A 112766-nucleotide genomic window follows, 5' to 3' on the forward strand; every position below is an offset into this window, starting at 1 on the left:
TATGAAGAAAAGGAAAAGCGGGGACTGGTCAAGCTTAACCTCGTAGGGCTGTGCTTCACTTTCGGCGCGATGCTCTCTGCCGCCACAATAATAGGACTGGTCGCTGTCATGCCTGTGGTGCTTTCCTATCTTTGGCTCGACCTATTCAAGGAGCACATGGCCCTGCTTCTGAGGTGGCCGTTGTTGCTTTTGATCGCAGCCGCAGCGACCACCGCCGTATACCGCTTCGGTCCGAGCCGCGAGCCCGCCAAGCTCCGATGGATGACGTGGGGTAGCGTTCTCGTGACCGTTTCATGGTTTGCAATGTCGCTCGGTTTTTCGTTCTACCTAAACCACTTCGCCAACTACGACGCGACCTATGGCACCCTCGGCGCGCTGATCGGCTTCCTGGTCTGGATATGGCTGTCGATTATCATCCTGATCGTGGGAGGCGAGCTGAACGCCGAGCTGGAACACCAGACGGCGAAGGACACCACCACGGGAGTGCCATTGCCGATGGGATCACGCGGAGCCTATGTGCGGACACCACCGCAGACCGGCTGCGCTGACAGGACGGACGCCACCTTCGCAGCCGGTCAGCACGGAAGTGTAAGTTCGCCCATCTTGCATGCCGAGCCTCCCACCCGCCGGGCCCGTGGTCGCGGTCGCTTGGTTTCGAGTCCTCGCCAGGGATGAAGGCGAGGATCAGAAGCGCCTCGCTAGGGGTCCACGCTGTTTAAATTGAGGGAACGAACTCCGAAGTCGCGGCTTTCCTTTGAGCCGAACAAAGGAGACGGATCATGGGAAGCATATCGGACAAGATCAAAGGCAAGACTAACGAAGTCGCTGGCAAGGCGCGTCAGGCGGTCGGCAAGGCCGCGGATAATCGAGAAGAGCAGGCAAAGGGCAGCGTTCAGGAAGCCAAGGGCAAGGCCCAGGTTGCCAAGGGCGAGGCCAAGGATGCCCTCAAGAAGGTCGTCGACAAGGCGTAGCAAAAAGCAATCCAGCACAGTCAAATTCGGCCCACCCACTGCACGCTATCCATAGCCGCGCGTCCTGGAGCAGGAAAGCCGCGCGTCCTGGAGCAGGAAGCTCTCCAGACCGTGCTTGCCCGAGCCGACCTGCCGCGGAGCAGATTGCGCTTCACCAGAACTGATCTGTAGGGGGGCATGCGGAAATTATTCCGCGCCTTATCCGTTAAATACCTGCTCGCGACCCTATGATGCAGGGCTTTCAGTAGAACCGTAAGAACGAACAAACGTTTCGTGAGGCGGCTGTTTTGCTGTACGCCGCCTCACTGCCTTAATGCATGCAGCTATCAAGCCAGTCGGACTGCTGTTACCCGCGCCTAGGCGTGAGCGTGAGGATGATGCACATCCCAGACTGCCCATAGCGATATCGCAGCGACGAGCACTCCCATGATGACGGCCGTCCACATCGCTGCTGCGCTGGCCGCAAAGCCGAGTGCCCATGGCGAGGCAATCAACCACAGGCCGACAACTAGGTTTGCCCATTCCTCCCATTCGGCGAAAGCTGAAAGCGCCGTGATCGCCAGGGCGCCGAGAATGATGCCGACGATCCATGCGTTCCAGGTCGGCGCGGCTTCAGCCGCAAAGCCGACAACCCATGGCGAGATGAACAAGCATACCGCCAGGACTAGGTTGACCCAATCCTGTATCTTTCTTCCTTCCATCAGTGTGTTTGGCATAACAACCTCCCAGCATGATGCCTAGCAAAGCATCATTCCCGCGTGCACTGCACGCCTATTAATATAAGTAATTTCTGATGTTCATCATTCAAGTGGCTGCGCCGATGAGGTCTTCGCGTCGAATGGCGATCTTCGTCTTCATGATTTGGCAGTGAAGACCGGAGTTGTTCGACCCACGGCATTGATTTTGCCGTTTTGTGTAACATGTTCACGTCATTGCCAATTCCTATCAGGGGAAATCGATGCCGAAATCCATGCTCGCCTTCGCCTGCCTCGCGGCACTGCTGCTTTCGTCTTGCGGAAATACGGCCTGGGGCCTCAAGCGTGACGGTCAGGAAACGAGCCGCGCGATGGACGACGCGTCGCATCGCGTGCTGTCCGCTGGGTCGAAAAAGAGGTAAATGTTGGGCTAAGCGAGAGGCAGAATCGGCTGCCCCTCGCGTTTGCGTTTCAGTCTTGATCCTACCGCAGCGGTGCTGCTGACGGAGTGATTGCCGGTTCCTTCGGCGAGAAGATGATGAAGGCGAAGAGCAGAGCGCCGGCGAAGATGATCAGTGACGAAACAGCGACGACCGGCTCCATGGCCGCATTGCCCCGCAGCATCATGTAGAGCGCCGGGACCAATACCGTCAGGCCCGCCGTGTAGATGTAATACTGGATCATAGCGATGCGGCGTTCCGCTTTCTTCGGGTTCAGTGCATGATACCCTCCGAATATCGCCATGCTGACCCAGCCCAAGAGATTACAGTGGGCATGGGCGCCGATGACGGTATGATCGTGGGAAATGGCCATGTTCAAACCGATGGCGATTCCGATAATGAAGAAGACGATTGCCGTCTTGAAGTAAAGTTCTGCAATGCGTGGCATATGTTCCCCCTATGTTCTGTACATGTAAAGAATACCACTTCCTTGCGGGTGGGAAAATGCGGAAGGTGAAAGTAAATCCACATCTATTGCAGGGAGAGACGCACTGCTCTCTTCGCGGCAGCGGCTCATTGCTTAGCCAAAGGCGACCCCTGATTTCGCTTTCTGTCCGTGAAGTATGGTTAATTTTTTAACTATCTCGGGGATATGACGGAACGGAAGCGTGCCGCCGGCCGTTAAGGCGGCGAACTGGAGGAGCCCATGATCTTTAAAATCGTTACCGCCAAATCCGAAGTCGAAACCGACGACACCGGCACCTATCCCGACGGTATCTTCGAGCCGAACCGCATCGATTTCAGCGCTCGCCGTAATGACCGCTATCCTTCGTCGCATGAGCGTGATTATGGCCCGAGCCGCAAGGTTGCGGTAATGCCGCTGGGCCTTGCCTGAGCGGTTCAGGCGGTCTTTTCCGTCAGCGCGCGGAATGGAAACTTGCGGCTGCATTCGCAGCGGATGATGTAGGTTTCCTGGAAATTCGAGGATTTTTGCTCGAAGAAGCCTTTGGGCAGCTGATCGATACGAAATGCGGGATGCTTGCGCGAAGGGTGGTCGTCCTCCGAGGCCTCGGCGAAACCGGTATTGCCGCATTGCGGGCAGGTCAGCTTTTTCGAAAAACGGTCTCGTGCGGCCATCGGCTTCCTTTACATTTTTTCACCGCGTCATACAGCTGAAAGGGTGCACATGAAAGCCACAATGCTTTCATACAGCGGCACCGGCCCATTCAAGGTGCAGGTGCTTCGACCTGGGGCGGGGGTCGTGTAGAGCCGGTCGTCGCCTGATCAGGACCGGGTGAAATGGCTATGCTGCCAATGATGATGACAACGGCGATCGCTCCGGCGATCCCGAAGGTCCAGATCAACCAGCTCCGGCGCTCTTCCGCCAGCAGGCGCGTTTCTTCCTCGGCGGGCGACGGCGGGACGGGCTCACCGCGTTCCTTGGGTTCATCAGTCATGAAAACTCCCTCTTTTATCTGGAACAAGCGCCTCTCCAGATTGTTCCGTTGCCGAAGGAGCTAAAGACTGTCCCGGCTTTCGAATAGCAGCGAGCGAGGGCGGGACTATGGCCACTGCGGGCCTATTCGGCAGGATGTCCCACGCCGTCGAAGCTGGCTTGAGCGAGCTCCGCCGTTGCAGAGACGGGGGCCTGATTGTCCACCGAGACGACGGCGGCCGGAAGCGGCGTGCCGCGCTTGCGTTCGCGGGCGAGCGTCAGCAGGCCCGAGCAGATGATCAAAACGATGCCGGCGGCCATCGGGAGATCGATGGTATCATCAAAGATGAGATAGCCGAAGACGATTGCCCAGATCATCTGGCTGTACTGAGGCGGGGCGACCAGGTTTGCGGGCGCGAAGCGGGCCGCCGTCATGAGAAGCACGTTGCCGATCGCCCCAAGAATGCCATAGCTCGCCATGAAGAGCCACTCGCGCGGCGTTGGAACGGCAATATCCGAGAGCATCAGAAGGCCGCTGACGATCAGCGTTCCGACAAGCCCGGCGCCATAGAGTGAAATGCGCTTTTCGGCAGGCCCCATTGCCCGGAGGATGACGATCGAAATGGCTGCGCTCAAGCCGCCGATTGCGGCCGCCAGATGGCCCGCCGACAATTCGCGAAAGCCCGGCCTCAACACGATCAGCACGCCGATGAAACCGACGACGACAGCCATCCAGCGCTGCCAGCGCACGTCCTCCTTAAGAAAGATGACCGAGAGAATCGTCACGAAGGAGGGCAGCAGGAAGAGGAGAGAAAAGGCCTCCGCCATCGGCAGCTTCGTGAAGGCGATGATCGAGGCGATCGCGCCGATCGCTCCGCAGACGAACCGGAGCGCCCACAGGATGCGGTTCGATGTCTGGACGATATCGAGCCAGGAATCATCCTGCGCTTTGATCACCGGCAAAACGACCAGGCCGAAGATCGAGCCGATGAAGGCCACCTGGTAAGACGGGATGGCACCGTGAAGGATCTTGATAGAGGCATCGCTGAAAGCGAAGACTGCATAGGCAGCGAATGCGACGACGACACCGCGGAGCGGTGAATGGGTGGGGGACATGTTCTCGAATCGAACTTGAGGAGGTTGTCTCCCGAATACGAAAAAAACCTTGCGGAGAGCAGGTGCGGTTGCGAATAGCTGCCATGCGAATGGGCACTGCTCTTTCCGTCTACGTCAATTCGCTGCGAAGCTCTGCTCCGTATTCACGGTAGATGCTCAGGCAATCCGTGTAACTTAGCGAACCGTGCTCACCGTAGATGATATGCACGTTCGACGCATCGGTTGCCGCTTGTTCGGAGACGAAGAGGATCGCCTCGCCAAGCGACTTGCCGGTGATGGGTAGGTCAGTTCCGTCTTCCTGTGTCATTCCCTTGACGATGGCTGCAATCTTGCGATGGCTGAAAACGGCGCGGCGGTCTTCCGGCGTCATCGAAATATCCTCGGTTGAATTCCGGCGCGGCGAAATCTGCCGCCCCGGTCATCATCAAACGTTTGTGAAGCCAATTTGTGCCGTTGATGCCTCAAGGATCGCGCAGGAACCGGAAATTGTAAGCGGCATGGATCGTTTTGACTTTTCCCGGCCGCATAAGGAGCGTATTCAGGGTGCCGAATTCCTGCCTGCCCGGTTCCCAGCGGCGTTTCGCACTTCTCCCCGCAATGCGCAATGGCATATCGATGACAACAGTACAGACGAGTGAAAAAACGGACGAAGCGCCGAGCGCAGGTCAGGCGAAGATCGTGGCGCTGGTCGTCGCCGTATCGTTCTTCATGCAAATCCTCGACGGCACGATCGTCGCGACATCGCTGCCGCAGATGGCGGCGAGCTTCGGCGTGCAGCCGGTCTCGATGAGCATCGGCATCACCGTCTACATGCTGACGATGTCGGCTTTCATCCCGCTTTCCGGCTGGCTTGGCGACCGCTTCGGTGCGCGGCGGATATTCCTGGCGTCGATTGGCGTCTTCACCGGGGCCTCGCTCTTCTGCGGCCTTTCCGGCAGTCTTACGGAATTCATCGTCGCGCGCGCGATCCAGGGCGCCGGAAGTGCGCTGATGACACCTGTCGGGCGCATCATCGTTCTAAAGAGTGCGCCGAAGTCTGAATTGGTGAATGCGATCGCGCTCATCACCTGGCCGGCGCTGACGGCACCCGTGATCGGACCGGTGCTCGGCGGCTTCATCACAACCTATGTAAGCTGGCACTGGAACTTCCTGATCAATATTCCAATCGGCCTTCTCGGCATGGCGCTCGTGCTGCGCTTCGTGCCGGAGCAGCGCGAAGAGAACCCGGGCCGTCTCGATGTGCTGGGCTTCATTCTGAGCGGTGCCGGAATGACATTCGTGCTTGCCGCGCTCGAGCTCTCCGTGAAGTGGGAAGGCAGCCTGCTTCTGGTCCTTGCCATGCTTGCCACCGGCATCGTGCTTTCCGTCATGGCTGCCCGGCATTTCCTGAAGGTGGAAAATCCGCTGCTCGACCTCTCGGCGTTCAAGGTCCAGACCTTTTCGATTTCGACGCTCTCTGCGGGCACGGCCTGCCGGGTAGCGATCAACGCCACGCCGTTCCTGCTGCCGCTGTTGTTCCAGCTTGGTTTCGGTTTGAACTCGATTGCCGCGGGCACATACCTGCTGGTTTATTTTCTCGGCAATCTCGGCATGAAAGCAGTGACGACGCCGCTGCTTGCGCAGTTCGGATTCCGCAATGTTCTTTGCGTGAATGGGCTGATTGCGGCTTTATGCATCATTGCGTGCGGCTTTTTCACGCCGGATACGCCGCTGGCGGTGATCTACGCAATACTGCTTGCGGCCGGTCTTTCACGCTCGATGGAATTCACCGCGCTGAACACGCTTGCCTTCGCCGATATCAGCCCGGCGCAGCGCAGCTCTGCCTCGACATTATCGAGCATGCTCCAGCAGGCCGCCATGCTGCTCGGCGTCGCTGTTGCGGCGGCCCTGCTTAATATCTCGACCGCGCTCCGCGCGGCGCCAGAGCCTGCGCTTGTCGATTTCCGCTGGGCCTTTTTGGCGGTCGGCCTTATGGGGATCGTCTCGTCCGTACGCTTTTTCAGTTTACCTGCAGATGCTGGCGCGGAAGTCTCCAAGCACAAGCGCTTTCAAGAAAAGTGAAGGCGACGGAACCATTTCGGTCCGGCTGCGTTAAGTTCCGGGTTTGCGCATCTTTCTGCGTTCGCAGTGTCTTTTTATCCCGCGGAGTCTCCAGCGGGCGGGTCATATTGCCGGCATGATTTCAAATGCGAACTTCCTTCGATTGAAGGTCTGTAGGGGGGCAGGGGCTTTGCCGCTGTTTACGCGCAATGGCCGATACAATACGACATTCGAATGCAGGCGACCCGGCCGCCGGGCAGTTGCGTTGCTGCTTGGCAAAGTCCGGAGGCCCAATGCGTGAATCCGCTGATGGTGCGGATCTCGAAATCCGCATCCTTTACATCGATGACGACGAGACGCTCGCGCTGCGGCTGAAGGAGAACCTCGCCCGCCATGGTTTCGCGGTGGAATGGGCGCGAGACGGCGCGGCTGGATTGAAGCGGATTGCTGAAGGCGGCATCGATGCTGTGGTGATCGACCATCTCCTGCAAACGGAAACCGGACTCGATGTCCTGCCACAATTGATGGCGCTGCCGGATCATCCGCCGGTGATCTATGCGACTGCTTCCGACGACACCGGCATTGCCGTTGCGGCATTGAAGGCGGGCGCCGACGACTATGTTCTCAAGGGTCGTTCCCCCGATTATTTCGACCTGCTTGCGGCGACGCTGGAGCAAGGGCTGGAACGTGCGCGCTTCCGGCGCGAGACGGCTGATGCACAAGAAGTGATCCGCCAGCAGAGGGACCGCGCCGAGATGCTGCTTGCCGAAGTCAATCATCGTATCGCAAACAGCCTCGGCCTTGTCGGAGCGCTGATCCGCATGCAGTCGTCGATGACGACGGACCAGGTGGCGATCGACGCGCTGCACGAAACGCAGATGCGCATCAACGCCATCGCGAGCGTCCACCGCCGCCTCTACAACAGCCGCCAGATCGGCACCGTTCAGCTTGACGAATATATCGAGAACCTTTTGAGCGAACTCGAGGCTTCCATTCGCGACGACAAGCGGCCGCACCGGATCGTTCTGACCGCCCAACCGATGGATGTGCCGACGGACAAGGTCGTCACGCTTGGCCTCATCGTCAGCGAACTCGTCACCAACGCTTTCAAATATGCCTATAACGAAGGTGTTGAAGGTGAGATCAGGGTCATCGTCGAGCAAGCGGGCGAGCAGTTGCGTCTCGTCGTGGAGGACGATGGCGCCGGCTTCGACAATTCCGGCCCCGCGAAGGGCACCGGCCTCGGCACGAAGATATTGACCGCGATGGCGGCAAGCCTCAAATCGGAGCTGACCTATGACCCGGCCCATCGCGGCACCCGGGCCATACTGGTCTTTTCCATCGACTGACTGGCGCAGGGAGGGGAGCGGTGGCCAAGATTTGCACGCCGGAGGAGGTGTATTCCTTCTGGTTCGAGGAATGCAGCCGCGAGCAGTGGTTCGATATGACGCTCTCACTCGATGAGGAAATTCGGCACCGTTTCCGGGATACGCACCTGGCACTGGCGGGCGGCGTGATCGGCTCCTGGCATGCGAGCCCGCAGAACCGGCTCGCCGCGGTCGTCGTGCTCGATCAGTTTCCGCGGAATATCTATCGGAACACGCCGCTTGCGTTTGCGACGGACGGATTAGCGCTTCGCGAGGCGAAACTGGCGCTCGAAGCCGGTGCCGATCAGATCGTCGAAGAAGAATGCAGGACATTCTTCTACCTGCCTTTCGAGCATGCCGAGGACATGGCCGAGCAGGAGCGATCGGTGATGCTGTTTCAGGCGCTTGGCGATGCGGAATATCTCGATTATGCCATTCGCCATCGCGACGTGATCGCTGCCTACGGCCGGTTTCCGCACCGCAACGCCATCATCGGACGAGTTTCGACGACGGCCGAACTGAACTATCTTGCCAGGCCCGGTGCCGGTTTCTGAGCGGCGAAAACAACTTCCGCCTTTCTGTCGCCTTTCTTTGCTATAAGAAGCAGGCCTCACTGATGAAGAGAATTCTTGCGGGGACATTTTGCGGCTGACAATCATTCTGCTCCGGACGTTTCTTTGCTTGATGCTTGCAGTATCGGCTGCCGGTCTGCCTGGCAGCTTTGCGGCTGCGCAGGAGCCGCCGCAACCGCAGGCGCAGACGGAGGCACCGGCTCCCCTTGCGGATACGGGGCTCGACCAAGCAGTCAGGGAGATCGAAAAGGCCAAGGCAAAGCTTGCGTCCCTGCAGGACGGCGTCAAGCAGAGCGCCGACAATGACGACGCCCTCGTCAGCCTGTCCACGCAGGTGGATGAACTGGGACGCCACATTCTCGCGACCTCCGTCAATCTCCGCCCGCGTTTCGATCAGATCAAGAGTCGTCTCACCGAGCTCGGCGATCCGCCGAAGGAGGGACAGCCGCCGGAAGCGCAGATCGTTACCGACGAGCGAAACGCGCTGACGGCAGAGCGCGCGCAGATCAATGCCGTGACCGGCGATGCCGAAAACCTCTCGCTTGCCATCAACAAGCTGATGAACGAAGTGGTAGAAACCCGCCGGCGGCTTTTTGCTGCAACTTTGCTGAGGCGCACCGAGGTTTCGGTGTCGGTGCTCGACGATGCGGCCAAGGCCTTTGTCGAGGAGGTTGGCGAGTTCCGGCAGGCGCTTTCGAGCTGGCTGAGTTTCGTGTGGAAGTTCAAGCGATTCGCGATGTTCGCCGCGATCTTCATGTCGCTCGCGACAGGCCTGGTCATTCTTTCAGGCGGCTACCGGATGTTCGGCCGCTACCTGACGCGGGACGACGGCGTCGAGAATCCTTCCTATATCAGCCGGCTCTCGATTGCCTTTTGGTCGACGCTGATCCGCACCTTCGCGCTTGCCGCAGTGCTGGTGACCTCATATATCTTCCTCAATGGTTTCAACGTACTGAGGCCGGATATTGCGCCTGTTGTCGCCGCTCTTTTCGCGGCGATCGGGCTGATCTATTTCGTCGGCCGCTTCAGTAATGCCGTCTTTGCTCCCCGGGAGCCGCAGTGGCGCCTCGTGCGCCTTTCCAACCGCGGCGCGCAATCGATCGGCGCCTGCTTGCTGGCGATGGCGATCGTCAATGCGCTCGACTACCTGTTCGGCAGCGTTAGCGAAGCGATGGGCTCACCGCTGGTTCTGACCGTCGTCAGAAGCCTGATTGCAGCGCTAATTATCGGTCTCATCCTGATCGCGGCCTCCTTCGGGCGTCCGATGCTGGCGCACGACGGCGATCCCGATGCGCCAGGGCGTCACTGGCCGCGCGGCATGGCGATCATACTTCGCGTGCTCGGCCTAGGTCTCATCGTGACCGCGCTGACCGGCTATGTCGGCCTTGCCCGCTTCGTCGCCACGCAGTTCATCATCACCGGCGCGATCATCGTGACCACCTATATCGGCCTGCTATCGGGCAAGGCGATTTCCAAGCAGGAGAGCTTCGGCGACACCTTCATCGGCCGCTTCCTGAAGAGTCGCTTCAATATGGGGCCGGTGGCGATCGATCAGGTCGGCCTTGGCGTGGGACTTGCGATCTATGCCGTTGCGCTCATGACCGGCATTCCGCTGATTCTGCTGCTCTGGGGCTTCCATATCCAGGATCTTCAGCTGATCGCCTACCGTCTGTTCACGGAGGTCCGCCTCGGCGGGATCAGCATTTCGCTGCTCGGCATCTTTACCGGTATTCTGCTTTTCGCCGGCGGTTATTTATTGACCCGCTGGATTCAGCGATGGCTCGACAGCAACGTCATGGCGCGAAGCCATGTCGATCTCGGCGTGCGCAATTCCGTCAAGACCGGCATCGGTTATCTCGGCGTCGCCGTTGCAGCGATCATCGGCGTTTCGGCGGCAGGAATCGACCTTTCGAACCTGGCACTTGTTGCTTCGGCGCTTTCGGTTGGTATCGGTTTCGGCCTGCAGAACATTGTCTCGAATTTCGTTTCGGGCCTGATCCTACTTGTGGAACGGCCCTTCAAGGTCGGCGACCATGTCGTCTCGGGCACGGCAGAAGGCATCGTCACTCGCATTTCCGTGCGTGCGACGGAGATCGAGACTTTCCGCAAGCAGTCGATCATCGTGCCGAACTCCGAGCTCATCAATGCTGCGGTCGGCAACTGGACACACCGCAACAAGGTCGGCCGATCGGAGATCCCCATTTCCGTCAGCTACCACACCGATCCGCAGAAGGTCATGGATATCCTTCTGGAGCTGGTCAACGAGGCGCCGTTCGTGCTGCGCAATCCGGAGCCGCATGTCGAGTTCCTGCGTTTCGGCGCCTATTCGCTGGACTTCGAGTTGCGCTTCATGCTGGCAGACATGGGCGAGGGCATGAACGTCAGGAACAACCTGCGTATCGCCATCCTCAAACGCTTCAAGGAGGAAGGGATCGAAATCCCGCTGCCGCAGAGCGATGTCATTTTTCACCGCGACCATGTGCCTCCGGCGCTGGAACCTTCCTCGACATCAGCAGACGACCAGCCTGTCGACGATACGGGTGTGATGGACAGCGGGGCGGTGCGCCAACTGCGCAGCAAAGCGGCCGATGGCAATCGCAAAGGCTAAGGATTTTATTCAGAGATCGTTCAGAGGCTTTCGCTTATAAAGCCTGGGCAATCGGGATTTCGCTGCTGGGGCAGCAGCGCCGAGACGCTCCAGGGGAGGGCGCATCGCTGCGCCGCGCTGAATGGCAAGGTTTGCCACGGTCATGTTTCTTTCGCTTCTCATCGCCGGGGGCGCTGAAGCGGCGACAATCACCAACACTGATCCGGCACCGGTCGTCGTTGTCGTCACAGAAGGCGGCAACCGCGTCGAGGTCGTCGTCGATGCCGGCGCATCAGAGACGCTCTGCGCCGCAGGCTGCTTCATGACGACGCCGGACGGCGACCGCATCGGCCTCGGCGGCGGCGAGACCATCGAGATAGTCAAAGGCTCGGCAATCATCAAGTAGACGTTTGCCGCACAGGCCTTCGCGCATAGTCTCTTAAGCATAAGTCGAGAAATAGCAGCCGGTCTTACGGACCGCCTTGGCTTCGCGCTACGTCGATTAACAAATACTCAAACGAATTGATGTATCGGTTCGGCCGGGGACAGAATTTCCATCAAAAGGTTTGCTATGTCATTTTTAGGCATTTCGGGAATGCAGTATTTCGGAGAGATGTTTGCTGGTGCGCGTATTATTCTCGCTGAAGATTCCAATGTCTTTACGTCGATGATCAGCAAACGGCTGAAAGAGCTTTTCGATATCGACGTCGAGATCTGCCGCAATTTCGAGGAATTGCAGCTTGCGTACGACAAGTCTTCCGAGCCGATCATGCTCGCGATCTCCAACATCAACCTTCCCGGTGCTGAGAAGGGCGAGGCGCTGGAATATCTAGTCGATCTCAGCATTCCGACCATCGTCTTTACCGGGACCTTCAATGAGGGCCTGCGCGACGAATTGATGGCGAAGGATATCGTCGACTACATCCTCAAGGACAACATCTTCGCGGTCGATCTGCTCGCAGAAGCGATCTGCCGCTTCCTGACCAACAAGCGCCATCACGTGCTGATCGTCGACGACAGCGCCACTGCGCGCGCGCTGCTCTCCAGCCGCCTGAGGCGCTATAACTTCCGCGTCAGCGTCGCCGAGAGCGGCGCCAAGGCGCTCGAGATCCTGAAGGCCAATCGCGACATTGGCCTCATGGTCACCGACTACAACATGCCCGATATCGACGGCTTCGAGCTTACGCGGCGCATCCGCGCCAAAATCGGCTCGCATCAGCTGCGCATCATCGGCGTCTCGTCTTCGTCCAACCGGCTGCTTTCGGCGCGCTTTCTCAAGGCGGGCGGCAACGATTTCATGCTGCGCCCGTTCATCGACGAGGAGTTCTATTGCCGCGTCAACCAGAACCTCGACACGCTGCTGCAGATCCAGACGATGAAGAAGGAGAGGGCCGTTGCCTGATTCGAGGATCGAACGCGGTAGCAGGAGGGGCCCCGGATGAATAAGGAGACCCCCGCCGTCGTGAAAATATCTCGAATTTTTGCAATTGCAGGTTACTTTATAGCCGCTCTGCCCCTTCAACCCATGCGGTCTCACGGCTATCGTCCCTGCCGCCGCAATGAAGGCCGATTCGGGTTTTCATTGCACTTGGGAGAGTAGGCGGCATGGCATTTCAGTCGGACTTCAGTCGGGACGGCTCGGGCCCACGCTTCGGAACCCAGAAGTTACTCCTGGTTGAAGATTCCCGGATGTTTTCCGCCGTGCTCTGCCATCGGTTTCAGGCTGAACTCGGCCTCAACGTCAAAGCCTGTTCTTCGCTGAGGGCGCTGCAGGAGGCTCTGGCGCAGGACGGTCAGGGCTTCACGATGGCCGTCGTCGATCTGAACCTGCCCGATTCGCCCTATGGCGAGGCGCTTGATTGCACGATCGAGCACAATGTACCGACGATCGTTTTTACCGCGACCTTCGATACCGCGACGCGCAACCGGATACTGGAACGCAACGTCATCGATTACGTCCTCAAGGACAATGAATTTGCGCTCGACAATCTGGTCGCGACCGTGCGCCGCGCGATGCTGAACCGCAAGATGCGCGTCCTCGTTGTCGATGACGTTCCGTCTGCGCGCCAGGTGCTCGTCGATCTCTTGAAGGCGCAGCAGTACATGGTCGTCGAGGCAACGTCGGGGCTCGAAGCTCTGGCTGCGCTTGAGGCCTATAGCGACATTGAACTCGTGGTGACCGACCATCACATGCCGGACATGACGGGCTATCAGCTGACGCGGCGCATCCGTCATCGCTTCGGTTCCGACAGGATGCGGGTCATCGGCATCTCCTCGTCCAACGACCGGATGCTGTCGGCAAGCTTCCTGAAGGCCGGCGCCAGCGACTTCGTTTACAGGCCTTTCGTGGCCGAGGAGCTTCAGTGCCGCATTGCCAATAATGTCGAGACGCTGACGCAGATGAAGCAATTGCGATCGGCCGCCGCATGCGATTATCTGACCGGCCTCTATAACCGCCGCTATTTCTACGATTACGGGCCGAGGGTCGTGAACGAGTGCCTGAGGCGGAAATCGCCGAGTTCAGTCGCTATCCTCGACATCGATCATTTCAAACGGCTGAACGACACCTATGGCCACGAGATCGGCGACGAGGTGCTGAAGGCGGTTGCAAGCCGGCTTGCTGCAATCTTCGAAGGCAGCGACAATCTGCTCTCGCGCCTCGGCGGCGAGGAGTTCGCGATCCTCTTCCCGATGGTGGATTCGGCTGCGGCAACGAAGCTCTGCGACGAAATCCGCTCGGATATTTCACGGCTGAAGGTGGCTGCCGACGACGAGGAGCTGTCGGTCACCATCTCGATCGGCGTTGCGGAAATCTCGGGCTACGAAACCTTCGAGAATTACCTCAACGCCGCTGACCAGTTTCTCTACATGGCCAAACACAAGGGCCGCAACCAGGTCTATTCCGACGCCAGGATGACGGAGGAAGCGGCGCAGTAGTGCGCCGCCATCTTTGTTATGCTGCGATCGCTTGGCGCGCCGTTGCCATCGTCAGCTTGCGCTCGGCGCGCTCCTGCTGTGGTGAGCGGTTGTAAAGTTCGCGATAACACTTCGAGAAATGCGATGCGGAGACGAAGCCGCAAGCGACGGCGACTTCGACGACCGGCATCGAAGACTGCACCAGCAGGTGGCGGGCGCGATCGAGCCGGATCTCCAGATAGTAGCGGGCGGGAGACCGGCCCATTTCCTGCCGGAAAAGCCGCTCGATCTGGCGGCGGGACAGGCCGGCGCCATCAGCGATCTCAAGCAGCGACAGGGGTTCGGCGAGATTGCCTTCCATAAGTTCGATGATCGACAGAACCTTGGGATTCTGGACGCCAAGGCGCGCGCGCAGCGGCAGGCGCTGACGGTCGTGCGGACTGCGGACGCGATCGGTCAGATGCTGCTCGCAGACACGGTTGACGAGCGCTTCGCCGAAATCCTGGCCGATGAGGTTCAGCATCATGTCGAGCGAAGCGGTGCCGCCGGCGCAGGTGTAGAGATTGCTGTCCACTTCGTAGAGGTCGGCATAGACCTCCGCCTGCGGAAAGGCTTCGGAGAAGCCCGGCAGGTTTTCCCAGTGGATCGCGCAGCGCTTGCCGTTCAAGAGCCCGGCCTGAGCAAGCACGTGCGCGCCCGTACAGAGACTGCCGACGGCCACGCCGCGATTGTAGGATTCGCGAAGCCAGGCATTGACGGACTTGTTGTTGAAATCCTCGACATCGATGCCCGAACAGACGAGCACCATGTTCGGGCGGTTTTCACCGCCGAGATGCCGGCGCTCTTCGGCAAGCGACGAATTGGCCTCGACGCCGATGCCGCAGGAGGAATAGACCTTGTTGCCGTCGACCGAGGTCAGCCGCCAGGTATAAGCCTGATAGCCGAGCATGCGGTTGGCGATGCGCAGCGTGTCGATCGCCGCCGAAAAAGGCAGCATGGTGAACTGGGGAACCATAAAGAAGACGAGAGAACGCTTCTTGGTCAGCATCTTGTTCATGAGAAAAATCCATGCTCGAGGGGCGATTGCCTATTCGTTGCGTGGAATGCGTCGTTCCGATGTCTCGAAAGCGACATTCGCATGGAAAAATGCGGCCGTGAAGAGCTATTTTGCGACATTGGCGGATTTGATCGTCGTCAAATGACGAAGACAGTCGGCAAAAGTTGCTGCATCGGCTTGTCTGAAAATATATGCCTCTGGAATTCAAGATTAAATCTGCGGAGCGCTGAAACGATGAAGGCGGCGCGGCCGGTGGGCTGGCGCCGCCTTCAAGCGGGGAGGTATGTCGCATTCATTACATAACCTTGCGTTCATCCGCGTCGTCCGCAGACGGCCAACCAATATCCTTGCGAATGTCGAAAGGCATGGATTCGATTTCCCGCGCGTTCTGCCACTGGTGCCAGGAATGTGCGAGCCTGCGGGCAAGGCTTGCTACATCAAAGTGCGCGTCGGAGGATGAGCTCTTGCCATCCCGGTAACCGATCGTAGTCATCATCGTTTCCTTTCTCACGGTTTGCGCTTGATGCTTAATATGCTCCTTGGCTATCCATCAAACAAACGAATAGATTTTATGGATACGATCAGATTTGTTGAACCTATCGGGGCGGTTCCCGTTTGCAGCCGCAGCCGCATACTGTCGGCACCAATTACTTGGAACTCTGAACCCAAAAGGGCCTCGACATACTGATCGCCAGAGATATCGCAGAGGTTCCGAAAGACGTGCGCTTCGCGGCCACCGCGGTATTGTTTGTCGAGCCACCGACAGCACAGCACATCAACGCCGTCCGGCGCCTTTCAGGTAAAGCGCCGTTCTCGGACAGCGTTGCAACCATGTTGATCAAGCGGCCTCAGAACGTCCTGCTAGCGGCGGTCCTGAAGCCAACTTTTACCGAAGATAAGATTCAAGAGATCGACGATTTCGACACGTTGGAAACTGACGGCCCCAATCTGTTCGACCTGCCCGGTTACGATGAGGTTAAGCCCTGGGCGAGGGATCTGATGGAGAATGTATCTCGCTGGCGTCAACGGACGCTGGAATGGAAGCTCGCCCGAGCCGGAGTATTGGTTTCGGGACTACCCGGTACGGGCAAGACTCTATTCGCTTCCGCGCTTGCGACCGCCCTGGGGATGAGGCTGGTTTCCACAACGGTCGGCGCCTGGCAATCGACCGGCACGTTGGATGATATGTTGGCAGCGATGCGAACGACCTTCCAGAACGTGAATGACGGAAAGGGCGCCGTACTTTTCATCAATGAAGTCGACGCAATTGGTACGAGGCTGGCCCGTCCTTCCGGACATCACGGCGATCATTATTGGCAGGTGGTTGTCACAGATTTCCTGACCCTCCTGTCGGGCCTCGGGGAGGGAGTCATAGTGGTGGCTGCCACGAACTACCCCGACTGGATCGATTCCGCGATCCTGCGTGCCGGAAGGATTGAGGACCATTTCACCCTTTCGTTGCCGAACAAACTGACGCGTGCGGAAATTCTGAGCCATCATACTGGTGGTGTCCTGCCGCTCGAATCCTTGGTTGATATTGCCGAGGATCTCGATGGGAAGGCAGGTGCGGATCTCGAACGCCTGGTTCGAGATGCTCTAAGGACAGCAAGGAGTGAAGATAGGGAACTTGAGCTGCGTGATTTGGAAGCGCAGCTTCCGGAAAAGCTGCGTTATACACCGGAGCAATGCCTGAGGCTCGCGGTCCATGAGTCCGGACATGCGTTTGCAGCACTAGCGCTCGGGCATGCGACCGCTGCGACAATCGAGATCAAGGACAGTTTCGATCCGAGCTTGGAGGATTCCTCGCTGGGACAACCACGTACGATCTGGTCCCGGACTACTTCCCAACCGCTACGACTTTGCGCAACCGGATAGCCGTGAGTCTTTCCGGGATGGCTGCAGAGGTTGCTGTGTTTGGCGACCCGTCCATCGGTTCTGGCGGCACGATTGGCAGCGATGTCGAGCGAGCAACGGCTGTCGCCCGGCGGATGGTTGGATCTTATGGTTTGGGCAAAACACCAGTCTTCATGGGCACCGTCAAGGAACTCGCCGACAAGCCTCTGCCCGAACGGCTGGAAGTCGAGGTCTCGCAGATTATCGATGAGGAGTACGAGCGCATGCTTTCAATGATGACGGAGGAACGCGAGCGAGTCCTTGCGCTGGCAGCCGATGTGGTGACCCACCGTATGGTGAAGATTGAGCGCGGTGGATTGGCGGAGGCGGCCTAAATCTATCGGCCCCCGCCCCCTGGGAGAGGTGATTTCGGACCGCGACGTCGATGGTGACACCGTGATGAATCCTCGATGAGTTCGCACGCAACAATGTCGGAGGCCGATATGTCGCACGATGAAAAGAATGATGAGGGCAAAGCGGGCAACGTCGGCCCGATCAGTAAACCGGAGCACTGCGACGAAAGGCTCGGTGGAGCACCGTCGAAAACAGGACTCGAGTCCGCTCAGGTCGGGCGCAAAATCGTGGGTCAAGGCAAACGCAGAGAAACCCTTAAGAGGCGCGCGAAAGACCGGGACTAGCTAAATCCTTTCCGCTGGCTCAAGTAAAGCGTCCGTTGCGGACCGGCTGGATCCGGATGAGTCCTTTCGCGGAGGATTCAAATCAAGCAGGGGTGGATATCCGATATATAGCGGATCCTACGAACATCAGGCCTGTGAGGCCTCTGAAGCTTGGCACGCCGCGATCACAACGGCCGGAAGGGGCTGTCGACACATTAACTGACACGCCGAGAAGGATTCGTGACGACAGCGACGCGGCGAAGGTGCTGCAACACTCGCTCTATCGACGGGTTTGCGCTCGCGAGGAGGTGGTGGCGTTGCCCAGCAATGAGTCATTGGGAACTGGTGCGAACTCGAGGCGTAATGCGGCGGCTGCTCAAAGGAAGGTTGCCTGCAGCGGCTCCCATTCCTTCGAGATAATGCTGGATCCGCACGGCTCTCGCGACGTGATCATGATTGCATCGTTCAGGGCCGGGCTGCGAGATGCTGAGCTTCCTCCCATGGCGCGTTCATCCAGACATCCGTCTCCTCCTTCGTCAGCAGCAGGACGGGCATCGCCTTCCCGTGAATGGGCTTCACAATGTCGTTCGGGTTCGTCGTCAGGAAACCGTATAGACCGTCTGTTGTCAGCCCGTCCTTCACCTTCCGTACGCTTGTCCACTGCAGCACGTGGATCCCGGCGAAGAACATAAGCTCTTTGCTTTCGTTTCGCCCGAACCAGGCATTCGGGACTTTCCCTCCCGGCTCCTGGCTGTCGGGATCGGGTTCAGCGAAAGTTGACACCGGAACGATGCATCTATGCTCGACGCCAAACCATTGCCTCCAATGCTTGAGATTGAGCTTCCGGACATTCGTCACGCCGCGATCAGGCTCCATCCGCAGGAGTTCGTCCATATCGAAAGACTTCCCCTTGGCCGCGAGTTTCGCGGCACGACCTTCGGCAGCTTCCTGCCTGGACGCGCGTCGGAGATGGCAGACCCCAGCGGGCATGGACGAGCTGCTTGCGGCCGTCGGCAGTGTTGCGGACGATCGGCCCCATCTGGTCAGGGTTCATTTGATAACTGGGCATCAACTTGATCATGCTCTCGGCATCGATCGCCCACTTCCGAATCCAGTCTTTGTCATCCATGCGGTACAAGTTGCACATCTCGCCCGAACCTCCTCCGGCACGTCAGTTGCGAGCGCCAGAATCCTTGCCGTCGGTGACGTTTGTCAACCCAGGTCGGGTTCACGCTGGAAGGCAGTCAATGGATCTGTCCGCTTGCCTCTGCCTCATTGAGATTGATCGCGTGATCGGCGAAGGCGTCGAGGTTCTCGAAGAACTGCATGCCTGTGAGGAATTTATAGACCTTCGCGATCACATCCTGAGGATCTTTAAACTGGTACCAAAGGGGCGGCGTAGCGAGGTCATGCATTTCGCCAGTCGATTTCACCATCATGAGGGAGCGGTACATTCCGCATCCGTCACCCGAGCGAACATCAATTGCGATATCGAACCTGCCCGACGGAGCGCGCGAGTGCTTGTTGTGAGCACTTGCCGTCAGAAGCTGGATGTCGGGTCTACCCTGGATCGCTTTTACCATCTCGTCGTGGGCCTCGACTATCTTAAACGGGCGAGCGGCCCCCAGTAAAGCTCGGTCATCGGAGCTACGGGCACACCAATGAGCACAGCTCCACCGCCGTTCGAATGCTTCTGCATCGTCGTTTTCCCACCTGCAATTTTTCAGATTGGCGACTTCTGTCACCTGGATGTTCTTAGTAATGTTCTGATATGCATCAATGTCAACAGTTTTGACCACCGAGTGATTCATTGTCGCCAACCTGCTGTTCTGTCTGGATATTTTGAAGTCGATGCGTAAGCGAATCCCGCTGTTTCCGCTGCTCTTGGCCGGGCTGGTTTTCTCATCCGTATCTGCCGGAGCAGAGCAATTTATCGGCCGCGCGTCGGTCATCGACGGCGACACGATTGAGATCGCCGGGCAGCGGATCCGGCTGAATGGGATCGATGCTCCGGAAAGCTGGCAGGCCTGTCGCGACGCGGCAGGGAGGCCGTACCGTTGCGGCAAGGATGCCGCGTTCGCACTCGACGAGTTCCTTTCGAAATCGCGCCCGATCCGCTGCGTGGGCCACGGCAAGGACAGATATCGGCGCGTTGTTGCCGATTGCTTCAGGGCAGATGGGCAGAGCGTGAATTCCTGGCTGGTCAGGCAGGGCTGGGCGATCGACTGGCTCCGATACTCGAAGGGCGTGTTCCGGGGCGATCAGGCAATAGCCCAGGGGGCACGTACCGGGGTTTGGCGTGGGTCGTTCGAAATTCCATGTGAGGCGAGGGCAGCGCGCTTAAAGCGGCGGGCGGCCTGCTGAGGCGCGGGATTCGCCGATGAATCCCCCAAACCTACAAGAGGCGCTTCGCGCCAGACGCGGTCACTAGGAAAGCCATTGCGTTCGTCATTAGGCTTTGGTCGCCTCTGCTCTGGTCGTTGGCTTCAGCAGGATGATGAGAAGCAAGCCGGCGACTATGAGTGCCGCGCCTTCGAGATGATAGCGTTGCAACTGTTCGCCGAGGATCAGATAGGCGAGCACGGCGATGAAGATGGTCTGAATGTAGAGGAGGACGCCAGCCCGAGCCGCCCCCAGTGCCTCGATGCTACGATTGAAGAGGTAGTACATGACCGCCCCGCCAGGGATCGCGACATAGGCGAGCGCCATAAGCCCGCTGCCGTTGAGCGTCGAGCGTTCGTCTGAGAATAGCTCGGACAGGTAGAAGGGCAGCGCCGTCAGCACCGCCGCACCGAGCAGCAGCACCAGAAGCGCAAGGCGATTCATATCGAATTTCGCGCGGCGGAGCAGGACGGTATAGAGACTGAAACAGAACGCGCCGGCGACGATCCACAGTTCACCCGGGTTGAAGTCGAGCCGCATCAGCGCGGCCGGACTGCCCTTGATGATGATGACCACGATCCCGAGAAAGGCAAGGATCGATCCGATCACCTGCCAGCGTCCCATCGGCTCAGCCAGAACGAAACGGGCAAGAATCATGGTGATGATCGGGATCAGGGCGATGATGATGCCGGCGGTAGTGGCATCGGCATGTTCGAGGCCGACAAAAATCAGTCCCTGGCAGATCGCAAGTCCCATACCGCCGATGGCGAGCAACTCGAGGCCGCGAGCCCGCACGAGCGCGACCATGGCGCCGAAATGCTGGTACACGATCGGCATCAGGATCGCCCAGGCGATCAGCACGCGCCAGAAGCAAAGCGCCCAAGGCGGCATTTCCGAAGAGACCCATTTCGCGGCGATATAGACGCCGGCCGACAGCAGCCAGCAGAAAACCCCCACGGAATAGGCGGCTGCAAGCGAACCGCCCGCCGCCTGTTCCGTCCCGACCGTGTCGCGATGGACCGCCAAGACATGTATCGCCATGGCCAAGTTATGCCACAGTTCCTGTGCGCTGCACAGATGAAGGCGGCGGCACTTCGCCTATTGCGCGAGGACGACCTCCAGCGTCGGCGGGCCGGCTACGATAAAACGCTGCATTTCGCCATGACTAGCCGCTGGCTGCTTGGGGCCGATCGCCGACGAGCCTCGGCCGCTTTTGCGCCAATAGCGGTCATCTCGATCCACCAGTGTTTGACGATGCGCGTCGAGCGGTTAGCTTCGCAAGGCATTGCGCATGTCTAAAGCGCCAGCCGCAACTGCGGCTTCGCTTCAGATCTCCGCCGTTCCAGCGAAGACACGCCAAGCAGGCGTATGCCTTTTCGCGGCGGGAAGATTGGCGCGAGAAGCATATCGACCACTTCTTCAAGTTCGGCGATCGCCGGCGGAGGTGCGGGAACCGTCTTGCTGCGGGTGATCTGGCTGAAGTCGGCATATTTGACCTTGAGGGTCACCGTCTTGGCGCCAATCTCATTGGCCTCGCAGTAGCTCCAGACTTTCTCAGTGAGCGGCTGAAGCCCTTCGCGCGCGCGTTCGTAGGAATGGATGTCCTGCGAAAACGTGTCTTCCGCTCCGATGGATTTCCGGACCCGGTCCGGCTTGACCTGGCGATTGTCGATCCCGCGAGCGATCCCATAGAAATATGGTCCTGACTTCCCGAAATGTTCGATGAGGGAGTCCAGCGTTCTTCCAGACGGGTCAGTTCGAACCAGGCGGCGGGAAAAGAAACGTGTTCCGGGAGGGTCGCAACGATGGCGACCACTGGCCCCCATACTTCCTCGCCGCGGTGGGCTTTCTGGCTCGCACTTGGATGGCAAAAAATGTTTAACCGTGCGCTTCGCAGGTCAATGCCGCCCGTGACCCGAAGCGCACGGCCAGAGGATGACACAAGGTTCAAAGCGATTTCAAGATCGGGCTGCCCGATCGCCTTTGGTCGGCCGAATGGCTCATTCGCCCGGCGAGGTCGAGCCTGCGTCCACTTCGGACGAAGCGGGGACAGGAGGGCACGCGTGAGCGGCAGCCGGATGACCTCCCTCTCAGGCTGCCATAACCAGAATTCCAGTGTAGGTAAGGTGATGCAGCAGTTGATCCGCTCCGTGTGCGGCCCAGTAGGCGCGGGTCGTCATGGCAGCCGGGTGGAGGTGCGAATGTACCGCCTTCACGTGGTCGATCAGGTAGTGGATCAGAAATTCTGCCACCGCCAGGAGCGTGACCGTCTTGGCATCCAACCCGAACAGCAAGAGCCCCGGAATGGTGCCGGCCGCGTGGATCGCTGCATGGGCATAGCCGCCCGGATGGTGGAGATCGCCCTTGCCACGAAGGACCCAGCCCGGCTGCAGTAGATAGTCAGCCGCGAAGTGCTTCGCCTGTAGCCAAGCCAGCAGGCTTATGAGTGAAAATGCACTCTCCATGCTGCCTCCTCCCTCAAGCCGGGGCCGATTTCCTCTCCAAGGTGAAAATTGGCACCGGTTGCGACTTTCCGCGCACCATCGCTTCGCCCAGCGAGCGCGTATCGACCCGACCGCAGGTTCGCTCCAACGTCTCGCCACTCAGCACGATCTCTACGCCATTGTCTTTCGCGACGCCGACGAGACGGCTCGCGAGATTCACGGCATCGCCGATCGCGGTATAGCTCAAGCGTTCGGCCGAGCCGATATTGCCGACGAGCGCCGTGCCGCTGTTAATGCCGATCCTGACCCTCACCGTGTCGTGGTGGGGTGCCAGCGGCGGCATGGCATGCATCGCATCACGGATGGCAGCGGCGGCACGGCAGGCGCGTAGTGCGTGATCGGGCTCGTCGTTCGGCGCGTTCCAGATAGCCATCACGGCGTCACCAATGAACTTGTCGACGGTGCCGCCCTCGGCGTGGATCGCGGCGATGGAAAGCGTGAGGAAGCGGGTGAGGTGCGGCTCGACACCGGCTCCGAGCTCCTCTGTCATCTCCGTGAAGCCGGGAAGGTCGGCGAAGAGGACGGTGATGTCGGTGAGCTTGCCGCCGGGCTTGGGCTCTATGCCGCCATCGACCAATGGCCGAACCACATCGAGCGGCATGAAGCGGGCGAAGGCCGATAGCCCTGACGACATCCGTTTCAGCGCCACCGAAAAGTCGTTGAGTTCAGCCAGCATCGTAGGCGTGTGGCTGACGGCACCGAGTTCAAAACATTCGACCGCATGCAATTGCTGGGCGAGCCGGGCAAGCGGCCGGGCGAAGAGCAGGCGGGCGAAAACAATGGCCGTGACGGCGGCGAGCAGCGCGATTCCCGCAATGATGAAGAGCACGCGCTTGGTGTTCTCGTCGATATCGCCTGCGAAGGTAGAGCGGGGGATTGCCGTCAGCAACCGCCAATCCTCGAAAGGCAACGCGTTAGACGAAATGAAGACCGGACCAATCGCGTCGCTCTGCTGAAGCGTGCGGAAGGCACCACGAGGATTGGCCTTGCGTGCCGACGCGACGGCGGCCGAAAGCGTATCGGTCTTCGGGAAATCGGCCAGATGGGCGGCCATGACCCCGTCTGATGGTCCAGATGTCGCGAGAACGACGTCGTCCCTGCCGAGCACATAGACCTTGCTTTCGGAGGGAATGTTGAGATCCTGTAGCGTCAGTGACAGTTGCCGCAGGCTGACGGCCACCATGACCACGCCCTCGAGTCGTCCGAAGGCTTCGACACGTTTTGAAAGGACGATCGAAGGCTCGAAGCCGCTGGGCAGAATATCGACGACCGTCCAAGCCGGATCCGTGCTGTCCTTGCCCTTGCGATACCAGGGCGAGCCCTCGGTCACATAGGCGCTCTCGGTCTTAACACGCTCTTCGAAAAAGATATCGCCGGGGATCGGCTTGTAGCGGTCACGGCGCAGCGCCCGAGGCGCGCCGGGCGCGGCCTTGCCGATTTCGATCATCTCGATCCGGCCATCGGATGCGGCATGCGAGCCGAAGAAGCGCCCATCGCGAAAACCGAAGCCGATCCATGCGATCGCCGGCTGTTCTCGCAGCAGCGAGAGAAACAGGAATTCGCGCTTGACCTCATCGTCGGGCTTGATGGCGCCCTGGAAGAAAACCGAGCGGACGATTTCCGCCGTGCTCGACACGAGGGCGAGTTGCGAGGCGAGCTCGTTGCGGACGGCTCCGGTGCTCTGCGCATCGAGGGCCGCCACGACATTGTCGACATTGGCACTCGCGGTGCGTTGCCAAATAAGATGGACCAGCCCCGCCGTCGAGATGACGGCGAGCAGCAGCAGTGCGGTGACCACACGGCCCATCTTCACGCGTGGAAGGAAATCAGCGCTCATGGCGGTCGGTGATGAGGCGGGCACTCCGCTCGTAGCAGAGATAGGCCAGGCCCCAATCCATGAAGACGACGAGGCGATTGCGGAAACCGACCAGGAACCACAGATGGGCAAGGTTCCAGACCAGCCAGGCCGAAAAGCCGGAGATCCTGATCCGTCCGAAATCGGCGACTGCCGCCTTGCGGCCTATCGTGGCAAGATTGCCGAAATGGCGATAGCGGAACGGTTCGACGGGATTGCCTGCCATGCGCGCCCGGATGGCACGCGCGGCATGCTCTCCCATCTGCTTGGCCGCCGGCGCGATGCCCGGAACCGGCGAGCCGTCCTCCCTATTTGCAGCGGCGGTGTCGCCGATAACGAAGACATTGTCATGGCCGGGAATGTTCAATCGCTCATCCACCACGGCGCGGCCGGCGCGATCGGCCTCGGCACCGAGCCATTTGGCCGCTTTCGATGCCATGACGCCTGCAGCCCAAAGCACGCAAGCCGAATGAATCCGCCGGCCATCTGCGAGCATGACGCCTTCGGCATCGCAATGGATGACAGTGGCTGTCTGCAGGACCTCGACGCCAAGCCCTTCGAGCTGTCGCTGGGCCTTTGCCGAAAGACAGGCCGGCATGGTCGGCAGGATGCGATTGCCGGCTTCGACCAACACCACTCGCGCCGAAGCTGCATCGATGTGACGGAAGTCGCGGACTATGACCTTGCGAGCGAGTTCGGCGATGGCACCGGCCATCTCGACGCCGGTGGGCCCGCCGCCGACCACCGCGAAGGTCAACAGCGCCTCACGACGCTTCTCATCCTGCGTGACCTCGGCGCGTTCGAAGGCGGAGAGGATGCGGGCGCGGATCTCGGTGGCGTCGCCGATCGTCTTGAGGCCCGGTGCGCTTTCGGCCCATTCCTCGTAGCCGAAATAGGCGTGGCGGGCACCGGTGGCGACAACAAGATAGTCATAGGGAATGGCGCACTCGGCGGTATGGACGAGTTGCATATCCTTGTCGATGCGCTCCACCCGCTGCATCAGCACCGTTACGTTCTTCTGGCGCGACAGGATTCGGCGGATCGGCATGGCGATCTGCGCCGGAGAAAGCCCAGCGGTCGCGACCTGATACAGCAGCGGCTGGAAGAGGTGATAGTTACGACGGTCGATGACGGTGACGTCCACCGGCGCACCTTTTAGCGCCATAACGGCGGCAAGCCCGCCGAAGCCAGCACCGAGAATGACCACGCGTGGGCGGCCATTGCCGGGCATGGGGCGGATCATGTTCGGCGCACCGCCCGTCATCGCGCCCTCCGCTTCGATGCGCATGGCTCAGCGCTCCCGCGAGAAGAAGCGGACGGCGAGATGGTCGATCGAGATCACGCCAGCACCACGCGCGAAAATGAGCAGTAGCGGAACCGCCCAAGTGAGATGTTCACCCCAATGGCCGGGATAAACGAAGATCTGGATCGTCGCGACGACACCGAGCAGCATCAGCGCCGCGAGACGGGAGAAGAGCCCAAAGAAGAGCAAAATCGCGCCCGAAAATTCGGCAGCCGTCGCGAGTACGGCAGCAATACCGGGATCGAGCACCGGCACTCGATACTCGAAGGCGAAGAGCTGAACCGTAACCGGCCAGGAGGCGAGCTTGCTCTGTGACGATTGCCAGAACACAATCGCAACGGCAAGTCGCGCCACGAATTGCACCGCCGAGAGCGGAACAGATGAGGCAAACTGGAGCGCCTGCGAATAGAGGCCGGCGAGACCGCTTCGCGCGGGCATGGATGTCGGGGTCAGCATGGTCATCGATCCAATCCTTCAGTTGAGGTTTGTCGGCAGGTGCCGTATGCGGGTGATTAGTCCCTCGGCGAACAGACCGCCGAGCGAGGCAACGAGGTCGAAGTCCGGCATGCGGTTTGCAGCCTTCATCACCGCTGGCTCCAATCGGCGCCCGTTCTTGAGCGCGCGCAGGAAGGTGTAGTAGGCGCCGTTCACACGCAGGAAACGGACGCTGTCGCGGTTCCGCCAGAGCGCAATGCGTTGAGGCTGACGTTTGATGTCGCGGAGCAGTTCCAGGTCGCCACTCGCCTGGTGCGCGGACCAAATGTCGAGCGCCGGCCAGCGGCAGAAGACCAACCGCAGTGACGGTTGAAGGACAAGGTCTGGCGTCGTGTCCTCTCCGCCGCGCTGGAGTTCTGCCATGGTCGCGGGTGTCAGGACGGCTGCGTCGAGCGCTTCGGCGATCAGCCATTCGAGCCGCGCGGTGTCGGCGATGAAAGGCAAGGACTTGAGGTCATCGAGCCGGCCGAGGAAATCGGCGAAGTCGCTTCCGTAGCGTACCAGCCGCGCCTCGGAGGGAGGACCGAAACGTATGAAGCTCGCCGCGACATGGCGGAAATAGCGTTCCCCGATCAGGCTGAGGGTCACCGGAAACACCGACACGAGCGTGGCCGTCAGCGACGCGAAGGTATTGTTGCGATAGATGTTGAAGCGGCGCATCGGGTCGAAGCTGTTGCCAATCTCGAGAGAAGAACCAAGATCCACCCCGGGACGGTCGAGTATCTTCGCGGCGACAGCATTTTGAAGCTCGAGGTCAGACAACATGGCGCGCCCTCCTCGTGACCGAGTTGGTGGCGAAGACCGAGGGCGTGATCGTAGTCAATGCCGCGATGGCCGGCATGGCACCGCGCGCAAGGTTGCTGGTCGAGGGCAGTGCGAGCCGCTCGAACCGCCGGTCTGGCTGCTGGGCAATTGGTGGCTTGCCGCGCTTCTGGAAGCTGATCGTTGCCGCCATCATGTCGGCCCACATGGCTTCGCCGAGCAGCACGTCGAGTGCGGGAACCTCGGTGTCCCACTCGATCAGCGTCGGGCGCGGGCCGATCTTGCGCAACACCTCGGCATAGAGCGACCAGACGGTCGGCGGGACGCGGGAGCCGTGATCGTCGATCAGCACGATATCGCCCTCGACTTCGTTGACCGCATGTCCGGCGAGATGAATTTCGCCGATGGCGTCTGCGGGGAGATCGTCGATGAAGGCCTTGGCGTCGAAATCGAGATTGCAGGCCGAGACGTAGACATTGTTGACATCGAGCAGCAAGCCGCAGCCGGTGCGCCTGACGAGCTCGGCTAAGAACTGCGCCTCCGTCATCGTGGAATTGGCAAAAGCGATATAGGCGGAGAGGTTCTCGATGAAAACACGGCGCTGCAGCGTGTTCTGCAGCTCATCGACATTGGCGGCGACGATATCGAGCGCATCCTCGTCGTAGCGCAGCGGCAACAGATCGTTGAGATAGGCGCCGTCGGCGACGCTCCAGGCCAGATGCTCGGAAACCAATCCTGGCTGGAAGCGGATGCACACTCGCCGCAACCGCTCCAGATGATCTCGATCAAGGCCCGAAGCGCTGCCCAGCGAAAGACCGACGCCGTGCACCGACAGCGGATAGGTCTCGCGCAACTTCTCGAGCGCGTCGACGGCGGCTGAGTTGCCCATGTAGTTTTCAGCATGGACTTCCAGCCACCCCGCCGAGGGCCGGCGGGAGAGCATTTCGGAAATGTGCCGGGAGCGCAGACCAATGCCCGCGGCATCCGGTACTGGAAGACTAGGAAATATCTTGGACATTGGTCACTCCTTCATACTGGCTGGATGAAGCTCAGAAGGCCTCAGGTCTTGGGTTCGATCGCGCCGCCAGAAATCTTGGCGCAGGTCCCGGCCGGCAGGTAGATCCAGGCATCGCCCTGGTTGTCCGCCGTCGAGGTGCCGGCGCAGGAATGGGTAGCTGTCTGGCAATCGTTGAGGCTGGCCTTGACGACGCCGTAGCACTTCTCAAATGAGAACTCGGGCTGTGCGGCAGGACCAGCGAAGGCACTGGAGCCAGCCATGGAGGTCATGGCGGCAAGGGCGGATCCGATGAGGATGCGAGTCGAGTTCATGGAAATGTCTCCTGGTTGAGGTTCGATCAAACCGCCTACCGGCTTGACTGCAGTTACTTTCCCGTAATCCCGGCGCGGTTTGAAATGCTGTTGCGGCATGGTTTCCATAGAATGGCGCTATGTGCGTGCCGCTGGCAGAGACGTAAAGAAAAAGCCCCCTCTGGAAGGAGGGGGCGAGACGACGTGCCGGGAGGAGTTTAGCGGGACGGACCGGCGACGCGGGGGAACTACTCGGAAATTCAGAGGTAGCGCTCGCGGATGTCGACCGTGGAGCGCTTGCCGATGTCTTTGTAATTGGCAAGCAGCCACATGTCGGCGCACTCACGGCCGCGGTCGCGGAGATCGACCAGTGCACCCCAGTCGGCATTGAGTTTGCTCGACACGGAGAGGTTCTTCATCGTCTCGTCGTCAGCGATGCCGTGCACGAAGATCCGCTTCAGATTGCCGGACCTTTCCGGTGAGGCGTCGATGAGGTCGGTGACGAAAGCGACCGCTCGCATTTCCCTCAGCAACGACGAATTGAAGCTGATTTCGTTGATGCGATTGAGGATTTCGGCAGCCGTGCGCGGCACCTCGGCTCGCTCGATCGGATTGATGTGGATGATCAAAACATCGGGCGTGTCGCAGCCGTAGATCAGGGGGAAGATCGCCGGATTGCCCATGTAACCGCCGTCCCAGTAGGACTCCCCGTCGATCTCGACCGCCTGGAACAGGAAGGGCAGGCAGGCCGATGCCATGACCGCTTCGATCGAGAGCTCGTCATTGCCGAATACCTTGACCTTTCCGGTCCGCACATTGGTGGCGCAGACATTCAGCTTGACCGGACAGCGCGCCATCCGGATCGCATCCATGTCGATCGACTGTTCCAGCACCTGCCGCAGCGGGTTGTAGTTGAACGGATTGAACTGGTAGGGCGACATCAGCCGCGTCACCATGTCGAACATCATGAAGGCGGGCGAAAATTCGAGCGCGCGCGATCCGGTGATCCTGTCGAAGATCGACGGTTGCAGCGGGCCGGATGCTGCCGCATGGCTGACACGCCGCCAGAAGCCGGCAAGCGCCGTCTGCGCACCGCTTCGCCCGCCCTCTGCAAGGCCGTAAGCCAGAACCGCGGCATTCATCGCGCCAGCGCTCGTTGCAACGATGCCTTCGAAGGACAGGTTGGGCTCATCGAGCAGGCGGTCGAGAACGCCCCAGGTGAAGGCCCCGTGCGCGCCGCCGCCCTGGAGCGCCAGGTTGATCATCCGCGGCCCGCGTTCGTAGGAGGCGACGGCGGCACAGTCGGCAGTCATTTTCGTGACGTCTGCGTGGTTGTTCATGGAAGTCTCTCTCCGATTTGCCCTGATTGGCATTGTCAATGTGCCGTCCAGCCGCCGTCGACCGGAATGGCCGTGCCTGTGATGGAACTCGCGAGATCGCAGCAGAGAAAGACGCTGAGCGAGCCCATCTCTTCGACCGTGGCGAAGCGTTTGGTTGGCTGATTCTTCAGAAACACGTCCCGGATCACGGCGTCTCTGGCGATGTTGTGCGATTTCGCCTGGGCATCGATCTGTTGCTCGACGAGTGGTGTCCAGACATAGCCGGGGCAGATCGCATTCGATGTCACGCCGAACTCGGCACCTTCCAGCGCAATCGACTTCGTGAAGCCCACCAAGCCGTGCTTGGCAGCCACATAGGCCGATTTGAATGGCGAGGCGACAAGGCCGTGAGCCGAGGCGACATTGATGATGCGGCCATAACCGCGCTCGCACATGCCATCGAAAGCGGCCTGGACAAGATGAAAGGCGGCCGACAAGTTGATCGCCATAATTGCATCCCACTTCTCAGGCGGAAATTCGCCAATGGGAGAAACGTGCTGGATGCCGGCATTGTTGACGATGATATCAACCTGGCCAAATCGGGCCTTTGCGCGCTCCACCATCATCTGAATAGCTTCGCGCTTCGACATGTCGGCGCTGTCGTAGGCGACATCGACATCGTTGGTCTCGGCCATCTCGGCGCGCAGGGTCTCGATCTCGGCCGGATTGCCAAAACCATTGAGCATGACCGAGGCGCCCGCCCTTGCCAGTGCATGGGCAATGCCGAGACCGATGCCGCTGGTCGAGCCCGTCACGATCGCCGTGCGGCCCTCCAGCATCTTGCGGCCAGCTAGGGATTCGGTTTCGGTAGCAAGCAGATTGAGCATCGCATTCTCCATTTTTAGACGCCACGACGTGTAGCTTTACGTTCAAAATGGCGCGGTTGCAGTCATAAGAGAAATGCCGCTCGCTAATGGAATTGATAATTCAGTGGCATTGGCGGAATATAGCGCGCGGGGCCAAAGTAGATGCATTGGCGTACTTTGGAATTATTGGCGGAGCGGATATGGATATCCATCACATCCGGTATTTTCTGGCCGTTTGCGAAACGCGCAATTTCACGCGCGCGGCGCAGAACTGCAATGTCACCCAACCCGCGCTGAGCCGAGCGATTCAGCAGCTCGAGGACGAAGTGGGCGGGCTGCTTTTCCGTCGCGAACGGAACCTTACCCACATCACCGATCTCGGCAATCTCTTGCGTCCGCGTTTCCAGCAAGTGCAGGACGAACTCTTGGGCGTCAAAGCCGAGGCATCGAAATTTCTCTGCCTCAACGACGCGCACCTCAAGGTCGGCATCATGTGCACAATCGGACCGCGGCGCTTTACCGGCCTGCTCACCGACTTCAACATGCGCCACAAGGGCATCCAGCTCCAGCTCGTCGAAGGCATTCCGGCCAAGTTGTCGGCATTGCTGGAGCAGGGCGAACTCGATATCGCGATCATGTCAAGCGCCGACAATTTTCCGGAACGCTTCGATGTGACGCCGCTGTTTCGGGAACGGTTCATGCTGGCCTTCCCGGCGGGGCACCGGCTCAGCCAATACGATGCCATTCCGATCGCCGCGATTGATGGCGAGATCTATCTTCGCCGTGTCAATTGTGAGTACTGGGACTACCTGACAGATCTCTGTGACGCCCAGGGTGTGAACACCATCGTCTCCTATTCGAGCGAACGTGAGGACTGGATTCAGAATCTTGTCGCTGGTGGCCTGGGTATCTGTTTCATTCCAGAATACAGCGCCGTCGTGCCTGGCTTGCAAGTCCGGCCCGTCGCCGAACCGGAGGTAACTCGCGAAGTCTGCCTTGTCACCGTAACTGGCCGCCGCTTCTCCCCCGCCGTCTCCACTTTCGTCGGCGCTGTCAAATCTTACGGCTGGGCCACGCTACCAAGCCGCTCACATTGAAAGCCTAAGGAAATTGCGCTCCGTATTCTGGCGATGCGGAAGCGTCCGCATGTCCTGCGTTTCACGATAGCTTCAGGCTATGGAATTGAGAATGAGGCGGCATTTCTCATTCACCATCACCTTCTCCATGCTCTCTGTCATGCCCGGCGCGAACCCTTCAGTCGGGCCCTACAAGGAGAACTCTGATGAAATTCGAACTCAATCCCAAGCGCCTGACGCTCGCCACCGTCCTCACACTCGCATCCTTCACCGCCATCCCGATCGGCTATGCCTATGCCGGCGAATGCGCGACTGACCAGATCGCCGAAAATGGCATGCAGCCCGGCGAAATGATGCCGAAGGACGTGACCGACGAGGTCATCTCGTCGATCGATCTCGCCTCCAAGGGCGATGCCTGGAAGAATAGTGCCCTGCGCATGCGCAAGCTCGTCGTGCAGCCCGGCGGCGTCGTGCCGTGGCATTCGCATGACGCCCGCCCAGCGAATATCCTGATCGTTTCGGGTTCGATCACCGAATACCGCAGCACCTGCAAAGTGCCGATCGAGCACAAGGCCGGCGACGTGACTGCCGAATTTGGCATGCTTTCGCATTGGTGGAAGAACAATGGCAGCGAGCCGGCCGTCCTCTACTCCGCCGACATCGTGACCTCGGAAGAGCAAAAGCACGAATCCATGTGAGCTGCTCGCCGGGTTCACTGACAGGCGTCTTCGGTCCCGCCAGATCGGAGATGCCGCACCACTTCATTCAACCATTGGAGCGATCGCCATGACCGGCATCGAGCATGTCCTCAATCCGCCGCGCATGAATTTCGGAGCAGCCGCCGATGGCCGGCGCTTTGCCGTCATCGCGCTGATCGCCTTTCTGACACTGGTCGATCTCTTCGCGGCCCAAGCGATCCTGCCCGCACTTGTCGAGAAATTCCAGGTCAGCCGCGCTGCCATGGGCTTTGCCGTCAATGCCAGTACTTTCGGCATGGCCGTCGCCGGGCTTGGCATTGCCTTCTTCGGCCGCAGCATCGATCGCCGCAACGGAATCTGGATCAGCCTCGCCCTGCTTTCCATCCCGACGACGGCTCTCGCCTTCACCGACGACCTGACGATTTTCGCAGTATTCCGCGTCGTCCAGGGCCTCTGCATGTCGGCCGCCTTCACGCTGACCATGGCTTATCTCTCAGAGCACTTCTCACCGGCCCATGCGACGGGCGCGTTGGCGGCCTACGTGACCGGCAATGTCGCAAGCAATCTTTTCGGTCGCATCCTGTCCGCTGCGGTGGCTGGCCTTGGTGGGCTTGAAATCAACTTTCTCACTTTCGCAGCACTCAACATCGGCGGCGCACTGCTGGTCTGGTTAACGCTGAAGAAGAAGTCGGCAACGATGCAAACAAGCGAGGACGGCTCGTTCAACATGCCCCGCTGGACCTATCATTTCACTGACAGCGAACTGCGCCGCACTTTCGCGATCGGCTTCCTCATCCTCTTCGTCTTCATCGGTACTTTCACCTATGGGAATTTCCAGCTCCTGGCTCTCGGCCTTTCGCCGATGACGCTTGGTCTCGTCTACCTCGTCTTCCTGCCTTCGATACTGACCACACCAATGGCAGGCAAGCTCGCGACCCGCATCGGCGCAAAATTCGCGATCATCTCGACACTCGGACTCGCGATTGTCGGCCTAGCGGCACTTCTGAGCGTCAGCCTGCCCTTGGTCTTGGCAGGACTCGCGCTCGTCGCGGTCGGCACGTTTCTCGCCCAGGCAATCGCCACCGGGCTGATCGGACGGCGCGCGGTCACCGACAAGGCAGGTGCCAGTGGCATCTACCTCGCATGCTATTACACCGGCGGTCTCGCGGGCAGCTTCGTGCTCGGTCAGATCTACGATCAAGTCGGCTGGCCGGCTTGTATCGGCGTGCTCATTGCGGCGCTGCTTGGCGCCGTCGTGATCGCTCTCCCCATCGGCTCAACGCCCGGTCCGTCTCGGCTATAATCCAAGGTCATCGAAACGCACATCGAACGGCATTATCCATCCCGGACATCACCAGCGACACTCCAGACGTATCGTCCAACCCAACAAAGGAATGAAGAAATGCCCAGGTTTATCGGTCCACTATTCGCTTTCACCGTACTGACGTCCGCCGCTCTCGGTGTAACCTCCGCCAGCGTCGCACAGGCCGGCAAGCGTGACGGCGTCGTCACGCTCGAGAGCCGCTACTCGGTCAGCGAGACCGTAAAGAGGATCAAGGCCGACGTCGTCGAGAAGGGCATCACGCTGTTCGACGACATCGATCAGGCAGAGCTCGGAAACGCCGCGGGCAACAAGGTCCGACCGTCCCGCCTGATCCTGTTCGGGAATCCCGCGTTGGGAACGACTTTCATCACAGCGAGCCCGACCTCCGGTCTGGATTGGCCGGTCCGTGTTCTCGTCTATCAAATGAAGGACGGTTCGGTGAACGTCGCCTATAACGATTTCGGCTGGATTGCCCGTCGCCACGGCATCGGCAACCGCAAGAAGGAACTCAAGATGGCGACCGAGGTGATTGAGTCGGTAACCTCATCGGTTCGCAAATGAGTGCTTCCAGCTTGGGTGAGCACTCGCCCAAGCTCCAGTTTAAAGTTGAAGAGAGTAGCGACCTAAGTTCCTTGCGATGGTCAGCTTCTCGCCGAGCGCTCAGGTGTACGCGCGGTGGATTTTTACTATGTTCAGAGGTAAAGTCGCGGCATTAAATGCGCGCATATCCACCCAACGATTGTACGCCGCAGGAGCGGTCACCGCTGTGGATCGAAAGCTTGCAGCCATCCTTTCCGCCGATGTTGCTGGCTTCAGCCGCCTTACGGCGTTGGACGAGGAAAGCACGGTTCGTGCACTTAACTTGTGTCACAGTCGGATCGCCGAATTAGTGCGCGAGCATGGCGGTCGTATATTCGGCAGCGCAGGTGACGGCCTTGTCGCGGAGTTCCCAAGTGCTGTGCAGGCCGTCCGGTGCTCGGTTGAAATGCAGCGCAGCCTTCCCAGCCACTCAAACGACCTTCCACAGGATCGCCGCCTGGAATTTCGCATCGGCATCAATCTGGGCGACGTGATCGTGTCTGGCGATGATCTGCTTGGCGACGGCGTGAACATCGCGGCGCGCCTGCAGGAGATGGCCGCTCCATCAGGCATATGCATTTCCGGGTCGGTGCGCGAGCATCTCGACGGCAAAGTGCTGTTCACGCTCACCAGCCTTGGAGAGCGCGTCCTGAAAAACATCCCCAAGCCAGTTTCTGTCTTTCGCGTGGATTGGCCGGAAGAGAACGGTGAAGGAAATGAGACAGGGTCGGTGCGATCGTTTTCGGCCCGCTTTGGCAAGGACCAGCCATCGATCGTGGTCATGCCCTTCGACAACCTCAGCGGCCATAGCGATGAGTATTTCGTGGACGGCGTCGTGGAGGAAATCACCGCGGCTCTCTCCCGAGTTCGAAATTTCTTCGTGATCGCGCGCCAGTCTGCGTTCACGTACAAGGGTCGCTTCGTCGACGTGCGTAGTGTCGGCAGGGAACTTGGCGTGACCTATGTGGTCGAAGGTACCGTCCGACGGGGAGGGGACCGGCTGCGTATTTCGGTGCAACTTGTTGAAGCTGAGATGCGGACCCAGCTTTGGTCCGAGCGCTATGAGGGCGCGACGCAGGACATCTTCGAATTCCAGGACAGGATCGCGGCGCAGGTCGCGGGCGCAGTCCATCCAGCCATTCGCAGCGCGGAAATCGAGCTCGCGATGCGCAAGCCGCCCAGCAGTCTGCGCGCCTACGACCTCGTCATGCGCGCTTACCCGTACCTCTGGGGTCACAACAAGGATGCTATCAAGCGGGCAATCCCGCTCCTTCAGGACGCCATCGGAATCGATCCTGCGTACGGCCGCGCCCATGCTTTCTTAGCCTGGTGCCACGCCCAGAACCTCGGCTACATCTGGACTGAAGAACCAGAGAAGGAACTCGAATGCGCATTAAGCGCCATCGAGGCTGCAGCAGCCTCGATTGACGATGATCCGACTGCCTTGACCGCTACCGGCGGGGCGTTGAGCCACTGCGGCGATCAGGAGGGTGCGTCGGCCTATCTCGAAAGAGCACTGGCGCTCGATCCAAACAATGCCTGGGCATGGGCGAGGTATGGATGGGTCGCAAGCTACAAAGGCCAGCCTGATCGCGCGAGGGAGCGTTTCGAGCGGGCGATGACGCTTAGTCCGGCGGATCCACTCGCCTTCAATATGAGAATGGGCTTGGCTCTCTCCTTGGCGTTGGCAGGCAACCTTTCCGAGGCAGTCACCATCGCCCGGGAGGTAGTCAACAAACACCCGGAGGTGACGTGGCCATACCGGATGATGACTGCCTGGTCGGCAATGAGTGGTGACGAGGACACAGCTCGATGGGCGGCGAAAAAGCTGCTGGCAGCCGAGCCGGGCTTTACGATCCAGCGCTATCTGACACGGCCTGTGTTTCGAGCCATACCGCAATGGGCAGATCAAATGGCCGAGGGCTTGCGGCAAGCAGGATTGCCTGAACACTGACTGCAGTTAAGGCATGTTTCGGACGCGGAGATCATAAGGTGGTGGCGGGAAACGTCGGCGAGATTTTCCTGACGAACTAGGTCTGCAGGCATGGGAAGCGGGTGCCGCATTGATCGAGAAGGGGATGTCGTCCATCTTGTCGCGCAGCGGCTATTCGATTTGTCCGGCGATTTCTCTGGGCTGGCCGACCGCAATATCGACTTCAAGCTGCCGTCTGGACGTGGGGATGAGTTTGCCCATGGATCGCCCGGAAGTCCGGATTCACGAGAAAGGTCAAAGCCAGTTCCGCAGTCGAAGGACATCTTCGTCAGGGATCTGCATATCGACACGCTGAAGGTGAAGAGCAGGAATTTTCACTGAAGTGCCAGCGTCTTGGCTATGCGCCTCGGCGGGCGGTTTCTGTTACTGGTAAGCGATACTGCCGAAGTCGCGGTACACATTTCTCTAATCTCGGAATGCCTGATACCGAGCCGACTCGGCGGCGCTTAGAGTGTAGTTGGAGTCACTGTCAGCGCTTTTAACAAGAGTGCCGTCGCGGCAAAGTTCGTCTACGATCGCTCCCAAAACTGGCGACAGGCATGCTGGTGCCGACAGAAATGCTGACAAGCGATGATCCGGGATCCTTTTTCACGAAGCGCCGCACCAACATCTGAGGTACAGTCAATCTCGGTTTGAGCTCATAGTATCCGCTGTCATGCCTCTCTTGATCCCGGCGGTGTCGTTCAACGATTTCTCCGGCAGCCCAATCGCCCAATGCATACAGCCTTTCGAGAAGCTGCTGTGCCCGTTCCACATCTTGAAGGGAAAGGCCGCTTTGACTGATGTAATATGCGGCCACTCCATCGGTCGTCACCTTCTCATCAGATGCTCCGTCGTGGATCAAAGCTGTTGGGGGATAGTTCGTGGACACCACGTTGCGGTAACCGGACAGTCTCACGATGTCTTCAAAACACCAAGATTCAATGATGGCACCGATCATTGCTCAAAGACTCTCTTCCAAGGTTGCCGCTTCTCGAGCACGGTTCGATCACACTATACGGCGATGTGGGTGCACCCAAGGTCTCTTTGTTGAGGGAGGTAGCTCCAGCGATCGAATGTCGATGTGAACCCGCCAATCCTTCTACCGAAGCAGGCCGTCGCTTCCGAATTCGTCCCATCCGAACAACCCGATCAAAGCGTCGTCAGCGTTCTGTTCAACCTGCTTGGCTTTCTTTTGTTTCTTCAGCGAACGTGTCAGCTTCGCCTGATATGCGGCGCGCCTTCGGTTTTCTGCTTTCGCTGCCGCGTCTTCCTCTCGCCATTCGTCTACAGCGCCGCGATCGAGGAGGTCTTCGACGACCCGCGGATCGAATACGTGGAAGGTGATCCGTCGCGCTCGTCCCTGCAGCCTGACGGTTCGTGTTCCGGCGCTCGGAAGGCGCCCGTCCTCCAGCCAGCGCTTCCGCTCAGAAGCCGTGATCGCCAGGATGTCCTCGATCTCACGCGGAATGACTGGAAGTTTCGCCATGTCGGCAAGCGCTATCGAAACGGTGGATGTGGTCGCGCGGAAAACTGTCTTGGCAGTTTCCGGCATGACAAGGATGAGGCCTCCCGACTGCATGTCCAGCGACTTCCGGACCGAGGTCGGAAGCCGGGAGCGAATTTCCTGAAGGATACCCTTGATCCGGACAGCGGATCCGAGAGTCACCGCAACCGGGAGCGGCCACTCCCTGATCAGTTCGGGATCGTCGCTTTCCTTATTTTTTATCTTCGCTTTAGGCATGATGAAGCAGATGGGATCTGAAGCGCCGAGCGTCAACGGAATCCCGGCTAATTTCCCACGTTCGGCGAGCGAGGAGGAGACCGAACCTCCTCGTCTTCACCGCCATCGCATCAGCCACTACGTGAGGCGAAGCCTTTGCTCATGCCCATCTCAGATCCTCCCTGTCGAAGCAGGTCGCTATAGAGTCGTCCGCAACAACGACGAGATGACGTTCGAAATTCTTGAAGGCCGGAACTGGTATTTGCGCCACCCCAAGAAGCTGGCAGGTGCAATCGGCTCTTCCGACCTCGGATACATTGAACTGGGATGACCAGAGGGCGTTTTCGGACGGGCTCGCGACAGCAGGCTGCGATAGCTGGGTCATGGGGGAATCCTGAGCCACATCGTCAAGGCGAGTATCAATGCCGGGTATTGAGCAGTGGCTGATCGTCATCGAAATTCCCGTTACTGACTGCGTCATACGCGCCTCGCGTGCCGAAAGCGGTCAACTCGATCATAATTGCCTTTGCACGCTCGACCGCGGTCTCCTCGTCGCTATGGGCGGCATCGGCGACATGGACGGTGACGACGTCGCCATCATCTCCGACGAAATCGATCCGCCACCCGTTGTCCTCGTGAGCGACCTTCGTGTTGGTCAGATGCATGAGATCACCCCACCTTCTTCCCTCTGAGATCGGCTTCGACGCTCTTCCGGAGAGCATCCATGATGTTGACGACATTGGACTTCGGCGCAGCTTCGGCAGCCTTGCCCTTGGCAGCCTTCTTCGGCTTCAGCGCCTTCCTTTTCTCCTCGATGAGCTTCAGCAGGCTGGTCTGGATCGGATCGCTGGCCATCTCCGGCGACCAGTGCGCCGACTTCTGCTTGATGAGCTTCTGGACAAGAGGAACGAGGTCGGGGTCGGCCTCTTCGTCGATATCCTCGAAGTACGAATCCTCTGGCCGCACCTCGTCGCCAAACCGCAGGCTCCAAAGGACGATTCCTTCGTCGCGCGGTTCCAGGATGACGGCGCGTTCGCGGCGGCCCATCACCAGCTTCGAGACGCCGAATACCTTGTCCGCCTTCATGGCATCGCGGATGACGGCGAACGCCTCGTTGCCAACCGGGTCGTCAGGCATGAGGTAATGGGGCTTCTCGAGATAGGTCCATTCGATGGAGTCGGCGGGCACGAACTTTTCGATGTCGATCGTCTTCACCGTGTCCAGTGCGACCCGGTCGAGATCGTCATCCGTCAGGATGACATAGTCGTTCTCGCCGCGCGCGTAGCCCTTGGCCTCGTTCTCGTCCTTGACTGGCTTGCCGGTCACGGAGTCGACGTACTGCGAAACCACTCGGTTCCCGGTCGCCTTGTTCAGCGTGTGGAAGCGAACCTTCTCGGATTCCGAAGTTGCCGGGGTCATCGCAACGGGGCACGTCACCAGCGATAGCTTCAGATACCCTTTCCAATAGTAGCGAGGGGCCATAGTCACGGTCTCCTGTTAGCTTGCCTTGCGACGCGGAGCAGCTCCGGACGAGGCGGCCTTCGAGGCCACTCCGCGCGCGGCGCGCTCCCGACCAGTGCCTTTGTTGGCGTTGGCGGCAGTGCGTTTCGGTTTGTTGTCTGCGGCCGCGCCAGCCTTGAGAATCCCGGCGCTCTCGCGAAGGGCGGCCAACAGATCGTTCGGCTTCGAAATCTCGACCTTCTTCGGCTTCGGGAGCGCCTTGCCTTCCAACTTCGCCTTCACGAGCTCGGCCAAGGCGGCTTCGTAGCGGTCGTCAAATGTGGCCGGGTCGAACTCGCCTCTCTTCGTCGAAATGATGTGCTTTGCGAGGTCGAGCATCTCGCCTTCGATCCTCAATTTCGGCATCTCCTCGAAAGCCTTTTTCGAGGACCGGACTTCGTAGTCGTAGTTGAGCGTGGTGGCGATCAAGCCCTTGCCGTGCGGGCGAATGAGCACCGTCCGGACTCGCCGGAAGAGGACGGCACGCGCGATTGCCGAGACCTTGGAATTCTTCATGGCCTCGCGGAGGGCGACGAAGGCGTCGGCGTTCATCTTGTCCGGTGTGAGGTAGTACGGCTTGTCGAAGAAAATGTCGTCGATCTCGCTGCAGGGGATGAACGCCTGCACTTCGAGCGTCTTGTTGCTTTCCGGGATGGTCGCGGCCACTTCCTCGGGATCGATAATGATGTATTGGCCGTTGTCGATCTCGAAGCCCTTCGTCTGTGCCTCGCGCTCCACGCGCTCTTCGGTCTCGCTGTCGATGAACACGCGGTTGACCCGGTTGCCTGTCTTCGCATTGATCGTATTGAACGTGATGCGCTCGGATGTGCTCGCGGCTGTGTAGAGCGCCACGCCGCAGCTTACCTCGCCAAACCGTAAGAAGCCCTTCCACTGCGCGCGATGTCCCGATGCCATGGACGCATCCTCCGAATCACTAAGTCGCGACTCAAAGACGTGCGAAGGTGATTCGTTCCGACTCAAAGCGAATCATTTTTCAATGACTTATGGAATATTCTTCCTAGTTCGATTCAATTTCCTTTCAGAGTTGTGGCGGCAGGTTTCCGGTCCTGTTCTGCGGGAAATTTCCCGGCCGCGACGGGTGGTCCGATCCACGTTCACGCTGCTCACGCATCTTTTTAGAATCCCACGCGTTCTTTCTCTTCCAACCAATGGAGGATTTCATGACCAAGCGTGAAATGATCGACACAGGAAACGACAAGCGCTACGTACGCCGCGACGAGAAGGGGCAGTTCAAGGAGAGCGTTGATGTTGGCCGCTCCCTGTCTGCCGACAAGCGCCACAAGGCGAAGCATGATGCGAAGCCCGGCGAGGGCGACAAGGGTGATCATCGCTCGAAGCATTGAGGTCGAACATGGCAGAGGACATCTCGGGCGAAATCCGCCTTCTGCTCGAACAGCTTGTCGACCGCTTCGTCGTGAAGGGCTGCAAGGCTCCCGATGTTTTCGAGAGCATGCAGCCGGGGCGAGCGTACATGTTTCCGCTCTTGACCCCGTCGCCGCCCGCACGGCATTGAACGGGATCGGCGGGATTGAGGTTCTGCCTCTCGACCTTGCGGATCAGGCATCGGTTAAAGCCTTTGCGAAAGGTTTCCTTGAGCACCAGGGCCGGCTCGACATTCTCGTTCTCAACGCAGGGATAATGGCGCAGCCGCTCTTCCGCGACAAACGTGGCAGGGAGGGCCATTTCTCGATCAATTACCTTGGACACTATGAGCTCACCGCGCGGCTGTGGCCAGCATTGCTCGCCGCCGGGACATCCAGAGTGGTCGTCCTGTCGTCCCGGGGCCATCAGATGTCCGATGTCGATCTCGAGGATATCGATTTCGCGCGCCGTCCCTACGACAAGTGGATGGCTTGCGGCCAATCCAAGACAGCGAATGCCCTCTTCGCGGTATCACTCGACAGGCGCGGTCGTGGGCATGGCGTTCGTGCCTTTTCTGTCCATCCCGGAATGATTGTCACCCCCGGTATTCGCCACCTATCCCGATCCGAGCTCGACGCTTTCGGCGCGCTCGAAGCGGATGGGACTCCCGTGATCGATCCGACGATGGATAAGAAAACCCCGGGGCAAGGGGCGGCGACGTCGGTCTGGTGCGCAACTTCCCCGGCGCTGAGTTCATCGGGCGGGGTCTACTGCGAGAACTGCGATATCGCGTCCGTTCGGACCAACAGCCCCTTCGGGGTGCGGCCGTATGCGATCGACCCGCAGAGGGCCGAAAGGTTGTGGCAAATGAGCGCGATGTTGACGGGATTAGACATTGTAATGACTTGAAGCACAGTGTTGTATCTCGCGGTGCCTTTCGGTGCTTGACGGCGGCACGGCATGTACTGATCCCCCTAAAAGAAGATGGACGGACCGCTACGCCGTTACCATACATTTCTCAAGCGAGGTTTGTATTGTGCTGTCATCCTCGAACCCGACTGGTTCGACCAGAATGCGCGGCATTACTCGGTGTCGAAGCTGGCACCGCTCCCTTATCAGGGCAGATCAGAATGGAAGGGAAGGCAATACTTAACGCAACCGCTGCGCCGAATTTAGCGACATCCTTCGGCGAATTCCGGCTGTACCCGGGGCGTCACCTCCTTGTCAAAGACCAGGAGCCGGTGGCAGTCGGCTCGCGGGCGCTCGAAATCCTCATCGCGCTGACCGAGCGGCCGGGCGAGCTCGTGACGAAGGACGAACTGATTTCGCGTGCCTGGCCGAACACGATAGTCGAAGAGTCGAACCTCAGAGCGCAGATCGCCGTGCTTCGGAAGGCACTGGGCGAAGACCAATCCGCCGCGCGATACATTGCCGCCGTCCCATCGCGTGGTTATCGGTTCATCGCTCCGCTTTCCCGTTCCGAGGTCAAAATCGACCCCGTCGAGGAGGCCGCGCCAAACAACCTTCCAAAGCAACTGACGCGGCCGATCGGACGGGAGGAGGCAATCGGGATTCTGGAAGGTCGCATTCAACGGTTCCGTCTTGTCACGGTTGTCGGTCCGGGCGGTATTGGAAAGACAACTGTCGGCATTCGCGTGGCAGAGGAACCATCGCCATCGTATCAACACGGTGTGTGCTTTATGGACTTGGCACCACTGTCGCATCCTTCGTCACTTCCGTCGGTGTTGACGTCACTGCTTCGGCTCCCGGAGATAACTGGCGATCCGATTTCCCTCGTGAGCGCGCACCTCCGTGACAAGCATATGCTTCTGGTCTTTGATAGTTGCGAGCTCGTACTCGACGCCGCTGCGCGACTAGCGGAGACCTTGCTTCGGGAGGCGCCGGGCATCAGTGTTCTGGCTACCAGCCGCGAGGCCTTGCGGGTGGAGGGCGAGAGCGTCTACAGGCTCCCGCCGCTAGATATGCCGCCGCTCGGCGCGGGCCTGACTGCGGCCGATGCTTTGGCATTTCCAGCCATTCGCCTTTTTGTGAATATCGAGCATCGCGCGATAACGCGGATCGGTTCGTGAGGCTTGCTCAAAACGGTCTCGATAGGTTCATCGGCGACCGCATGCTGAGCATGACGCTCTTCTGCATGGGAGACTTCCGAGGTGCCCGTCGCCATGCCGATCTCATGCTGGCGCACGATGTATCCACGGACATTCCACCCGGTGGTTCCGTAAGGTTCAGGTTCGGTCAGTCCGTTTCCGCCCGAATACAGCCCGCTCAGCTCTTGTGGATGCAGGGCTTCCCGGATCAGGCCGTACGCGCCGCCGCCGACGCCGTCGAAGCGGCGCGCACCTCTGGTCACGCGATCTCCCTATGCGAATCGTTGGCCAGATGGTCGTGCCCAGTCCTCGTTCATGTCGGAGACCTTGCGGCGGCTGATTCCGCGATCACAGAACTACTCGACCTGGCGAAACTAAATGGGCTCGGTCCATGGGAGGTGTTCGGCCGCTGCTGGAAAGCGGCTCTGCTGATCCAGCGGGGACTTCCCGAAAGAGGCGTTCCGCTTCTCCGCAACGGACTGGCGGAACTGCGTCGGGTCAAGCTCTTCAATCTCTACAACGTCAGACTTGTCTGCTCCCTGGCCGAAGGCCTCGCCTCGCTTGGCGAGCACGCCGAAGCGCGCGCGCTCGTGGATGCGGCCATTGCTTCGAGCGAAGAGAAGGACGAACTCTGGTACATCACGGAACTCTATCGTCTGAAGGGCGACATCGTTTTTCAGTGCGGAGACGGCGACATCGCCGAGCGGTGCTATCTCCAGTCCATCGAGCTGGCGCGACAGCAGGACGCGCTTTCCCTGGAGCTCAGAGGAGTCACGAGTCTGGCACGTTCGTCTAACGAGCGCGGCGACAGGATTGGGGCTCGAGAGCTTTTGGCCACGGTCTACGACCGTTTCAGCGAAGGTTTCGATACCGCTGACTTGAGGACGGCGTGGGCAATGCTGACCGAAAATCCCTGATCGAAACCTGCCATCCCCGTACAGCCCGTCACAAGAATTCACCACGATTCACTGGCTGGCGACCGCGCTGGTCTGCCATCTTCTGCCCGTCGCCGGATTGTCGGCAGCGCAGCGTAAAGGGCATACCGATGAAGACCACCACTCCTACCGAAATGGACGCACTCGTCCTCACCGAAACAAACTCGGACCTTGTCCGGACCCGAATTGTCTGCCCGGCTCCGGCGGCGGGGGAGGTTCTCGTCCGCGTCAAGGCAAGCAGCGTCAACCCGCTCGATCTCAAGATCAAGAGCGGACAGGCTCCGCACGCCCGCCACCCGTTACCCGCCATCCTTGGAATGGACTTAGCCGGGGTCGTCGAGGCAGTGGGTCCTGGCGTCACGGCATTCAAACCGCAGGACGAGGTTTTCGGCCTGACTGGCGGCGTTGGCGGCCTGCAGGGTTCATTGGCGACTTTCGTCTCGGTCGATGCCGATCTGCTGGCCCATAAGCCAACCAACCTCACCATGCGCGAGGCCGCGGCACTGCCCCTGGTGTTCATAACCGCCTGGGAAGGGCTGGTTGATCGCGCAGCGGTGCAGGCACGGCAAAAGGTACTCGTAATCGGTGCGGGCGGCGTCGGTCATGTAGCAATCCAGATCGCACGTGCCTTCGGCGCCGAGGTCTTCGCCGTAGACAAGGGCTCGAAGCAGAGGCAGATCGAAGAGCTGTGCGCGACCGCGATCGACCGCCACCAGACTACCGTCGAAGAGTACGTGAAGGACCACACGGGCGGACGCGGCTTCGACGTCGTCTATGATACCGTCGGCGGGGCAGGGATTGATGCCGCGTTCAACGCCGTGAGCAGGTTCGGCCACGTCGTCAGTTGCCTCGGATGGGGCACCCATTCGCTCGGGCCGCTCTCCTTCCGGGCGGCAAGCTACTCGGGCGTGTTCACGCTTCTGCCGATCCTGACCGGAGAAGGCCGCGCGCATCACGGCGCAATCCTCCGCGAGGCAAAGCGCCTTGCCGAGGCCCGGAAGATCGCTCCTCTCCTCGACCCGCGCCGCTATAGCTTCGAGACTGTAGACGAAGCCTATGCCGAAATCGAAAACCGCACTGCCAACGGAAAGATCGTCATCGACGTCGCCGCGTAGGAGGCGTCTCACCCCAGCCAAGGAAAAAAGCTATGCCATTCGTAAACGTAAAGCTCGTCGACGGTGTCTTCACGCCAGAGGAAAAGCACGCCATGGCCAAGGCGCTGACCGATGTCATGGTCAAGTTCGAAGGCTCGGAGGCCTTCCGCGAGGTCGTCTGGGTACTGATCGAGGAACTGCACGCGGATGGCTGGCACATCGGCGGCAGGCCGTTCGAGGGGCCGAAGTCCCTGATGACCACTCTTTCGAAATCCAAAGACATCGTCGAGACGATCGACGGTAATCCGACCACGCGCAAAGAGTGGGCCGCGGCCGCGCCAGTCGTTGGCTGACCGCCCTGCAATCTCAGCCGGGGCGAACACAGAAAGACGGACGGAAAACCTCCGCCCGCGTAGAGCCATCCGGCCGAAAAAGGGACAGGACCATGACTTCGAGAGAACATTTTGCGCATTACGAGTGCATTAAGGTCTTCTCCGAAGCCGATTTCACGGAAGACCTCAAGGTCATCGACGTCCCGGTCCTCGTAATGCACGGCAGCGACGACCAGGTGGTTCCCATCGGCGACTCCGCGAGCTGTCGGTGAAGTTGCTCAAGGACGGGAAGCTCAAGGTCTACGACGGCTACCCGCATGGGATGTTCACGACGCACGCCGACGTGATCAACGCTGACCTTTTGGCCTTCATTAAGGGCTGACCGCCGGGCGGGCCGCCCGCGAGGCCTGTCCTTCGACCTCCCCAACTTCAGTTCGAAGCCGTCGGCTCGCTCGAGACCGGCTGCGGAAAGGTATGTCATGAAATCCGAACACATGCTCTCCCGCCGTGAATTTTGCCTTTGCTGTATTGGGGCGGCGGGACTTGCCGCCACCGGAGGGTGGTTGAGTCCCCGCGACGCCTACGCCGAGGCACGGGGTCTGGTCAGCCTCATAAAGGACAGCGCCGCTAAGTCCGTCATCGCCACCCACAAGCTGAGAAACGGCATTACCATTCTCGAAGGTTCCGGCGGCAACGTCGCGGTGCTGAGCGGCAAGGACGGTCTCGTCATGGTGGACGCGGGCATAAGCGTGTCGCGCAAGCAAATGACCAAGGCGCTCGCGGAAATCTCGCCAGCCCCCGTCACCCACCTGATCAATACCCACTGGCATTTCGACCACGCAGACGGGAATGCTTGGATCGGGTCCGGAGGAGCCAATATCATAGCGCATGAAAACACCCGCAGGTACCTGTCGCAGGTACAGCGGGTCGAAGACTGGGACTACAATTTCCTCCCGGTCGCGAAAAGCGGAGAGCCGCAGCATGTCTTTTCCAAGGAGCACACGCTCGAGCTGAACGGCGAAGCCGCCGTCCTCAAATACTATGGTCCGGCCCATACCGACGGCGACATCTCAGTCATGTTTCGCGAGGCGGACGTCCTTCACGTCGGGGACACGTACTGGAATGGCATTTATCCGTTCATCGATCACTCGACGGGCGGCAGCATCGACGGAATGATCGCTGCATCGGAGGCGAACCTCGCCGCGTCCACCGACAAGACCATCATCATTCCGGGTCATGGAAATCCGGTGAGCAACCGCGCCGAGTTGCGTGACTTCCGCGACATGCTGGCCGGCATCAGGGAGAACGTGGCAAAACTGAAACGCCAGGGGCGTTCGCTCGACGAGGTGGTCGAGGGAAAGCCCACGGCGGCGTTCGATGCGAAGTGGGGTCAGTTCGTGATTGATCCAGCGTTCTTCACGAGGCTCGTCTACGCCGGCGTCTAGCTTCGACCGATTTCACCCAAACCTTCCCGGCGCACTCCTCCCCAGGTCCCCCTGGCGCGCCTCCGGGACGTCTCGAGTGGCGTCCTGGATTTGTTCACAGACCCAATCCACTCATTGGAGACGACCATGTCGAAAACGGAAAGCGCCCTGTTCATCAATATCCCGGTTGAACTGCAAGAGGTGAAGTCGGTGCACAGCATCGGAGGTCTGGAGTTCGAGGCCGACTTGCCCGCGGCTCTGTTCCATCTGCACTTGATCACGACGGACATCGCAAACTGGAAAGCGACGTCTGAAGTGGTCGTGGTGTTCCATACCAACGCGGGCCACGTCACGCTTGACGATGCGGCCTACAATTCGTCGCGCAACATCGCCACAGGCAACCCCTACAAGAAACTGGTCGCGGACCTTATCGATATCGGCGTGAATGTCGAGCTTTGCGGCGCGACTGCAAAGGTGAACGGCTGGGGCAACGCGGATCTTCTACCCCGCATCAAGATCAATCTCGACGCCATGGCGCGAACAATACAGCTCGTGCAGCGGGGCTTCGTCAAGATCGAGTGACCTTTGGGTTCCTCATCCGGCTAAGACACAAAGGCCCAAGGAGAGCGCAATGCTTCAACTCCCATTCGGATTCCATTCAACGGCTTCGGACGGTTAGGCCGCTTTCCGGGCGACGAGCAGAAACGCGTTTCGCAGTACCGACATCGTCGTCGAGCTCAGTGGAGCGAAGTCGTTTCGGAGCGTTTCGAGCATCAACGAGGGTGCGATCGAGGAGCTGGATCGGCTGGTTGAGGTGCTTGGGATCAGGAAGGATGCCGAGCACGTCGCGGTTTCGGTCGAAATCGTCGTCACTCCGTATTGGATGAGGAAAGCGCCAAGATTGGGTGGTCGCGGGCAGTCGCATAGATGGAAGAGGTTTTGAATCTCGCTGGCCACCCATCGATCCCGAAAATCCTGCAAGTCCCGTCCTGTCGCATTCCTCGGCAAAAGATTGCCGCCGACGAGGTGCCGAACAACTGCTGGTGACTTCCTTCGCCAAATGTCCGCGCCTGATATTGAGGCCGAAGTATCGAACCCAGTCCTTGCCGCGAAACCATTATTCGAGAGCAAAGCCTTGACCGCCATGATGCCCGCGTTGTTGACGAGCGTGTGTAACGGGCCGTCCCAGCCGTCGAGGAAACGCGTTACCGACCGGAGATCGGACAGATCGAGAGGTCGGACTTGGATGTTCGGGTTCGCGGTCCTGGCCCTGAGGTCGCGGGCGACGACCTCGGCCGCGTCCGGACGGCGGGCGGCAATGACAACGGACGCCCCGGCGGCGGCTAGCGCGGCCGTCGTCTCGGTCCCAATTCCGCTCGCGCCTCCGGTCACGATCATCGTCTTTCCATGCAGATCGATGCCTTTCAATACGGCTGTGGTCGCGGATGGAGGTCAATGAGTTGATGTCGAGCGTTACGTCGCCACCTCCAGGAAGTGCTGGCTAAAGCACGCGAAAAGTCCGCGGGATTCCAAAGAACCCGCGAGACCTGGCTGAGCCATTGTGCTGCCGGGTACGAACATTCCAGAGCAATGAATGCTCGTCGAGCCGGGTTACCCCCAGCCGATCCTTGAGCTTGAAACTTACGAGCACGTTGATTTCGCCTGTTCGTTAATCGACCCCGCGCTGGATTCGCAGCGGGATCTTTCAGACTCTTTTCATCCTGACTTAAGAGCGTTCGGAAGAGGTCATGTATTCGAATTTATCGTCGTACTGGCACGTTTGCTAGATAGGGTTGAAGGCTTGGCTTCCACGGGGGCTGTCAAGCCGGAAAACCTCGACATCGCAACGCGTGCCGTCCGAAATTGGGCGAAGGGATTGCTCGAAGTTGGGGAGATTGTTCGTGATTTGCAGACACCTGTCTTGCCCGGATATCACCACCCGATTCTCAGAGAAGTCACGAATATCCGCTACTTTGGTCGTATTCATCGACTTGTGAAGAACTAGTTGCGCGCTGGCCTTGCTCCGGCCAACGATCGTATCCCCAGAAGCGAGCCCGCTGATCAGGTTCGCGTGGTACGGAACCGAGCGTTTGCACGAAAGCCAGGAGGATATGTGCGCGACGCGCTGCCGACCGGATAGCGCTCGCCGTTGCGCTCGCCCGCGCTTCGCTCCCTGTGTTGGCCGAATCAAGAGAAGTCGGGCTTCCAATTCCTGAGTTGATCAGGCTCTACGATAAAGGACTCGCCTGCTGTCCGGATCCGAGTCTGGCCCATCTTTTCGCTTCGCCCGCCGAAGGGACGGGTAGCTTGAGGGAGCAGATGACCGAGCTCTCCAACGCGAAGCCAGGAGCGTGGAATCTTTACGATGTCGCAACAGCGCTGACCGATGGAACCGAGGTTTGGGCGGCTCTTTTCGACAACATCCTTACGCGGCAGATAGAATTTCACGTTGCACCCGGTACGAGTTCAATGGTTCGAAATATCAACGTTATGAAATTGGATCAAATTGCAGGATGCCGCCGCTCAACAGCCGACCAGGAAGAGATATTCGATGATGTTCTATTGGGTACTGGAGAGGTGGGCTTCTATCTAGGCACACGACAGTCGGAAATCTGTAGCTTTATCCGGAGCGGTTATTTGAATGCCGAGCATCTGACACTGAGGACGGTCAAGGAGTTTCGTTCGACATATATCTGCGGAGGCGAACTTCTGGCTTTCCTAAGGTTAACGGCCAAGCCCGGTGACTCCGTTTCGTCTTGGGGTACGCTGCGTCGTATGAAATCTAAAGTAAAGCTCCTCCATGATAGGCCCTCGTTGAGAAGTCGAGCTGCGGTGAAGCAGTTTTTTGCGGACCTAGGCTGATGGATTCGCGGCACAATGCGGCCGCAGAATCTTATTCTTTTTCGATACGAGTATTTCCAACAGGTTGGCGGAATCGCATTTAGTTGATCCGAACAATATATGTCGGCACCAATTAATTGGAACTCTGCACCCAAAGGATCGGGACTTTCCTCCGATACTAATTGCGACTTTAACAGAGCGTAAGGACCGTGGACCTCTTCATAGTCGATGCCCTCAAATGCTGCCTCCTGAATAGCCCAGTAGCGGTCGCGTACCCTTGTGGACGAGTTCGTCAAGAATGCCGCCTTGGTAGTCATCGATGAACGAAAGGAGGCAGGGAAATGAATCTCGCTGCAGTGATAGTTCCATCGCTTTAGGACGACCATGTCGTAATATTCCGGCGCTAGCCTCCGCATTCGGCGTGCTCCACCTTTGCTTCGTTTGGAGCCGCATTGCGTCCTCATAAACAGGCTTGATGATCTCGTTTGGTGAATGTTGCGCTTTTATCGGACCGGCTCTTGATATACCTCTTCGGCACGAAAACCATTTCGGGAGGATACGGATGGCGGGCGCCCATCTCTTCGAACTGGTGATCGCGATGTTCCTAGCAATTATCGCGCTTCACTACCTCGCTCACAGATTGGGACTTCCGCCCTCGGTCGCATTGCTCGCAGGAGGGGCGATCCTCGCGTTTGTTCCGGGTCTTCCGGCGATCACCGTCGATCCCGAACTCGTCCTCGTCATCTTCCTCCCGCCGTTGTTGCTCGATGGCGCATGGTCCATCGCGGCGGCGCGGTTGCGACGGCATCTGGTCGGTATAGCCTCGCTCGCCATCGGCGCGGTGTTCTTCACCACCGTGGTCGTGGCGATCGTCGCGCATTTTTTGGTGCCATCGCTTCCCTGGGCCGCCTGCGCGGCGCTCGGCGCGATCGTATCGCCGCCGGATGCCGTATCTGCGCGCGCGGTGCTGGAACGGGTGAGGTTGCCGCGGCGGCTCCAGATACTCCTGGAAGGAGAGAGCTTGCTGAATGACGCTAGCGGTCTTGTGCTCTTCCGGTTGGCGGTCGCCGCGCTTGCAACCGGCGCCTTCAGCGTCGCCGACGCTGCAAGCAGCTTTTTGCTGCTTGCTTTTGGCGGTGCGCTCGTCGGAGTCATCGTCGGAACGGCATGGGTCAAGTTCGTCCGGCATCTTGGCGACGAATACCTCATCATCGCCGCAACGACGCTTCTCGCCTGGATATCTTATCTGCTGGGAGAGTTTCTCCATGTCTCGGGCGTGATCGCCACGGTGACGACCGGTCTGGTCGCATCATGGCACCAGCACACCGTTCTTTCTGCGGCCACCCGCATGCGCGGAACATCATTCTGGACAGTCGTCGTCTTCCTGATGGAAGCGGCAGTATTCATCCTGATAGGCTTGTCGCTCCGGGCCGTCGTCGAACGCGGAGGTGGATTTGGCCAGCTTGTCGAAACCATGGCGTTTCCAGCCATCGCAATCCTCATCACGCTCTTGGTCGCTCGATTTGCATGGGTGTTCGGTTCCGAGCTTGTGATCAAACTCTGCAATACCCTTGGTCTCGCTCGAACGCAGCCATTGGGCATCGGCGGCACAGCGATTTTGGGGTGGGCGGGCGTTCGCGGGGTGGTGACGTTGGCGCTTGCGCTGAGCTTGCCTGAAGACTTCCCCGGCCGCGACTTCATTCTGGTTATGGCGTTTGCCGTCATCGTCGGAACAGTTCTTTTACAAGGCACGACGTTGGGACCAGTGATCACCTGGGCCGGCCTTGTCGAAGCAGAATCGGAGCGGGCGCGGATGACGATGAGCCAGGCGGAAGCCGCGATGGCTCAGGTACAGTTTGCAACAGTTCGGGACCTTGCCTACGACGGCGAGGGAAAACTCGTTCATCCTCAATTGTTGGACAGATACCAGCGCAGGGCGACGACGATCGTCGACTATGCCAAGCGTACTGAAGACTACATGCCAATGCTCCATGCTCACTTCGATGTCGTGCTGGAGGCTGTGGCCGCCGGGCGGAAGGAACTCATTCGGCTTCATCGCGCTGGCGAGATTGACGACGAGACGCTGCATGAGCTCGAAAGGGATCTTGATCTTGAAGAGCTGAGTGCGATTTCGGCGAAGGCATGAGCGATGCGGATAGCATGGCGTGAGGAGGGATTTCCTGCATCATCGGAAACTTCGCCTTCGACGCGCCCGACGCCTGCGCGTCGGCAGCCGAGATCGCCAGAGGCGATATAGCGCGACTGGCTGGAATAAGGACGTCCTGCCGTTTTCGGCGAAGGGTGCTCGCATGGCCTACCGAAGTATCTTGCGCTGTCCGCCGAAGCGGACGTCATCGGACAATCAAAGCGGCGAAGATTGGCGCTATCGCCACCCGAATCCCGACGTGCGCACCAAGCGCTCGGGACTCCGCTGTCCACGGGATGGCGACGTCCTGCGGACATGCGGTCGTCCGCCTTCATCGACGCAGACCGGGACTATTGTGCAGCGCGGGGCCGGCGAGACCTCAGCGAAGGTGACAAGAGGACAACTAAGGAACATTCGACCTCTCGAACGTTGGGCGGACTGGATCGTGCGGCGACCCGTGCATACGCCCTTTGCACGTGGCTGCGCGGTCCACCTCAATTCTTCGTGCTTCGTGGCCGTGCTGTTGCCGATCTATCTGCTCGCCCTCGGATTTATTCCGTTCAAAGTCGGCGTCATCGCGACCGCATCGCTCCTTGGCTCCGGTCTGCTGACGATGTGTGACGGCTTCCTCGGAGCGACACGATCACAGCCAACTTCTGTTGGCTGGGGCGCGCCTGATGATTGCAACGGGCGTGGCCTTCGCCGTTGTCCACGATTACGCGCTGCTCCTGGTCATCCCATTTGCCGGCACGATCAGTTCCGGGTGACGAGTTCCTTGTGGCCGCTTAAAATCAAACTATAGAGCTTGTGAACGTGCGTCGCGCTGCGAACTTGTTGGATTGCTTCGCCAACCGTCCGTTGGAAGAAAGCCTTCTCAAATTGCCCGCTGTCGATACCGAATGCGACAATAGTGCAGGTATGCGCTTGCCGTTCAGGATGTATTTGCTGATCGCCAAGATCATTCGCTGCGGGAGGTCATTGCCAGATACATACATCCCAACCTTCCAGAGGAGCCAGTCCGACAAGCCTCTCCGTGGGGAGCGGCAGCCATGTGTTCGTCTCGGCAGTCGCGACGGTGCCTTCATACTCGGTCCGCGCGACAAGCAGAGGCGATCAAAAAAGCGAAACGCGGAATCACGGTCCTGTTGTGAAGGCCTGGCGCATGGAAATGGCTGGGCTGATCATCCTGGATGGTGGTTGGATCAAGAGCTTGCCCGTATCATCCGCCCGTACAGTCGTCTCGCCTGCGTCGTTATTGGCGACGATAACACTCATCGGACGAAGCGCCTCCTTCCCGCGCTGTTTTTTGCAAGATTTAGTAGCGTGAACCAAGTCCTTGCCCTCAGAGGTTTTCGAATGACGTACAGGACAAGCGGATCCTGCATTCCTTTCGCAGCGCCTGTCTCATCTGCCTGTACACAGATCGAATGACGTCGTAAGCAAATCTATTGCACAATCGCATCGCCGCGAGGGAAAAGGACAGCAATGGAGTTCGATCTCAGCCGCGTTTTGGACGCACTCCCGGCCATGGTATGGATCGCACTGCCGGACGGGCAGCTCGAGCTTGCCAATCGACGCTGGTCCGAATACACCGGCCTCGGTCTGGACGAAGCCCACGGCTGGGAATGGCAGACCGCGGTCAGCCCGGACGACCTGCCCACGCTGCTCGAACGCTGGCGGTCGATTCTGGTATCCGGCCAGCCCGGCGAAATGGAGGCGCGCGTACGTCGCTTCGACGGGCAGTATCGCCGGGTTAGCGTGCAATGCAGTCCGATAGTCGATGATGCCGGCCGGATCCTCAAATGGTGGGGAGTGGTCACCGATGTCGAGGATTTTCGGCGAGCTGAGGAGACCTTGCGGCGGCGCGAACTTGATTTTCAGTTGATCGTCGACAGCATCCCGATTCCGGTCGCCGTGACGACACCATCAGGCGATGTCGAAGGCCTTAATCAACTGACCCTCGACTATTTCGGCAAGACATTCGAGGAGCTGAAAGGCTGGAAGGCCTCCGAGGTCGTCCATCCGGACGATCTCGAGCGGACGGTCGCCGCTCATCTTTTGGCGCACCAGCAGGGCAATTCGTACAACATCGAGATTCGCCACCGTCGCGCTGACGGCGTCTACCGCTGGTACAACGTCCTAGGCCTGCCTCTACGGGATCCGCAAGGCAACATCCTCCGCTGGCTCCACTTGCTGATCGACATAGATGATCGGAGGCGGGCAGAGGCGGCCCTCCAGGCCGCGAACGACAGGCTTGCGCGTGCATCGCAGGTCGCAAGCCTGGTCGAACTCTCCGCCTCGATCGCGCACGAGGTCAATCAGCCGATTGCCGCTGCACTCGCCAACGCGCAGGCTGCGCTTCGCTGGCTGGGAAGGGACCCGCCCGATCTTGCGGAGGTGAGAGAGGCACTCGACGACGTTGTGAAGGACGGCACGCGAGCCGGAGCTGTCATTGATCGGATACGCTCGCTGTTCAAGAACGCACCGCCGTCGCTTGAGAACCTGGACCTCACCGAGGCGCTCACCGAGATCGTTGCCCTTAGCCGCGGCAAAGCCCTGAAGAACGGTGTCTCCTTACAGATCCAACTCTCGGACGGCTTGCCGACCATCCGAGGAGACCGCGTACAGTTGCAGCAGGTGATGCTCAACTTGATCACCAACGCCATCGAGGCAATGAGCAGTGTCGACGATGGTAATCGCAATGTTCGGATCACCGCCGGAAGAGACGACGACAATGTCTTTGTCACCGTGCAGGACTCCGGTCCGGGCTTGACGCAAGCCACCTTGGACCGCGTCTTCGAACCGTTTTACACGACCAAGCCAACCGGTCTCGGGGTGGGGCTGTCGATCTGCCGTTCAATCATCGAGGCCCACAACGGTGCGCTCTGGGCGACAAACGCCGAGAAAGGCGGCGCCGTGTTTTCGTTTACCGTTCCCATTTCCACGTCGGCAAAATCCAGAAGGGGCGTGCAGGATCCCGTCATGCCCTCTGAAGCGCCCCAACCGCTCGCTGATATAACCTCCTGAACTGCTTCGGTCAGTTCCACAAACGATTCGATGAAGGAGCCCGCATCAAGTCCAAGATGGCTAATACCTTCGTGTTATCTCCCAGGCAGTTTCCGTCATGCTATGGTTTCAACGCTTTTAGAGAACATGGCCCTTTAGATGTCGCACAGTCCGGACGATAGAGCGATTGTCTACATCGTCGATGACGATGAAGCGCTGCGTCGCGCGCTAGACCGCCTGTTCCGCTCGGTTAGCCTTGAAACGCGCAGCTATGGAGCTGCCCGCGAGTTTATCGATGCCCAGCGACCGGATCTACCCGGATGCATCGTACTCGACGTAAGGCTGCCGGGCATCAACGGGCTTGAGTTTCAGGCGCAGCTTGGCGACTTGGGCATCAACTTACCCGTCGTCCTGATCACCGGTCACGGCGATATCCCCATGACGGTTCGGGCGATGAAGGCCGGAGCCGTAGACTTCCTGCCGAAGCCTTTCCGCGACCAGGACATGCTCGATGCAGTGAGTACGGCGATCAACCGTGATCGCAGCCGACGAGCCGCGGAGGACCTCACTGCCGGTCTCAAAGGTCGATTTGCCACATTATCGACGCGCGAGCGGGAAGTGATGATGCTGGCGACCTCCGGCAGGATGAACAAGCAGATCGCCGGGGATCTGGGTCTCAGCGAGGTAACGGTCAAAATCCATCGTGGCGCCGCGATGCGCAAGATGGGTGCTCGTACACTCGCCGATCTGGTGCGAATGGCCGATGCCTTGAACCTGGCACTTGAACACTGACGGCTAACACCTGAGTATGATTTCCAAAGGGTGGGACGTGTGCGAGGCTGACGTTCAGCGCTCCGCCCATCTCCGCGGCCAAGCTAACAAGAAGCGAGTGATGCGGCGTGGCAGGGGAACCACTCATCTCCATTATCGACGACGATCAGGCGATGCGGTCAGCGCTTGTCAGGCTGATCCGTTCGCTCGGATATGTTGCCCGTGGTTTCGCATCAGCCGAGGAATTCATCGAGGCGGGTGTCATGTCGGGCTGTTCCTGCGTCATCACAGATATCCAGATGCCGGGCATGAGCGGCATCCATCTGACAAGGCTGATCGCGGAGCGGCAATCCGAGGTGCCTGTAATCCTGATTACTGCTCGTACTGAGCCTGGACTCGAGGACGTCGCCCTTGCCAGCGGGGCCGTGGCCTTCTTCAGGAAGCCGATAGACACCACGGCCTTCGTTGAATGCCTGGAAATGGCGATAAGGGCATGAGCCCAGCCCGGCCCGCGTCTGGTCCCGCACTGGATGCGTCGCGCAAACGGTCAGGGATTTCAACCGCAAACGGCCGCTCACGGCTGACAACAGCGGTGTGAAGGGCGGTGGTTGCCCTCCTGGCGCTGGCGTCAGCCATCAAACTGACCGGCAATACCGCTCCGTGGCATCTAATACCAAGGCATGAGCCGCATAGCCGCTCGTCTTAACCAGACAGCCGCCCGTACGATGGCGGCGACGGCATTCGTCCAGCAGTATGCTCATCAGCGACCTGGCACGTGTGAGAGTGCCAATCGAAGCATCTCAAACGGAGAAGCACATGCTGCAAATCACCTCCAAACAAGCCCAGGCGATCATCTCGGCCGGCGAGGCTAAGGCCGCCGACCTCGGCGTCCCCGTCAACATAACGGTGCTGGATGCCGGCGCCCATCTGAAGGCGTTTAGCCGTATGGATGGCGCAGTGCTCGGCTCGATCGACATCGCGACACGCAAGGCGCGAACCGCCGCGCTTTTTCAGACCACAAGCGAGGCAGTCTGGGAATATTGCAAGCCGGGCGCGCCCGCTCACGCGCTCGAACTCACGAATGGCGGCCTCGCCCCCTTTGCGGGCGGGATTACGCTCTTTGATGCGCACGGCACGATGATTGGCGCTGTCGGCGTGTCCGGCGGGTCCGTCCCGCAGGATCTCGAAATCGCACAGGCGGCGGCCGCCGCCCTGGGCGCCTAACCCTCTCAAAGGCAACTACCAACCAGTCGAAAGGAAACTTCCATGTCCAAAACAATTCTGATCACCGGCGCAGGTTCCGGCTTCGGCAAGGGCGCTGCAATAGGCATGGCCAAGAACGGCCACGACATAATCGCCACCTGCCAGGTTTCGCCGATGGTCACCGCGCTGCGCAACGAGGTGGAGGCGCTCGGCCTGGCCGACCGAATTCGCGTCGCGCGGCTCGACCTCACCGATCCCTATGACATCCGCCAGGCCGAGGGCTGGGATTTCGACATTCTCTGGAACAACGCCGGTCAGGGTGAACCCGGCCCGGTCTGGGAAATTCCGGTCGACGTCGTGCGTCGCAATTTCGAGATCAACGTCTTCCTGCCACTCACGCTGACCCAGGGCGTCGTTCAGAAGTGGGTGCGCGAGGGCAAGAGTCAGGGCAAGAAGGTGGTCTTCACCTCCTCGATGGGCGGCCTGTTCACTCCGGCCAACTGGGGCACCTACGTTTCGACCAAGCACGCGCTGGAGTCGATCGCCGAGGCGCTGCAGCAGGAGCTCGCCGCATACGGGATCAAGATCCAGACGATCAATCCGGGCGCCTATTACACCGGCTACAACGAAACCATGGCCGACAATCCGTTCCGCTGGCTGGACGACAGCAAGAACATCACCAAGCGCGCCGACCTGCGCAAGGGGTTCGACGATTTCTTCGCGACGCCCGAAGGCAGGATGGATCCAAAGGAGATGATCGACCGCATGATCGAGATCGTTCCGGCCGACACGGGCAAGTTCCGCAACGTCTGCCCCAAGGTGATCGAGGACATGCTGAAGGATCACCAGCTCAAGGCCTGGGAAAACCAGATTTGAGCAGTCTCGCGGCGGCGGGCCCCCGCCGCCCACTCCGGTCCACCGATGGAAAGTCTGGGAAAGGATAAGTGAGATGAGCATGAGCAAGTCGCTGGCCACCGTTGTTGCCATGGCGATGATCCCAGTGGTGTCAGCCGGAGAAAGCCGGCCGCCGACCAAGCGGAAAACAAGAAAATCGTGCAGCGCGCCTTTGACGCTTGGGCCAATGGGACTGGCAGTCCCTACGACCTTCTGGCCGAGGATCCCTCCGGCCGCTGCGCAATGAGCGGCACGGTTGCGCAAACCGGCCACAGACTGCAGCCACAAGGCGACCGCAGTCACTTATGAGGAGATGTGACTATGAAGACTTGGCTTATCACCGGAGCCTCGCGAGGGTTCGGTGCGCGGATCGCACAGTTGGCGTTGGAGGGGGGCGACAACGTCGTGGCCACTGCCCGTAACGCGACCCTGATCACCGACAAACTCGGAGAGCGACCGAATTTGTTGGCCGTTCCACTCGACGTGACGAACGCGGACCAAGCCCGCCAGGCGGTGAAAGCCGGTGTCGAGCGTTTCGGTGGGATAAACGTCCTTCTGAACAATGCTGGGTTCGGGTTGCTTGGTGCCGTCGAAGAGGCATCGGCGGAGGAGGTAGAGCGACTTTATCGAACAAACGTCTTCGGTCTGCTGACCGTCACCCGCGCGGTCCTTCCGCAAATGCGTAAGCAGAAGTCGGGCAGAATCCTAAACATCTCTTCGATCGGCGGTTATAGAGCCGCGGCCGGCTTCGGAGTGTATTGCTCGACGAAGTTTGCAGTCGAGGGACTGTCGGAAGCTCTCCACGCAGAGCTCGCTCCGCTCGGTATACATGTATCGGTGATCGAGCCGGGCTACTTCCGGACGGACTTCTTGGATTCTTCCTCGCTGTCGATTAGCAGGGTTCGGATAAGCGACTACGACCAGACCGCAGGAGTAGTACGCGAGCGTGCCGCCAGCCTTAATCACAGTCAGCCTGGCGACCCGGAGAAATTCGCAAAACTCGTCGTCGAGTTCTCCGATGCGGTTGATCCGCCGGTTCGAATGCCTGTCGGAAGCGACACGATTGCCGCCATCGTGGCAAAGCACGACTCTGATGCCCGCATCATCTCAAAGTGGCGGCATGTCTCGATCTCGACCGATTTTGACGCGTCGAGTGCTGAAGGCGTATAAATACGGCCAGCACTGTCGGTCCAAGGCTACGCGTACTCGATCATCACTCCTCCCTCCGCACCGAAGGAGCAATTGTATGTCTTACGAACTCTCAATCAACGGTGAGAAATATACCCTCGACGTCGACGGTGATATTCCGCTCCTGTGGGTCCTGCGCGATACCTTAGGTCTTACCGGCACGAAATTCGGCTGCGGCATCGCCATGTGCGGGGCTTGCACCGTGCACGTTGACGGCGTCGCGATGAGATCGTGCGTGATGCCTGTAGCCGATGCAGCAACCAAGCCGATCACCACGATCGAGGCGATCGGCGAAACCGAAGCAGGGGCTCGAATTCAGAAGGCCTGGCTGGACATCGACGTCGTTCAATGCGGCTACTGTCAATCCGGGCAGATTATGTCCGCGACGGCCTTGCTGGCCGCGAACTCAGCGCCGACTGACGAAGATATCGATGCCGTCATGGCCGGAAATATCTGCCGATGCGGCACGTATCCGCGCATCCGGGCAGCGATCAAACAAGCTGCGGAAGGGAGGTAGGGCATGTCTCTTCACGACAAGATTAACCTCGCAATCTCGCGTCGCCAGTTCCTGATCAGTGCCTCGCTGACAGGCGCTGGCCTGGTTGTCGGGCTGCAGCCCTCCGTTCCGTCGGCCGCGCCGCAGCCGCTTGAACCGAATGCTTTCATTCGGATTCCCGCCGAAGGCAAAATCGTCTTCGTCATGCCGTCAGTCGAGATGGGACAGGGCATTTACACAGCCGTGGCCATGCTGTTGGCAGAAGAACTTGAAGTAACGCTTGATCAGGTGGTTCTCGAGCACGCACCTGCAGATCCCTCGCGCTATGCCAACCCGTTGCTGGGCGATCAGATCACTGGCGGGTCGGTGGCTATCCGCGCCGTGTACGAGCAGATGCGCAAGGCGGGCGCCGCCGCACGCATCGTCCTGGTGAATGCTGCCGCCCGCGGCTGGGGCGTCCAGCCCGAGACCTGCAAGGCGGAAGCCGGTCGAGTAATCCACATCGGCAGCGGTCGTCACGTGGCGTACGGAAGCCTCATCGGGGCTGCGGCATCCGAGGTCGTGCCGCAGGAGATGCAGTTGAAGCCGGCATCGAGCTTCGCAGTGATCGGGAAGGCGGTTCGGCGTCTCGACAGTCCTGAGAAGGTCAATGGCACGGCCAAGTTCGGGATCGACGCCCGGCCGGAAGGTGTCTCCTATGCCGCGATCGCGATCTGTCCTCATTTCGGCGGAAAGCTCGCTCACCTCGATGACAGTCCTGCCATGAGGGTCAAGGGCGTCAAGCAGGTCGTCCGCATCGAAGACGCGGTCGCAGTCCTTGCCGACAATACGGGCGCGGCTCGTAAAGGAATCGCAGCGTTGTCCATTGCGTGGGACCTCGGTCCCAGTGGCGCACTATCCCAGTCCGATCTTGAAAAGCGTGCCGAAGATGCGATCAGCGGCGAAGCACTTCCGCATATAAAGGAAGGGGACGTCGAGAAGGCAGAGGCGGAACATGGGCCGGTGCACGAGTTCATCTATCGGCTTCCAATCCTGACTCACACGGCGATGGAGCCCATGAACTGCACGCTTCACGTCCGCAACGATGGATGCGAGGTATGGGTCGGCACCCAGGTTATGGGGCGGGCGCGGCAGGCGGTTGCCGATGTTACCGGTCTTCCCGTCGATAGGGTCGTCGTACACAACCATCTGCTCGGCGGTGGTTTTGGCCGCAGGCTGGACGTCGACGGCATCATCGTGGCGGCGAAGATCGCAAAGCAGGTAGAAGGTCCGGTCAAGGTGACATGGAGCCGGGAAGAAGACATCCGGCACGACTGTTACCGCTATCTGAACTACAGCAAGGTCACCGCGACGCTTGGCCCCGATGGAATGCCCGTCTCCTGGCGGCACCGCGTCATCGGCCCTTCCGTCATGGCGCGCTGGCTTCCCGCCTTTACCCGCGACGGCATAGACCTTGACCAGATGGGCGGGGCGGAATCTCCGTATGCGATCCCGAACAAGTATACGGATTTTGCGCGCCACGAAGCGCCGGACGGCATGCTGACGGGCAATTGGCGTGGCGTCGGAGCGACAAGGAACATCCCGCCGATCGAAGGCGGGATAGACGAGCTCGCTCATATCGCGGGAGTTGACCCGCTCGAATACCGCCGGCGCCTATTGCAGCAGAAGCCGCGCCTGTTAGGCGCGCTCAATTTGGCGGCGGAGAAAGCCGGCTGGACTAACCCGCTCCCTCAGGGCGAGGGCAGGGGCATTGCCATTTCTGAAGACTTTGGCAGCCACGCGGCCACGATCTCCGAGGTAAGCGTCGGCGATAACGGAAGGCTTAGGATCGAGCGCATCATCTGCGCTGTCGATTGTGGACAGGTTATCAATCCGGACACCGTCGAAGCGCAGATCCAGAGCGGGATCGTCTATGGATTGAGCGCTGCCCTTTACGGGCGCATCACGGTCGCGAACGGAGCTGTCGTTGAGAGCAACTTCGACGATTCACCTGTGTTGCGAATCCATGAAACGCCAGAGATCGAGGTTCATATCGTGCCAAGTTCCGAGGCGCCCGGCGGCATAGGCGAAGTGGGCACGCCGGGCGTCGCGCCCTCGCTGCTCAATGCAATCTTCGTGGCGACCGGCAAGCGGTTGCGTTCGCTGCCGATAAATCAAAGCGATCTGCGGAGGGTGTGATCATGACAAAGAGAATGATTTCCGTCCTCTTCACGACTGCATTTGTTTCGGTGGCGATCGTAGCCGGAGTTGGACCTCTACAGAGTGCCGCGAACTCTGAAAACAACGCTCTCAAAACCGTTTCCGACTTTACTTCCATCAGCGACAGGGCTGCACGCTCAAAGGCGATCTTTGAGGAGGCGAGCCGGGTCATCACGCATCCCCGCTGTATCAATTGTCATCCCGCTACACGCAGTCCGACGCAGGGTGAGGACATGCACCCGCATGTGCCGCTGATGATTGCAGCCGACAGCTCATTTGGCCCTGCCGGCATTGCCTGTAGCACCTGCCATGGCCCGGAAAATAGAGATATCGTCGGCAGCCGCCTGAAGTCGATCCCCGGCAATGCACACTGGCAGCTCGCTCCGGCCAGTATGGCATGGCAAGGGCTGACCGTCGGGGAAATCTGCCGGCAGGTAAAAGATCCTGCGCGGAATGGAAATCGGTCGCATGCCGACCTGATCAAACATATGGGAACGGATCATCTGGTCGGCTGGGCTTGGCATCCAGGCAGTGGACGGACTGCAGCTCCGGGCTCGCAGGAGACCTTCGCTGCATTGATCTCGGCGTGGGTCGATACCGGTGCGGAGTGTCCGGACTGAAGTGTGGCAAGCTCGAAGGCAGCAAAACCATCGCGCAGCTCAACAGATCGGTAGACTTCTCGATGAAGCCGGTGGGATCAAGGACACATTCGTCACGCCAGCTAGTCTCCATGTCGCAACGGACGCGGTGAGAGCCTGGCCCCGCGGATTTATTGAAGTCAGCGAAAGGATTCGAGACGTTTGGAGGTGTCCAACCTATCGTGAGGGACGCAATTATAAACACCCAGTCTATCGAGAAATCCGCGCGTTCAGGCGGCTATTTGGCCATTCCTTTGAAACGATGGTGCGCGACCAGCTACGAGGTGGCGTCAAGGCTACTGTGACGCCATGTGACGATGCAGCAAAAGATCGGACTGCTCGCTTCAGAAGGCCGCATCCCAGGACGACGCGTGTAGGCGGTTTCGATACAGAGAGCGACAAGGAGCGTCTCGAACTTGCCTCACTCCTTGCTCGGAGTTCGCGAAGAGTCAAAGACGAAGCAAGGCGGACCGGATTGCCCGTAATCGAGATGATCCGTCTCTATGAGGAAGGACTGGCGGCTCTGCCCCGATCATAGCGTTTCTTGTCACCTCAGGCCGAAGCGAGTTGCGAAAACGGATGTGATTTCCGAAATCCTTTCAAGATCCGGGACGCAAATTAATAGCGTTGGGACGCTTTATAACCTCGTTACCTGTCTGAGTGGCGGGTCGGTTTGCTGGTCACAGGTTCTCACGAGCGCTTTGTCAGGAGAGCTCGCGTTTGGTGTTGAGCAAGGGGTTTGCCGCTCATACGCAGAATGACTGCAGCGGATGTTGATTGTCTCCTACGAATCCTCTCACGTCCCAGTGAGGGCGAGTGGTCTGGCGAGGTGATTTTGACGAACGCTGATGTCGGTTTATATCTTGGTGTCTCTGAGCACGAAGTATCAGCACTCGTGACCCAACGCATGTTGACGTCGAATGGAATCAGGTTCTCAACGCTTCGCGAGTCCGGGCGAATTATGTATGCGGATCCGAGACGCTCAGATTCCTCGAATTTCACGGAGATCCAATAAAAGCGAAGGCCGTGATCTTCCGAGATATCAGCGATGCTGGAGCCAGCGTAATTATTATCCGGCCGTCTGTACGCGATCGAGTGGCTGTAAGCAGTTATTTAGGCAGGCTGGGTTATCGATGATCTGGGCGCGAGACCAGCCAGTAAGCAGCATAAGAATCCCATTCCTTATGTTGGAACCAAGGATTTCCGTGGCTTGGCAGAATCTCAATTGATTCGTTTTGACAATACTGAGGAACCCGGCTTAAAGCGAAATCAACTCTGGCCTATAGCGAAACAGATTCGGTAAAAGGGAAGCCGATTCACCCAGAACCATTTATCAAAATAAAACGTCGAAGATAAATCAAAGAAATCAATGATCTAATCGAGCGAATGGTGCTGGACTCAATCTCTTTAATTCGCCCGGCAACGACGAGATAAAGGTCGGTGGCGTACGGGCAGTTGGAGTGGAAGCTCGCCCGCGCGGGGGCGCTTGTTTCCGGACTGCCGGAACTGGAAAGACCCCATTTGCGTCCGCGCTCGCGGCCGCCCTTGGAACGAGAGTGTTGTGCGAAGCAGGAGCGATGCTGACCCTCGGGACCTTGCTCGACGGGCGCCACCCCGATGCAGGGTAGAGCGCTTAAGGTGGACGGCCAGTGGCAACTCAGCGGTTGCCGTTCATCCGTGTTGCACGATGACGGGGTTGTTCAACCACACCGAAGGAAAGAGTCGGGCGCCAGCCCGCCAATTTTTCAGTCGGAGCAACCTGCCGACGCTGCGATCTGCCGGTTAAGAAACTTGATCTTCAGTCAGTGGATCGTCGGGTAAATACCGCTTCACCAGGGCCCTCATGAGTTTGGGTCGTGAGGTACCCCTGGGTTACTCAGGGTATAACGGATCGAGCCTGACAACGCGGCTAGCCTTCTGTGGACTGCGCTCTAGCGTTCGTGGCCAGCGAATTGTCGACCTGGCCCCACCCTTGTCCGCTGACAGGTCGAACGAACACGATCCGCCTTCTGGCTTAAGTGCAACGGTGTGTATCTCTCCTGAGGTGCTTAGTTCGGCAGTGGACATCATCTGCCGCCATTTTCCGGGAGCGGTGCCCGTTCATCGCTTGAGCACGCGGCTCAGCACGACGTGTTGGCTTGCCGCGGTCGAGGCCGCGTAAGATCACTCAGGGTAAGCCTCGACGCCCTCCGGCGGCGGCTTTTGGAAAAGGATGAATACAAGGGGGTTGGCAGGCTCGGACATCGCGTCCCTGCGCTGGCCCGTCACCTCTCCGGTAACGCCGCTTGTATATTCCGCAACAACCTCACCGAAGCTGTTGCGCTGGATCGCCACCTTCTGCCCGGCTTCGACCTTGTCGTTGAGCTTGACCAGGTGCTCGACGATCCCGCCTTCTGTTGCTAGAATCGGGAACGCACTGTTGCCAAGAAAAACACTCACGTCCTTGCCTGTGCGCCCCACGGGCCCAGCAATGATACCGTGATGCTTGAGGACGTTCATCGTACCTTCCACGAACAGCGAGATCATCTCGAGGTCCAAGACCCGTGCAGCGCCTATCTCCGGGCAAAAGGACGGGATGCCTGCGTCGACAAAAGCGTTGTGAAGGACACCGGGATACACATGACTGTCGAAGATCTGGCCGACTGGGTAGAGTTCCACCATCGCCTTGACCTCGGGAATGTCCATGCCGCCGATGTTGAATGCAGTGACATCGAAACCGCTCGTCCCGGTGTGGAAGTCGATCGCGGCGTCGGCGTTCGGCCGCAGCAGTCGGTTGAACAGGAGCCCGGCGTGTCGGCTCGGCGCGGTGGCTCCGTTCTCGTTCCCTGGCCATTCCCGGTTCATGTCGATCAGATCGTTGCCCCTTCCAAAATTGGGCCATCTACGCTGCATGCCTTCGATGGCCGGGCGGGAGATGTCCGTGACCGTCATCACCGTGCCCGACATCTGCACCGGGTCGAGCTGGTTCATCACGGTCTGGACCGTATGTATGGAACTCATCTCGTCGCCATGCACGCCACTGGTCATGACGACGCGCTTGCCCGGCTTCGCCCCCTTGGCGACCGTCACTGACACATACCAGTACTGTCCGGTGGGCATCTGCACGCCCTGAAAATACAAGAGGTGCTTCTGCCCAGATTCCAGGTCGTTGACGTCGAGCGCGCTGACGACCTTTTTTCCCTGGATCACTTCGCCGGTATAGACCGTTCCCTGAGACCCATCGGATGCGGCTTCGACAGAGGGAGCCGCTGCATCCTGGGCTTTCACAGAGCCGGCCGCGAGAGTGGCCGCGGCGCCGACCGGGGCGATGGATGCTATTAGCAGATCGCGACGGTCCAGGCCTTTTTTGGAGTTGCCGGACATGATGAAGTCCCTTGTGAAATGTGGGTGGGGTGGCGGATAGATTTCCTGGCATTTCATGATTTAGTTCGATCGACATCTGAGCAGGGGGCCCCCCAACGTTCGCGAGATAAATGCACCTAGTGCATAAATTCGCGGTTCCGCTACGATGCCTTCGACAGCATCGTCACCTCACCACTTTCCGCTCACGCTCGATCAACAGTCCCGAATCCGGAGGCCACCGTTGGCAAGAACAGAGGGCAGCCGGGATGCAATTTGGGCGGTTGCTTCAGGAACCAATGCCTGGACTTCGTTCGCCGGTGGATCGTGGCTACAGTTTGAGAACCCTCACGATGCCTGCATGTGAGAGCGCAAGCAGCGCAGCGCCGCAGTTGTTGTTCTGTTGCTTTCCACTACTATCGAGATAATCAGTACTGGAATAGTCAAACCTAATCAGTTCCGTTTCAGTCGTTTGAAGATAACGCCTTCTGGCCGCCTTGCCATTGGCTCAGAATTCCAAAACTGTGCGTCTCGTCCTACATCAGACGATATTCTTGAAAGCGCTGCTCTGTTCTCGCGGCCTATCGTCCAATGTAGTCAGCCACACCGAGATAACCCCTGGGCGCGCGGTTAAGATCGTTGCCTCAGTCCATGTCCGTGATTCCCCTAATTCGACATCCTTTCTGTCAGTCGGTTCCACTTCCGGTTCGGCGATTGGCGAAGAAAGTCTTCAGCCGCAAGATGTCGTCGGCGGTTACGTTCGGCGGATCGGTCACCGCTACCCATCCGTCGATGTAGTGGCGAACCAGAACAAGGTTGTCGCGACGATCGCACCGATCGCATAGGAAATCCGCACGGGAACGAAGCGCGCGAATGTCGTCGAGACGCGTAACCGCGTCGAGCGGCTTGATCAGCATGTTCACAGTGAATGCCCCGGGCGACGGCGGCAAAGCCCAAGGCGAGAAGAGGGTGGCGCCCGACAGCGAGATATGCGATGCCCGCGAGAGGAATAAGGACGAGATAGCCAGCGTCCGCCGCAACGCTGGCGATGATGCCCACGAAAGCAAGGATGTAGGTCAGCGCCCAGCGCGGGGATACAATCACCAGTTTCCGAATCAACGCCGTCACAAGCCCGGATTCCTCGGCGACGCCAGCGCCAACCATCGCGGCTATCATCAGTCCGACCGCGGTGAAGCTCATGAAATTCGGGATGAGCGACTCGTACATGAAGCGGATGCCGTCGGTGTTCAGCAGGCTCCTGATCGAAGTCGTAGCGGCCTCGATCTCATGGCTTTCCGGATTGATCCGCTCAAAGGTTATCGAGGCACCGAATGTACCCAGAAGGGCCGACAGTCCAATCACTATGGCGATGAGGATGAGAAAGATTATGACGGGGTGGGGGACCATGTTGCCCACCTTTTCGACCCCATCGAGGAATCTCTGCATAACGGTTTTTGGAGCCGCTCCCGCCGTGGACATGGGTGATCTCCTAGCCCTTAGCCCCGCAGCGCGAGGCGCAACGCCGACATCGCCGACGCGGACGAACTACAACCCATCTTAGTTGGAGCAGCCGCAGAGTCGTGAGCGCAGAAGCCACGACCTGAGCAGGGTGTCCCGAAAAGATCCCGCAGTGGGGAGGCTGCCGCCACAAGAAGCGCGACGTATAAAACAGCGCCGTGCGACGCGAAATGCAGCTGTAGCGCGATATCACGATCTCCAAATAGCTCCGTAGCGGTTGTGGTTTGTTGTGAAAAATGATACTAGTGCTCAGGTTTGAAATGGAAAATCTTTCGTGGACATCGGCGAAGGTATCGTCATGGACAACATGCCAGAGACGGGTACCGAGCGAGCGATTGATTACAAATTCCCTTGCTCGATAGATGTGAGTACCCAATCGTTTCCCAGGGACAACCAATTCGAGATATTCAGGAATGCTCACGTTGGCGTCGCTGATCTGAGATTCTGCAAGAGCGCGGACGGTTCCTTTCCCGCCCGACTGAAGGTCTGGCTGCTCGGTTCGATGCTGGTTGTTTCCACTGTCCTGCCAGGAAAAGGCTACGCCCACGAATGGCGGCACGTGAAGAAGGCGGCATTGGATAACTGGTATTTGTGCTTGCCGGTCCAGGCCCTGGAGCGCGCCTCTGGAGGGCAGACCTTGCCCCATCTTCGATGCCTGGCCAAACCGTTCGAGGTCATGGTGGAAGATGAGGGCGCATTGTCGGTCTTTCTTCCGTCAGATGGGTTTGTCGCGACGTCCACGCTCGAGAGCCTGCTCCATAGGAAGATGGAGGGCGCGTTGGGCCATCTCCTCGCCGACTACCTTGTGCTTCTGGCTCGATCGTTGGCCGACCTCACCGTGGCAGAGGTGCCATACGTGGTCGAGGCCACGAGGAACCTTATCATCGCTTGTCTAGCTCCCTCGCAAGATCGGGTCGTAGACGCTCAAACACCAATTGGGGCGGTAGTTCTGGAACGCGCCAAGCGTTTGATAAACACGAGACTTGCCGACCACTCGCTCACTGCCGAGACGATCTGCAGCGAGCTAGGTGTCTCGCGCTCCCGGTTATATCGATTATTCGCGCCGCTGGGTGGTGTTGCGGCCTATATCCGGCATGAGCGTCTGGTCAGGACGCGTGCAGGAATCACCAATAGCAATGACGTTCGGGCTATATTTCATATCGCGGAGGAATGGGGTTTTGACGATCCGTCCGCATATAGCCGGGCCTTCAGACACGAGTTTGGAATGACGCCAAAAGAGGCGCGGGAGGTCGGTTGGGTCCGGGATGTCTTTCATGTTCAACGAGAGAAGAATCTTCCGCATGGAGGCCCGCTCACACTCTGCCAGGCCCTTCGTGGTGTCGCCTAGTCCGGCCGCCTTGCTGCCGTGCCTAACTTGATCATCGCGAATTGGTGACCCGTACTTCCGCGACACCGGAACAACCCAACGATAGTCACGGTCGTTCTACGGGTGCTGACGGATGAGATTCGCTATAAACTGACCGTGCTGGTCTATAGCGCGATAGAGTCAGCCATAGGGAACTTGAGCTTGCCGGAGCGATCGGCATACACGCAGGTCCTTTGAGCAGCTTCGAAGATTGTATCCGCGCGCGACCCATGCGTCGCTCGAACCATCTCTCCGTCCGAGGCACGGTTTCGGCCCTCTACCGTGGCCCCGCCAATCCGTGGCCATTCATATTCGACGGCATTCGAAAGTCTACATGTCGAAGATTTCAAGCCGTGGATCGACTTTTGTCGCGACCTTCCGACTGCGAACGACGCTCCGGATTACACCATCGACTGTGAAGAGGTCGGCTTCCATTTGGACCTGTCTACGAGTGCGGTAATAGCAAAACTCGGAGCCTTCTTTCGCGCAGGCGAGATAACCACGATGAGGCGGCTTACCAATTTCCGAGCCGCCTACGTTTCGATCCGGGAAGTATTCAACCTGCTTGCTATTAACGGCCGATGGGAAACTGAATTAAATATCACGAGGCTACTTAACAAGGCTAACGTGAAATGCTGTGATCAGCAGAAGTCATTCAGGCTTCGACAGGCTGTCAATTTCTTGAAAGTCGCCTGGCGAACGGCATCAGGTTAGTGAATCAAAAATCTCAAAAGCGCTGAATCAAATTTTTTGCCAACTCTTGTTCTTTCAGCCACTTCGCTGATCCGTTTGAACTGGTCCTATATACAGTGGGCAAAACGAGGCGAATTCTACTTGTCTGCCAAATGCAGTTCGTTGATTCCGGAAGCTCATCTTGAACGATGAGCAAAGGACGCAGTCGAGGAAAAATAAACCTCGATAAGTCGCCGTAGGAGCACTCATCACAGATAGTAATTCAGTGAGCTGGCACAAGAATCAAACGCCTGCTGCCAAGAGTTCAGCGGCGTCCCATCAGACGTGACCGGATCGCATTCGAGACAGCATCGAAGGCAAACACGACAATCAGGATGAGGAGCACCATGTAGCCGACGTTCTCCCAGTCCTGGTTGGTGCGCATCGCCTCCCAGAGTTTGAGGCCGATTCCTCCCGCACCGACGGCGCCGATGATCGTCGCGGAGCGCGTGTTGGACTCCCAGAAGTAGAGAGCCTGGGACGCGAAGACAGGAAGCACCTGCGGCAGCACGCCGAACCGCTGCACCGCAATCGGCGACGCTCCGACGGAGCGGACGCCTTCCCGCTGCTTCTCGTCGATGTTCTCGAGCGATTCCGAATACAGTTTGCCCAGCGTCCCGGTGTCCGTGAAGAAGATCGCCGAGATGCCGGCCAAAGGCCCAGGCCCGAAGCCGCGTGTGAAGAAAAGCGCCCAGATCAGCATGTCGACTGAGCGAAGGAAATCGAAGAACCGTTTCGTCACCTGGTTCGCAGGGCGGTTGCGCGTGATGTTGCGTGCCGCCACGAATGCCAGGGGGAAAGCGACGAGCGAGGCGAACAGGGTGCCGACGAACGCCATTACGATGGTCTGCAGGAGCTTGGTCCAGACGTCGAGGTGCTGCCATTCGCTGTTGTAGAGGATGTTGTCCCAGGCGAGAGCGAGGTTGCTTTGCTCCGGGTCGATGCGTGGACCGCTGAGGATGAAGCTCGCAACCTCGGAATATGGCTTCCCGAAGAAGGGAGACCGCGTGTCGAACAGAAAATTCGCCCACCCGAGAAACCGCTTGTGGACCTTGACGTCGTTGGTCGTGACTTCCGCCCAGCCGGCGAATCCGAAGCTGGCGATGACCTTCTCGCCCGGCCGCCTCTGCGACGCCCAGTCCGGAAGGGGAGCGTCAATGCGGATGTCGGGTCTGCCCATAGGCACGACGACCGTTTCTTCGCCTCTCGTCAACACCGCCTTATTGGCAGTCATTTCTATCGAGGAGCTGTTGCTCATGGCGATCCGCGCCCGTGTGACAACCTCCTCGGTAACGGTTGCCGGAGCGGTCGCCGCCGGGGCCCGCGCGGGCGAGCCGGACCCGTTAGGTGCGGACGTTCCCATAGCCGCACCGGGAGCCATCAGCGATATGCTGCTTTTCGGTTTTGTCTGCGGCTCGGACGGGCTGGCCGTCAGTGTGGCCGTGCCGGTCTGATGGGTGACGACGGATTTTTCGGTCTGCACCCAGTCGGGGTTCGGATGTTCGCCGAGCGGATCGAACCGCGAATAGGAAATCTTCATGGTCCCGTCGGCTGCCATGTCGATCTCGGGACGGACCTCGAAAGAGATCCAGTCGGCAAGATAGGTGCCGGCGATCGAGTAGTCGGCCTGAGAGAAGACCTTTGCGAACGCGAAGAACCAGAACGAGAACGCCACATAGCCGGCAGCGAGAATGACGAGAAGGGGAGCGCGGTAGCGGCGCAGCCAGGTCGTGTCGAAGAGCTGCGGGTGGCGCGCGGCGATGTCGGCCTTTTGGACGGGCGAAAGCGTGTTCATCGATGCAACCTCATGCGACGGCGCGGAACGACTGCTCGCCGACCAGCTTTCTGCGCAGCCATGCGGAGAACTGGTCGACGGCAATGATGGTGCAGAAAAGGAGGAATACGATTGCAAGAGTCTTTGCCGGATGACCCTGTCCGATCGAAAGCCTGAGAAGTTCGCCGATGCCGCCGCCGCCGACCGCACCGATGATCGTGGACGCCCGCACGTTGATCTCGAGCCTCAGGAGGAAATAGCTCACGAAGTTGGGCATGACCTGCGGCACCATTCCGAACCAGACCCGTTCGAGCCAAGTCGCGCCGACGGCCCGCAGGCCTTCGTCAGGGCGCATGTCGGCATTCTCCACTACCTCGAAGAACATCTTTCCCAGCGCTCCGGTGGTGTGGACGGATAGTGCGATGATCGCCGGGACCGGCCCGAGCGAGAGGATCGCGAGGCAAAATCCCGCGATGACGACCTCGGGAAACGCCCGCAGGATCTCCATGAAACGGCGCACCGCCCCCCGGACATAAGCATTCGGCATCATGTTCCTCGCAGCGAAGAAGCACAGTGCAAATCCCAGGAAGAAGCCGACGCCCGTGGAGAAGATGGCGATGTTCACCGTCTCGACGATCTTTTCGACATATTCCGGAACGTAGAGGGTTTGCGTGACGTAGAACCGGCCCTCGGGGTAGTCGTACTTCTGGCTGCCGTCGTAATAGGGGGAGGGGAGATCGAGCAGCGCGCGCGCCGGTTCCCACGCGTCGCGCGGCACGAGGTCCCCCACGAAGTCTGCCAGATAGGGGAGGCGGTCCCAAAATTTGCCCGCGTTGGTCTCATTGGCGAACCACACCGAACCCGCGGTGAAGACGACGACGAGAAACAGGGCAAGGAACGTCTTGCCGCGGCGCCGGGAGGCAAGCTCGTGCCAGTGCCGCTCGATCATGCTTGCAGTTTCACTCGGGGGGTGGCGCAGCGTAGTGTCGCTCATCTTCAACCTGTCGAACGTGGGATATGGCAAAGCCGCCGGAGGGATCCGGCGGCCTTGCGAGAGGAAACGGCATCAGCCGCCAATGGCTGCCTTGCGGACATCGATGATCGGCTTGTAGAAGTCTACGTTGACTTCGGTGTAGCCTTTGAAGTCGCCACCCTGAATGGCCGCGAAGCAGGCCGGATCGGACTTTGGCAGCCCGAGCATGAATGCCTTGAACTTGGTCTTCATGTCGTCGTTCAGCGAGGAACGGATGACGATCGGGCCATTCGGGATGAGCGGCGACCTCCAAAGCTCGACGAGGTCGTCCATGTTCAGGATGCCCTTGTCGACCATCTTGCGAAGGTTACCGGAGCTGTAGCCATCCTTGAACTCGCCCACGCCCGACGCCCAGGTGGTGCCCGCGTCGAAGTTGCCCTTTACGACTTCCAAGACGAGGTTCTCGTGGCCGCCGCCAAAGCCGGTGGAAGAGAAGTATTCCTTGACCGGAGCGCCAATGGATTCAGGCAGCGTAACGAGGGGAACGAGGTAGCCGGAAGTCGAGTCAGGATCGGCAAAGCCGAGCTTCTTGCCCTTCACGTCTTCTAGCTTCTTGATGCCGCTGTCTTTGCGGGCAACCATGACCGAGTAGTAGCCGGTTGCACCGTCGGTCTGCACGGTCGTCAGGATCGGTTCGACGGCCTTGGAATTGGCGAGATAAACCTTGGCATAGGCGGAGGCGCCAAGTTCTGCGTAGTCGAGCGTGCCGCCAAGCAGGCCCTGGACGACGCCGTCATAGTCGGCTGCCGGGAAGAAGGAGACCTTCTCGACGCCGATCGCAGCGGGAAGCTTTTCCGACAGGCACTGGAAATTGCGCAGGCGGTCAGCCTCGTTTTCGCCGCCGAGAATGCCGACGCGGAATTCCTTGAGGTCTTCGGCTGCGGCAGCGCCGGCAAGCGCTAGAAGCGCTGTCGCGGCAAAGAGTGCTTTCTTCAACATGGTTCTCTCCTAATTGACCGGTTCCCCGGTGGTCTTGCTGTTACGAAGAAGTGTGCCTTGACGCGGGCGGTCGATCGCCGCCTTCTCTCAGAGGCCCGCCAGGGCAACCGGTTGCAGGCCGGCGGATGCTTGAGCGGTGGCTGGCGCGGGCATGTTGATCGAGGTCGACGTCATCGTTTCGTCGATGCCGGCGCCATCCTTGTCGGTGCCGTAGATTTCCTTGACTGCAGCCGCTGTCAGCTCCGAAGGCTTGCCGTCGAAAACGACGCGGCCGGCAGCCATGCCGACGATGCGTTCGCAATAGTTGCGCGCCGTATCGAGCGTATGCAGGTTGGTGATGACGGTGATGCCCTCGCTCTCGTTGATGTCGCGCAGCGCATCCATGACGATCTTGGCGTTCAGCGGGTCGAGCGAGGCGATCGGCTCGTCGGCGAGCACCATCTTCGGGTTCTGCATCAGGGCGCGCGCGATCGCCACGCGCTGCTGTTGGCCGCCGGAGAGCGTGCCGGCGGTCTGCAGCGCCGTCTGTTCGATGCCGAGGCGCTCCAGAGCCGCAATCGCATGAATGCGCTCGTCGCGGCTGAAGATGTTGAGGAGGCTCAGCATGGTTGGGCGGTGATTGAGGCGGCCGAGCATGACATTGGTCAGAACGTCGAGGCGAGGGACGAGATTGAACTGCTGGAAGATCATCGCGCAATCGCGCTGCCAGTTGCGCAGGGCTTCCCCGCGTAGAGCGGAGACTTCGACGCCGTTGAATCGGATGGAGCCGGAAGTCGGCTCCTGCAGGCGGTTGATCATCCGAAGAAGCGTGGATTTGCCGGCGCCCGAGCGGCCGATGATGCCTACCATTTGACCCTGCGGTATTCTCAGGTTCGCCTGATCGACCGCCGTTTTGCCACCGAACCGCCGGGTCAAATCCGTTATTTCCAGCATTCGCGCGTCCCTCGTCATTGCGTCTGAGGGGACATATGCCGCGTTCTTAACGGTGTAATGTCGGTTTTATGTCACTTTTATAATGTTTGCCGATTTCCCTTGGCTGCGCAACGGACAATGGATGTGTTGATTAGCTCTTTTCTGCCCGCACGCCAGAACCTGCTGGCTAATCTCGAAATCACCTGTGCAGGTGTCGGGAAGGCATTGACTCTGTTTGTCTAATTTGATTTTGGTCCGCTACCTAAAGATCGGCCCCTCTGGCGCAGCCGGCGCGCATCGCAGATGCCCTCTTTCCCGTATAATGAATTGATACAAAACTGTCACGAAACTGTTACGTGGTGCCTATAGAGGGGAGCCGACGCCGAAGCGTCATCGTTAAATTCTACGGGAGAGTATCCATGAAGAAATATCTCGGAAGCTGCGCAGTCGCCGCTATTTTGCTGGCAACCGCAGGCGTCGCATCGGCTCGCGACCAGATCCAGGTCGCCGGCTCGTCCACCGTGCTGCCCTATGCCAAGATCGTTGCAGAATCCTTCGGCGAAACGTTCTCGAACTTCAAGACGCCGGTCGTTGAATCCGGTGGCACGGGCGCTGGCCTCAAGGAATTCTGCAAGGGCGTCGGCGAAGACACGATCGACATCGCGAACGCTTCGCGCGCGATCAACAAGAACGAACTGGAGGCCTGCAAGAAGGCCGGCGTAACGGACATCCAAGAAGTGAAGATCGGTTATGACGGCATCGTCTTTGCAACCGATGCTTCCAACCCGGACATCGCCTACGTTCCTGCAGACATCTACAAGGCGCTCGCCGCTCAGGTTGTCGTCGACGGCAAGCTCGTCGCCAACCCCTACAAGAAGTGGTCTGAAGTAAACCCGAAGCTCCCCGACGTTGAAATTGCTGCCTACATCCCGGGCGAAAAGCATGGCACGCGCGAAGTCTTCGAACAGAACGTTCTCGCTGCTGGCTGCAAGGCTTCCGGTGCCCTTGAGGTCATCTCGAAGGAAATCACCGAGAAGGCTGCCCAGACGAAGGCCTGCGTCGCAGTCCGCAAGGACGGCCTGGCTGTCGACATCGACGGCGACTATCCGGAAACGCTGGCACGCATCGCTGCCAACAAGACCGGGGTCGGCATATTCGGCCTTTCCTTCTATGAAAACAATGCCGACAAGCTGAAGGTCGCAACCGTCGACGGTATCGTTCCGTCGACTGAAACCATCTCCAACGGCACCTATCCGGTCTCGCGTCCGCTGTTCTTCTACGTCAAGAAGGCACATCTCGGCGCCGTTCCGGGCCTGAAGGAATACGTCAACTTCTTCGTGTCCGACCAGATGATCGGCCCCGACGGTCCGCTCGTCGAATATGGCCTCGTTGCAGCTCCGGATGCTGAGCGCGAAGAGATCCGCAAGAACGTCGAAGCTGAAAAGACCATGTAATGATCGTGCCGGCGCGGTGCCAGGGGCCCGCGCCGGCATCTTCTACCCTTGCCCATTGGCGCAGGGTTTTAAGTTTCCGTGACCGGGAAGCCGTGCAGGACGTTCCCGCTCTTGCTTTTGGGGTCGTGAGCCTGGGGACGTAACGAATGAGCACATCCATCATACTCTTGTGTCTCGTGGTGCTTGGCGCGCTGGCCTATGTGGTCGCACGCAGCCGTGCCATGGCGCTTGCCGGCGGCAAGCCGTCCGCGCTGCATTCGCGGCCGGGCTACTACGGCGCCTATGCCGCCATCTGGTCTACTCTCCCCGCCCTTCTCGTTCTCTGCATCTGGCTCGCATCGAGCCCGGGGATCGTCGAATCCGCTGTCCGCGGCGCTTTCCCGGACGACGTGAAGGTAAAGCCTGCTGCAGAACAGGATCTGAGCTACAGCATGGTGGCGACCATCGCGCGCGGCATGAATCTGCTGACGTCGGAAGAAATCAGCGCAGTCGGCTCCGATGCTGCAGCCATTCAGGCAAAGCTCAGCGAGAAGGGTGTCCCGCTCGCCGGTGAGCCGCAGCCTTTCATGATCGAAGCAGCAAAGGCGCTGAATGCCAAAGCCGCAGGCAGCCGCATGATCATGACCGCGGTCGTCCTCGTGATGGCCATCGGCGGTGCGCTTTACGCGCTTCGTGGCATCGCGCCGCGCTTTCGGGCTCGCAACCGGGTCGAACGTGTCATGCTATGGGGCCTTCTCGTGGCATCGTCCATTGCGATCCTGACCACCGTCGGCATCGTCCTTTCGATGTTGTCCGAAGCCATCCGCTTCTTCGCAGCCGTCCCTGCAACCGATTTCTTCTTCGGCACGGTCTGGGATCCGCGCTTTGCCGGGGCAGGCAGCTCGTCCTTCGGCCAGTTCGGTCTTATCCCGCTGCTGCTCGGCACGCTTTATATCGGCTTTGTCGCCATGCTGGTTGCAGTTCCGGTCGGTCTTTTCGCCGCGATCTATATGGCTGAGTATGCCTCCCCACGGGTCCGTTCGCTCGCCAAACCTCTTCTTGAAGTTCTGGCTGGTATCCCCACTATCGTTTATGGCTTCTTCGCCCTTGTTACTGTCGGCCCGTTCCTGCGCGACCTGTCTGCGCAAGTGAACGGCCTCCTCACTGGCAGTTATGCCAATTTCATTCAGGCGCAGAGCGTTCTGACGGCCGGCATCGTCATGGGCATTATGCTGATCCCCTACGTTTCCTCGCTGTCGGACGACATCATCACTGCCGTGCCGCGCGCGCTGCGTGATGGTTCGCTTGGGCTCGGTGCCACGCGTTCGGAAACCATCAAGAAGGTCGTGCTTCCGGCAGCTCTTCCAGGCATTGTCGGCGCACTCCTCATGACGGCATCGCGTGCGATCGGTGAAACCATGATCGTCGTGCTCGCAGCCGGTGTCGCTGCGCGCATGCAGATCAATCCGTTCGAGCCGATGACCACGGTGACCGTCAAGATCGTCAACCAGCTGACAGGCGATCTTGAATTCACTTCGCCGCAGACCCTGGTCGCCTTTGCGCTCGGCATCACCCTCTTCTGCATTACGCTTTGTCTTAATATCTACGCGCTCTACATCGTGCGCAAATACCGGGAGCAGTACGAATGACGAATATTGTTTCCCCCATTGCAGGTACCATGTCCAAGGAGCCTGAGCGCCGCGATATCGGCATCAAGCGCCGCTATGCCGCGGAGCGTCGTTTCAGAGCATATGGCATTGCCGCCATCTCCTTTGGCCTGATTTTCCTGGCGTTCCTGCTGTCGACGGTTATCCGCAACGGCTACACTGCCTTCCAGCAGACGGCGATCGCGCTTCCGGTCGAATTTACCGAGAAGACCATCGACCCGGACAACAAGCGGGCCACCGATCCATCGGTGCTGATTGCTGCCAATTACGGCGCGTTGCTGCGTGATGCGCTTGTCAAGCAATTGAACATCAACGCCTCAAGCCGTCCGGATGTCCGCGAAGCATCGGCCATGCTCTCCAAGAGTGCTCCGATCCAGTTGCGTGATATGGTCGTCGCTGATCCGTCGATCATCGGCAAGACTGTCAATGTCACCGTTCTGGCCGACGCCAATGTCGATAGCGCCAACAAAGGTCAGATCGACCTTACTGTCGACGAGAAGAACCGCAAAGTGAACGACAAGCAGGTCGGCTGGATGAACGAACTGAAGGCGAACGGCGCACTGTTCAAGGAGTTCAATACCGGCCTTTTCGTCAACGGCAATTCCAGCCGTCCCGAAGCCGCCGGTCTCGGCGTCGCCCTTGTCGGCTCGCTATACCTGATGTTGATCGTTCTCGTGTTGTCGCTGCCGATCGGCGTTGCCGCCTCGATCTACCTCGAGGAATTCGCGATGAAGAACAAGGTGACGGACCTGATCGAGGTGAACATCAACAACCTCGCGGCTGTTCCGTCGATCGTTTATGGTCTGCTCGGCCTTTCCGTTTTCATCAACTTTGCCGGCCTGCCGCGTTCGGCCTCGCTGGTCGGCGGCTTGGTGCTGACGCTTATGACGCTGCCGACGATCATCATCGCCACCCGTGCAGCGCTGCGCGCGGTCCCGCCGTCGATCCGCGCGGCGGCGCTTGGCCTCGGCGCCTCGAAGATGCAGATGGTGTTCCACCACGTCCTGCCGTTGGCGATGCCCGGCATCCTGACCGGCACGATCATCGGCCTGGCGCATGCGCTCGGGGAAACTGCACCGCTTCTTCTGATCGGCATGGTCGCTTTCGTGGCCAGCGCACCGGCCACGCCGCTTGATCCGTCGACAGCGCTTCCGGTGCAGGTCTACATGTGGGCCAACGAAGCCGAACGCGCTTTCGTCGAACGTACATCTGGCGCCATCATCGTCCTGCTCCTGTTCCTGATCGTCATGAACATCGGGGCTATCCTCTTGCGCCGGCGCTTTGAGCGTCGCTGGTAAACGGAGTACGTTATTATGAACATGTTGACCGAAGCAGCAGTTGAGAAGGCTCTGGACCAAAAGATGAATACGATCCCGTTCAAGATGATCGGCCAGGACGTCTCGGTTTATTATGGCGAGAAGCGCGCGCTTTTCGACGTGAAGCTGAACATCCGCGAAAACACTGTGACCGCGCTCATCGGCCCTTCCGGCTGCGGCAAGTCCACGTTCCTGCGAAGCCTGAACCGCATGAACGATACGATCGACAACTGCCGCGTGACCGGCAAGATTACCCTCGATGGTGAGGACATCTACGATCCGGATATCGACGTCGTAGAACTCCGCGCCCGTGTCGGCATGGTCTTCCAGAAGCCGAACCCGTTCCCGAAGTCGATCTACGAGAATGTTTGCTACGGACCGCGTATCCATGGTCTGGCGAAGTCGAAGGCCGATATGGACCAGATCGTCGAGCATTCGCTGCAGCGCGCGGGTCTTTGGAACGAAGTCAAGGATCGCCTGCAAGAATCCGGCACCGGTCTGTCGGGCGGCCAGCAGCAGCGCTTGTGCATCGCACGCGCCGTCGCCGTCAGCCCGGAAGTCATCCTGATGGACGAACCGTGCTCGGCGCTCGATCCGATCGCGACCGCCAAGGTCGAGGAGTTGATCCATGAGCTGCGCGAGAACTTCACCATCGTCATCGTGACGCACTCGATGCAGCAGGCGGCCCGCGTTTCGCAGCGCACCGCCATGTTCCACCTCGGCAATCTCGTCGAGGAGAATGACACCGACAAGATGTTCACCAATCCGGACGACCCGCGCACTCAGGATTACATCATGGGCCGCTTCGGCTGATCTGCGGCGTTCAGGCTATTCAAGGACAATCCCAATGGCATCGACCCATATCTTTTCTGCCTATGACGACGATCTGAAGTTCCTGTCCCGCCGTATCTCGGAAATGGGCGGGCTTGCCGAGCAGATGGTGTCGGACGCCGTCCGCGCGCTTGTCAACGGCGATACCGCTCTTGCCCAGAAGGTCATCTCGGACGATGTGATCCTCGATCACGCGGAGCGCGAGATCGGCGACAAGGCGGTCGTAACCATCGCCCGCCGCCAGCCGATGGCCTCCGACCTTCGCGAGATCATGGGTTCGATCCGCATCGCGGCCGATCTCGAGCGCGTCGGCGACCTCGGCAAGAACACCGCCAAGCGTGTCATCGCCGTGCAGAGCACCGGCGTTCCGCGCAAGCTCGCCCGCGGTCTTGAGCATCTTTCCGAACTGGCGCTGGTCCAGCTCAAGGAAGTGCTCGACGTCTATACGACCCGCGCGGCCGACAAAGCGAAGTCGATCCGCGAGCGCGACGAGGAAATCGACGCGATGTACACCTCGCTGTTCCGCGAGCTGTTGACCTACATGATGGAAGATCCACGCAACATCACCAGTTGCACGCATCTTCTCTTCTGTGCGAAGAACATCGAGCGCATCGGCGATCACGCCACCAACATTGCCGAAACGATTTATTACATGGCGACCGGCGCACAGCCGGAAGGCGAACGTCCGAAGGACGACACTGCCAACACCGTCGGCGCGGTCACGGAATGACAATTCCGAACCGGCCCTCAGGAGACAGAACCGAATGATCCCGAGAGTTGCAGTCGTTGAAGACGAAGAAGCACTGAGCGTGCTCCTTCGCTATAACCTTGAGGCCGAAGGTTTCGAGGTCGACACCATCCTGCGCGGCGACGAGGCCGAAATCAGGCTTCAGGAGCGAACGCCGGATATTCTGATCCTCGATTGGATGCTGCCGGGCGTGTCGGGCATAGAGCTTTGCCGCCGCCTGCGCATGCGTCCGGAAACAGAGCGCCTGCCGATCATCATGCTGACGGCGCGCGGCGAGGAAAGCGAGCGTGTGCGCGGCCTTTCCACCGGCGCCGACGACTACGTGGTCAAGCCGTTCTCTACGCCCGAGCTCGTTGCCCGCGTCAAGGCGATGCTGCGCCGCGCCAAGCCCGAGGTGCTCTCTACGGTGCTGAAATGCGGCGATATCGAACTCGACCGCGAAACGCATCGTGTTCACCGCAAGAGCCGCGAAGTCCGTCTCGGCCCGACCGAATTCCGTCTCCTGGAATTCCTGATGTCGTCGCCCGGCCGTGTCTTCTCGCGTTCGCAGCTTCTGGACGGTGTCTGGGGCCACGACATTTATGTCGACGAGCGCACCGTGGACGTCCATGTCGGCCGCCTGCGCAAGGCGCTGAACTTCTCCAACATGCAGGACGTCATCCGCACCGTCCGCGGCGCAGGATATTCGATGGAAGCATAGCAGGGAGGCCGGAGAAGATGTCGGTGCGGATACTTGTTGTCGAGCAGGACGAAGATCTGCTCACGACACTGAAGCATGCTCTGGAGACAGAAGGATATTCGGTGAACTGTCTTCACCCGCATGCGTCGCTGGTCGAGCTCGTGGCGTTACGGCTGCCTGATGCGGTGATATTCGGTGCAACGGCTCCTGGCTCGATGGCAATCTCGACATGCCGCCAGTTCCGGACGACTGAAGCGACCGCCCGCCTTCCGATCGTGGTGCTTCTGGACTCGGTCCTCGAGCAGGACCGGTTGGCCGTCCTCTCCGCCGGAGCCGACGACTGCCTCGTAAAGGCAGTCTCCCCCGTGGAACTCCTCATCCGCTTGCGGAACCTCCTGCGGCGTCTCAATCCAGCGCTGCTGGAGAGCACGCTGAAGGTCGGGGATCTGACGCTCGATAAGAACGCCCGCCGGGTTCACAGGCAGAAGAAGGAGGTCAAGCTCGGCCCCACCGAGTTCAGGCTGCTCGAGTTTCTGATGAAGTCCCCAGGTCGCGTCCACTCCCGATCGGAATTGAGGGCATCGCTGTGGGGTAACGATGCCAGTGTCGATGAGCGCGCTGTCGACGTACACATCGGGCGTCTCCGGAAGGGTATCAGTTTCGGCAAGGCCGATAAGGTGATCCGGACGGTGCGTGGCGCCGGCTACGCACTCGGCGACTTCTGATCTGGATCAGGTTCGGATCCTATCCCATCGCTGTGCGCAAAGATTGAGACGCGCGGTACTGTTTTCTCGCAATGCGTGTGTCACGTCGATTTCACGCGACTGTTTATATTAGGGCGTGCTTAGTCGCGCTGGAGGTGATTCCAGTCCGCCTTCGGCTCCCATACTCGCCTAAGGGCGTCAGACATACAATCCAGCCGGGATGAGGGTTCGGGCCCGATAGGCTACGCTCGTCCCAGGCTACAGCTTGGTTGAAGCGATTTGGAGTATTCCATGACGATCAAGACGGCGTTGTTGAGAATGTCCCTGATTATCGTTTCCGGGTGGGTCATGGTCGGCACCATCACCTTGGTGATGTTCCATTGACCAGCGAGGTGTAACGGCATGCGGTTCCTAGTGTACACGAAATCGATCGCAGAACTCGATTATGACGAAGAGACGCGCGTCTTGACGATCATCTACCGGGACGGCCAATTGCGATCCGTTCCCCATGTCGATCCCAAGATCATGATGAAGATGGTTGCACAGCTTCCTCCGGAACGATCCCTCTACCTGATGCAGGCGGCGATCTGAACGCCGCGGCCAAGGCAAGATCCGACCGAACCTGGCGTCAATGTATGGCTTCGGTAAAAGCGCGGCGATAGAACGCGCCGAGGTTGATCCGTTCTGCAGCGGCCGCCACAAGCTTCTTTTCCAGACGGCGCTCGTATTCCCGCGATCGGGCCGCCCGCGGCCTGCCGTGCGGTGTCGTAGGCTTTAGCCGGATCCGTGGTCCGACGTCGTCGCGATACTGGGCAAGCGTCATGCCGGCCTTGATCAGCAGAGTTCTTATCTGCGGACGGTGCTCGGCAGCGATGACGAGGCCAAACGACTTGATCAGGACAGGCTTCGGGACTGGCAGCTCGATCTCGTCGATGATGTCATTTCCCACTTGCGCTTCCTCGGCGAACACGAGGTACTGGTCCACCAGGTCATGAGCGGCCTCCAGGGTCTCGGTGTCCGGGCTGTACCGGCACCAGGTGTCACCAAAAGCACTCAGCGATCCGTATGACATCATGAGCTCCTTCGCCCTTCAAATGAACGCGGAAACTGGCTGATTGTTCAAAGGATGCCGCAAGTAGCAGGAAAGCTGCGCGGCTTTTGCCTCGCGACGGGATGGCCGCCGCGGGGCAGCGAGGCGCATTTCGCGTAGGATTAGCGCTGGTACGTGACCTCGATACTCGCCTGATCCAGCGTATTGGCACGGACGAAGAAGCCGACCATGGCGGCGGGGGCTTTTTCATCGAGGGGGAGTTTGTCGAGGGAAAGAGCATAGACCGTGAACTGGTACCGGTGCGGCCCGTGGCCGACAGGCGGGCAAGCACCGCCATAGCCGGACATGCCGAAATCGGTGCGGCCCTGTACAGCGCCTTCGGGAAGCTCCCCATCGCTGCCCGCCCCGGTCGGGAGTTCGGAGGCGGTGGAGGGCAGGTTGAACACTGTCCAGTGCCACCAGCCGGAACCGGTCGGAGCATCCGGATCATAGGCCATGATGGCGAAGCTCTTGGTGCCTGCCGGCGCTCCGGACCAGGAAAGGTTTGGGGAGACGTTGCCACCGTCGCAGCCAAATCCTTTGAAGACCTGAGCGTCGGCCATGGGCTTGCCGGGTGTGAGGTCTTTTGAGGTCAGTTTCATTTCGGCCTGGGCGGCCGTGGAGCCAATGAAGCTCAAGGCGACAAGGGTTGTCATGATGCGCATGGGGTAGTTCCTTCAGTTGCGAATGAGGGAATCATAGCTCAGGCGGAAATTTTGTCTGTCCTGAGATGCGCAACTTCTGCCCCGATTCGCTCAAGCGCGCCGGCGCTGCCCCGCACGTCGCGCGGATTGATGCCAAACCGCTCTTTGAATCGTGCGGCAAACTGGGACGGCGAGTCATAACCCACTTCCTGAGCGATGTGCCCGATTGGAAGGGTCGTGGTATGCAGCAACGCTAGCGCTCGCGTCATGCGCGTGTCGCTCAAGGTCTCTGTAAAGCTGGTCTGTTGCGCCGCCAGCTTGCGCCGGAGCGTGGCTTCACTCATGTGGAAGGCGCGGGCGGCGTCGCCCGAAGTCCAGTCGTAGGCGGGGTCTGTTTCGATCATCTGGCGAAGACGATCCTGTAGGAGCAAACCTTCCCTCTTACCCAACACGGCTCCGCTCAGGGCGAACCAGGTAATGAGTTCCATCATGCGGACCGTCGCAACAGCTGCGGGGAGTGCTGCATTGCTTTCGGGAGAGCAGAAAAATTCAAACAGCGCCACCGCTTCGGCCGGCAAGTCCTTGGCTTTCGCGGGAAGGGCCGTTAGGGGAGGCGTGATCGAGCCGAGCCGCGCGTAAGTCTCTTCGAATAAAGCGCGCGGAACGGGCAGGATGCAAGCTTCATAGTTCTGCGGAACCTTGGGAATATTCTCCATGGTCATGGCCTGATGGTCGGGCAGAAGGCCGTAGTCGCCGGTTTCGAGTCGCAAAGGCATGTCGCGGATAACCACCACCTTGGTTCCCGAACGCACGTTGATCAGTACAGGCGTGGTGTTCACGAGATGATGAAAGCATGCTCGCCCTGCCTGTCGAAGGAGGACGGCAGTGGGAGTGGCGGGATTTGCTTCGTGCGTCATGTCTCTTCGGACTCCGCCTTTGGTCTTCGTTTTCGGGCCAAATGACCCTTAGCACGCAATCGCTCGTTTGCCATGGAAGTGGCGGACAAGTGTGCGGCGTTTGCTAGGTATGGGACGCAGGAGTAAACTTTCAAACGTGATGGACCGGGAGCGATGTGGGAGCACTCGCCAAAGGAGGCCCGGTATGAACGATGCGCCCGCAAACGACAACCCGCGGAAACCGCCGGTAAAAGCCGGTGTCATCTTCGCCCACCAGGCGCGGCAGGTGACCGTCCATGCCGACGTTCTCGCTCTGCTGTCCGATCCGGCATCTGCACAGCCTTGCCTGGATATCGCCGAAGACGCCGCCCGCGCCATCCACGGCGCCATGGCCGTTGCCCATGTCGGCGCGGATCCGCAACGGATGATCGCCGCGCCCGAGGAAATCGATCTGCAGATGCTGCGGGACCTGGCCGAAGGCTCGCCGCATGAGCGGTTCGAGCGGGTCGCCCGGGCCTTCGAGGATTGGAAGCAGGGCAAGCCTAGCCGAGAACGGCTCCTTCTCGATGACTGCCGCGGCGATCTTAATCGCTGCGTGACCACCGAAGCCCATGAGAAGGCGCTCGTCGTCGCCCCATGCCATGGCAACATGGATGCCCGGGACGCTTTTCACGCTCTCGTTTTCAATGAGCACAAGCTGGTGGTGGCGCCATCTGTCGATGCCTATGCCGGCAATCTGCTGGGGCATGTGGTGATCGGCTGGAAGCCGGATGATCGTGCGCAGGGTGCCGTCGCCTCCGCCAGACGGTGGCTCGCTGCGGCCGATCGATTGACGGTTCTATGCGTCAACGACAAACCGGACGGAAGCTACCAGTCAACGGCAAGGGAATTGCTTGATCAGCTGGGGCTTGACGGCGACGTCGTCGCAATCAGCTCGGGAAGCCGGTCCGTCGGGGAGGCGATCCTCGATTTCGCCAAGTCGGTGAATGCGACGTGCCTTTTGATTGGCGCTTTCAAGTATGGCTATTTCCTGGAACTGCTACTCGGCCGTGTGACTTACTATCTGCTGACGCATTCGCCGCATCCATTGATCATGAAGCATTAGCGGCGACGACGATTGACCTCGCCTGCGCCAAGAAAAGCCGCTACAAAGTCGGTACTTCCAACGCTCGCAATGATCCTCCTGATTTCAGCGTTGAAAGTCTGGCGGCATCAATCGTTCGGTGGGAGGCAAAACCCCACCTTTGCCACCTGGGAGCCAGCTACACTTTGCGATGATAGCTGGCGGCGGACGAGCCGGGCGTGAACCGCATTTCATGCAGCGTTTGTATCGCCAAACGTGCAGAACTCTCTTGAGAAGCAGGAGGTTGCGTGACCCCTTCTCGGGTATTGTTGAGCGCATATGGGTCGACATCAGCGATCAGGTGGCAGGGTAGCGCGGTCATCTGCCGCATCGTGTTCTCCCAGGCGGTGCGCTGCAGTTGCCTTGCCCTGAACGCAAAGAAGATGTCCAGAATGCTGTGTGCAGCCTCGGTCATTATGGCCTCCTTTGTTTATCGAGCCGATGTTAAAATAGCTTTGCGTTGACTTTCAAACAAACGAAATGATATGGTGCTTAATATCAGAAAAATTGAAAGATGCGACGATGACTATGCCCTTTCGCCGCCCGATCCCCTTGCTCGACAATGATGTTCTGAGAACCTTTGTCGCCATTGCGGAAACAGGTAATTTTTCGACTGCAGCCGAAGCTGTGTTCCGCACGCCGTCGGCGGTTTCCATGCAGATCAAGAAGCTCGAGGAACAGCTCGGCGCGACGCTCTTCATGCGTGATGCGCGTTCGGTGACGCTGACGCAGCACGGCGAGCTCTTGCTGACCTACGCTCGCAATATCTTGGCGCTCTCCAACGAGGCGGTCTCCCGCTTCATCATGCCGGAACTCAGCGGCGTCGTGCGGCTCGGTGCGCCGGAGGACATCGGCGAGCGGCTGCTGCCAAGTATCCTGAAGAGCTTCGCGGAGAGCTATCCGGGCATCATGGTCGACGTGACGATCGACATGAGCATCGGCCTCAAGAAGCGCATGGAAGAGCAGAGGTTGGATCTGGCGCTGATCAATTGCGCCACGCGGCCGTTCCCGACCGGCGGGGAGATCGTGTTTCGTGAGCGCCTTGTCTGGGCAGGTGCCAAATGCGGTACTGCCCACAGGCGCGATCCCCTGCCGATCTCGATCTGGGAGGATGGCTGCATCTGGCGCCAGGAGGCACTGGCGCAGCTTGAGCGTAACAAGCGGCCTTACCGCGTCGCCTATCTCAGCGGCCATACGATGGCGCAGCGCGCCGCCGTGCTTTCCGACCTTGCGATCGCGCCGCTGCCGCGCTCCTATGTGGCCGACGGCATGGTGATGCTCGGTGCGCAGGAAGGCCTGCCTGAACTCGGCTCGTTCGACATCCGGCTGCTGACGGCCTCCCAGCTCTCCGGGCCTATGGAGGCGGTCGCCGACAGCATCCGCTTTGCTTTCGCGGAAAAGGCAAAGGCCGCCGCCGCTTGATCCGCACCGCGAGGAACTTTATTGGATTTTGGCGCGTTGAACGGCCGGAGCAGCGCAGGCTGCTTCGGCCTCGCGATTTCTAGTTTGCAAAAGAGGATTTCCAAAATGACGATAACGGTCAAAATCGGCGCAGCGCTGATGCTGCTTCTGGCGCTTTCTTCCTGCGGCAATACCATCCGTGGCATGGGCCGTGATACGGCAAACGCCGTCAATGCGACACAGGATGCCGGCCATTCGGTCAACCGCGCCGCACGCCGCTAAATCTTTTCAGATCGTTGCGGCAGGGTAGGCGCGTTCGAGGCCGCCCGATCGGTTAAGGCCAGTGCGGAAAGCAAGATAGGCCGGATGCTGGCTTGATTTCGCCGCTTCTGTCAAACGGATCTGAAGCCGCGCCGGCGCGGCTTCACCAATCCACATTCCGGTATTTTCAAGTTTCAGAGAATTAAGAAAAGGCGCAGCCGCGGCCAGATCCAGATACCGATGCAAGCCGTCGATCAGGCTGTCGTCCTGCGCTGCGTTTTCCATGAGCAGCGCAAGATACGACCAGTCCGCTTCGGAAGCGCCTGCAAATTTGCTGGCAACAATCTCGCGATTGGGAAAGGAAGCGGCTGGCGTCATCGGTCATCCATTGCGTTGCTGCCATGGCCCGGCAGTCGTTTGACTAGAATATCCCGTCAGCCTAGGAGCGATAGCCTACGCGAGGCTGGAATTGCTCAAAGAGCGGCCTTCACCTTTTCAGCGACGGCAGCCGGCATCCACCGTGTCCAGAGTTCGGGGTAGTTGCGGAGAAAATAGAGCGCGGCGTTCTCGCTGCTTTCCCGGTTTTCGTCCTGCCACGCCAGAATGTCGTTTATGGTGTTGTTGTCCCAGGTGCGGGAGCGCAAATAGTCGACTTCCGGACCGGCACGGTCGGCAAAGGCCTTGGTGACGACGGTAAAGGCCTGGGAGACGGGATAGGCGTTAAGCTGCGGACGCGCGCAGCCTTCGACCGAGGTGCAGGCCAGCCATTCCGCCTTGTCGTGGCTGACACCCATACTGAGCAGTGTCATGTCGTATTTGCCGAGGATCGCTGTTGGTGCCCAGTAATAGCCGAGCCAGCCGACCTTGGCGTCGAAGGCTGCGCCGATCGAATCGTCCAGGCCTTGCGGGCTTTCGCTGTCGATCAGCTCGAAACCGGCCTGCTCGCCGTTTAAGGCTTTGAAGAGATTGGCTGTCGAAATCCGGCAGCTCCAGCCCGGCGGACAATTGTGGACGGCGCCCTTGGAGGCATTCTTCGGCGCGGGGAAGAGGTCTGGCCGTTTCAGGGCATCCTGCACGGAGCGGATGTCGGGATTTGCATCGGCGATGAATTTCGGGATCCACCAGCCTTCGATTGCGCCATCGGACAAAATCTCGGAGGCCTGGATCAGGCGCCCGCTCTTCACTGCCGCTTCGAGTTGGGTCCTGACAGACGCGGTCCAGAGTTCCGGTGCGATATCGGGTTCGCCCTTCTGATCCATCGAAGCAAAAGTGGGCACTGTATCGCCCGCCACGGTCCTGACATTGCATCCATAACCGTTTTTAAGAATGAAGCTGTCGAAGTTGGCGGCAATCGCTGCTGAGGCCCAACTCATCTCCGCGATCGAAACATTACCGCAATCAGCCTGCGCGGCGCGGCCGCCGGCCACGAGACCTACGGCAATAAACAGCGAAGCCAGGATGATCTTCATTCGCTTTTTCCCCAGTTTTTGATGCTGACATGCAGCTTTTGGATGTAATACTAACCGCCCAATGCGTTCGTTCAATGAATGAAATGCAGTAGTTTGGCCGTCGCAATTTCAGGTGCCATGCTTTTTTTGCATCGCGCCCGCGGCCTGGAACATTCCGATTACTTCCCAGCCTACGCCTATGACACGGCAATTGAAATCCGCTTGTGGCCAAATATTTTTGAGCTAAATGATTGATTTTACTTATCTAATATTCCAACTTATCCGCAAGCGAAAACTTGCATCGAGTTTCAGGCGGAATGCCCTCAGTGAACTGCATGCGGATCGACAATCGGCAAAATGTCAAAAAAAAGTCGAAATTCACCGTTGCTGAGTTCCGTAATAACACTCCGGTAAGAATGTCACGCTATCAGTTGAACCACGGCGGGGACAACCGCCGCTTTCTCCGGATCAGGTAGTGCGTTCCCGGAGAATACGAGTTTCGCCGTGTATTGGCGAATACGCCAGAGTATTCGGCAAACCGCGCGCGCCCGCCAGCCCGCGCGGTTTTCGCATTTCGGTCAGACATTGACCTCGGATCGTGCCGCGTTGTAGGCCTCATCGCATGACCAAGGCGATCATGTTGCAGGGAACCGGCTCGGATGTCGGCAAGACGGTACTCGCTGCCGGGCTTTGCCGGCTTGCGGCCAATCGCGGCCTCAAGGTGAAGCCTTTCAAGCCTCAAAATATGTCGAACAACGCGGCTGTCGCCGATGACGGCGGGGAGATCGGCCGGGCGCAGTGGCTGCAGTCGCTTGCGGCGCGCACGTCCTCGTCGATACATATGAATCCGGTTCTCCTCAAGCCGCAATCCGAAAACGGCAGCCAGATCATCGTACAGGGTAAGGTCTTCGGGCAGGCGAAGGCCCGCGACTACCAAAGGTTAAAGCCGCTGCTTCTTGAGCATGTGCTGCAGAGCTTTGCGATCGTCTCGGAAGGCGCCGATCTCGTCATTGTTGAAGGTGCGGGCTCGCCGGCCGAAATCAACCTGCGTTCCGGCGATATCGCCAATATGGGCTTTGCCACCCGCGCCAAGGTGCCTGTCGTGCTCGTCGGCGATATCGATCGTGGCGGCGTGATCGCCTCTCTTGCCGGCACGCACGCGATCCTTTCGGATGACGACCGCGCGATGATTTCCGGCTATATCATCAACAAGTTCCGCGGCGATATTTCGCTCTTCGATGACGGTAATGCAGCGATCAATCGCTTCACCGGATGGCCGTGTTTCGGCGTGGTGCCCTGGCTGAAGGCGGCCGCCCGCTTGCCGGCGGAGGATTCCGTCGTGCTGGAGCGCCTCGCCAGGGGCGCCTCCGGTGCGTTGAAGATCGCCGTACCGGTTCTGCCGCGCATTGCCAATTTCGACGATCTCGATCCTCTGCGCGCCGAGCCGGATGTCGAGCTCGTCTTCGTGAAGCCGGGGGACCGGCTGCCGGGCGATGCAGCGCTGTTGATCCTGCCCGGATCGAAATCGACGATTTCCGACCTCCGTGATCTGCGCGATGCCGGCTGGGATCGCGATCTGGAGGCGCACGTCCGGCGTGGCGGGCGCGTCATAGGCATCTGCGGCGGGTATCAGATGCTCGGGCGCACGGTTCGTGATCCGCTCGGCATCGAGGGGGCGGGCACTGCGACACCGGGTCTCGGATTGCTTGATGTCGAGACCGAAATGGCGCCGGAAAAGACCGTGCGGAACAGCCTGGCGGTCTCGGCCGAATACGGTGTTCCGCTTGCCGGCTATCAGATCCATCTGGGTGTCACGACCGGGCCCGACTGCGCCAGGCCATCAGCGGTGATCGATGGTGTGGCCGATGGCGCGGTATCTACTGGGGGCCGGATCATGGGCACCTATCTGCATGGTCTTTTCGGCAGCGATGCCTATCGCGGCAAGCTCCTTGAGAGCTTCGGCCTATCCGGCGAACGGCGGAGCTACCGTCAAAGCGTCGACCAGGCGCTCGACGAGGTCGCGGACGAACTCGAAACCCATCTCGACAAAGGCTGGCTGGCCGGGTTTCTTGGCTAGATTTCGCCGGAGACCTCGCGGCGCCTGCGGTCGAGCTCTTCGCTGTAGCGGCGAAGCGTATAGCTTTCGCTGAGCTGGCCGACGACCCGGCGCTCGATCAGATTGTTGAGTACTGCGAGTGCTTCGCTCTCCGTCTTGTCGAAGATCGCCGCCGCCTGCTTTGCGTTCATCTGCGGCTGCAGGAAGTCGTTCCGGTAGCGGATGAAATCCTTCAGATCCTTGCCCTCGTCGTCGGTGTCGACCGGGCTCGCGTAGATTTCCGGAACGAGCACGATGCCGGCATATTTGTCGGAGTCGTCGACGAGGATGACGCGCTGCCTCGATCCGATCGGGAAGGCCTTCTTGAACTCATCAATCGTGATGCTGGCCTTCGCCGTTTTCACGTCCGAGCGCATCAGCTTGTCGACCGTCAGATTGCGGATCCAGCCGACATCATGGGCGCTGCGGATGCTTTCGCCACGAAGATGGAAACGCCAAGTCGCGAAGGAGTAGCCGAACGTGTTGCGCACGACGAGCGACGAGGTGATCACGGCCGCAAGGACCAACGCGGTGATCGGAAAGTCCCCGGTTATCTCCAGTGCCAGGAACGTCATCGTCAGCGGTCCTCCGATGACCGCAACGGCGAGCGAACTCATGCCGACCACGGCATAGATCACGGGCGTCAGCGTCGCATGGGCGAAATAGGGGGCAGAATAAGCGAAAAGCTTGCCGAGCAGCGCGCCCATGAAGAGTGAGGCGAAGAAGAGGCCGCCCCTGAAGCCGGAACCGATGGAGATCGCCGATGCGAAGGATTTCAGCAGGAGAAGACCGACCAGGACCGGGACGGCAACATCACGGCCAAGGTTCAGATGCAGCGCGCCATGGCCCGCCGAAAGCACCTGCGGCGTAATCATCGCCATAAGGCCGACGACGATGCCGCCGAGCGCTGGGCGAAGCGGCGTCGGAACGGAACTTTTGCGCGCCAGCTCCTCGATAAAGGCTACGCCCTGCATGATCAGGATGCCGACGCCGGCGCAGGACGCGCCAAGCAACAGGGCAGGGATATAATCTGCCGGAACCACGGTGCCGAATTCACCGACATCGATCATGAAATCGCTTCCCGCCAGCAGGCGCGCGACGAGCGTCGAGACGAGCGCGGAAACGACGACCGGCGTCAGCGCAACGATCGTGTAGGTGCCGATGATGAGCTCGAATGCATAGAAGGCGCCTGTCAGTGGTGCGTTGAAGGCTGCGGCGATCGCACCGGCTGCGCCGCAGCCGACAAGGACGCGCAGATCTGCACGGCGGAGCTGCAGCTTCAGTCCGAGCTTGGAGGCGATACCCGCCGCGAGCTGAACATAGCCGGCCTCGAGGCCGACGGAGGCGCCGAAGCCGTTCGAAACCAGATTCTGCACGGCGACGATGATGCTGTCCGTCAGCGACAGCCGTCCACCATGCAAAGCGTTCGCTTCGATGGGATCGACCATGGGCTTCTTGCGGGTTCGCGCGAGAATGAAAAACAGAAGGCCGAGCAGAATCCCGCCGCAGACCGGCGCCATCAGAAGCAGGAATTTGTCGTTTGTCTGCGATGAACTCAGCCGTTCGATGTCGCTGATGCCGAAGATCAATCGGTGCATCTCGCGCGAGAGGAGGCTCATGCCGGTGACAGCCAGGCCCGACGTCACGCCGACGGCGATCCCGGCGAAGACCATGCCCATTTCACTGCGACGGGCAAGCGCACGAAGGCGCCCGGCGTCGAGCAGGCGGTAGAGCCGGTAGAGGCGCGGGAAATTCAATTTCGTGAGCATATGCAAAGAACTAGGTGGCGGCCAACAGCGTCAAGGGCGATAGGGGCGCTTGCTCCCGAAATGTGGCGAAAGCCCGGCGCGAAAACACCGCGAATTGGAAGCTGTTCGCCGCCGGTCTCATTTGGGTTCTCGCAATTGACTTCGGATGGCGGCTTGCCTAACGATGGATATTCTTACGGATGGTTCCGGGGCGGCAGATGCCGTTGCGGATGAAAAGGGAATGTGAAGGGACGGACCCAAGCCGGGCGTCTTCATCACAGCCGACCCCGCGACTGTAGAGCGGTCAGGGTCTTCTGTCCGGCGTTCGGCCAATTCACGGCTGTTTTCGCATGTTGCGGATCAGGTGAAGTGGCTGGGGCGCCGGAAAAGCCACTGGAAATGCATTGTGATCAGCCGGGGCAGGACGCCTCTATTTCTACGAATCGTCCGCCTTTTCACGAGAATGCAGCCGGGAAGGCGAGGAAGATCCACTGGCGCGATCAGGGGCGACCTTAGATGGTCGCCCCGGTCGGCCGATACCCGCGAGCCAGGAGACCTGCCATTGCGTGCCGGGCGAAGAGCCCATTCTGGGGCTCGTTCCCCGCTGCCAGCACGGAGGTTGTAATGGCTCAAGGATGGTATTCCATGCTGCATTTTGTGGCGTCTTTGCGCGACACCGCACTTTCGACTTCCCGCATTGCTGTCCGCGGGTTTAACCCGAGGATTGCCACAAGAACCCAGCCACGGCGCGTCGGCGCCGTGAATGAGCCAGCCTTCGCGAAGGTGTCTTCGGCGCCCAGGGACTTGGGGGCACTGGATTCCCGTGACAAGCACAGAAACGAGGGTTGGCTGCGCCATACCTCGGCAGCGCCGTTTCTGACGCCGCGGGCCTCCAGATGACTCATTCCACATACGGCAGCGCCTTCGTCCTCGGCGGCGCGCGTTCCGGCAAATCCCGTTTTGCTGAGCAGTTGATTGCCGATAGCGGCCTTGAGCGCCACTACGTCGCGACGGGCCGGGCGTGGGACGAGGAGATGCGTCAGCGGATCGAGAGCCACAAATCCGATCGCGGTCCACTCTGGACGACGCATGAGGAGCCGCTGGAGCTCGTCCCCCGTCTCTCCATTATCGACCGCGAGGGCCGGGCGATCCTCGTCGATTGTCTGACGCTCTGGGTCACAAATCTGATCATGGAGGAGCGCGACATCGCAGCGGAATTCGCAGCACTTGCCGCTTGGTTGCCGAGGGCAAGAGCGCGGCTCGTCATCGTTTCCAATGAAGTCGGCCTCGGCATCGTGCCGGAAAACCGCATGGCGCGGGATTTCCGCGATCATGCCGGACGGCTGCACCAGATGATAGCGGCGGAAGCCGCGGAAGTGTATTTCATCGCGGCCGGTTTGCCGCTGAAAATGAAGGGTTGAACCTATGAGCCAGCAGAAGATCCCCGCAACCGTCATTACCGGTTTCCTCGGCGCCGGCAAGACGACGATGATCCGCAACCTGCTTTCCAACACCGGCGGCAAGAAAATCGCGCTGATCATCAACGAGTTCGGCGATCTCGGCGTCGATGGTGATGTATTGAAGGGCTGCGGCGCGGAAAACTGCACTGAGGACGATATCATCGAACTGACCAACGGCTGCATCTGCTGCACCGTTGCCGACGATTTCATTCCGACGATGACGAAGCTTCTCGAGCGCGCGCAGCGTCCGGATCATATCGTCATCGAAACCTCCGGCCTTGCCCTGCCGCAGCCGCTCGTTGCCGCCTTCAACTGGCCGGATATCCGGAGCGAAGTGACTGTCGATGGCGTCATCACCGTCGTCGACAGCGCGGCCGTCGCGGCCGGCCGTTTTGCTGACGATCACGATGCGGTGGATGCGCGCCGCGCAGACGACGCCTCGCTCGATCATGAAAGCCCGATCGAAGAACTCTTCGAGGACCAACTGACCTGCGCCGACCTCATCGTGCTCAACAAGACCGATCTCCTTGACGGCGAAGGGCTCAGCCGCGTACGCCACGAAGTGGCTTCCCGCATCGCCCGCAAGCCGGCGATGATCGAGGCGAGGAACGGCGAGGTTCCGGCAAGCGTGCTGCTCGGCCTCGGCATCGGTACTGAAGAGGACATCGGCAACCGCAAGTCTCATCACGAGCTGGAGCATGAAGGCGCCACGCCGCACGATCACGACGAGTTCGACAGCTTCGTGGTCGAGCTTGGCCCGATCGACGATCCGGCAGGCTTCGCCGAGAAGCTGAAAGGCGTGATTGCCGAGCACGATGTTCTGCGCCTGAAGGGCTTTGCCGATATCGCGGGCAAGCAGATGCGGTTGCAGGTCCAGGCCGTCGGCGGCCGTATCGACCAGTATTTCGACCGCGCCTGGGCGCCGGGCGAAGCGCGCGGCACACGGCTTGTGGTGATCGGCCTGCACGAGATGGATCAAAACACCGTCCGCAAGGCCATCCAGGCACTCGTCTAAGGCTCGGCCATGCATCTGCTTCTTGCCCAGAGAGGAACGATCAGCGACGGCGACGAGGCGATCGACCTCGGCCAATCGCCCGCCGATATCCTGTTCCTGTCTGCGGCGGATACGGAGCTTGCGGCAATCGCCGCGGCTCACGCGCAAGGCGGAAGGCCTTTCACGCTCCGCCTCGCCAGCCTGATGAGCCTCAAGCATCCAATGTCCGTCGACGCCTATATCGAACGCACGGCGAGGCGCGCAAAGCTGATCATCGTCCGGGCGCTTGGGGGCGCGAGCTACTTCCACTACGCGCTGGAGGCGTTGCATGCGTGCGCGGTGCGGCACGGTGCGATGATTGCGGTGCTGCCTGGGGATTCGAAGCCGGATGCGGGATTGACGCCATTTTCGAACGTGCCGCTCGACGATCTCAACGCACTCTGGGCTTATCTGATCGAAGGCGGCGACGGGAATTCGCGAAGCTTTCTCGATTACGCGACGGCGATGCTCTCCGGCGATGAGAAGCCGGGCGCGGCTGCGCCGCTGATGAAGGCGGGTATCTGGTGGCCGGGTCGAGGTGTGATTGGGATTGAGGAGTGGAAAGCTGTTTCCGCGTCCGGTATTCCAAACTCGACGGAAGAGGCCGGATTGAAGCCCACCGTCGCCATCAGCTTCTACCGCGCGCTCGTGCAAAGCGGCGAAACGGCCCCCGTTGAAGCGCTCATCGAAGCGCTGGCGGCGGAAGGTCTGCGCCCTCTGCCGATCTTCGCTTATAGTCTCAAGGATCCGCTATCCACCGGCATTCTCGAGCGTATCTTTGCAGAGGCGCCGCCCGATGTGGTGATCAACACCACCGGCTTTGCCGTATCTGCGCCCGGCGCCGATCGCGCGCCGAGCGTGCTTGAATCAAACGGCGCCGTCGTTCTCCAGGCGATTTTCTCCGCCACATCCAAGGAGGCGTGGGCCTCGTCATCGCAAGGCCTTTCGGCCCGCGATCTCGGCATGAACGTCGCGCTGCCGGAGGTCGATGGCCGCGTGCTGGCGCGGGCGGTTTCGTTCAAGTCTGCTGCCCGTTACGACGCGGCTGTCGAAGCCAATATCGTCGCCAGCGAGCCGGATACCGATCGCATGCGTTATACGGCGAAACTCGCCGCCAACTGGGCGCGCCTGCGAAACAGGCAGCTTGCGGGCCGGCGGATCGCGCTGGTGCTTGCAAACTACCCAAACCGTGACGGACGCCTCGGCAACGGCGTCGGCCTCGATACGCCAGCCGGCACGATCGAGGTGCTGAAGGCGATGCGGGATGCGGGTTACGCTGTTTCCGGTTTCCCGGCCGATGGCGATGCGCTGATGCGGCACCTCGCCGAGGGGCCGACCAATTCCGGACACGATGGCAAGGTGATCCGCGAGACGCTTTCCTTGAGTGGGTACAAAGCGTTCTTCGCATCTCTTCCGAAAAAGATTCAAGACGAGATTGCTGCCCGCTGGGGGGATCCGGCGTCCGATCCCTATTTCACGGACGGCAGTTTCGCGCTGCCTTTCACCCGCTTCGGAAATCTTCTCGTCGGCATCCAGCCTGCACGCGGCTACAACATCGATCCGAAGGAAAGCTACCATTCACCGGACCTCGTGCCGCCGCATGGCTATCTCGCCTTCTATGCCTTCCTCCGCGAAAAATTCGGCGCCGATGCCGTGATCCATATGGGCAAGCACGGCAATCTGGAATGGCTGCCGGGCAAGGCGCTGGCGCTGTCTTCGGAATGTTATCCGGAAGCCATCCTCGGCCCGCTGCCACATCTCTATCCCTTCATCATCAACGACCCGGGCGAAGGCACGCAGGCCAAGCGGCGCTCCAGCGCCGTCATCATCGATCACCTCACGCCGCCGCTGACGCGGGCCGAGAGCTATGGCCCGTTGAAGGACCTGGAAGCGCTGGTCGACGAATATTACGAGGCCTCCGGCGGCGACCCGCGGCGCATTCGGCTGCTCGGCAAGCAGATTCTTGATCTCGTCGCCGATATTGGTCTCGACCAGGATGCGGGGATCGCCAAAGGCGAGAGCGGGGACGAGGCGCTGAAGAAGCTCGACGCCTATCTTTGCGATCTGAAGGAAATGCAGATTCGCGATGGCCTGCATGTCTTCGGTGTTGCGCCGCAGGGCCGGTTGCTGACTGATCTCACGGTGGCAATGGCCCGCGTTCCGCGCAGTTTGGGCGAGCGGGGCGATGCCAGCTTGCACCGGGCGATTGCGGCAGATGCGTTCCTTGGGTTCCCTCTTCTCCTGAGCGGGGAGAAGATGTCCGCTAGGACAGATGAGGGGGGGAGCGACAAAGGGAGCGAACGAGCCGGCGCCAGCGAGACCGAACATTCCGTCTCCTCCGTCTCATCCGACCCTTCGGGCCACGTTCTCACTGTTGGGGAGAAGGGACAGTCGCCAGCCTTCGACCCCCTCGATTGCGATATGTCGACGCCCTGGCTCGGCCCGCGGCCATCGCTGTTGATAGAGACCTCCAATACCCCCTGGCGCACCAACGGCGACACCGTCGAGCGCATCGAATTGCTTGCCGCAGAACTGGTCGCCGGTGAAATTCCGTGCCCGCCGGACTGGCCTGCAACCCAATCGGTTCTCACCGAGATCGAAACCCGCCTGAAGCCTTCCATCCTCGCCTGCGGCAAGGCTGAAATCGCGGGCCTTCTTAGCGGTCTCGACGGCCGCTTCGTCGCTCCAGGTCCGTCCGGCGCGCCGACGCGCGGGCGGCCGGACGTGCTGCCGACAGGGCGGAATTTCTACTCAGTCGATAGCCGCGCCGTTCCGACGCCTGCAGCCTTCGAACTCGGCAAAAAATCCGCCGAATTGCTCGTCCGGCGCTACGTGCAAGACCATGGCGACTGGCCGGTCTCGTTCGGGCTGACGGCCTGGGGCACATCGAACATGCGCACCGGCGGCGACGATATCGCGCAAGCGCTGGCGCTGATCGGCGTCAAGCCGGTCTGGGACATGACCTCGCGGCGCGTCACCGGCTACGAGATCATTCCGCCCGCGCTGCTGGGGCGCCCGCGCGTCGACGTGACACTGCGTATCTCCGGCTTCTTCCGGGATGCCTTTCCCGAGCAGATCGCGCTATTTGACAGGGCAATCCGCTCTGTCGGCGCTCTGGATGAAGATGCCGCCGACAACCCGATCGCCGCCCGCATGCGCGCCGAAGCGGCGCGCCTTGCCGCAGCCGGCCTCGATGAGGCATCCGCACAAAAGCGCGCCGGCTACCGCATCTTCGGCTCCAAACCTGGTGCCTATGGTGCGGGCCTGCAGGCTTTGATCGACGAAAAGGGCTGGGAGCGGCGTGCCGATCTGGCGGAATCCTATCTTGTCTGGGGCAGCTATGCTTACGGCGCGGCGGAGGAAGGCAGGTCCGAACGCGGCGTCTTCGAGGAACGCCTGCGCTCCATCCAGGCCGTGGTGCAGAACCAGGACAACCGCGAGCATGACCTGCTCGACAGCGACGATTACTACCAGTTCGAAGGCGGCATGGCGGCGGCGGCCGAACAACTGGGTGGAGTACGTCCCGCGATCTATCACAACGATCACTCGCGGCCGGAAAAGCCGGTGATCCGCTCGCTGGAGGAGGAGATCGGTCGCGTCGTGCGCGGGCGTGCGGTCAATCCGAAATGGATCGATGGCGTCATGCGCCATGGCTACAAGGGCGCCTTCGAGATCGCCGCGACTGTCGATTACCTCTTCGCTTTTGCAGCGACGACGGGTGCCGTCGGCAACCACCATTTCGAGGCCGTCTACCAGGCCTTCGTCGCCGATCCGAGAGTTCGCGATTTCATGGCAGAGAAGAACCCGGCGGCGCTTGCGGACATGAAGGAGCGGCTGCTCGAAGCGATCGAGCGCAGGCTCTGGACGCCGCGCAGCAATTCGGCGCGCTTCGATCTCGCGCCGCCACGTCACACAGAAACGGCATAGGCCTTATAGGGAAGAACAATGAGCGAAGAACCAGTGGAAAGCGGCGAGAAGGACGATACACGTCACGCCGAAAAGATGGCCAAGAAGAAGGCCGCGCGTGACAAGATCATGGCCACGAAGACCGACGAGAAGGGCCTGATCATCGTTTACACCGGAAAAGGCAAGGGCAAGTCGTCTGCCGCCTTCGGGATGATCTTCCGACATATCGCCCACCGCAAACCGTCAGCCGTCGTGCAGTTCATCAAGGGCGCGATGTGGACCGGCGAGCGCGACCTGATCGAGAAGCATTTCTCCGACGTTTGCCAGTTTCATACGATGGGCGAGGGCTTCACCTGGGAAACGCAGGACCGCGCGCGCGATGTTGCAGCGGCGAGGGCTGCCTGGGAGAAGGCGAAGGAATTGATCCGCGACGAGCGCAATTCCATGGTGTTGCTCGACGAAATCAACATCGCGCTCCGCTATGACTATCTCGACGTCAACGAGGTGGTCGCATTTCTCAAGGCCGATAAACCCTATATGACTCACGTCGTGCTGACCGGCCGGAACGCCAAGGACGAACTGATCGAGATCGCCGATCTGGTCACGGAAATGGAGCTGATCAAGCATCCATTCCGCTCCGGTATCAAGGGACAGCCCGGCGTGGAGTTCTGATGACGGATCAATTTCCCGGCAGGTAATCGAAGGCCATTGCCAGGCTCCAGAGGCGGAGAGGGTTCGTCGGGTCGGACAGAAGCTTGATCGTGAACGCGATGCAAACCGTCACGAGCAGCGGCTTGATGAGCTTGGCGCCGGTGCGCATCGCAAGCCGTGAGCCGACCTGGGCGCCGAGGAACTGGCAGAGACCCATCATCAGCCCGACCATCCAGAGCGTTGCTCCGAAGGAGGCGAAGACGACGAGCGCGCCGATGTTCGAGCCGAGGTTCAGAAGCTTGGTATGCGCCGTTGCCTTCAGCATGCCGAAACCTGCAAGCGTCACGAAGGACAGCATGAAGAAGGAACCCGTGCCCGGACCGAAAACTCCGTCGTAAAGGCCAATCAGCGGCACGAAGGTCATGCCGAAGACGAAAGGCGTGATGCGGCGGTGGGTATCGAGGTCGTTAAGGTTCGGCTTGAAGGCGAAATAGAGCGCGATCGCGATTAGCAGCACCGGCATGATGGCGCGCAGGACATCGCCGGGCACGATCGTCGCAAGGGCCGCACCGAGCGCTCCGCCCATAGCCGCCATCACGGCCATCGGCAGTTGTTCTCGAAGGTTCACATGGCCCTTGCGCGCATAGGCGATCGTCGCGGACGCTGCTCCGAAAACGGATTGCACCTTGTTCGTGCCGAGCGTCTGGAGCGGCGGAATCCCTGCGATCAGCATCGCCGGGACGGTGATGAGGCCGCCGCCGCCGGCGATGGCATCGACAAAGCCGGCAAAAAAGCCGGCAAGGCAGAGGAGCAGAAGGAGGTGGGGAGCGATATCGGACAAGGCGGAACTCGAAGGCAGGACTGAAGTCCGCGCCATGTTGCATTTCCGGCTTCCGGCTGCAATGGCTGGAAGGACACGCATGCATTTCAAAATAGGGCCGATGACCGGAATCACCTTCGATATTTCACGCCGCCATGTCCTCGGCCTCGGTTGCGAGCGCGGCACGCCGCCCGACGAAGTCGTGGCGCTTGCGGCCGAGGCTTTGTGGCTCGGCGGTCTGGTGCCCGGTGAACTCGCAGCGATCGCATCGATCGACGGCCGGGCCGGGGAGCCTGCTATTATCGAGGCCGCCAGGCATTTCGGCGTGCCGATGCTGTTTTTCAGTGCCGCGCGCCTTGAGGAAGAGACGCCGCGCCTTAAGAATCCATCCGACATCGTCTTTGCCCGGGTCGGCTGCCACGGCGTTGCCGAGTCCGCGGCGCTTGCCGCTTGCGGCCGCAACGCAGAGCTTGCTGTGCCCAAGATCAAATCTGCGCACGCAACCGCGGCAATCGCCCGCATGCGGTTGCAGAAAGAATAACGGGCCCTATGGTGTCGCCACTTCACGAGGCGTTTTCCGGCACGCGGCGAACAGTATAAAAGGAAATCTCATGCACAAGGTCATTTATGACACGGACCCGGGCGTCGATGACGCCATGGCGCTCCTCTTCCTGCATCGTCACCCCGACGTCGACCTGATCGGCATCACGACCGTTTTCGGCAATGCCTCGATCGAAGCGACGACGCGCAACGCGCTGTTTTTGAAGCGCGAATGGAATATTCCGGCCCCCGTCGCCAAGGGTACGGGTACGACGATCGATCCGTCGCGCAAGGAGATCGACTGGCCGACCTTCGTGCATGGCGACAATGGCCTCGGCAATATCGACGTGCCGGAAACGGTCGATGTGCCGCTCGATCCGCGCCCGGCCTACCGGTTCATCGTCGACACCGTGCGCGCCAATCCGGGCGAGGTGACGCTCGTTGCCGTCGGCCGCATGACGAACCTTGCGCTGGCGCTGAAGGAAGATCCGGAGATCGCCAAGCTCGTGAAGGCCGTCGTCATCATGGGCGGCAATTTCTATGTGCCGGGCAATGTCTCGCCGGTCGCCGAAGCCAATATTCACGGCGATCCGGAAGCTGCCGACATCGTCCTGACCGCTCCCTGGAAGGTTGTGGTCATCGGCCTTGACGTGACCGCGGTCACAACCATGAGTCGGCGCTATCTCGCCGCTGCCGCCGCAGAGGGCGACAGAGCCGTCAAACTGCTGAACGATCTCTCCCAGTTCTACATCGATTTCTACGCGCACGCGGTCGATGACGGAATGATGGTGCATGACAGCTGCGCCTGCGTCTATGTCGTGGCGCCGGAACTCTTTTCGACCATCACAGGTTCTGTTCGCGTCGTTTGTGGCGGTATTGCCGACGGCCAGACGATCGTGAAGCCGGATGGCCGCCGCTTCCCGCCCGGCGATTGGGACGGCCTGCCGAGCCAGATCGTCTGCACCGGCATCGAGTCGGAAAAGGTGATCGGCCTCGTTCGCGAGACGCTGCTGCGGGCCTGATGAATTGCCGACCGGCCGGCGTTTCCTCCGGGCGGTTCTTGCTGAATCCGATCAACGGGATGGCTTGCTTTCCTTAAGTTCGGATTCAACCCTTTCCAAAATTGTCTCAGTTTCCGCCCGGCAGCCTGTCGTCGGCTTTCACCGTTGCCGTTGACCTTGCCTGCTGCCGGGCATAGATCACCTGAATGATCGAAAGCGCGTTCACCCATCTGCCGGCGCTCGAGCCGGGCAGCGTCTGGCTCGTCGGCGCCGGGCCGGGCGATCCTGGCCTGCTGACGCTGCTTGCCGCTAAGGCGATGGCGGAAGCCGATTTGATCATTCACGACGCGCTGGTGAACGAGGAATGCTTGAGGCTCGCGCGGCCCGATGCCGTTCTCGAATATGCCGGCAAGCGAGGCGGCAAGCCTTCCGCGAATCAGCGGGATATCTCGCTTCGCCTGGTCGAACTTGCGCGCTCCGGCAAACGCGTGCTGCGGCTGAAGGGCGGCGATCCCTTCGTCTTCGGCCGTGGCGGCGAAGAGGCGCTGACGCTCGTCGAGCACAACATTCCGTTCCGCATCGTGCCGGGCATTACGGCCGGTATCGGCGGGCTCGCCTATGCCGGCATTCCGGTCACCCATCGCGACATCAACCATGCGGTCACGTTTCTCACCGGCCATGATTCTTCCGGCATCGTGCCGGATGCGATCAATTGGGAGGCGATCGGCCGCGGTTCGCCGGTGATCGTCATCTATATGGCGATGAAGCATATCGCCCAGATCAGCGCCAACCTCATCGCGGCGGGCCGCAATCCGTCGGAGCCGGTCGCCTTCGTCTGCAATGCGGCAACCAGCGGGCAGCAGGTTCTGGAAACGACGCTTGGCGAAGCACCGGCCGCCGTCGCGGCCTCCGGCTTGGAGCCGCCCGCAATTGTCGTCGTCGGCGAGGTCGTGAGATTGCGCCCGTCGCTCGATTGGCTGGGTGCTTTGGCGGGGCGCAGGCTACAGCCCGATCCGTTTCGCCGCACCGGCGGGAAGGTGACGGCATGAGCGGGTTGCTGATCGCTGCGCCGTCCTCCGGCTCCGGCAAGACTACAATCACGCTCGGGCTGCTTCGGGCGCTTCGCAACCGCGGTGTTGCGGTCGCTCCCGGCAAGGCCGGCCCGGACTATATCGATCCTGCCTTTCACTCGGCCGCCAGCGGTACGCCCTGCCTGAATTTCGACGCCTGGGCCATGCGGCCCGAGTTGATTTCCGCCAATGCCGCACTGCACCGATCCGGCGATCGCATGCTGGTCATTGAGGCGATGATGGGGCTCTTCGACGGCGCGGCCGACGGCAAGGGGACCGCGGCCGATCTCGCCGCCATGCTTCGCCTATCCGTCGTGCTCGTTGTCGACGCCTCGCGCATGTCGCATTCGGTCGCGCCGCTCGTCAGCGGCTTTGCTAGCTTCCGCGCCGATGTCCGCATCGCCGGCGTCATTCTCAACAAGGTCGGCAGCGAGCGGCACGAGACGATGCTGCGCCAGGCGCTCGATGCGATCCGCATGCCAGTCATCGCGGTCATCCGCAGCGACAAGACACTGGCGCTTCCGGAGCGGCATCTGGGCCTCGTCCAGGCGGGCGAGCATCAGGGGCTGGAGGACTTCATCGAGCATGCTGCCGAGGCCGTTTCCGACGAGTGCAATTTCGAGTTTCTTCTGCGTACCGCGCGCCAGGGTCTCAACGTTCCCTCGGCGGCGAATATCCACCGGCTGACGCCAATCGGAAGCCGTATTGCCGTTGCCCGCGACATCGCCTTTGCCTTTTCCTACGAACATATGCTGATGGGCTGGCGCCGCCGCGGGGCAACGATCTCTTTCTTCTCGCCGCTGGCCGACGAAGCACCCGCCGCCGATGCCGATGCGATCTATCTGCCGGGCGGCTATCCGGAACTGCATGCCGGAGAGATCGCGAGTGCGCAGAAGTTCCGTCGGGCAATGATCGAGGCTGCAGGAGGCGGCACGCGCATTTATGGCGAGTGCGGCGGCTACATGGTCCTTGGCGAGGGGCTGATCGATTCCGGCGGCACGCGGCACGAGATGCTCGGCCTGCTGCCGCTTGTCACCAGCTATGAAGAGCGCAGCCGGCATCTCGGCTATCGCCGTGTTCAGCCGGTCGACGGGGCATTCTTCGACCATGCCATGACGGCCCATGAATATCATTACTCCACTGTCGTTCGCGAAGGCGAGGCCGACAGGCTCTTCAGGGTAAGCGATGCTCTCGGCATCGGTCTCGGTGAAGCCGGCCTTCGCCGCGGCCAGATCGCTGGGTCTTATATGCATCTGATCGACCTTGCTGGAACCGCCGCATGAGTGTCCCGATCGTGCATGGCGGCGGGATCACGGCCGCCGCCGCTGCCTTTGGCGGAAGGCCGGAGGATTGGCTTGATCTATCGACCGGCATCAATCCGTGCCCGGCGGCGCTGCCGGACATTCCTGCTGAATCCTGGCATCGCCTGCCGGACAAGTATCTGGTGCAATCCGCCGTTGCGGCTGCCCGCGACTATTACCGCAGCGGCGATCTCCTGCCGTTGCCTGTTCCGGGCACGCAATCCGTGATCCAGCTTTTGCCCAGACTGATTGAGCCCGGCAGGCGAATCGCGATCGTCTCGCCAACCTATGGCGAATACGGGAAGGTGTTCCGGTCAGCCGGCTTTATCGTGGATGCGGTCGACGGGATCGGGGCTGTCGACGACCGGCACGCGCTTGCCGTCGTCGTCAATCCGAACAATCCCGATGGCCAAAACTATAAGCCGGACGAGCTGGCCTCGCTGCATGACCGGCTGAAAGGGCAGGGCGGCTGTCTCGTCGTCGATGAAGCCTTCGGCGATGCTGAGCCGAATTTGAGTCTCGTGCCTCTGGCATCGCGGCTTTCAAATCTCGTCATCTTCCGTTCGTTCGGAAAGTTCTTCGGACTAGCAGGTCTGCGGCTCGGCTTCGTCGTGACTGCAAGCGATATCCGCGAGCGTTTCGAGGATTGGCTCGGCCCTTGGGCGGTGTCCGGCCCGGCGCTGTCGATTGCCGCGTCCTTGCTGCGGTCGGATACGGCTCCGATTATCCGTAGGATCGCCGAGCGCCAGGATGCCTTGGAGGGCGTGTTGAAAGGCGCCGGTTTGGCAATGATCGGCGGTACGCGGCTCTTTTTGCTCGTCGAAGACAGCCGCGCTGGCCGCATTCACACGCATCTCTGCCGCCACCATATTCTCGTCCGCAAGTTCGACTATGCGCCGGAATGGCTGCGTTTCGGTCTCGCGCCCGATTTCGCTGCCGACAACAGGCTTGTGGTTGCTTTGGAAAGTTTTGACGGATGACGATCGACGAAAATCTCCTCGTGCTGTTGCTGGCGCTCCTTCTCGACCGGATCGTTGGCGATCCGGATTGGCTGTGGTCGCGACTGCCGCATCCCGTCGTCCTCTTCGGCAAGGCGATTTCCAATTTCGATCGGCAATTCAATAGCGAGACGCTGACGAAGGCCGAGCGGCGGCTGAACGGCACCGTCTCGATCACGGTGCTGTTGGCGTTCAGCGCCGTCGCCGGGCTCGTGCTGCACTGGTTCTTCGGGCTGTTCGGCTTTGTGGGAATTCTGCTCGAAGTTGCCTGCGTCGCGATCTTTTTGGCGCAGAAAAGCCTTGCGGATCACGTTTCTGCGGTGGCGGGAGCCTTGCGCGGCGAGGGGATCGTCGGCGGCCGCAAGGCCGTCTCCCGCATTGTCGGCCGTGATCCACAAACACTGGACGAGCCGGGTATTTGCCGTGCGGCGATCGAAAGCCTCGCCGAAAACTTCTCCGACGGCGTCGTTGCACCGGCGCTCTGGTATGTCGTCCTCGGCCTGCCCGGCCTCTTCATCTACAAGATGCTGAATACCGCCGACTCGATGATCGGACACAAGTCGGACAAGTACATCGATTTCGGCTGGGCCTCGGCTCGCCTCGACGATCTGGCGAATTGGCCGGCAGCCCGTCTTGCCATCCTGCTGATCGCTGCTGGCGCCTGGCTTCGGCGCGGCGCACGCGCCAGCCGCGAGGCCTTCCAGGTTGCGATCCGCGACGGCGGTCTGCATCGCTCACCGAATTCCGGCCGGCCGGAAGCGGCCATGGCCGGTGCACTTGATGTTCAATTGGCAGGTCCGCGCGTCTATTCCGGCATTGTCGTCAGCGAACCGATGATCAACGGCGCAGGCCGCGGCACCGCCACCGTCAAGGACGTCGAGGACGGGATCGCGGTATTTAATGCAAGTTGCATGATATTGGCGATCGCCGTGTTTCTGGCATTCATCGCTCTGCTTTGACTGTCCTTCGCAGGAGAGTTTGGCCGCTATCCGGATAAGAATGCTGGCCTGGTGCTCCGAGCCTTTATGCGAATTGCTGTTTCGGCAACAGTTGCGCGTCAAATTTGAAAGCAGATCATGCGAAAGCATTGGCTTTTGAAATGGATTTGCCTATGAGGGGGATAAATTCGTCATTGAAAGAGGTACAGCGCGTGACCGCTACATTCGATAAAGTTGCCGACATCATTGCAGAAACCAGCGAGATCGATCGCGAGACGATCACGCCGGAGAGCCATACGATCGACGACCTCGGTATCGATAGCCTCGACTTCCTCGATATCGTTTTCGCCATCGACAAGGAATTCGGCATCAAGATCCCGCTCGAAAAGTGGACGCAGGAAGTCAACGAGGGGAAGGTTTCCACCGAGGAATATTTCGTGCTGAAGAACCTCTGTGCCAAGATCGATGAGCTTCGCGCCGCCAAGGCCTGAGCGACATAGCTATCTTTTTTCTCCGCCCTGCCTCTGCGAAATGTAGCGGCCGGGCGGTTTTGTTCCTAACTAGGCGTATCCGGCGCTCGCTTTCCCGCCGGGCCGGAGGATCCGATGCTGCTGGAATATTTCCAGATGATTGACCGCGTCGAAGCGGTCGACCTCGAAAAGGGTGTGCTCAAGGCGCGTTCCGTTGTGCCGGCGAAAAGCCCGGTCTTCGAGGGCCACTTTCCAGGTATGCCGCTCGTTCCGGGCGTGCTTCTCATTGAAACCATGGCGCAGGCCTCGGGCATGCTGGTGCTGGCAGCGACTGATTTTGCCGCGATGCCGTTCCTGATGTCGGTGGATGGCGCCAAGATGCGCACCTTCGTCGAGCCAGAGGCGGTTCTCGACATCGAGGCGTTTCTGGAGCATGACGGGTCCGGTTTTGCCGTGACCAAGGCAAGGATCACGAGCGGCGGCAAGAAGGTTTGCGATGCGCAACTGAAGTTGCGCACCATGCCCTTCAGCGAGGTTCCGCTCGGCGATATCGTTAAAAAGCGCGCGGGCGAGGTCGGCCTGATGGATGCGATCGCCGCGCAGGGAGTAAAGGGATGAGCAAGGCTCAAAATGATGTCGTCATCACCGGCGTCGGTATCGTCACTTGTCAGGGCGTCGGCAAGGATGCGCATGTCGCGCTCTTGACGGCAGGCCGAGCGCCGGAGCCGATCATCGAGGCCGAGAAATTCAAGCCCTATCCGGTACATCCGCTGCCGGAAATCGACTGGTCGCAGCAGATCGCCAAGCGCGGCGATCAGCGCCAGATGGAGAACTGGCAGCGCATCGGCGTCTTTGCCGCCGGCCTGGCGCTCGATGACGCGGGCTTCAAGGAGGATGCGGAAACTTGCGGCAGGATGGACATGATCGTGGCCGCCGGCGGCGGAGAGCGTGACATCAATGTCGATACGCTGATCGTCGACGAGGGCCTGAAGCGCAATGATCGCGAGCTCTTACTCAACGAGAAGCTGACCACCGAACTGCGCCCGACGCTCTTCCTGGCGCAGCTATCCAACCTCCTTGCCGGCAATATTTCGATCGTCCATAAGGTCACCGGTTCTTCGCGGACGTTCATGGGCGAGGAGGCTGCAGGCATCTCCGCCGTCGAAACCGCATTCTACCGGATCAAGTCAGGCGAATCCTCGCATGCCCTCGTCGGCGGCGCTTTTGTCGCCGAGCGTCAGGACATGATCCTGCTGCCCGAAGCGATCGGCGCTCACCTGCAGGGCAAATGGGCGCCGCTTTGGTCGCGCAAGGATACCGAGGGCGGCGGCATGATCCTGGGTTCGGCCGGGGCGTTTCTCGTACTGGAATCGCGCAAGCACGCGGAAGCGCGGGGGGCGCATATCTATGCGACGATCGATTCCATCGAGGGCGACCGCGGTAACCGGAATGCCGGAAACCTTGAGGTTCGTCTCGAGCGCCTGCTGCAGCCGGCCAAGAAGCTTGCACCTGAAACGACTGCGATCTTTTCGGGCTCGACCGGCATGCACGATCTGGCAGAGCGCGAGAAGGCGGTTCTGGAGCATCAGCTTCCGGGCGCGGCCGTCCGCGGCTTCGGCGGCGTGTCCGGCCATGCCATCGAAGCGCAGTTTACACTTGGACTTGCTTTTGCCGCACTCGCCGTCGACAGCAAAGCGAAGGTGCCGCCTTTCGACACCGCGCACGAAAAACCGATGAGCGCGGGTACCACGGCCGCTGTCGTCACCGCAGTCGGCCACCAGCGCGGCGAGGGTGTCGCCGTGCTTTCCGCGGATGCGTGAGGAGTGATCAAATGACAGAAGCGACTTACAAGGATCATCTCGGCCGCCCGATCGTCGCGGTCACCGGTATGGGAATCATCACCTCGCTCGGCCAGGGGCTCAAGGACAACTGGGCGGCGCTGACCTCCGGCACTTCCGGGATCCACGGCATCACGCGCTTTCCGACCGACGGGCTCTCGACCCGCATTGCCGGCACTGTTGATTTCATCGACATCCCGGTGCCGAACGCCGTTGAGCGCTCCTACGCCTTCGCCCGCGAAACGACGATCGAAGCGCTCGCCGATGCCGGTATCCCCGGCGATTTCAACGGTCCGCTCTTTCTCGCCGCGCCGCCGATCGAGCCGGAATGGAGCGCCCGCTTCGATCTCGCCGACCGTTCGCCGCCGTCCGACCATCCGGGCGATGCCTACGAGCGGTTCCTGGCCGCGATGCGCCAGCGCACGGATGCCGCCTTCCATGAAGCAGCACTCTTCGGCGCGATCTCCGAGCGTCTGGCCGACCGTTTCGGCACGCGCGGGCTGCCGGTGACGCTTTCGACCGCATGTGCTTCTGGCGCCACCGCGATCCAGCTCGGCATCGAGGCGATCCGCCAGGGTCGTACCGATCGCGCCCTTGCGGTTGCGACTGATGGTTCGCTGAGCGCCGAAGCGCTCATCCGCTTTTCGCTGCTTTCCGCGCTGTCGACGCAGAACGATCCGCCGACCAAGGCTTCCAAGCCCTTCAGCAAGGATCGCGACGGTTTCGTCATCGCCGAAGGTGCAGCGACGCTGGTGCTCGAATCGCTGGAAGCGGCTGTCGCGCGCGGCGCCAAGGTGCTCGGCATCATGAAGGGCGCGGGTGAAAAGGCCGACTCCTTCCATCGCACCCGTTCGTCGCCCGATGGCGGCCCGGCGATCGCGACGATCCGTGCCGCGCTTGCCGATGCCGGCATCGATGAAAGCGGTATCGGCTACATCAATGCTCACGGCACCTCGACGCCGGAAAACGACAAGATGGAATATGGGTCGATGCTTGCCGTCTTCGGCGAGCGCATGGCCTCCATTCCGCTGTCCTCCAACAAGTCGATGATCGGCCATACGCTGACGGCGGCTGGCGCGGTCGAAGCGGTGTTCTCGCTGCAGACCATGCTCACCGGCACACTGCCGCCGACGATTAACTACAACAACCCGGATCCATCTATCGTTCTCGATGTCGTACCGAACAAGAAGCGCGAACAGCAGGTCTCCGCCGTGCTTTCGAACTCTTTCGGCTTCGGCGGGCAGAACGCCAGCCTTGTCATGGCGCTCGAACCGGCTTAAGCGGTTGCCGACAAAATAAGAGAGAAGACGCCTTCGAGGCGAGAGGTTTTTTATGCGCGCTTTGCAACTGATCGATGACCGCAAGCTTGAGATCACCGATCTGCCGGAACCGAATGCTCCGGCTGCCGGTGAGGTGACGCTGCGGGTCAAGGCAGTCGCCCTCAACCATATCGACGTCTGGGGCTGGCGCGGCATGGCATTCGCCAAGCGCAAGATGCCGCTCGTCATCGGCGCGGAGGCCTCGGGCGTCGTGGAGGCGATCGGCCCGGGGGTCGCGAATGTCCTGCCCGGCCAGTTGGTCGCAATCTACGGCGCGCGCACCTGCGGTCTCTGCCGTCCGTGCCGCGAAGGCCGCGACAATCTCTGCGAACACGTCTCCGGCGTCCATGGCTTCCATCTTGACGGCTTTGCGCAGGAGAAGGTGAACCTTCCGGCCCGCCTGCTCGTTCCGGCACCGCCCGGCGTCGATGCCATCGGCGCGGCTCTTGCGCCCGTCACCTTCGGGACCGTCGAGCACATGCTCTTCGACAATGCCAAGCTCGAACCCGGCGAGACGATCCTCGTGCATGCCGGCGGTTCGGGCATCGGCACGGCGGCGATCCAGCTCGCCAAGAAGATCGGCTGCACGGTGATCACCACCGTCGGCTCGGACGACAAGATCGAGAAGGCCGAGGCGCTCGGCGCCGATCACGTCATCAATTACCGCACGGATCGCTTCGAGGGCGTCGTGCGCAAGCTCACGAAAAAGAAGGGCGTCGATGTCGTCTTCGAACACGTGGGCAAGGACACCTGGGCGGGCTCGATGCTGTGCATGAAGCGCGGCGGGCGCCTCGTCACCTGCGGCTCGACATCGGGCGTTTCCACCGACATGAACCTGATGATGCTCTTCCAGCAGCAGCTGAAGCTGCTCGGCTCCTTCGGCTGCCGCATGGAGAATATGGCGAATGCCATGCAGAAGATGGGCCGCGGCCTCGTTCATCCGGTCATCGACACCGAAGTCAGCTTCGACGATATCGACCGCGCGCTCGAACGCATGGAATCCCGCCAGATCTTCGGCAAGATCATCCTGAAGATGGACTGAACCGGTGAAGCTCTTCCTCACCCGGATCGTTCTGAAGCTCGAGCATTTCCGCCAATGGCTGATCGCTCAGCTGGCCTTTGGCTTCATGAATTTCCTGAAGCTGTTTCCGGCAGATAGCGCGATCCGGTTTGCTGATTGGCTGACCCGCAAGATCGGTCCGCACACGTCGCGCCACAAGCTGATGCTCTTCAACCTGCGCAATGCCTTCCCCGAAAAGGGTGAGGCGGAGCTAGAAGAGATCGCCCTGGCGAGTTGGGGCAATATGGGAAGGCTCGCCGCCGAATACGTCTTTCTGGACCGTTTGTTCGATTTCGATCCGGAAAGGACCGGGCCGGGCAGGGTGGAGGTCTCAGGGATCCCGATCTTCCTCGACCTGCGGGACAATCCCCGGCCGTTCATCGTCTTTACGGCGCATACGGGCAATTTCGAACTCCTGCCGGTCAGCGGCGCTGCCTTCGGTCTGCGTGTGACGGTTCTCTTCCGTCCGCCGAACAATCCTTATGTCGCCCAGAAGGTCTTCGATTTCCGTAGCGCCCGCATGGGCAAGCTCGTGCCGTCGCATGCCGGCTCGTCCTTTGCGCTGGCGCGTCAGCTCGAAGCCGGGCAAGGTGTCGGCGTTCTCGTCGACCAGAAGTTCCGCAAAGGGCTGAAGACCACCTTCTTCGGCCTGCACACGAAGACGAACCCGCTGTTGCCGAAACTCGTCCGTCAGTTCAACTGCGAGGTTTATCCCGCGCGCTGCATCCGGCTTCCCGGCAACCGCTATCGCCTGGAGATCGAGCCGAAGCTGGACATGCCGCGCGACGAGAAGGGCAATCTCGACCTGACGGCGACCGCTCAGATGCTGAACGACAAGGTCGAAAGCTGGGTGCGGGAGTACCCGGCCCAATGGCTCTGGTACCACGACCGTTGGAAGGTAAAGCACGAAGTTCTTAAGTGAAGGGCTTTCAACCTCTCATATCTCATCCACTAAAACCCATGTGACGTCTACGTTGAACGTGAGTCCCAATCATGTTATCCGTCGCTACTAGGGCGAGTAGCGGGATTCATTTTCATGTCATATGCGTTGAATTCTGCCAAAGCGGGGAGAATATGAATCCCTTTGAAGAATAAGGGATCTGGAGGCGCCTTGCTCGAACTTTTGCAAGCTTTCTCATCACGCTGCTCGCAGATCGAAGCGGCGATTCGTCTTGGCGACGATCGGCTTGTTGCAACTCTTGATGGTGGCCTCGATCATTTGGTCCAGGTAATTGTCGACTATCAGGCGACCAACCTGATGGAGATGTACATGCAGCTTCAGTTTATCGGCTATCTGCTGCAGCAGGATGCCGATGACGCTGCCAGCGTCAGCCATCACTCAGCCATGCTCATATCCCTTTTGGAGCGCTATTTCGGCGCGCTGCCGCGTGCGGATTTCGCGTTGCCGCGGGAATTGCCGCTACCTGCACCGAAGGCCTATGTGCCCAATGTCGACAACGGGAATTTTTTGAATTCGGCGATTCTTGAGACGCTGCCGGATCGTGTCGCGGTGCTCACGCGCGACTACCGCTATCTTTATTCCAATCCGGTAAACTGTGCATATCTCGGACGAAGGCCGATCGACATGATCGGCCGCCATGTGATGGAATTCATTGGCGAGGAACAGTTCGTGGCACAAGCGAAAGCCAACCTCGACGCCTGCTTCGCGGGGCAGCATGTCGAATACAACTACGAACAGCGCGGCGAAAGCAGGCGAACGCGTTGCCGCATGTCGCCGTTGCGCGACCTGTCCGGGCAAGTCCTAGGTGCGCTTGTCGTACTGGAATCTGCCGATGCGGCAGCGATCTCGACAATCGCTGCTTAGCATTCCCGCTTTAAGTCTTGCTCCACACGGCCAGTTCGTAGGCATCCTTGTCAAGGAAGTGAAACCGCCGGCCGCCCGGAAAGGCGGTGATCGGCTTTACGATCTTGCCTCCGGCCCGTTCGACCTTCTCCAGCGCTTCTTCAAGTTTGTCGGCGTATAGGATCACAAGCGGGCCACCGCCCGGGCGCGGCGGTTGGATATTTGTGAAGCCGCCCGTCAGACGGCCGTCATTGAATTCGCAATAGCTGGGGCCGTAGTCGGTGAAACTCCAACCAAATGCGTTACCGTAGAAGGCCTTTGCCGCCGCTATGTCGGCGACGTTGAATTCAATGTAGTCGATCTTCAGATCGTTTGCGCTTTTTTCCATCCGTTACATCTCCATCAGTGATTTCAAGGCGTCGAGGTCCTTCTGCACATGGGCGGCATCAGCGGCGAACTGGTCGTCCGTCATGCCTGGCTGTTTCAGCAGCGTGAACATCACCTCGCAGCCGTCGCCGTTCGGCACGATTCGCAGCGCGTTGTAGACCCGCAGGCCGCTTTCGATTGTTACCGTATGGTCGATGACGCCGAACTCGTTGTGCGGGACGAAGCTCACACGCACCGTTCCGAGAGGACCGTGCGCGATCCAGTCACTTCCCTCCGGTTCGAGGCCGGCGGCCAGCCCCGAGGCCCAGAGCGACATGTTTTCCGGCTTGCCGGCAAAGTCGTAGACCTCCTTCCAGTACCGATTGATCGAGCAGTGAACAACTTTGGCAGGCAGGGTGCTCATCGAATTTTCCTTGGTGTTTCCTCCGCCGATAATAGCAGAC

The 112766-nt window shown here is 60.0% G+C and carries 113 protein-coding genes, 6 pseudogenes and 1 riboswitch; of the genes and pseudogenes, 75 read left to right on the forward strand and 44 right to left on the reverse strand.

The features are described from left to right. Positions 1-675, forward strand: a 675-nt coding sequence (locus tag A3C3_RS38235) for a YihY/virulence factor BrkB family protein (protein ID WP_022714911.1), incomplete at its 5' end; no start/stop codon positions are given. A gap of 104 nt (positions 676-779) precedes the next feature. Then, the gene (locus A3C3_RS0112325; protein ID WP_022714912.1) at positions 780-971 is read left to right on the forward strand and encodes a CsbD family protein; all 192 of its coding nucleotides are present in this window, start codon (positions 780-782) and stop codon (positions 969-971) included. A 356-nt stretch (positions 972-1327) separates the two neighbouring features. On the opposite strand, the gene A3C3_RS0112330 is transcribed toward A3C3_RS0112325, so the two are convergent. Continuing rightward, entirely contained in the window at positions 1328-1687 is a 360-nt protein-coding gene (locus A3C3_RS0112330) for an SPW repeat protein (RefSeq protein ID WP_022714913.1), read from the reverse strand. Between the two features lie 242 nt (positions 1688-1929). On the opposite strand from A3C3_RS0112330, the gene A3C3_RS0112335 reads away from it, so the two are divergent. Continuing rightward, the gene (locus A3C3_RS0112335; protein ID WP_022714914.1) at positions 1930-2088 is read left to right on the forward strand and encodes a hypothetical protein; all 159 of its coding nucleotides are present in this window, start codon (positions 1930-1932) and stop codon (positions 2086-2088) included. A 61-nt stretch (positions 2089-2149) separates the two neighbouring features. Here A3C3_RS0112335 and A3C3_RS0112340 read toward each other — a convergent pair whose 3' ends face one another. Further along, a complete protein-coding gene (locus A3C3_RS0112340) occupies positions 2150-2554 on the reverse strand; it encodes a heme-copper oxidase family protein (RefSeq protein ID WP_022714915.1) in 405 nt (134 codons plus the stop codon). Positions 2555-2812: 258 nt separating this feature from the next. Between A3C3_RS0112340 and A3C3_RS0112345 the strand changes: the two genes are divergently transcribed. Beyond that, the gene (locus A3C3_RS0112345; RefSeq protein WP_022714916.1) at positions 2813-3001 is read left to right on the forward strand and encodes a hypothetical protein; all 189 of its coding nucleotides are present in this window, start codon (positions 2813-2815) and stop codon (positions 2999-3001) included. 5 nt (positions 3002-3006) lie between these two features. Here the strand turns inward: A3C3_RS0112345 and A3C3_RS0112350 are convergent, their stop codons facing one another. The 4 genes from A3C3_RS0112350 to A3C3_RS0112365 all read right to left on the reverse strand — a co-directional run bounded on the left by A3C3_RS0112350 (position 3007) and on the right by A3C3_RS0112365 (position 5027). After that, entirely contained in the window at positions 3007-3243 is a 237-nt protein-coding gene (locus tag A3C3_RS0112350; protein WP_022714917.1) for a hypothetical protein, read from the reverse strand. An 89-nt stretch (positions 3244-3332) separates the two neighbouring features. Continuing rightward, a complete protein-coding gene (locus A3C3_RS0112355) occupies positions 3333-3563 on the reverse strand; it encodes a hypothetical protein (protein ID WP_022714918.1) in 231 nt (76 codons plus the stop codon). Positions 3564-3685: 122 nt separating this feature from the next. Beyond that, positions 3686-4657 (reverse strand): DMT family transporter, encoded by a 972-nt coding sequence (locus A3C3_RS0112360; protein ID WP_022714919.1) that lies wholly within the window; start codon positions 4655-4657, stop codon positions 3686-3688. A 109-nt stretch (positions 4658-4766) separates the two neighbouring features. Further along, positions 4767-5027 (reverse strand): hypothetical protein, encoded by a 261-nt coding sequence (locus A3C3_RS0112365; protein ID WP_022714920.1) that lies wholly within the window; start codon positions 5025-5027, stop codon positions 4767-4769. Positions 5028-5272: 245 nt separating this feature from the next. Between A3C3_RS0112365 and A3C3_RS0112370 the strand changes: the two genes are divergently transcribed. The 7 genes from A3C3_RS0112370 (at position 5273) to A3C3_RS0112400 (ending at position 14160) form a co-directional block, all read left to right on the forward strand. Further along, positions 5273-6718: an MFS transporter gene (locus A3C3_RS0112370; protein ID WP_028739593.1), complete on the forward strand. Its 1446-nt coding sequence runs from the start codon at positions 5273-5275 to the stop codon at positions 6716-6718. Positions 6719-6990: 272 nt separating this feature from the next. Next, positions 6991-8046 carry a sensor histidine kinase gene (locus A3C3_RS0112375; RefSeq protein WP_022714922.1) on the forward strand — a complete coding sequence of 352 codons (1056 nt, stop codon included), beginning with the start codon at positions 6991-6993 and terminating at the stop codon, positions 8044-8046. Positions 8047-8066: 20 nt separating this feature from the next. Further along, positions 8067-8618: a DUF924 family protein gene (locus tag A3C3_RS0112380; protein ID WP_022714923.1), complete on the forward strand. Its 552-nt coding sequence runs from the start codon at positions 8067-8069 to the stop codon at positions 8616-8618. Between the two features lie 88 nt (positions 8619-8706). Then, a complete protein-coding gene (locus A3C3_RS0112385; protein WP_022714924.1) occupies positions 8707-11244 on the forward strand; it encodes a mechanosensitive ion channel family protein in 2538 nt (845 codons plus the stop codon). Between the two features lie 121 nt (positions 11245-11365). Further along, complete coding sequence (locus A3C3_RS0112390) at positions 11366-11629, forward strand: hypothetical protein (RefSeq protein WP_022714925.1); 264 nt, start codon at positions 11366-11368, stop codon at positions 11627-11629. A 165-nt stretch (positions 11630-11794) separates the two neighbouring features. Beyond that, positions 11795-12625, forward strand: a complete 831-nt coding sequence (locus A3C3_RS0112395; RefSeq protein WP_022714926.1) for a response regulator — start codon at positions 11795-11797, stop codon at positions 12623-12625. Between the two features lie 203 nt (positions 12626-12828). Then, positions 12829-14160, forward strand: coding sequence for a diguanylate cyclase (locus A3C3_RS0112400; RefSeq protein ID WP_028739594.1), 1332 nt, complete (start codon positions 12829-12831; stop codon positions 14158-14160). A gap of 16 nt (positions 14161-14176) precedes the next feature. Here the strand turns inward: A3C3_RS0112400 and A3C3_RS48560 are convergent, their stop codons facing one another. Together A3C3_RS48560 and A3C3_RS0112415 are read right to left on the reverse strand one after the other, a co-directional pair. Beyond that, positions 14177-15196, reverse strand: coding sequence for a GlxA family transcriptional regulator (locus A3C3_RS48560; RefSeq protein ID WP_022714928.1), 1020 nt, complete (start codon positions 15194-15196; stop codon positions 14177-14179). 295 nt (positions 15197-15491) lie between these two features. Further along, positions 15492-15689, reverse strand: a complete 198-nt coding sequence (locus A3C3_RS0112415) for a hypothetical protein (protein ID WP_028739595.1) — start codon at positions 15687-15689, stop codon at positions 15492-15494. 227 nt (positions 15690-15916) lie between these two features. On the opposite strand from A3C3_RS0112415, the gene A3C3_RS0112420 reads away from it, so the two are divergent. From A3C3_RS0112420 to A3C3_RS0112430, 3 genes are all read left to right on the forward strand, one after another. Further along, the gene (locus A3C3_RS0112420; RefSeq protein WP_022714931.1) at positions 15917-17071 is read left to right on the forward strand and encodes an ATP-binding protein; all 1155 of its coding nucleotides are present in this window, start codon (positions 15917-15919) and stop codon (positions 17069-17071) included. A gap of 17 nt (positions 17072-17088) precedes the next feature. Continuing rightward, positions 17089-17424 (forward strand): hypothetical protein, encoded by a 336-nt coding sequence (locus tag A3C3_RS0112425; RefSeq protein WP_022714932.1) that lies wholly within the window; start codon positions 17089-17091, stop codon positions 17422-17424. A gap of 108 nt (positions 17425-17532) precedes the next feature. Further along, positions 17533-17727, forward strand: a complete 195-nt coding sequence (locus tag A3C3_RS0112430; protein WP_022714933.1) for a hypothetical protein — start codon at positions 17533-17535, stop codon at positions 17725-17727. 355 nt (positions 17728-18082) lie between these two features. Here the strand turns inward: A3C3_RS0112430 and A3C3_RS41440 are convergent. Both A3C3_RS41440 and A3C3_RS0112440 read right to left on the reverse strand, forming a co-directional pair. Further along, positions 18083-18853 (reverse strand): annotated as a pseudogene (locus A3C3_RS41440) (SOS response-associated peptidase family protein). 97 nt (positions 18854-18950) lie between these two features. Continuing rightward, complete coding sequence (locus A3C3_RS0112440) at positions 18951-19517, reverse strand: hypothetical protein (protein WP_022714934.1); 567 nt, start codon at positions 19515-19517, stop codon at positions 18951-18953. Positions 19518-19557: 40 nt separating this feature from the next. Between A3C3_RS0112440 and A3C3_RS0112445 the strand changes: the two genes are divergently transcribed. Then, complete coding sequence (locus A3C3_RS0112445; RefSeq protein ID WP_022714935.1) at positions 19558-20070, forward strand: thermonuclease family protein; 513 nt, start codon at positions 19558-19560, stop codon at positions 20068-20070. 87 nt (positions 20071-20157) lie between these two features. Here A3C3_RS0112445 and A3C3_RS0112450 read toward each other — a convergent pair whose 3' ends face one another. From A3C3_RS0112450 to A3C3_RS0112505, 11 genes and pseudogenes are all read right to left on the reverse strand, one after another. Then, a complete protein-coding gene (locus A3C3_RS0112450; protein ID WP_022714936.1) occupies positions 20158-21129 on the reverse strand; it encodes a DMT family transporter in 972 nt (323 codons plus the stop codon). Positions 21130-21383: 254 nt separating this feature from the next. After that, positions 21384-21827: pseudogene (locus tag A3C3_RS38245) on the reverse strand (DinB/UmuC family translesion DNA polymerase); the annotation flags it as partial. A gap of 351 nt (positions 21828-22178) precedes the next feature. Then, the gene (locus tag A3C3_RS0112465) at positions 22179-22553 is read right to left on the reverse strand and encodes a DUF3307 domain-containing protein (protein ID WP_022714939.1); all 375 of its coding nucleotides are present in this window, start codon (positions 22551-22553) and stop codon (positions 22179-22181) included. 13 nt (positions 22554-22566) lie between these two features. Further along, complete coding sequence (locus A3C3_RS0112470) at positions 22567-24429, reverse strand: adenylate/guanylate cyclase domain-containing protein (RefSeq protein ID WP_022714940.1); 1863 nt, start codon at positions 24427-24429, stop codon at positions 22567-22569. Beyond that, positions 24419-25735: an NAD(P)/FAD-dependent oxidoreductase gene (locus A3C3_RS0112475; protein WP_022714941.1), complete on the reverse strand. Its 1317-nt coding sequence runs from the start codon at positions 25733-25735 to the stop codon at positions 24419-24421. Before A3C3_RS0112475 ends, A3C3_RS0112470 begins: the two co-directional genes overlap by 11 nt. A gap of 3 nt (positions 25736-25738) precedes the next feature. Further along, positions 25739-26212 (reverse strand): DoxX family protein, encoded by a 474-nt coding sequence (locus tag A3C3_RS0112480; protein ID WP_022714942.1) that lies wholly within the window; start codon positions 26210-26212, stop codon positions 25739-25741. A gap of 12 nt (positions 26213-26224) precedes the next feature. Beyond that, entirely contained in the window at positions 26225-27010 is a 786-nt protein-coding gene (locus A3C3_RS0112485) for an HvfC/BufC family peptide modification chaperone (RefSeq protein WP_022714943.1), read from the reverse strand. After that, positions 27000-28025 carry an MNIO family bufferin maturase gene (bufB, locus tag A3C3_RS0112490; RefSeq protein WP_022714944.1) on the reverse strand — a complete coding sequence of 342 codons (1026 nt, stop codon included), beginning with the start codon at positions 28023-28025 and terminating at the stop codon, positions 27000-27002. The genes A3C3_RS0112485 and bufB overlap by 11 nt, the downstream gene beginning before the upstream one ends. A gap of 41 nt (positions 28026-28066) precedes the next feature. Next, on the reverse strand, positions 28067-28336 hold the full coding sequence (locus A3C3_RS0112495; protein ID WP_022714945.1) for a BufA1 family periplasmic bufferin-type metallophore: 270 nt from the start codon (positions 28334-28336) through the stop codon (positions 28067-28069). Between the two features lie 239 nt (positions 28337-28575). After that, positions 28576-29655, reverse strand: a complete 1080-nt coding sequence (locus tag A3C3_RS0112500; protein ID WP_022714946.1) for a patatin-like phospholipase family protein — start codon at positions 29653-29655, stop codon at positions 28576-28578. A gap of 35 nt (positions 29656-29690) precedes the next feature. Next, on the reverse strand, positions 29691-30521 hold the full coding sequence (locus A3C3_RS0112505) for a 3-hydroxybutyrate dehydrogenase (RefSeq protein WP_022714947.1): 831 nt from the start codon (positions 30519-30521) through the stop codon (positions 29691-29693). A gap of 179 nt (positions 30522-30700) precedes the next feature. On the opposite strand from A3C3_RS0112505, the gene A3C3_RS0112510 reads away from it, so the two are divergent. The 6 genes and pseudogenes from A3C3_RS0112510 to A3C3_RS46950 form a co-directional block, all read left to right on the forward strand. After that, positions 30701-31597, forward strand: coding sequence for a LysR family transcriptional regulator (locus tag A3C3_RS0112510; protein ID WP_022714948.1), 897 nt, complete (start codon positions 30701-30703; stop codon positions 31595-31597). 185 nt (positions 31598-31782) lie between these two features. Then, positions 31783-32274, forward strand: coding sequence for a cupin domain-containing protein (locus tag A3C3_RS0112515; RefSeq protein ID WP_022714949.1), 492 nt, complete (start codon positions 31783-31785; stop codon positions 32272-32274). 88 nt (positions 32275-32362) lie between these two features. Further along, entirely contained in the window at positions 32363-33577 is a 1215-nt protein-coding gene (locus A3C3_RS0112520; RefSeq protein WP_022714950.1) for an MFS transporter, read from the forward strand. A gap of 99 nt (positions 33578-33676) precedes the next feature. Then, entirely contained in the window at positions 33677-34159 is a 483-nt protein-coding gene (locus A3C3_RS0112525; protein ID WP_022714951.1) for a DUF302 domain-containing protein, read from the forward strand. A gap of 205 nt (positions 34160-34364) precedes the next feature. Continuing rightward, entirely contained in the window at positions 34365-36131 is a 1767-nt protein-coding gene (locus tag A3C3_RS0112530; RefSeq protein WP_022714952.1) for an adenylate/guanylate cyclase domain-containing protein, read from the forward strand. 105 nt (positions 36132-36236) lie between these two features. Then, a pseudogene (locus tag A3C3_RS46950) lies at positions 36237-36491 on the forward strand (hypothetical protein); the annotation flags it as partial. Between the two features lie 157 nt (positions 36492-36648). Here the strand turns inward: A3C3_RS46950 and A3C3_RS0112540 are convergent. Continuing rightward, the gene (locus A3C3_RS0112540) at positions 36649-37110 is read right to left on the reverse strand and encodes a hypothetical protein (RefSeq protein WP_022714954.1); all 462 of its coding nucleotides are present in this window, start codon (positions 37108-37110) and stop codon (positions 36649-36651) included. 141 nt (positions 37111-37251) lie between these two features. Continuing rightward, positions 37252-37893, reverse strand: a complete 642-nt coding sequence (locus tag A3C3_RS0112545) for a hypothetical protein (RefSeq protein WP_028739597.1) — start codon at positions 37891-37893, stop codon at positions 37252-37254. Here A3C3_RS0112545 and A3C3_RS46055 point away from each other — a divergent pair. Continuing rightward, the gene (locus A3C3_RS46055; protein ID WP_198019861.1) at positions 37790-38203 is read left to right on the forward strand and encodes a hypothetical protein; all 414 of its coding nucleotides are present in this window, start codon (positions 37790-37792) and stop codon (positions 38201-38203) included. The genes A3C3_RS0112545 and A3C3_RS46055 overlap by 104 nt on opposite strands. Before the next feature lie 88 nt (positions 38204-38291). Here A3C3_RS46055 and A3C3_RS0112555 read toward each other — a convergent pair whose 3' ends face one another. The 3 genes from A3C3_RS0112555 to ku (A3C3_RS0112565) are packed head-to-tail and all read right to left on the reverse strand — an operon-like array spanning position 38292 to position 40287. Further along, positions 38292-38537: a hypothetical protein gene (locus A3C3_RS0112555; protein WP_022714957.1), complete on the reverse strand. Its 246-nt coding sequence runs from the start codon at positions 38535-38537 to the stop codon at positions 38292-38294. Between the two features lie 4 nt (positions 38538-38541). Further along, positions 38542-39354 carry a non-homologous end joining protein Ku gene (ku, locus tag A3C3_RS0112560; RefSeq protein ID WP_022714958.1) on the reverse strand — a complete coding sequence of 271 codons (813 nt, stop codon included), beginning with the start codon at positions 39352-39354 and terminating at the stop codon, positions 38542-38544. Positions 39355-39369: 15 nt separating this feature from the next. Then, positions 39370-40287, reverse strand: coding sequence for a non-homologous end joining protein Ku (gene ku, locus A3C3_RS0112565; protein WP_022714959.1), 918 nt, complete (start codon positions 40285-40287; stop codon positions 39370-39372). 266 nt (positions 40288-40553) lie between these two features. On the opposite strand from ku (A3C3_RS0112565), the gene A3C3_RS0112570 reads away from it, so the two are divergent. From A3C3_RS0112570 to A3C3_RS0112615, 10 genes and pseudogenes are all read left to right on the forward strand, one after another. Next, on the forward strand, positions 40554-40736 hold the full coding sequence (locus A3C3_RS0112570) for a hypothetical protein (RefSeq protein ID WP_022714960.1): 183 nt from the start codon (positions 40554-40556) through the stop codon (positions 40734-40736). A gap of 8 nt (positions 40737-40744) precedes the next feature. Further along, positions 40745-40906 (forward strand): hypothetical protein, encoded by a 162-nt coding sequence (locus A3C3_RS46955; RefSeq protein WP_233450626.1) that lies wholly within the window; start codon positions 40745-40747, stop codon positions 40904-40906. After that, complete coding sequence (locus A3C3_RS38255) at positions 40903-41664, forward strand: SDR family NAD(P)-dependent oxidoreductase (protein ID WP_233450627.1); 762 nt, start codon at positions 40903-40905, stop codon at positions 41662-41664. Before A3C3_RS46955 ends, A3C3_RS38255 begins: the two co-directional genes overlap by 4 nt. 35 nt (positions 41665-41699) lie before the next feature. Continuing rightward, positions 41700-42845 (forward strand): ATP-binding protein, encoded by a 1146-nt coding sequence (locus tag A3C3_RS46960; RefSeq protein WP_233450628.1) that lies wholly within the window; start codon positions 41700-41702, stop codon positions 42843-42845. Continuing rightward, positions 42842-43780 (forward strand): hypothetical protein, encoded by a 939-nt coding sequence (locus A3C3_RS46965; RefSeq protein WP_022714963.1) that lies wholly within the window; start codon positions 42842-42844, stop codon positions 43778-43780. Before A3C3_RS46960 ends, A3C3_RS46965 begins: the two co-directional genes overlap by 4 nt. Before the next feature lie 128 nt (positions 43781-43908). Next, entirely contained in the window at positions 43909-44913 is a 1005-nt protein-coding gene (locus A3C3_RS0112590) for a zinc-dependent alcohol dehydrogenase family protein (protein ID WP_022714964.1), read from the forward strand. A gap of 32 nt (positions 44914-44945) precedes the next feature. Then, entirely contained in the window at positions 44946-45245 is a 300-nt protein-coding gene (locus A3C3_RS0112595) for a tautomerase family protein (RefSeq protein ID WP_022714965.1), read from the forward strand. 113 nt (positions 45246-45358) lie between these two features. Further along, positions 45359-45606: pseudogene (locus A3C3_RS43545) on the forward strand (alpha/beta fold hydrolase); the annotation flags it as partial. 97 nt (positions 45607-45703) lie between these two features. Then, positions 45704-46669, forward strand: coding sequence for an MBL fold metallo-hydrolase (locus A3C3_RS0112610; RefSeq protein WP_022714968.1), 966 nt, complete (start codon positions 45704-45706; stop codon positions 46667-46669). A 126-nt stretch (positions 46670-46795) separates the two neighbouring features. Then, complete coding sequence (locus tag A3C3_RS0112615) at positions 46796-47230, forward strand: DsrE family protein (protein ID WP_022714969.1); 435 nt, start codon at positions 46796-46798, stop codon at positions 47228-47230. 93 nt (positions 47231-47323) lie between these two features. Here A3C3_RS0112615 and A3C3_RS46970 read toward each other — a convergent pair whose 3' ends face one another. Beyond that, the gene (locus A3C3_RS46970) at positions 47324-48046 is read right to left on the reverse strand and encodes an SDR family NAD(P)-dependent oxidoreductase (RefSeq protein WP_022714970.1); all 723 of its coding nucleotides are present in this window, start codon (positions 48044-48046) and stop codon (positions 47324-47326) included. A gap of 196 nt (positions 48047-48242) precedes the next feature. Between A3C3_RS46970 and A3C3_RS0112625 the strand changes: the two genes are divergently transcribed. From A3C3_RS0112625 to A3C3_RS46975, 4 genes and pseudogenes are all read left to right on the forward strand, one after another. Continuing rightward, positions 48243-48653, forward strand: a complete 411-nt coding sequence (locus A3C3_RS0112625; RefSeq protein ID WP_022714971.1) for a hypothetical protein — start codon at positions 48243-48245, stop codon at positions 48651-48653. Between the two features lie 314 nt (positions 48654-48967). Further along, on the forward strand, positions 48968-49510 hold the full coding sequence (locus tag A3C3_RS0112630) for a hypothetical protein (RefSeq protein WP_022714972.1): 543 nt from the start codon (positions 48968-48970) through the stop codon (positions 49508-49510). Positions 49511-50051: 541 nt separating this feature from the next. Further along, on the forward strand, positions 50052-51635 hold the full coding sequence (locus A3C3_RS0112635; RefSeq protein WP_022714973.1) for a Na+/H+ antiporter: 1584 nt from the start codon (positions 50052-50054) through the stop codon (positions 51633-51635). Positions 51636-52092: 457 nt separating this feature from the next. Further along, positions 52093-52393: pseudogene (locus A3C3_RS46975) on the forward strand (hypothetical protein); the annotation flags it as partial. Between the two features lie 376 nt (positions 52394-52769). Here A3C3_RS46975 and A3C3_RS46060 read toward each other — a convergent pair. After that, positions 52770-52910, reverse strand: coding sequence for a hypothetical protein (locus A3C3_RS46060; protein WP_167521941.1), 141 nt, complete (start codon positions 52908-52910; stop codon positions 52770-52772). 210 nt (positions 52911-53120) lie between these two features. Between A3C3_RS46060 and A3C3_RS38260 the strand changes: the two genes are divergently transcribed. The 9 genes from A3C3_RS38260 to A3C3_RS0112685 all read left to right on the forward strand — a co-directional run bounded on the left by A3C3_RS38260 (position 53121) and on the right by A3C3_RS0112685 (position 62012). Next, a complete protein-coding gene (locus A3C3_RS38260; RefSeq protein ID WP_022714975.1) occupies positions 53121-54662 on the forward strand; it encodes a PAS domain-containing sensor histidine kinase in 1542 nt (513 codons plus the stop codon). A gap of 138 nt (positions 54663-54800) precedes the next feature. After that, a complete protein-coding gene (locus A3C3_RS0112650; RefSeq protein ID WP_022714976.1) occupies positions 54801-55433 on the forward strand; it encodes a response regulator transcription factor in 633 nt (210 codons plus the stop codon). Between the two features lie 107 nt (positions 55434-55540). Continuing rightward, positions 55541-55909 carry a response regulator transcription factor gene (locus tag A3C3_RS0112655; RefSeq protein WP_022714977.1) on the forward strand — a complete coding sequence of 123 codons (369 nt, stop codon included), beginning with the start codon at positions 55541-55543 and terminating at the stop codon, positions 55907-55909. Between the two features lie 319 nt (positions 55910-56228). Further along, positions 56229-56636, forward strand: a complete 408-nt coding sequence (locus A3C3_RS0112660; RefSeq protein ID WP_022714978.1) for a GlcG/HbpS family heme-binding protein — start codon at positions 56229-56231, stop codon at positions 56634-56636. 42 nt (positions 56637-56678) lie between these two features. Continuing rightward, positions 56679-57491, forward strand: coding sequence for an SDR family oxidoreductase (locus tag A3C3_RS0112665; protein WP_022714979.1), 813 nt, complete (start codon positions 56679-56681; stop codon positions 57489-57491). A gap of 339 nt (positions 57492-57830) precedes the next feature. Beyond that, a complete protein-coding gene (locus A3C3_RS0112670; RefSeq protein ID WP_022714980.1) occupies positions 57831-58679 on the forward strand; it encodes an SDR family NAD(P)-dependent oxidoreductase in 849 nt (282 codons plus the stop codon). Positions 58680-58755: 76 nt separating this feature from the next. Continuing rightward, the gene (locus A3C3_RS0112675) at positions 58756-59214 is read left to right on the forward strand and encodes a (2Fe-2S)-binding protein (RefSeq protein WP_022714981.1); all 459 of its coding nucleotides are present in this window, start codon (positions 58756-58758) and stop codon (positions 59212-59214) included. 3 nt (positions 59215-59217) lie between these two features. After that, on the forward strand, positions 59218-61371 hold the full coding sequence (locus A3C3_RS0112680; RefSeq protein WP_022714982.1) for a xanthine dehydrogenase family protein molybdopterin-binding subunit: 2154 nt from the start codon (positions 59218-59220) through the stop codon (positions 61369-61371). A 2-nt stretch (positions 61372-61373) separates the two neighbouring features. Beyond that, on the forward strand, positions 61374-62012 hold the full coding sequence (locus A3C3_RS0112685; RefSeq protein WP_022714983.1) for a hypothetical protein: 639 nt from the start codon (positions 61374-61376) through the stop codon (positions 62010-62012). Between the two features lie 2181 nt (positions 62013-64193). On the opposite strand, the gene A3C3_RS0112690 is transcribed toward A3C3_RS0112685, so the two are convergent. Together A3C3_RS0112690 and A3C3_RS43555 are read right to left on the reverse strand one after the other, a co-directional pair. After that, the gene (locus A3C3_RS0112690; protein ID WP_028739599.1) at positions 64194-65393 is read right to left on the reverse strand and encodes a M14 family metallopeptidase; all 1200 of its coding nucleotides are present in this window, start codon (positions 65391-65393) and stop codon (positions 64194-64196) included. Between the two features lie 866 nt (positions 65394-66259). Further along, a pseudogene (locus tag A3C3_RS43555) lies at positions 66260-66848 on the reverse strand (AbgT family transporter); the annotation flags it as partial. Positions 66849-67161: 313 nt separating this feature from the next. On the opposite strand from A3C3_RS43555, the gene A3C3_RS38265 reads away from it, so the two are divergent. Then, positions 67162-68235: a helix-turn-helix domain-containing protein gene (locus A3C3_RS38265; RefSeq protein ID WP_022714987.1), complete on the forward strand. Its 1074-nt coding sequence runs from the start codon at positions 67162-67164 to the stop codon at positions 68233-68235. A gap of 1015 nt (positions 68236-69250) precedes the next feature. Here A3C3_RS38265 and phnE (A3C3_RS0112715) read toward each other — a convergent pair. The 4 genes from phnE (A3C3_RS0112715) to phnC all read right to left on the reverse strand — a co-directional run bounded on the left by phnE (A3C3_RS0112715) (position 69251) and on the right by phnC (position 73664). Then, positions 69251-70780, reverse strand: a complete 1530-nt coding sequence (gene phnE / locus A3C3_RS0112715; RefSeq protein ID WP_022714989.1) for a phosphonate ABC transporter, permease protein PhnE — start codon at positions 70778-70780, stop codon at positions 69251-69253. Between the two features lie 10 nt (positions 70781-70790). Then, positions 70791-71753 carry a phosphonate ABC transporter, permease protein PhnE gene (phnE, locus tag A3C3_RS0112720; RefSeq protein WP_028739601.1) on the reverse strand — a complete coding sequence of 321 codons (963 nt, stop codon included), beginning with the start codon at positions 71751-71753 and terminating at the stop codon, positions 70791-70793. Positions 71754-71825: 72 nt separating this feature from the next. Next, a complete protein-coding gene (phnD, locus tag A3C3_RS0112725) occupies positions 71826-72731 on the reverse strand; it encodes a phosphonate ABC transporter substrate-binding protein (RefSeq protein ID WP_022714991.1) in 906 nt (301 codons plus the stop codon). Positions 72732-72818: 87 nt separating this feature from the next. Then, a complete protein-coding gene (gene phnC, locus A3C3_RS0112730) occupies positions 72819-73664 on the reverse strand; it encodes a phosphonate ABC transporter ATP-binding protein (protein WP_022714992.1) in 846 nt (281 codons plus the stop codon). 398 nt (positions 73665-74062) lie between these two features. Between phnC and A3C3_RS0112735 the strand changes: the two genes are divergently transcribed. The 8 genes from A3C3_RS0112735 (at position 74063) to A3C3_RS0112775 (ending at position 81612) form a co-directional block, all read left to right on the forward strand. Beyond that, positions 74063-75097, forward strand: a complete 1035-nt coding sequence (locus A3C3_RS0112735; protein ID WP_022714993.1) for a substrate-binding domain-containing protein — start codon at positions 74063-74065, stop codon at positions 75095-75097. Positions 75098-75243: 146 nt separating this feature from the next. Then, a complete protein-coding gene (gene pstC / locus A3C3_RS0112740; RefSeq protein WP_022714994.1) occupies positions 75244-76725 on the forward strand; it encodes a phosphate ABC transporter permease subunit PstC in 1482 nt (493 codons plus the stop codon). Further along, positions 76722-78041, forward strand: coding sequence for a phosphate ABC transporter permease PstA (pstA, locus tag A3C3_RS0112745; protein WP_022714995.1), 1320 nt, complete (start codon positions 76722-76724; stop codon positions 78039-78041). Before pstC ends, pstA begins: the two co-directional genes overlap by 4 nt. Before the next feature lie 15 nt (positions 78042-78056). Next, the gene (pstB, locus tag A3C3_RS0112750) at positions 78057-78872 is read left to right on the forward strand and encodes a phosphate ABC transporter ATP-binding protein PstB (RefSeq protein WP_022714996.1); all 816 of its coding nucleotides are present in this window, start codon (positions 78057-78059) and stop codon (positions 78870-78872) included. Positions 78873-78906: 34 nt separating this feature from the next. Further along, on the forward strand, positions 78907-79620 hold the full coding sequence (gene phoU, locus A3C3_RS0112755) for a phosphate signaling complex protein PhoU (RefSeq protein ID WP_022714997.1): 714 nt from the start codon (positions 78907-78909) through the stop codon (positions 79618-79620). A 34-nt stretch (positions 79621-79654) separates the two neighbouring features. Beyond that, the gene (gene phoB / locus A3C3_RS0112760) at positions 79655-80338 is read left to right on the forward strand and encodes a phosphate regulon transcriptional regulator PhoB (protein ID WP_022714998.1); all 684 of its coding nucleotides are present in this window, start codon (positions 79655-79657) and stop codon (positions 80336-80338) included. A gap of 17 nt (positions 80339-80355) precedes the next feature. Beyond that, positions 80356-81042 (forward strand): winged helix-turn-helix domain-containing protein, encoded by a 687-nt coding sequence (locus tag A3C3_RS0112765; RefSeq protein WP_022714999.1) that lies wholly within the window; start codon positions 80356-80358, stop codon positions 81040-81042. Positions 81043-81423: 381 nt separating this feature from the next. Continuing rightward, the gene (locus tag A3C3_RS0112775; RefSeq protein ID WP_022715001.1) at positions 81424-81612 is read left to right on the forward strand and encodes a hypothetical protein; all 189 of its coding nucleotides are present in this window, start codon (positions 81424-81426) and stop codon (positions 81610-81612) included. A 37-nt stretch (positions 81613-81649) separates the two neighbouring features. Here the strand turns inward: A3C3_RS0112775 and A3C3_RS0112780 are convergent, their stop codons facing one another. The 3 genes from A3C3_RS0112780 to A3C3_RS0112790 all read right to left on the reverse strand — a co-directional run bounded on the left by A3C3_RS0112780 (position 81650) and on the right by A3C3_RS0112790 (position 83672). Further along, the gene (locus tag A3C3_RS0112780) at positions 81650-82093 is read right to left on the reverse strand and encodes a hypothetical protein (protein ID WP_145611814.1); all 444 of its coding nucleotides are present in this window, start codon (positions 82091-82093) and stop codon (positions 81650-81652) included. 140 nt (positions 82094-82233) lie between these two features. Next, a complete protein-coding gene (locus tag A3C3_RS0112785; protein ID WP_022715003.1) occupies positions 82234-82776 on the reverse strand; it encodes a YbhB/YbcL family Raf kinase inhibitor-like protein in 543 nt (180 codons plus the stop codon). A gap of 38 nt (positions 82777-82814) precedes the next feature. Continuing rightward, positions 82815-83672 (reverse strand): helix-turn-helix transcriptional regulator, encoded by an 858-nt coding sequence (locus A3C3_RS0112790; protein ID WP_022715004.1) that lies wholly within the window; start codon positions 83670-83672, stop codon positions 82815-82817. A 184-nt stretch (positions 83673-83856) separates the two neighbouring features. On the opposite strand from A3C3_RS0112790, the gene A3C3_RS0112795 reads away from it, so the two are divergent. Further along, positions 83857-84756, forward strand: a complete 900-nt coding sequence (locus A3C3_RS0112795) for a universal stress protein (RefSeq protein ID WP_022715005.1) — start codon at positions 83857-83859, stop codon at positions 84754-84756. A gap of 157 nt (positions 84757-84913) precedes the next feature. On the opposite strand, the gene A3C3_RS38270 is transcribed toward A3C3_RS0112795, so the two are convergent. Continuing rightward, positions 84914-85189, reverse strand: coding sequence for a hypothetical protein (locus tag A3C3_RS38270; RefSeq protein WP_022715006.1), 276 nt, complete (start codon positions 85187-85189; stop codon positions 84914-84916). 65 nt (positions 85190-85254) lie between these two features. On the opposite strand from A3C3_RS38270, the gene A3C3_RS0112805 reads away from it, so the two are divergent. Together A3C3_RS0112805 and A3C3_RS0112810 are read left to right on the forward strand one after the other, a co-directional pair. Beyond that, on the forward strand, positions 85255-86196 hold the full coding sequence (locus A3C3_RS0112805) for a LysR family transcriptional regulator (RefSeq protein WP_022715007.1): 942 nt from the start codon (positions 85255-85257) through the stop codon (positions 86194-86196). A gap of 105 nt (positions 86197-86301) precedes the next feature. Then, on the forward strand, positions 86302-86457 hold the full coding sequence (locus A3C3_RS0112810) for an entericidin domain-containing protein (protein ID WP_028739602.1): 156 nt from the start codon (positions 86302-86304) through the stop codon (positions 86455-86457). Positions 86458-86463: 6 nt separating this feature from the next. Here A3C3_RS0112810 and A3C3_RS0112815 read toward each other — a convergent pair whose 3' ends face one another. Continuing rightward, on the reverse strand, positions 86464-86814 hold the full coding sequence (locus A3C3_RS0112815; RefSeq protein ID WP_022715009.1) for a hypothetical protein: 351 nt from the start codon (positions 86812-86814) through the stop codon (positions 86464-86466). Between the two features lie 95 nt (positions 86815-86909). Next, positions 86910-87905, reverse strand: coding sequence for a glycine betaine ABC transporter substrate-binding protein (locus A3C3_RS0112820; protein WP_022715010.1), 996 nt, complete (start codon positions 87903-87905; stop codon positions 86910-86912). Between the two features lie 601 nt (positions 87906-88506). On the opposite strand from A3C3_RS0112820, the gene A3C3_RS0112830 reads away from it, so the two are divergent. Beyond that, positions 88507-89961, forward strand: coding sequence for a cobyric acid synthase (locus tag A3C3_RS0112830; protein ID WP_022715012.1), 1455 nt, complete (start codon positions 88507-88509; stop codon positions 89959-89961). Here the strand turns inward: A3C3_RS0112830 and A3C3_RS0112835 are convergent. Continuing rightward, positions 89958-91748: a chloride channel protein gene (locus A3C3_RS0112835; protein ID WP_022715013.1), complete on the reverse strand. Its 1791-nt coding sequence runs from the start codon at positions 91746-91748 to the stop codon at positions 89958-89960. The two genes, A3C3_RS0112830 and A3C3_RS0112835, sit on opposite strands and share 4 nt — an antisense overlap. A 163-nt stretch (positions 91749-91911) precedes the next feature. After that, a riboswitch (cobalamin riboswitch) is annotated at positions 91912-92305 on the forward strand. Between the two features lie 318 nt (positions 92306-92623). Here A3C3_RS0112835 and cobU point away from each other — a divergent pair. Genes cobU through cobO form a run of 4 tightly spaced genes read left to right on the forward strand, consistent with a single transcriptional unit; the run spans position 92624 to position 98798 of the window. Continuing rightward, entirely contained in the window at positions 92624-93148 is a 525-nt protein-coding gene (gene cobU / locus A3C3_RS0112845; protein WP_028739603.1) for a bifunctional adenosylcobinamide kinase/adenosylcobinamide-phosphate guanylyltransferase, read from the forward strand. Between the two features lie 4 nt (positions 93149-93152). After that, on the forward strand, positions 93153-94202 hold the full coding sequence (gene cobW, locus A3C3_RS0112850; RefSeq protein ID WP_022715016.1) for a cobalamin biosynthesis protein CobW: 1050 nt from the start codon (positions 93153-93155) through the stop codon (positions 94200-94202). A 9-nt stretch (positions 94203-94211) separates the two neighbouring features. Then, a complete protein-coding gene (gene cobN / locus A3C3_RS0112855) occupies positions 94212-98147 on the forward strand; it encodes a cobaltochelatase subunit CobN (RefSeq protein WP_022715017.1) in 3936 nt (1311 codons plus the stop codon). Positions 98148-98165: 18 nt separating this feature from the next. Further along, positions 98166-98798 (forward strand): cob(I)yrinic acid a,c-diamide adenosyltransferase, encoded by a 633-nt coding sequence (gene cobO, locus A3C3_RS0112860; RefSeq protein WP_022715018.1) that lies wholly within the window; start codon positions 98166-98168, stop codon positions 98796-98798. 7 nt (positions 98799-98805) lie between these two features. On the opposite strand, the gene A3C3_RS0112865 is transcribed toward cobO, so the two are convergent. After that, a complete protein-coding gene (locus tag A3C3_RS0112865) occupies positions 98806-99618 on the reverse strand; it encodes a TSUP family transporter (protein ID WP_028739604.1) in 813 nt (270 codons plus the stop codon). A 100-nt stretch (positions 99619-99718) separates the two neighbouring features. On the opposite strand from A3C3_RS0112865, the gene A3C3_RS0112870 reads away from it, so the two are divergent. The 13 genes from A3C3_RS0112870 (at position 99719) to A3C3_RS38275 (ending at position 111957) form a co-directional block, all read left to right on the forward strand. Then, positions 99719-100138: a cobalamin biosynthesis protein gene (locus tag A3C3_RS0112870; protein WP_028739605.1), complete on the forward strand. Its 420-nt coding sequence runs from the start codon at positions 99719-99721 to the stop codon at positions 100136-100138. A 70-nt stretch (positions 100139-100208) separates the two neighbouring features. After that, positions 100209-101159: a nucleoside hydrolase gene (locus A3C3_RS0112875; protein ID WP_022715021.1), complete on the forward strand. Its 951-nt coding sequence runs from the start codon at positions 100209-100211 to the stop codon at positions 101157-101159. Positions 101160-101344: 185 nt separating this feature from the next. Beyond that, positions 101345-102187 (forward strand): uroporphyrinogen-III C-methyltransferase, encoded by an 843-nt coding sequence (cobA, locus tag A3C3_RS0112885; RefSeq protein WP_022715023.1) that lies wholly within the window; start codon positions 101345-101347, stop codon positions 102185-102187. After that, positions 102184-103491, forward strand: a complete 1308-nt coding sequence (locus A3C3_RS0112890) for a cobyrinic acid a,c-diamide synthase CobB (RefSeq protein WP_022715024.1) — start codon at positions 102184-102186, stop codon at positions 103489-103491. Before cobA ends, A3C3_RS0112890 begins: the two co-directional genes overlap by 4 nt. Then, the gene (gene cobD, locus A3C3_RS0112895) at positions 103488-104489 is read left to right on the forward strand and encodes a threonine-phosphate decarboxylase CobD (protein ID WP_022715025.1); all 1002 of its coding nucleotides are present in this window, start codon (positions 103488-103490) and stop codon (positions 104487-104489) included. Before A3C3_RS0112890 ends, cobD begins: the two co-directional genes overlap by 4 nt. Further along, positions 104486-105466: an adenosylcobinamide-phosphate synthase CbiB gene (cbiB, locus tag A3C3_RS0112900; protein ID WP_022715026.1), complete on the forward strand. Its 981-nt coding sequence runs from the start codon at positions 104486-104488 to the stop codon at positions 105464-105466. Before cobD ends, cbiB begins: the two co-directional genes overlap by 4 nt. A gap of 152 nt (positions 105467-105618) precedes the next feature. Next, positions 105619-105936, forward strand: a complete 318-nt coding sequence (locus A3C3_RS0112905) for an acyl carrier protein (protein WP_022715027.1) — start codon at positions 105619-105621, stop codon at positions 105934-105936. A 114-nt stretch (positions 105937-106050) separates the two neighbouring features. Then, on the forward strand, positions 106051-106533 hold the full coding sequence (locus A3C3_RS0112910) for a 3-hydroxyacyl-ACP dehydratase FabZ family protein (protein WP_022715028.1): 483 nt from the start codon (positions 106051-106053) through the stop codon (positions 106531-106533). Next, the gene (locus tag A3C3_RS0112915; protein WP_022715029.1) at positions 106530-107735 is read left to right on the forward strand and encodes a beta-ketoacyl-ACP synthase; all 1206 of its coding nucleotides are present in this window, start codon (positions 106530-106532) and stop codon (positions 107733-107735) included. The genes A3C3_RS0112910 and A3C3_RS0112915 overlap by 4 nt, the downstream gene beginning before the upstream one ends. Positions 107736-107746: 11 nt before the next feature. Further along, entirely contained in the window at positions 107747-109033 is a 1287-nt protein-coding gene (locus tag A3C3_RS0112920; RefSeq protein WP_022715030.1) for a beta-ketoacyl-ACP synthase, read from the forward strand. A 52-nt stretch (positions 109034-109085) separates the two neighbouring features. Next, a complete protein-coding gene (locus A3C3_RS0112925; protein WP_022715031.1) occupies positions 109086-110114 on the forward strand; it encodes a zinc-binding dehydrogenase in 1029 nt (342 codons plus the stop codon). Between the two features lie 4 nt (positions 110115-110118). Further along, complete coding sequence (locus tag A3C3_RS0112930; protein WP_022715032.1) at positions 110119-111054, forward strand: lipid A biosynthesis lauroyl acyltransferase; 936 nt, start codon at positions 110119-110121, stop codon at positions 111052-111054. Between the two features lie 189 nt (positions 111055-111243). Further along, complete coding sequence (locus A3C3_RS38275; RefSeq protein ID WP_051154464.1) at positions 111244-111957, forward strand: PAS domain-containing protein; 714 nt, start codon at positions 111244-111246, stop codon at positions 111955-111957. Positions 111958-111967: 10 nt separating this feature from the next. Here the strand turns inward: A3C3_RS38275 and A3C3_RS0112940 are convergent, their stop codons facing one another. Together A3C3_RS0112940 and A3C3_RS0112945 are read right to left on the reverse strand one after the other, a co-directional pair. Continuing rightward, the gene (locus A3C3_RS0112940) at positions 111968-112324 is read right to left on the reverse strand and encodes a VOC family protein (RefSeq protein ID WP_022715034.1); all 357 of its coding nucleotides are present in this window, start codon (positions 112322-112324) and stop codon (positions 111968-111970) included. A gap of 3 nt (positions 112325-112327) precedes the next feature. Then, positions 112328-112726 carry an SRPBCC family protein gene (locus tag A3C3_RS0112945; protein ID WP_022715035.1) on the reverse strand — a complete coding sequence of 133 codons (399 nt, stop codon included), beginning with the start codon at positions 112724-112726 and terminating at the stop codon, positions 112328-112330. Positions 112727-112766: the final 40 nt, after the last annotated feature.

The sequence above is a fragment of the Rhizobium mongolense USDA 1844 genome (genome assembly GCF_000419765.1).
Taxonomy (GTDB): domain Bacteria; phylum Pseudomonadota; class Alphaproteobacteria; order Rhizobiales; family Rhizobiaceae; genus Rhizobium; species Rhizobium mongolense.

Coding starts and splice junctions, on each gene's coding strand:
- A3C3_RS0112365 (WP_022714920.1), bottom strand. CDS start 5,027: ATGACGCCGGAAGACCGCCGCGCCGTTTTCAGCCATCGCAAGATTGCA.
- A3C3_RS0112470 (WP_022714940.1), bottom strand. CDS start 24,429: ATGAGCGCTGATTTCCTTCCACGCGTGAAGATGGGCCGTGTGGTCACC.
- ku (WP_022714958.1), bottom strand. CDS start 39,354: ATGGCCCCTCGCTACTATTGGAAAGGGTATCTGAAGCTATCGCTGGTG.
- A3C3_RS0112785 (WP_022715003.1), bottom strand. CDS start 82,776: ATGCGCATCATGACAACCCTTGTCGCCTTGAGCTTCATTGGCTCCACG.
- A3C3_RS48560 (WP_022714928.1), bottom strand. CDS start 15,196: ATGAACAAGATGCTGACCAAGAAGCGTTCTCTCGTCTTCTTTATGGTT.
- A3C3_RS0112675 (WP_022714981.1), top strand. CDS start 58,756: ATGTCTTACGAACTCTCAATCAACGGTGAGAAATATACCCTCGACGTC.
- cbiB (WP_022715026.1), top strand. CDS start 104,486: ATGACGATCGACGAAAATCTCCTCGTGCTGTTGCTGGCGCTCCTTCTC.
- A3C3_RS46970 (WP_022714970.1), bottom strand. CDS start 48,046: ATGATCGTGACCGGAGGCGCGAGCGGAATTGGGACCGAGACGACGGCC.
- A3C3_RS0112505 (WP_022714947.1), bottom strand. CDS start 30,521: ATGCTCAATCTGCTTGCTACCGAAACCGAATCCCTAGCTGGCCGCAAG.
- ku (WP_022714959.1), bottom strand. CDS start 40,287: ATGGCATCGGGACATCGCGCGCAGTGGAAGGGCTTCTTACGGTTTGGC.
- A3C3_RS0112635 (WP_022714973.1), top strand. CDS start 50,052: ATGGCGGGCGCCCATCTCTTCGAACTGGTGATCGCGATGTTCCTAGCA.
- A3C3_RS0112890 (WP_022715024.1), top strand. CDS start 102,184: ATGAGCGGGTTGCTGATCGCTGCGCCGTCCTCCGGCTCCGGCAAGACT.
- A3C3_RS0112340 (WP_022714915.1), bottom strand. CDS start 2,554: ATGCCACGCATTGCAGAACTTTACTTCAAGACGGCAATCGTCTTCTTC.
- A3C3_RS0112810 (WP_028739602.1), top strand. CDS start 86,302: ATGACGATAACGGTCAAAATCGGCGCAGCGCTGATGCTGCTTCTGGCG.
- A3C3_RS0112820 (WP_022715010.1), bottom strand. CDS start 87,905: ATGAAGATCATCCTGGCTTCGCTGTTTATTGCCGTAGGTCTCGTGGCC.
- A3C3_RS0112765 (WP_022714999.1), top strand. CDS start 80,356: ATGTCGGTGCGGATACTTGTTGTCGAGCAGGACGAAGATCTGCTCACG.
- A3C3_RS0112920 (WP_022715030.1), top strand. CDS start 107,747: ATGACAGAAGCGACTTACAAGGATCATCTCGGCCGCCCGATCGTCGCG.
- phnE (WP_022714989.1), bottom strand. CDS start 70,780: ATGAACACGCTTTCGCCCGTCCAAAAGGCCGACATCGCCGCGCGCCAC.
- phnE (WP_028739601.1), bottom strand. CDS start 71,753: ATGAGCGACACTACGCTGCGCCACCCCCCGAGTGAAACTGCAAGCATG.
- A3C3_RS0112480 (WP_022714942.1), bottom strand. CDS start 26,212: ATGACCATGCTGACCCCGACATCCATGCCCGCGCGAAGCGGTCTCGCC.
- cobA (WP_022715023.1), top strand. CDS start 101,345: ATGATCGAAAGCGCGTTCACCCATCTGCCGGCGCTCGAGCCGGGCAGC.
- A3C3_RS0112690 (WP_028739599.1), bottom strand. CDS start 65,393: ATGTCCGGCAACTCCAAAAAAGGCCTGGACCGTCGCGATCTGCTAATA.
- A3C3_RS0112650 (WP_022714976.1), top strand. CDS start 54,801: ATGTCGCACAGTCCGGACGATAGAGCGATTGTCTACATCGTCGATGAC.
- A3C3_RS46955 (WP_233450626.1), top strand. CDS start 40,745: ATGGCAGAGGACATCTCGGGCGAAATCCGCCTTCTGCTCGAACAGCTT.
- A3C3_RS0112905 (WP_022715027.1), top strand. CDS start 105,619: ATGAGGGGGATAAATTCGTCATTGAAAGAGGTACAGCGCGTGACCGCT.
- A3C3_RS0112615 (WP_022714969.1), top strand. CDS start 46,796: ATGTCGAAAACGGAAAGCGCCCTGTTCATCAATATCCCGGTTGAACTG.
- A3C3_RS0112345 (WP_022714916.1), top strand. CDS start 2,813: ATGATCTTTAAAATCGTTACCGCCAAATCCGAAGTCGAAACCGACGAC.
- A3C3_RS0112555 (WP_022714957.1), bottom strand. CDS start 38,537: ATGCATCTGACCAACACGAAGGTCGCTCACGAGGACAACGGGTGGCGG.
- phnC (WP_022714992.1), bottom strand. CDS start 73,664: ATGCTGGAAATAACGGATTTGACCCGGCGGTTCGGTGGCAAAACGGCG.
- A3C3_RS38270 (WP_022715006.1), bottom strand. CDS start 85,189: ATGACCGAGGCTGCACACAGCATTCTGGACATCTTCTTTGCGTTCAGG.
- A3C3_RS0112735 (WP_022714993.1), top strand. CDS start 74,063: ATGAAGAAATATCTCGGAAGCTGCGCAGTCGCCGCTATTTTGCTGGCA.
- A3C3_RS0112355 (WP_022714918.1), bottom strand. CDS start 3,563: ATGACTGATGAACCCAAGGAACGCGGTGAGCCCGTCCCGCCGTCGCCC.
- A3C3_RS0112485 (WP_022714943.1), bottom strand. CDS start 27,010: ATGTTGTCTGACCTCGAGCTTCAAAATGCTGTCGCCGCGAAGATACTC.
- A3C3_RS0112495 (WP_022714945.1), bottom strand. CDS start 28,336: ATGAACTCGACTCGCATCCTCATCGGATCCGCCCTTGCCGCCATGACC.
- A3C3_RS0112475 (WP_022714941.1), bottom strand. CDS start 25,735: ATGCGCATCGAAGCGGAGGGCGCGATGACGGGCGGTGCGCCGAACATG.
- A3C3_RS0112390 (WP_022714925.1), top strand. CDS start 11,366: ATGGCAAGGTTTGCCACGGTCATGTTTCTTTCGCTTCTCATCGCCGGG.
- A3C3_RS0112465 (WP_022714939.1), bottom strand. CDS start 22,553: ATGGAGAGTGCATTTTCACTCATAAGCCTGCTGGCTTGGCTACAGGCG.
- cobU (WP_028739603.1), top strand. CDS start 92,624: ATGACTCATTCCACATACGGCAGCGCCTTCGTCCTCGGCGGCGCGCGT.
- phoB (WP_022714998.1), top strand. CDS start 79,655: ATGATCCCGAGAGTTGCAGTCGTTGAAGACGAAGAAGCACTGAGCGTG.
- A3C3_RS0112630 (WP_022714972.1), top strand. CDS start 48,968: ATGACCGAGCTCTCCAACGCGAAGCCAGGAGCGTGGAATCTTTACGAT.
- A3C3_RS46060 (WP_167521941.1), bottom strand. CDS start 52,910: ATGAGTGTTATCGTCGCCAATAACGACGCAGGCGAGACGACTGTACGG.
- A3C3_RS0112805 (WP_022715007.1), top strand. CDS start 85,255: ATGATATGGTGCTTAATATCAGAAAAATTGAAAGATGCGACGATGACT.
- A3C3_RS0112610 (WP_022714968.1), top strand. CDS start 45,704: ATGAAATCCGAACACATGCTCTCCCGCCGTGAATTTTGCCTTTGCTGT.
- A3C3_RS0112330 (WP_022714913.1), bottom strand. CDS start 1,687: ATGCCAAACACACTGATGGAAGGAAGAAAGATACAGGATTGGGTCAAC.
- A3C3_RS0112835 (WP_022715013.1), bottom strand. CDS start 91,748: ATGCTCACGAAATTGAATTTCCCGCGCCTCTACCGGCTCTACCGCCTG.
- pstC (WP_022714994.1), top strand. CDS start 75,244: ATGAGCACATCCATCATACTCTTGTGTCTCGTGGTGCTTGGCGCGCTG.
- A3C3_RS0112545 (WP_028739597.1), bottom strand. CDS start 37,893: ATGCCTAAAGCGAAGATAAAAAATAAGGAAAGCGACGATCCCGAACTG.
- A3C3_RS0112510 (WP_022714948.1), top strand. CDS start 30,701: ATGGATATCCATCACATCCGGTATTTTCTGGCCGTTTGCGAAACGCGC.
- A3C3_RS0112395 (WP_022714926.1), top strand. CDS start 11,795: ATGTCATTTTTAGGCATTTCGGGAATGCAGTATTTCGGAGAGATGTTT.
- A3C3_RS0112525 (WP_022714951.1), top strand. CDS start 33,677: ATGCCCAGGTTTATCGGTCCACTATTCGCTTTCACCGTACTGACGTCC.
- A3C3_RS0112540 (WP_022714954.1), bottom strand. CDS start 37,110: ATGATCGGTGCCATCATTGAATCTTGGTGTTTTGAAGACATCGTGAGA.
- cobN (WP_022715017.1), top strand. CDS start 94,212: ATGCATCTGCTTCTTGCCCAGAGAGGAACGATCAGCGACGGCGACGAG.
- pstB (WP_022714996.1), top strand. CDS start 78,057: ATGAACATGTTGACCGAAGCAGCAGTTGAGAAGGCTCTGGACCAAAAG.
- phnD (WP_022714991.1), bottom strand. CDS start 72,731: ATGTTGAAGAAAGCACTCTTTGCCGCGACAGCGCTTCTAGCGCTTGCC.
- pstA (WP_022714995.1), top strand. CDS start 76,722: ATGACGAATATTGTTTCCCCCATTGCAGGTACCATGTCCAAGGAGCCT.
- A3C3_RS0112910 (WP_022715028.1), top strand. CDS start 106,051: ATGCTGCTGGAATATTTCCAGATGATTGACCGCGTCGAAGCGGTCGAC.
- A3C3_RS0112625 (WP_022714971.1), top strand. CDS start 48,243: ATGCTCGTCGAGCCGGGTTACCCCCAGCCGATCCTTGAGCTTGAAACT.
- A3C3_RS0112370 (WP_028739593.1), top strand. CDS start 5,273: ATGACAACAGTACAGACGAGTGAAAAAACGGACGAAGCGCCGAGCGCA.
- A3C3_RS0112795 (WP_022715005.1), top strand. CDS start 83,857: ATGAACGATGCGCCCGCAAACGACAACCCGCGGAAACCGCCGGTAAAA.
- A3C3_RS0112945 (WP_022715035.1), bottom strand. CDS start 112,726: ATGAGCACCCTGCCTGCCAAAGTTGTTCACTGCTCGATCAATCGGTAC.
- A3C3_RS0112520 (WP_022714950.1), top strand. CDS start 32,363: ATGACCGGCATCGAGCATGTCCTCAATCCGCCGCGCATGAATTTCGGA.
- A3C3_RS0112830 (WP_022715012.1), top strand. CDS start 88,507: ATGACCAAGGCGATCATGTTGCAGGGAACCGGCTCGGATGTCGGCAAG.
- A3C3_RS0112680 (WP_022714982.1), top strand. CDS start 59,218: ATGTCTCTTCACGACAAGATTAACCTCGCAATCTCGCGTCGCCAGTTC.
- A3C3_RS38260 (WP_022714975.1), top strand. CDS start 53,121: ATGGAGTTCGATCTCAGCCGCGTTTTGGACGCACTCCCGGCCATGGTA.
- A3C3_RS0112590 (WP_022714964.1), top strand. CDS start 43,909: ATGAAGACCACCACTCCTACCGAAATGGACGCACTCGTCCTCACCGAA.
- phoU (WP_022714997.1), top strand. CDS start 78,907: ATGGCATCGACCCATATCTTTTCTGCCTATGACGACGATCTGAAGTTC.
- cobD (WP_022715025.1), top strand. CDS start 103,488: ATGAGTGTCCCGATCGTGCATGGCGGCGGGATCACGGCCGCCGCCGCT.
- A3C3_RS0112915 (WP_022715029.1), top strand. CDS start 106,530: ATGAGCAAGGCTCAAAATGATGTCGTCATCACCGGCGTCGGTATCGTC.
- A3C3_RS0112515 (WP_022714949.1), top strand. CDS start 31,783: ATGAAATTCGAACTCAATCCCAAGCGCCTGACGCTCGCCACCGTCCTC.
- A3C3_RS0112670 (WP_022714980.1), top strand. CDS start 57,831: ATGAAGACTTGGCTTATCACCGGAGCCTCGCGAGGGTTCGGTGCGCGG.
- A3C3_RS0112325 (WP_022714912.1), top strand. CDS start 780: ATGGGAAGCATATCGGACAAGATCAAAGGCAAGACTAACGAAGTCGCT.
- A3C3_RS0112940 (WP_022715034.1), bottom strand. CDS start 112,324: ATGGAAAAAAGCGCAAACGATCTGAAGATCGACTACATTGAATTCAAC.
- A3C3_RS0112440 (WP_022714934.1), bottom strand. CDS start 19,517: ATGAATCACTCGGTGGTCAAAACTGTTGACATTGATGCATATCAGAAC.
- A3C3_RS0112685 (WP_022714983.1), top strand. CDS start 61,374: ATGACAAAGAGAATGATTTCCGTCCTCTTCACGACTGCATTTGTTTCG.
- A3C3_RS0112780 (WP_145611814.1), bottom strand. CDS start 82,093: ATGTCATACGGATCGCTGAGTGCTTTTGGTGACACCTGGTGCCGGTAC.
- A3C3_RS0112775 (WP_022715001.1), top strand. CDS start 81,424: ATGCGGTTCCTAGTGTACACGAAATCGATCGCAGAACTCGATTATGAC.
- A3C3_RS0112425 (WP_022714932.1), top strand. CDS start 17,089: ATGGCTGCAGAGGTTGCTGTGTTTGGCGACCCGTCCATCGGTTCTGGC.
- A3C3_RS0112445 (WP_022714935.1), top strand. CDS start 19,558: ATGCGTAAGCGAATCCCGCTGTTTCCGCTGCTCTTGGCCGGGCTGGTT.
- A3C3_RS0112430 (WP_022714933.1), top strand. CDS start 17,533: ATGTCGCACGATGAAAAGAATGATGAGGGCAAAGCGGGCAACGTCGGC.
- A3C3_RS0112415 (WP_028739595.1), bottom strand. CDS start 15,689: ATGACTACGATCGGTTACCGGGATGGCAAGAGCTCATCCTCCGACGCG.
- A3C3_RS0112350 (WP_022714917.1), bottom strand. CDS start 3,243: ATGGCCGCACGAGACCGTTTTTCGAAAAAGCTGACCTGCCCGCAATGC.
- A3C3_RS0112450 (WP_022714936.1), bottom strand. CDS start 21,129: ATGGCGATACATGTCTTGGCGGTCCATCGCGACACGGTCGGGACGGAA.
- A3C3_RS0112595 (WP_022714965.1), top strand. CDS start 44,946: ATGCCATTCGTAAACGTAAAGCTCGTCGACGGTGTCTTCACGCCAGAG.
- A3C3_RS0112335 (WP_022714914.1), top strand. CDS start 1,930: ATGCCGAAATCCATGCTCGCCTTCGCCTGCCTCGCGGCACTGCTGCTT.
- cobW (WP_022715016.1), top strand. CDS start 93,153: ATGAGCCAGCAGAAGATCCCCGCAACCGTCATTACCGGTTTCCTCGGC.
- A3C3_RS0112875 (WP_022715021.1), top strand. CDS start 100,209: ATGCACAAGGTCATTTATGACACGGACCCGGGCGTCGATGACGCCATG.
- cobO (WP_022715018.1), top strand. CDS start 98,166: ATGAGCGAAGAACCAGTGGAAAGCGGCGAGAAGGACGATACACGTCAC.
- A3C3_RS0112660 (WP_022714978.1), top strand. CDS start 56,229: ATGCTGCAAATCACCTCCAAACAAGCCCAGGCGATCATCTCGGCCGGC.
- A3C3_RS0112400 (WP_028739594.1), top strand. CDS start 12,829: ATGGCATTTCAGTCGGACTTCAGTCGGGACGGCTCGGGCCCACGCTTC.
- A3C3_RS0112360 (WP_022714919.1), bottom strand. CDS start 4,657: ATGTCCCCCACCCATTCACCGCTCCGCGGTGTCGTCGTCGCATTCGCT.
- A3C3_RS0112815 (WP_022715009.1), bottom strand. CDS start 86,814: ATGACGCCAGCCGCTTCCTTTCCCAATCGCGAGATTGTTGCCAGCAAA.
- bufB (WP_022714944.1), bottom strand. CDS start 28,025: ATGTCCAAGATATTTCCTAGTCTTCCAGTACCGGATGCCGCGGGCATT.
- A3C3_RS0112665 (WP_022714979.1), top strand. CDS start 56,679: ATGTCCAAAACAATTCTGATCACCGGCGCAGGTTCCGGCTTCGGCAAG.
- A3C3_RS0112790 (WP_022715004.1), bottom strand. CDS start 83,672: ATGACGCACGAAGCAAATCCCGCCACTCCCACTGCCGTCCTCCTTCGA.
- A3C3_RS0112870 (WP_028739605.1), top strand. CDS start 99,719: ATGACCGGAATCACCTTCGATATTTCACGCCGCCATGTCCTCGGCCTC.
- A3C3_RS0112500 (WP_022714946.1), bottom strand. CDS start 29,655: ATGAACAACCACGCAGACGTCACGAAAATGACTGCCGACTGTGCCGCC.
- A3C3_RS0112570 (WP_022714960.1), top strand. CDS start 40,554: ATGACCAAGCGTGAAATGATCGACACAGGAAACGACAAGCGCTACGTA.
- A3C3_RS0112375 (WP_022714922.1), top strand. CDS start 6,991: ATGCGTGAATCCGCTGATGGTGCGGATCTCGAAATCCGCATCCTTTAC.
- A3C3_RS0112925 (WP_022715031.1), top strand. CDS start 109,086: ATGCGCGCTTTGCAACTGATCGATGACCGCAAGCTTGAGATCACCGAT.